The organism is Butyrivibrio sp. AC2005 (assembly GCF_000424145.1).
GTDB lineage: Bacteria > Bacillota > Clostridia > Lachnospirales > Lachnospiraceae > Butyrivibrio.
On sequence record NZ_AUJI01000009.1, the window covers coordinates 188191 to 303533 of the forward strand.

The window sequence follows — 115343 nt, forward strand, 5'->3', positions numbered from 1 at the left end:
GAAGCAGCTCCTGTAGAGGAGAATACCGAAACTCCTGCAGAGGAAGTGGCTCCCGTAGAGGAGAATACTGAAACTCCTGCAGAGGAAGCAGCTCCCGAAGAGGAGAATACTGAAACTCCTGCGGAGGAGGTGGCTCCAGCAGAGGAGAGTGCTGAAACTCCTGCGGAAGAAGTGGCTCCTGCAGAGGAGAACGCTGAAGCTCCAGCAGAGGACGCTGCACCTGCTGAAGAGACACCTGCAGAGGAGACTTCAGCAGAGAAGACTTCAGAAGAGATTTCTGCTGAAACTCCTGAACAGGCAGAAAAGGAAGTTAAGGAAGTAACTGTTACATATACTGCCTCTAAGGGTGGTACAGTTTCAAAAGCTTCCGAGACCATAGATATCAATGCAGAAGACGCTAAATTTGAAGGTGCAACCGCAACTCCATGGAGCGAAAAGTATGAGTTCGTAAACTGGACTGATGCAGATGGTAATGAGGTTTCAACAGAGGATACCTTTGTTCCTTCTGATATTGAGGAGGATGTAACCTTTACAGCTAACTTTGCTATACCGGATGACATGCCTGAGCTTTCAGTTGAGGATATTCATGAAGGCGGAATGGTAGTATCTGTTAAAGCAGAGGCTGGTATCTTCCCGGATGGTACAGAGGTTCGCGTAACTGCTATTTCAGATGATCAGGCTCTTGCAACTGCTCAGGGAGAACTGGGCGAGTCAATAACAACCGCTAAGGGTGTTGACATTACATTCTTCTTTGAAGGTGAAGAAATTCAGCCTGCAGATGAGAAGTTTGTACATGTAACGCTTGCGCTTGAAGAGGCAATGGATGTTGAGGATGTTACTGTCCTTCATGACCATAACGATGATGTTGAGACAATCGACAAGACTGATATCAGCAAGAATGCTGAAGGTGAAATAGAGAGCGTAGAGTTTAATTCTAATGAATTCTCTATTTATATTGTTGCGGGTGAAGAAGTAAAGAATAATCGTCTTCATGTAGTATTTAAGAATGGCGATTTTGAAGCTTCTATGTGGGTTAAGCAATCTGATACAACGACACCTGAGATTTATGAAACAGTTCTTTATGATCCCGGGGTTGGCGAACTTGAAGAAGATGTGATTTTCAAGGGGTGGACAACTGATCCAAATTATAATGATCCGGAAGCTGGTTTTACAATAGATAAGGTTCGCGATGAAGTTAAAGCTAAGCTTGCCACACCAATTAATGATGGCGATGAAGTTACATATTATGCAATGCTGTATAAACAGTTTAGTGTAAAATATCTTGATAATGCTGACAATAATTATGTAGCTCTTGGTCAGCACTCAGCACTATATCGTGCAGATGCTACTGATGATAAAAAGAATACTGAGTATACTGTAAATATGGCATATACCCCATTGGATGATGAGCATGATTTTCAGGGATGGTATGTTTATAAAGGCTCAGAAAACATTGTAAAGAAAGGCGATATACCATATACATATACAGAAAATGATGTATTTAACAATGGTGATTCCATTACTATCCAAGGTGATGTAGTTTTCTCTGTTAATTCACCGGCAGGTCATTGGCTTGTATTTGATGAAAATGGTAAAGGAGCTACCTATTGTGCGCCTCGGTTTTATCTTTCAAATGAGACGACAGTAGAACCACGTCCAAGAGATGAGATGACCAGAAAAGGATATACATTTGACGGATGGTGGACTGGTGAGCCGGCTGAGACAGGAGCTGATCCGACTGGTGAAGAGTTTGTATTTGGTAAAACACTTGCAGCAAGAACCACTGTTTATGCAAAGTGGTTACCTAATGATAAAGCTCCTTACACAATTATGATATGGAAGCAAAATGCTGCCAGAAATGGATATGATTTTGCTGACTCATGTGTGGGCTACGGCACGGTAGGTGCTAATATAAAGAATCTTGCTATAACTGAAGCTAAAGCTGGTACTGATATGTACTATATTAAAACCGAAGTCGAAAAGGATGATGGAACTGTTGACAAGAGGCAATATGGAGGAATAACTTCAGCGGAAGCCAAGGTTATGGGTCCAGATGATCCAAATCGTCCATATATCGGTTTTACGGAAAATAAAACAAAGCTGAAGAGTGATGTTACTATTACACCTGAAGGAGATGCAGTTCTTAACGTGTATTTTGACCGTATGCACTATAATTATAAAATGGTTTTAGTACGTCAAAATGCTGGGAAATATTATGGAGCTGGTAAGGAAGGTAATGGTGCATACAGCGGTGATTGGTCGCTTGGACTTACTGATATTGCCTTTTTAGATGGAGTAGAAAAGAGTGAATCTGGTGGCTATATATATTATACATTTGATGCTTATTATGGAGATAATATATCAAGCAAATGGCTTAAACTTCCAGATGAAAATAATTGTGGCGGTGCTTACTTCATCAGTTGGATTCTTATGAAAAATGCAAAGGCATATACATATGATCCAGCAACGGATGGAAGCGAGAAGAAAGGAAAAAATACTGTAAAGGGTGATATAAATATCCTTGATGAGATGATTATTGGTGATCTCACATCTTCTGATGCGAATTACGTGACAGCCAGATTTGATGGAGTACCCTATGTATGGACCTATAATATCTACTACGCAAATTCTGATGGGGAGTATGGAGCAACACCTGATAAGACCATAATTGCCAGATCCAGAAAGTCATCAGAGGGAGCGGCACATCCGCCGGAATTTGAAGGATATTTATTTGACCATCAGGATGGACATAAAGCAAACGAAACAACAAGAGAATGTTCTATAAACTTCTATTATAAGCCACTTAGTTATCCAATTCGCTTTATGGATGGCCAATATTACGATGGTAATCTTGGGAAAATAGGAACACCTAAGAGTTCTAATATGCTCCATGTCGTAAAAGACATTACCTATGATGCTAATATTGTAGGTTATCTCGATAAAGATAAGGAAAAAACTGGTTTTGATAAGGACAAACCAGAATGTCCCGAAAAAGGATTTGTATTTGATGGTTGGTATCTTGATGAAGGATGTAGCGGAGAAAAGTTTAATTTTAACTCAAAGATGCCACTTGGCGGAGTAACAGTTTACGCAAAATGGATACAAATTCAATATCGTGTATTCTTACATCCAAATGCTAAATTGGATAATGGAGCCAATGATGAAAGTCTGTATTGGGGAAGCTCAGGACAGGAAATGAATTTCCGTGTTGATTATAACGGAACTATAAGTGCGCCTGTAGGAACAAGAGATGAATATGTATTTGTGGGTTGGTATCTCGATGAAGCTTGTTCACATAATAAGGTATTCAATGCTACGGGATATAAGCTTAACGAAAGTACAGTCACAGAGGCATATGATAAGAATACTCACAATACAGATGTAATGAACAAATTCGGCGAAGGGGCAACATGGAATTCTGATCTCGCCGTTACGGAGGGAGACAACCAACATCCGGAGCGTACATGGATTACTCAAGAGTTTAATCTTTATGGTAAATGGAGAAAGATTCTTGATGGTGCAGACGGAATCAATATTGAATATGTTCTGACAGATCCTGCTGTTGGAACAGGTACAGGAAAAGCCATTGATAGTGGAACTTATGTTGATAATGCTAAGGCAAATGCAGTACCTGCAGTCACAGCACCTGGTGGATATGAGTTTAGTACATGGGTACTCCAGAAATGGGACGGTGGCAAGTATGTGGATACTAATGAAGAAGTTGAACCAGGAAAACTTTTCACTGTTCTTGCAAGTAATGCAAAAGTAGAAAATATAGACGAATCTGGTGTACATAAAAAATATACTGTAAGACTTCGTGCAAAATATGTAAAACCCGATAAAAAAACACCTACATATATTCCTTGGTTTGAGAACGATGGAACTGAAGCTTACCATATAGACAAAGTAAAAGGTGGTAAGAATGAACTTGACATTAACGAAGCAGTTGGTATTCAGGGAATACCTTCTGAAGCAGAGGACAAGGAAGATTACGAATTTGTTGGCTGGGCAAGAATCAGTATGGGTGAATCCGAAGCAGAAGCTCAGGCATTTATGAGTGACCCTTCCAAGTTTACCCAGAATGTTGATCCAAATAACCCAGGATTCCTGTACTATAAAAATGGAAAGTTCTATGAGGATGCAGGTTTTTCAAAAGTGGCTACGCAGGTAGCTGCTGACGAGGCTATGCCTTATCAGGCACTGTTTGCAGTATGGCGTGAGAAAGATTTGCTTAAAGTATATATTACAGGTAACAATGACACTGTATATTACAATGGAAATGAGCAGAGCGTTACAGGATACAAAATTGATAAAATCACTTACAAGGATCAAGAGATTACAGATATTGAATCAATTGAACCATATATTAAACTTGTAACTTCTGGAAGCGATACAGCAAAGGGAACAAATGTTAAGCGTAATGCTGAGACAAATGAAATTGAAGTTTACGAGATGGGGCTTCATGGAACACCTTCTAAGGGAGACACTTTCAAATGTAGCTTTGAGTGTACGCATCAAAAGTACCCTGATGTGAAATTCTATGTAACGGATGGCTACCTTAAGATCAATCCTCTTGAGTTAAAGGTTGAGGTAATTGGTAACAGAGGTGAGGAGCTCTACGACGGAACAGAAAAGAGGGTAACAGGATATACACTTAATGCTATATCTGCTGTAAGCGTTGGCGCCGGAATACCGGATGCAAAGGATTTCTTTGATGAGAAAAAGGTTGAATTTACAGGCGAAGATGTAGCAAAGGGAATACAGCCTGGTACATATCCTATGAACCTTGCAGTAAGTCAGTTCAGCTATGATGATCCTAACATCGATGTAACCTTTGAAGTTATTGATGGACAGCTTATAATCAGAGATGTGCCTGAAGCAGGAAAGCTCCATGTTATTGCACGTACTCCTGATAGGGAAGAAATGTATAGTGGTAAGACATGGGTAGGTTCAGATTTTGATTACTCAGTTGAAGGGAAAGTTGCTAATGAAGGTATCATAACAAGTGCACTGAAATCACTTGGAAGCTTTATTGGAATCAATGCTCATGCAGAAGATGGTACTAAGGAAATTACAATTAACAACGAAAAGTACTATGTATCAGGTCTTAGAGTTGATGTTAATGCAAGATCTGTAGGCAAATATCCTCTTGACATTGTCAATGAAGGCTTTAAGGTAGTTGACGTAAATGGACAGGATGTAACAGATAAGTTTGATGATCCTGAATTCATTATTGGTACGCTTACTATTACACCTAAGCCAATCGAGCTTACGTCAGGATCAGCTGAGAAGGTATATGACGCAACACCTCTTGTATATCATGTGGCAAATGCTAATACAGAATGGGGTATTGGTGATGCAGTAACATATAACTTCACAGGAAGCCAGACTGAGGTTGGAACAAGTAAGAATACATTTGCGGCAGTACCTGCAAATGATTTGACAGACTTTAAGAACTATATAATTACATATGTATATGGTGATCTTACAGTTACAAAGAGTTCAGACTCCAATCCTCCGGATGATGATAAGAAGAAAAAGAAGAAAACTACTGAATCAGACAAGAAGAGAGATGACGAGGGCGATTCTACAAACGACAACAGCAGCAACGACAATGGCGGCAACAATGATAATGTCCTCGGAGCAAGAAGAAATCCGCCTGCAACAGGCGATAACGCAGCAGTTCTTGGAGCAAAGAGAACCAGGGGTGAGGAACCCGGAGTACTTGGCGCAAGACGCGGCGGTACAGAGGATAGCACAAACACATCCAGAATTATCGTTCTTCTGATTGCAGCTGGAGCAGTTGTAACACTTCTTATTACCGGAAGAAAACGTAAAAAGGATGAAGAGTAATTAAATCATCAGATGCAAAATGATAGAGGTCCTACCGGAAACGGTGGGACCTCTTTTTGCGGAAAGCGAGGAAAATCCGTTCTTACATGTAGCGATATTACGCTTTTTTGTATATAATAATATTGTTATCAATTTATAGTTTGGAGTAGCGGATGATAGATAATATTGAAGTATTCACGCATAGCAGTATAAGGGTAAAATGTGGAGCAGGTACTATATATGTGGATCCGTTTCGCATGAAGGAAGATAAGCATGATGCAGATTATGTACTTATAACACATGCTCATTACGATCATTTCTCACTTGAGGATATCCGTAAGGTTATTAAGGAATCGACAATACTTGTTGTCCCTTACAGAATGGTGGACGATGCCAGAGAGCTGGAGCGTGAAGTTAAGGATATAATTGCTGTTAAACCGGGAATATATAAGGAATTTGAGGGTTTCGAGATTGAGACAATTCCCGCGTATAACAATATAAAGCCTTTTCATCCGAGACGTGCAGAATGGGTAGGATATATTATCAGAGCTGATGGAAAGCGAATATATATCGCCGGTGATACCGGAGTAACCAAGGAATCCAAGAAGGTAAAGTGCGACATAGCTTTGGTGCCTGTTGGTGGAACCTACACTATGGACGTAAAAAAGGCGGCTGATCTTATAAATACTATAAGACCGGTTTATGCGATTCCTACTCACTATGGAACTATTGTTGGTAAGCAGTCAGATGGAAAGACATTTGCCGGCCTTGTAAAGAGTCCGGTTAAAGTAGTAGAAAAGATACAGTATTTTGAATAATCATGTGCGATATGAATGGCAATTCAAGTATCATGAACAGTAATTCAAGTATCATGAACAGTAATTCAAGTATAATTGCAATAGATTTAAAGTCTTTTTATGCGTCAGTGGAATGCCAGGATATAACCAGGAATCCGCTGACAACTAACCTTGTTGTTGCTGACAGGAGCAGGACTTCGAAGACAATATGCCTGGCTGTTTCTCCGTCCCTGAAAAAATATGGGATTCCGGGGAGAGCCAGGCTTTTTGAGGTCGAACAGAAGGTTAAGGAGATAAATGAGGAGCGACTCCGCAGAGCTCCGGGGAGAGCTTTTACAGGAGAATCTGATGACGATGAGGAGCTTCAGAATAATCCCTCACTTAAGCTGGGATTTATAGCAGCTGTTCCGAGAATGGCCAGGTACATGGAGATAAGTACCAACATTTACAAGATTTATCTAAAATATATCGCGCCCGAGGATATTCATGTTTATTCCATAGATGAGGTTTTTATAGATGCTACCGGTTATCTTGGAATACATGGAATGAGCCCCAGAGAGCTTGCTATGACGATGATTCAGGAAGTAAAGCTTGCTACGGGAATCACGGCTACTGCAGGGATTGGGACAAATCTGTATCTTGCCAAGGTGGCAATGGATATAGTGGCAAAGCATGTAGAAGCTGATGAAAATGGTGTGCGTATAGCAGAGCTTGATGAGATGAGCTATCGGGAGAAGCTTTGGGAGCACACGCCCCTTACTGATTTTTGGCGAGTCGGAAGGGGTTATGTAAAAAAGCTTTCATCCATGGGACTTTATACGATGGGTGACATTGCCAGATGCAGTCTTGGAGGTCCGCAGGATTTTCATAATGAAGAGCTGCTATATAAGACATTCGGAATAAATGCTGAGCTGCTGATAGATCACGCCTGGGGATATGAGCCGTGCACCATGAAGATGATAAAGGCTTATAAGCCTGAGAACAACAGCTTAAGTCAGGGACAGGTATTGCACTGCCCATATACCTATGACAAGGCTCGAATCATTGTAAGAGAGATGGCGGATGCACTTGCTCTTCAGCTTATGGAGGCGGGGAAGGTCACAGATCAGATTGTTCTGACTGTTGGCTACGACATGGAGAGCCTTACAAATCCTCAAATAGCTAAAAAGTACAAAGGTAAAATAAAGAAGGATTATTATGGAAGACAAGTTCCGGAGCATGCGCATGGCAGCGCGGGACTTGAGGGATTTACAGCTCTTTCGGTTCATATAATTGATGCTGCGCTTAAGATTTTTGATGAAAAGGTTAATCCTGTTCTTCTGGTTAGACGAGTAACTATTGCGGCAATGCATGTAATTGATGAGGCAGCAGCAAAAGAGCAGGTAGAAGAATCCTATGAACAGCTTTCTCTTTTTGACAACTATGAAGAGAAGAGTGCTAAAGAGCTTAAGAAAAAGGAAACAGATGATAAAGAACTGGCACTTCAAAAGGCTGCTCTGGAAATACAAAAACGTTTTGGAAAAAATGCAATTGTCAAAGGAACTTCTCTGCAGGAAGGTGCAACCGGACTAGAGCGAGGAAAGCAAATAGGCGGACATAAGGCGTAGATTTGTTGCATTTGGGGTAAGCTTCCTAAAAATTGCCATAGCAAAAGGGCTGACAATAAGTCCTTTTGCGCAGAATTAGTAAAGTGTACATTTAGTATGGGAAAATACGATGATATTATCAATTTAACGAGGCCGATTTCAAAGAATCACACGCCAATGCCCTTGGAAAACAGGGCAGCACAGTTCATGCCCTTCGCAGCACTGACAGGCTATGATGATGAAGTATCTGAAGCAGGAAGATTCGTTGTTGAAAAAGCAGAGCTTACAGAAGAGAAAAAAGAAGAAATAAACAAAAAACTTCTTGAAATAATGGATTCTCTGAATAATGATGCAGAGGTTCGAACTATATTAACCTATTTTGTTCCTGATCTTTTAAAAACAGGTGGTGAATATGTCACACGCTCTGTCCTGATTGCAAAAATTGATACTGACAGACGCTGTCTTATTTTGAATGACAAATCGATTATCCATATTGATGACATCGCAGCAATAGAAACTTAATGAGATTGCTATAACTTTTTAAAGTTAATGTTATTTCGCATGCATTACGTCAGTCTCTTGTTTTGCGTCGTTTTGATGTATTTTTTCGGAGAAATCCGAAATCTATAGATTCCTGCTTTTTCTCAAAAAAAGAATTCACATAATAAGTCATAATCATAGAAATATACTAGATCTGAAAATCCCTTTTCAAATTGATACATTGTCTATAACAAAATCTACCGTGATTTTACCTAGATTTGTTGCATGCAGGGCAGAGCCATACAACTGCCCCGAATCCAGCATGATTTGTTGTTTTCAGGGTAAACTTAATAAAATAATTACCCTGATTTTACCTGGATTTGTTGCATGCAGGGTAGAGCTATACAACAACTACCCTGAATCCAGCATGATTTGTTGTTTTCAGGGTAAACTCAATAAAATAATTACCCTGATTTTACCAGGATTTATTATATTCAGGGTAGACCTGTACAACAACTACCCTGAATACAGAATAGTTTGTCATATTCAGGGTAAGCACAATACAATGAGTACCCTGATTTTACCTGGATTTATTGTATTCAGGGTAGCCCCATACAATAACTACCCTGAATACAGCATGATTTGTTGTATTCTGGGGAATCCCTTAAAAAATGCCATAGCAAAAGGCTGAAAAGCAGACTTTCTTCGCAGAATCAATAAAGTATATAGCATGCATAAAGCAACCCAAAATCTTCCATTTGTACAAAAACACCGATTATCAAAAGTGATAACCGGTGTTTATTCTTGATCTTTTTTAATATGAAATTACCTGGTAATCCTTGTTCCAGATGAGTTCAAGACCATCGAAGAGATAGGTTAACTTACCATCGGGATAAAGGCTGATGAACTTACTAGTGATATCAGACGGGTTGTCCTTGGAATTGTAGAAAACACCACCAATATCGTTGTACCCCTGCTTGTCGTAAATGAAACCGTCAATAGTTATCCTTGAAGGAAACGTTGCTAAATCTGGCATTTTGAAACTCCTTTATTACGTGGTAGGGTTGTCGTATCTATTGAGCATATTTTAGCACTAAGATGTGCAAATGTAATTGATTAAATTTAAGAAAAGGAAAGTTTGTGAAAAATGTATAAAAGGCTAGCCAAATTTGGAAGTGATTATGACTATTAATCTGTGAAATCATATATTTCAGAAAAATAATTGATGTAAAATGATATCTATTCGGAGCTAAATCTTGGCTCTTGGCATTTGTATATTTTTTAGAGAAGGAGATACATAAAGATGGGAATTTGGAGAGCATCTAAAGAGGCAGAGATGTCTGCGAGAGAAAAGGCACATATGGAAAAAGTGCGCAAATTTGCGGCTGAAGGCATGGTGCTTCTTGAGAATAACGGAACACTTCCGCTTGGGGATGGAGTTAAGAAGATAGCTTTGTTTGGTAATGGCGCACGTCATATGATCAAAGGTGGAAAAGGTTCAGGAGATGTTAACAGCAGAAGTGTTGTAGGCATTGAAGAGGGAATTAAGGAAGCCGGAATAGAGGTTGTTTCAGGTTCATGGCTTGATGGTTACGACAAGATATGCGTAGATTCCAGAGCTAAATATGATGAGCATATCCAGGAAATGGTAAAGTCAACAGGTAACCCCATGGTTGCATTCATGGAATACTTTAACAACCCTTATCATGATCCGGATATTCAGGAGATCACTGATGCAGACATGCAGGATGCTGATGCTGCTGTTTATGTAATTGCAAGAGATTCAGGTGAGGGCCGTGACCGTAAGCCTGTGGCAGGTGACTATGAACTCACTGATAATGAGAAAAAGAACATCGAGAAGCTTGCAGGACGTTATGACAAATTTGTTGTAGCTCTTAATGTAGGTGGTGTTATTGATACAAAGGCACTTAGAAGTATAAAGGGTGTTGGAGCTGTTTTACTTATGAGCCAGGCAGGAAATGTTATCGGTACTGTTTTTGCTGATGTGCTTCTTGGAAAATCAATACCCACAGGACATCTTGCAATGACCTGGGCTGAGAATTACTCAGATTATCCGGCATATGATACTTTCAGTTCACAGAACGGCAACGTAGATGATGAATATTACAATGAGGGTATTTTCGTAGGCTATCGCTACTTTGATACATTTGGCAAAAAGCCTGCATATTCCTTTGGATATGGCCTTTCCTACACAGATTTTGATGTAAAAACTACAGACGTTACACTTGATGGTGAGACTGTTACTGCAAAGGTATCTGTTAAAAATACAGGTGATAAGTTTAGCGGTAAAGAGCTTGTGCAGCTCTATGTTTCAGCACCTGACGGAAAGCTTGAAAAGCCAGTTAAGGAGCTTAAGGCCTTTGCAAAGACAAAGGAACTTGCACCGGGTGAAGAGGAAACACTTACTCTTATGGCTAAGGTTTCAACTTTCGCATCCTATGATGAAAAGTCTGCTTCATATATCTTAGAGCCCGGTAAGTACTTCGTAAGAATCGGTAAGAATGCAGGCTGCACATCTGTTGTTGCTGCTATTGAGGTTGGAAAAGAGATTACTACCTGCAAGCTTTCAAACAGATTTAAGATTGACACTGAGCTTGATCTTCTTTCAAAGAAAAATGCTACTCCTCTTACCTATGATGGCGAAGAAGAGGAGAAGGCATCAGCAAAGGTTCTGACACTTTCAGAGGATGCAATCACAACAGTTGTTGCTGAATATAAGAGTGCTCCTGTTGAACTTAAAAATGACAGCGCAGAGAAAGTAACTCTTGCAGATGTTAAGGCAGGAAAGGCTACTCTTGACGATCTTCTCGGTCAGCTCACAAGGGAAGAAATGGCAGATCTCTGCGTAGGTACGGCAAGAGGCGGTTTTGGAGGAGATTCTGTTATCGGAACAGCTTCTGCAGTAGTTCCGGGTGCTGCCGGTGATACCAGCTCCAAGATGGCTGCTGACAGAGGTGTTCACAACCTTGTTCTCGCAGACGGACCTGCAGGACTTCGTCTTACACCTTACTTTGCAGTAGATGAGGACAATAAGATAATTCCTGAGATGAGTGCGATGGCATTTGATTTCCCCGGAAAAGAGAATCAGCCCAAGACAGATATTAAGGGCGAAGTAACCAAGTACTATCAGTATTGCACAGCTATTCCGATCGCAACAATGCTTGCTCAGACCTGGAATATGGATGTTATAGAAGAAGCAGGTGACCTTGTAGGTACAGAGATGGAAGAACTAGGGGTTAATCTCTGGCTTGCTCCCGGTATGAATATCCAGAAGAATCCTCTTTGCGGAAGAAACTTCGAGTACTATTCAGAGGATCCTCTTGTTGCAGGAATGTGCGCTGCAGCTGATACTAAGGGTGTTCAGAAGCACAAGGGCTGCGGTACAACTATTAAGCACTTTGCATGCAACAATCAGGAAGACAACAGAATGCACACTAATGCACATGTAAGTGAGAGAGCTCTCAGAGAGATTTATCTTAAGGGCTTTGAGATTGCTGTAAGAGAGTCTCAGCCGCTCTCCATCATGACAAGCTACAACCTTATAAACGGTTTACATGCTGCTAACAACTACGATCTTCTCACAGCTGTATGTCGTAATGAATGGGGATTCAAGGGTGTAGTTATGACTGACTGGGGTACAACAGGCGGTATCGAGATGGAGCAGAGAGAGTTTAAGTATGGTACCTCCAATGCAGCTGACTGCGTAAGATCAGGTAATGACCTTACAATGCCGGGTTCTGATGCAGATATTCAGAACATCCTCGATGCAGGCGTTACAAGAGCTGAGCTTCAGGCATGCGCAAGAAGAATCCTGGAGTGTGTTCTTGAGTGCAGATATTGATAGATATTTTGCCTAAATGCGATAGTAGTAGATACTTTGCTTAAATGCAGGCATTAAATCAATAAATTGGGAATATGGGTTATAGCATGATATAAAGAAGGCAGCGCAGGATTTTGAAGGGGGTTCTGCGCTGTTTTCATGCTTGTATGGGAAAATTCATTAATATAGTCAACTTGTAAAAGATGTAATACCGAATTACAATAATAAATAATCATCTAAGTGAACATAACTGTTGACCGGATAAGATAAGGGGGATCTTATGAGGGTATTGGTAGTTATTGACATGCAGGATAAGTATTTGAGCTTATATGATGAGGAGCTTCTTACGAACATCAACAGGAAGATAAAGCTTGCCCATGAAGAGGAAGATGTTCCCATCGTCTATGTGAAGAACATTGGACTTGCCGGAAGCAAAACCGGCTATGAGTTGTCTGATGATTTGTTAATGGTGTCTGATCTTGTCTATGAAAAGAAGAGTCCCAGTGCTTTTTCGTCAAAAGCGTTTACTCATAAATTGGAATGTTTAAAGGCAACCGAGCTTGAACTTGTCGGAGTTGACGGCAGTTCATGTGTGGCCAAGACAGCAATGGATGCTGCCAAACTCGGCTATAAAACTGAAATAGTAAAGTCCTGTGTCGGGGCACGTAATGATAAGGTATATGAAAAAACCTTAAAAAAGCTCGAAGGTGCAGGGGTAAATATATTATAGGATAACGAATTTCTGAGAAAAATCAGCCTTCTTAAAAAATTGCAAAATGAAAATGCAGATACCGGATTTGATCGATATCTGCATTTTTAATAGCTCTATCTTCTTTTATATGTTAGCGGAAAACCGTGTTTTAATTTACAATTATTTGGAATATTCCTTGAAATAACCAAGTGCAAAAACAAGCGGTGAATTCCAGTAAATAGTTATCTCATTGGTGGAGTAGGAACGCATATCATCGGCATATCTCTTCATGGCAGGCTTATCTGACATGTTATCAGGGTTTGCTGCTTCATCGCAGGGTCTGAAATTGGGACCACCGGATACGAATCCTGGAATGGGTTCATCTATACCGTCTGCTTCAGTAGGACGTAGATGAGGATGCTTAAAGGCTCTCTCTCCAATGCCTGTGACATAGCTTAAATCCATGGCGTTTCTTCCAAAGATATAATCAAGCTGATATTGCGCGGTATCAAGATAGGATTTATCCTGTGTGAGCTTGTGAGCCACGCATAAAATCATGGCATTCATAAGTACAACCATGTTGCTGCCCCAGGTAAATTCCGCAGGTCTTAGTGTGAAGTTAAATGCATTACTCTCTGCAATACCCTTTAGTCTGTCAGCTTCGTCCAGCCACTTAAGAGTCATTCTGCGATAGAGATCCTCTCCGAATAATTCAGCACCGCCGTTTATCACAGCAAGAGTTCCGAATCCTCCCACATCAGCCCATCCGAGAGCATACAGGTTAATGCGAAGCTCCAATACACTGAGGATTATTCTTTTAGCATCTTCATTTTTATCAAGGCGATAAATTTCTGTTGCAGCCCAGAGTCTCTCATCTGTATCACACATATCCTCGTAGGTTCCTGTGGTTACTTCCGAAGGGTTTTCAAAGAGGAATGAGGGATTTTTTACAAGCCAGTTCCATGCCTTTCTTGCTGCATCCGCAAGAGTGTCCGCATAGGCTTCATCATATTTTCTGTAAATACGACTGGCAAGTGCCATAATTGCTGCAAAATCACCGGTAGCAAGACTTGATACGGGAGTGATAACCATATCAAGGTCATCCTCATCAGGCATGATAAACCCACAGAAATTCTGTGATGTACACTTGTGATGTACTCCGCCGTCCTCATCCTGCATATCAAGTATCCAGTCAAGTTCATATTTACATTCAGCAAGAATATCGGGCAGATTGCCACCGCTCTCGGGAATGTTGAGATCTAGCTGCAGAGCATCAGGGAACATCTCGTAGCCATATAGGATATGCCCAAGGGCAACAGCTCCGGCTGTCACATAGCGACCGTAGTCGCCGGCATCGTGCCATCCTCCCAACATTTTACGTCTTATGCTCTTGTCATGAAGCATGTATCCGCCGCCGCAGTGACAAGCCTTTCTTGCATATACTCCGGCATATTTTTCTTCAAGTGCCATGCCGCATCTCTGAAAATAAAACATCTTAATGGATGCAAACAATGCTTCGTCATAGTGATTATTGTCTATAACAAATTCTGCGCTCTTATTACCTTTTCCGTCAGTAAAATAATAAGAGCCGGTGGCTTTGATTTCTGAAAAATCGATAATGGCAGCATCTTCTCCGCTGTTATCATCATGCTTAAGCGTGCATTCACCACTTTTAACAATGCTTCCGGCATTTGCATGAAGGGTATAACTTGTATCTCCTGTTAAAGTCGCGTGTTTTGTAGCTTCCGGTGCAAAACCGGCCTGATTAAGATATATCATACAACCTCCTGTTTTCGTGGTGATACCACATGATTTATATATGATTTTTGTATAAGTTATATATTTTTATTAGTGAATAAAGAATCTACAATTAAACATTATAACGTATATATTCCTGTTTTTCCTCAGAAAAAGGAAATCTGTATTTAATTATTTATCTTCTTTATCCATTTACCACTTTTTAAACGAAGGACACATACTATACATTTAATGAACTGATCGATCCTTAACATGATGTAAACCCAGAAGCCCGGCCATTTGAGAACAAGAGTCTTATTTTTTTCTTAAATTACTATAATACTATAGATTTCAGCATTTCTTAGAAAAAACTGTAATTTATATCCCGTTTAGAAAGTCCTTTAGTACAACCTCTGTTCCTTTCTTAAATACAAACAGGATGGTAGTTTCAAGACTTTTGCTTGAAATAGGGCAAAGAGCGATGTCATTGGAAAATTTGCTTACCAGTGATTTTGGAAAAATAGCAACACCTTTTCCGTTTTGTACCCAAAGAAGAGAAGTTCTTGCATCATCACAGATGCTAAGAATATTGGGTTCAAGTCCTTCACTGCCAAAGGTTTCTGTAATGAGATTCTGATAACGGCGGTATATGGAAAGCGGAAAACCGGATAAAGACTTAAGGTTAATGGGCTTTCCGGGGATGATTTTGGACTTTTTCTCAATAAGAGTCTGTGGAATTGCTGCTACCATAGGCTCCTTTTTTATAGGTACCATATCGAGATCCCCCGATGCAAAAGGGGTCCTGAGAAAAGCGGCATCTATTACATTTTTGTCCAGAAGATGCTGGAGTTCGAAGGTGGAACCATCATATATCTGAAAATGCATATCAGGATATGTATCCGAAAAATCTGCAAGGATATCAGAAACTACAGGAATTGTAGAGGGAGTAAGGCCAATGGAAAATGTCCGGTGCATCCCGGCCTTGGCTACTTCTGTGACTGTGCTGCTTGTAAGCTCAAGGATCCGGCACACTCTCTGGTAGAAAATTGCACCTGCGTCCGTTAAGGTGACATGCCTGTTTCCTCTTATGAAAAGAGAAACTCCAAGCTCATCCTCAAGCTTTTTCATGGACATGGAGAGCGGAGGCTGGCTCATGTGCAGCAGCTTTGCAGCCTGATTTATATTGCCGCTGTCAACGACAGTTTTAAAATATTCCATTTGCTTTAAATCCATACCGTAACCTCTGGTATATATGAAATATATATTAAGTCTATAAAAATAGTATTTTACATATATGTTGCTTAAGTATAAGCTAAATCTGTATTTTCGGCAACTGACGGAAAAATATATTAGTAAGGATTTATAAGTGAAAATGAGACAGGTAGATTTTAAGAATGGCGGAACTCTGAAAAATATACTGGCGACGGCAATGCCCATGCTGGTGGCTCAGATTCTGAACCTTTTATACAACATAGTTGACAGAATATATATCGCACGTATTCCGGTTATCGGAACGGTGGCGCTGGGGGCAGTGGGACTTTGTTTTCCACTGGTTATCCTGATAACTGCTTTTACAAATATGTATGGAAGCGGAGGTGCACCGCTTTTTTCCATAGCCAGAGGCCGCGGCGATGAAAAGGAAGCAAGGGCCATACAGAATACTTCCTTTTTCCTGCTTATATCTACGGGTGTGGTTCTGATTATTATAGGTGAAATATTTGGGCAGCCAATACTGTCTCTGTTTGGGACTTCAAAAGAGTCCATGGTTTATGCACTCCCGTACCTGCGTATTTATCTGCTTGGGACACTCTTTTCAATGATTGCCACGGGAATGAATCCCTTTATTACTGCACAGGGATTTTCTCTTGTGGGAATGACCACGATTATTGTTGGGGCGGTTGCCAATATTGTTCTTGATCCCATTTTTATTTTCCTTTTTGGAATGGGGATTCAGGGTGCTGCTCTTGCAACGATTATTTCTCAGGCATTGTCGGCAGTATATGTTCTTAAATTTTTATTTGGGAAAAAGTGCGAATACAAATTACATCTGATGAATGCAGACGAGATACGGCACTGTGGGAAAAGAGCAAGAGGAATCATCGGTCTTGGGACAGCTGCTTTCATGATGCAGTTCACAAACGCTGCAGTGCAGATATCCTGCAATAACGTGCTTGCTGATGTAGGAGGCGATATCTACGTATCTATTATGACAATAGTCAATTCTGCAAGGCAGATGATGGAGACACCTATTCTGGCTATTTCAGAAGGCACATCTCCTATAATAAGCTTTAATTACGGAGCAAGGAAATACGATAAGATAAAGAAGGCAATAATTATCATGCTGGCGCTGGATCTTGCGTATTCATTATCGGTATGGCTCATTATCAGAATTTTCCCTGCTGCAATAATCGGAATATTCAGTAATGATACGACAATACTTGCTGATGCGATTCCTGCCTTTAACCTGTATTTTTCGACCTTTATATTTATGACCTTCCAGCACACCGGACAGGTCACCTTTAAGTCTCTGGGGAGAAAAGGACATGCGATTTTCTTCTCGTTATTCAGAAAGGTAGTTATAGTGGTTCCTCTTACCTACATGCTTCCATATCTGTTCAACATGGGAACTGACGGCGTGTTTGCAGCTGAACCCATAAGTAATGTAGTTGGAGGTATGGCCTGCTTCATAACGATGCTGTTTACTGTCAGGAAAATTATGAGAGAACATTCTAAATAACAGATGGAAAAGATGCAGTTATATGGTGCATAAAAACGTAGTTTATAATATAATTTTATAAAACTACACTTCGGGGAGGAAAAAGCAATGGGAATTACTGAGAAACTCGATGAATTATTAGATATGGCAAGAGAAAATGCGGAACTAAAAGAGCGTTTACTTGATACTCAAAAATCAGTGAATCCGGTTGCTGATTTCTGCGCTATAGCAAGCGAAAACGGTATATATATGTCCGTTATGGATATAGTTAACCAAGGCGAAGAATTCTATGCTGAGATTAAGCGCAGCACTAACGGGGGCGGTGAAAACTCACCCGATCTGGATTTTCAAAACGACGAATATTCCATATTTATGATGAGACTACGAGACCTATAAGCACATTCTATCGAAGGCAATAAGTTTTGTTTATTGTAAAACCTATTGACGCAGTATGTAAATAGTTATATAGTTTTTTCAACAACAAACGAACAGAAAAAACATATATAGAAAAAAGCGTAAGTAGGAGGAGAATATAATGAGCAATTACAGATTTGAGACATTACAGTTACACGTAGGACAGGAACAGCCGGATCCGGCAACAGATGCAAGAGCAGTTCCGATTTACCAGACAACTTCTTATGTATTCAGAAACAGCCAGCACGCAGCCGACAGATTCGGACTTGCTGATGCAGGTAACATATATGGAAGACTTACAAATTCCACTCAGGATGTTTTGGAAAAGAGAATAGCAGCTCTTGAAGGAGGAAGTGCAGCACTTGCAGTTGCATCAGGAGCAGCAGCTATCACTTATACAATTCAGGCACTGGCAGCAAACGGTGGGCACATAGTAGCACAGAAGACAATCTATGGTGGAAGCTACAATCTTCTGGCACATACACTTCCTCAGTATGGAGTTAAAACCACTTTTGTTGATGCACATAACCTTGCAGAGGTTGAAGGTGCTATCGAGGATAACACAAGAGCAATCTACCTTGAGACATTGGGTAACCCCAACAGTGACATCCCGGATATTGACGCGATTGCAGAGATAGCTCATAAACATGGTCTTCCGCTTGTTATTGATAATACCTTCGGAACACCTTATCTCATCAGACCTATCGAACATGGTGCAGACATCGTTGTTCATTCCGCAACCAAGTTTATCGGAGGACATGGAACAACTCTTGGCGGAATCATCGTTGAGTCAGGTAAGTTCAACTGGAAGGCAAGCGGAAAGTATCCGAACATTGCTGATCCCAATCCTAGCTATCATGGAGTATCCTTCTATGATGCGGTAGGTCCTGCAGCCTTTGTTACCTATATCAGGGCAATTCTTCTTAGAGATACCGGAGCTACAATATCTCCATTCAATGCTTTCCTCCTACTGCAGGGTGTGGAGACATTGTCTCTCCGTCTTGACAGACATGCGGAGAATACGAAGAAGGTTGTGGAGTTCCTTAAGAACCACCCTAAAGTCCAGAAGGTTAATCACCCTTCAATCGCTGATCATCCGGATCATGCACTTTATGAGAAGTACTTCCCCAACGGCGGCGCTTCAATCTTCACATTTGAGATAAAGGGCGGAAAAGACGCTGCGTGGAAGTTCATTGATAACCTTGAAATCTTTTCACTGCTTGCAAATGTTGCAGACGTAAAGAGCCTGGTTATTCACCCTGCTACAACAACCCACTCACAGTTAAGTGATGAGGAGCTTAAGGATCAGGGTATCACACAGAGTACCATCAGACTTTCAATCGGTACCGAGCATGTGGATGATATTATCGCTGATCTGGAAAAAGGTTTTGCGGCTATCTAAACAAAAAAACATTTGAAAGAAGCAGTCTTAATTCTCATATAGTTTTAAGGCTGCTTTTTCGTTGCGATTTTTTGTGTGCGTTTGCCCGTAGATGCGCGTTTTATAATTGCGAAGATATAGCCATTGTAATAAAATATTCATATGAAACTAAGTGACGTAATGAAAGATTCGAAAATTAAAATTCATGCATCCATCAACGGACATGGAATTCTGCTTATCACTAAGGCAGAGATAGGTGTTCGGGATGGTCTTCTTGTGGACTCTCTGACTTACTTTGATGAGGATTTGGTTTTCACTGAGCCTTCAAAGGTTGTGGCAGTCAATAAGCGTGACGGCAGGTCTTATGAATATGAGGCGAGCAGGATAGCTCCTGTCGAGACCAAGTATGGTAAGTTCCATCTCATAAGATGTACGGATGAAGGAAAGATAGTAAATCGCAGACAGGCTGAGAGATATGATATCGACAGACTTGGAGTTATCAGAATCGGTGACAGTAAGGATATCAGAAATGCTCTTGTCTATGATATTTCCATGAAGGGTATCGCATTCATTCTCGATACCGAAGCTTCTGTGAAAGTTGGGGATCACATTATAGCGTCATTTAGGTACGATCCTACCTATTTCCATTTTTATGCATGTGAAGCGACAGTAGTACGTGTATTTATGATGAACGGTCAGCCTGCAGTTGGTTGCACTCTTGATGCAATGGGAGCAGATCTGGTGACTCTTATAAGCAACAAGAAGAAGGAGAAGCTTGGCCTTAAGGTTGATGATATTCTGGCTATTGCAGAATCTCCGGATGAAAAGATTGCATCAGGTGATAAGATACCCGTTAATTACGTTCCGCAGCTTGCAGTTTCCAAGGATTATGAGAGTAAAAAGCATGAGGGTAAGTGGGAGCTTCCTGCATCTGAAAAGCCTGCGAAGAAAGAAGCCGCCAGGGCTTCAGCGCCGAAGAGTGGGACATCCGGGTCAAAATATGAGAAGATTGAAGAGGATCCCGAGCTTCAGCTTATGACACCTGATGAAGCTGCAGATCTTATTCCTGAGAGATCCGAAGCAGAAATTATGCGTGCAAGGGCAGAGCGCGTTGCCAATATAGATGATCTGTCGGAAATTGAGGACAGAACACCTCTCGTTGATGCAGATGATCTTGCAGAACTGGAATCAATAGAGGACAGAACACCGGTTAAGGCTAAGAAGCTAAGACCTCAGAAACCTGAGAATCCTTTGGAGGATCTTAAGAAGGAAAAAGGCGGCGCCAGCAAGACGTCGAAGCAGATGGTGGCAGACCTTGCATCACTGGAAGGAGCATCCTTCAGACCATCTGAAAAAACAAAGAAGAAGCTCGACTTCATCTCAAAGATAGTTGGGGATAAAAATGAGCTTAAGAATATGATTGATTCATCAAATGAGCCTGATTACAGAAGTGCAGCAGGTGTATCCGCTACAAGGACAGGGCATCAGGTCAGATTTGTTGATGCTTATAACAGTAGTATGAGCAGCAGGCCTGAGCCTAAGGAAGAAAAGCTAGCGTATCCGGGAAAGCCTTCACTCGATGAGAGAAGGATGACAAATGATGTTTCTTCTAAGGGAAGACGAACATCTGCAGGCGGTTTTCCGGATGATTTCGACGGATATTTTAATCAGAACGGCAATGCGGTAGATGAGGGCCTTTTTGCACCAAAGCATGACGATGGCTTTCTTACACCGGAGCAGATTGCGGATATAATTGAGCTGGAGAGGATTAGTAAGAACGAGTAATATATAACATTAAGTTGGGGGAGTTTGACTTATGGGGACAAGTCATAGAATCCATTTCGGATTTCTTTTTCATGTAAATCTTTATCATGCGAATCTCGGAGATACCAACGATGATAAGGGCTTCGGAAGAGACCTTACCCGTATACGGGAGATCCTTGATATTTTGTCAAAAGCGAATAACGACGGACAGCCTGTTAAGGCGGCATGGGATTTTGAGAATGATTACACACTTGGAAGAATCCTGCCGTCACTTGGTCCTGATGTTATTGAAGGAGTGAAGGCAAGACTTCGCGAAAGAGGAGATGAGCTTTTGCTCTCCGGCAGGCATGCTAACCTTTTCGCGGGAATGACCGGAAAAGAGCTTGCTTTGGCTCTTCATTATAAATCAAATGAGCTAGGGGAAACGTCCGGTACTCTTCGTACAGAAGGTGATATTTTTTCGCCATCCATGATAGGAAGGCTGCGTAAGTACGGTGTTAAAACCGTGCTTTTGGGAAACAGTAATGTTGGGCCAAATGCATTGTCTACAGTCTGCAGAGAGCTTAGAAAATCTTCTTATGAGACCTACAATCCCGCTACATATAGACATGGTAATAATTCAATAACGGTAGTTCCTTACTACACACCTGCTGATTGGATTGAAGCCGGTTCCATGACAAAGTTCCTCACAGGCCTTCATGAAAAGCAGGTTTCAGGTGAGATTGATGGAGACCTTTTCGTTCTTGCAGGTGCTGATATCAAAAGTCCCTGGTGGGAGCCTATGGAAATCAGAAGCCTTTTCAGAAAGGCAGCAGGCACAGAGGGACTGGCCGGATTTTTACGGGCGCTTCGTAAGCTTGACTTTGTTGCCTATAACACGCCAAGCGGATATTTGAGAGATCATGCTCCGGTAGCGGAAATTACCTTTGCAGGCGATGTGGCTGAGGGCAGAAGCAGTGATCTTTCAAGCTATAGTGAGCTTCCCTATGACAGACTTATCTGGACCAGAATTGAGAGAGCAAGACTGGGCAGCAGGATTTACAGTGCGGAGAGGATTTCGGACTCTCTGGCTGAGAGAGTAAAAATATTGTCTGCATCAGAGTTTGGACCTTTTTCACCTGCTCCGGCAAAGGAAAGATTCAGTGAGATAGACAGGCTCTCACGCAATATTCAGAAGATAGAAAGAAAAGCCATAAATGCTAAAGAGATGTCCATGAGAACCAGTGGACGTCAGAGACTTAACAACAGTGCCATTGGAAAGCATCTCTATTCAAGAAGAAAGGATGATGAGGAGAGAAATTCTTTCATTATCATGAATCCTTCGGGAAGAAAAACAGTATCCTTCCAGCTTGAAATCAACAATGGTCAGTGTCCAAAAATCAGTACACTTGTACTCGAGTGCGATGAGTGCCCGATAGATGCTTACACAGCAGTTGAGATGGGGAAAGAAAACGGGTACGTTAATTCTGTTTTTGTGGTAATGAAGTTTGCAGAGGCTCAGAGCACCTACAAGATTTATTATCACTTTGACAGATCTGATATTCCGAAGGAGCCCCATAAGCCGCTCATTGAACTGCGACCTGAGGATCATCCTGTTTTCCATGCGGAGGGTGCTATGAAAAGACTCCTTGAGGCGCAGGGAAAGCTTAAGGCAAAGCCGGAGCCGGTTAAGGAGCCAAAGAACCCTGCTGTTGCAGAGCGCATAGCAGCGATGAACAGTGCCAAGAGTGCCGGGAAGGCAGCAGCGCTTATTGCAGGAGTAGAGAGGGACAGTTATGTAATTACAAGCCCCGGACACAGACTTAAGATAGTAGTGGGCGGAACCGGAGCATCAAAGGGAAAAATCCGCGAAGTGTTCTATGGTGATGAGAGAATTGGTGATGATACGTTCCTTTCATCCTTTATAAAACACGGCGATGAAATTTCGGAATTCCACTGCGATGAGGTTGGTCCTGCTGAGCTTGCCGGTAAGGGAGATGGTGTAAAAATATCAGGCTCCATTTACGCAGCTGACGGATCCAAACCGGGAAAGTATACTATGCAGATTATAAAGACCTCTGCTCTCAAGGGGGTGGACGGGGTGCTTATACACATGGATGTTACTTATCCTGATATGCACAATGCGCCGGCAGCTTCATCATTAAAGGAGATTGCTCCCTTCCAGATTACACCGCTATACCGCGCAGGTGTATCTGTTGTCAGAAAGAGTTTTACAGGCGATGTGAGTGATTTTCCTGTTTCTGTTTTCGGAAAAGCGGTTAAGGGCAATGAGAACCTGGAATCCTTTAATCATCAGCTTACAGCGGGAATCGTAGGAACAAAGGGGGCTTTATCCGGAATCCTTCTGGGAATGCCAAGGACTGTTCTTGGAGGGCTTGCTGTATGTCCGGGTAGACTTATGACAGACGGAGAGGGACAGCATCTTAGCCTTAATCCATATGGTACCTACGGCCGCAAAAAGAGGGAGTACCCTTCAAAGAGTGCAGGGATCATGCAGAAGTATGCAGATGCAGCTATTAATGAAAAGCCTGTAAATCCTGCTACCGGTTACAATGGTGTTCGCGAGAGATTCTGCATGTGTATGACAGCTTTTGGAGGTGCAAGCCCCAGCGAACATATTCTGGCTGAATTGTCTGCTTTTTGTGACGGAGCAGTTATTTGCGGAGATGAGACAGGTGTGATTCATCCCTTTGAAGGCGACAATGTCAGACTTCCGGCTGAATTTAAGGAAATCGAGGTTAAAGCTGTTAAGAGAGCTGAGCCTGCTGAGCTTAAGGCAATTAAGGCAGAGCTTTCAAAATTCCTTAATCATCGTCGCAAATAGATGGTATTCATAAATAAAAATCAGTTGACGCGCAAGTGTGTTATTTGATATTGTAGACGAAAGGCAAAGGCGCCGTTTCATTTTAGAAGAAGTGCCTTTGCCTTTTTTCTTTTTTCAAAAGAAAACCTATTTAATTAGATTTTGGTGTCGCTTTTTTGTAGACACAGAAAAGAGGAGAAATGGGCAAGCTAACCAAAAAGGATATTTTTAGAATTGTAAAGGAAGAGGATGTCGCTTTTATCAGACTTCAGTTTTGCGATATTTTCGGAACACCAAAGAATATAGCAATAACTGCAGGCCAGCTTGAGAGTGCACTTAATAATGATTGCATGTTTGACGGCTCTGCAATAGAAGGATTCACCGGCCTTACCGGCGATAAGTTTGAAGAGCTGGAGAGCGATATGTATCTGTATCCTGATTTGGACAGCTTTCAGATATATCCCTGGAGACCGCAGAGCGGTAAGGTGGCAAGAATGTTCTGTGATGTTTACACATCTGACAGAAAGCCTTTTTCAGGGGATTCCAGAAATATTCTTAAAAAGGTTCTTGAGGAAGCAAAGAGCATGGGGCTTATTTTCAAGGCAGATCCCCAGCTTGAGTTTTTCCTGTTTGACCTTGATGATGAGGGACAGCCTACAACACAGACTCATGAAAATGCAGGATATTTTGACCTTGCTCCTGCAGATCAGGGTGAGAATGTTCGCCGAGATATCATCATGAACCTTGAGGAGTTGGATTTTAATATTACTTCATCTCATCACGAGATTTCTCCTGCGCAGCACGAGATAGAGTTTACAGAAGATGATGCAGCAAGAATGGCTGATATGATAATGACCTTCAAGATGGCAGTTAAGACAATCGCAAAGCGTCACGGACTCTATGCGACCTTTATGCCCAAGCCTAAGGAAGGTGTGAATGGCTCCGGTATGCATATAAATATCCTGTGTGAGGATGAGGAAGGCAGGGATGTTTTTGCAGGAAAAGACGGAAAGCTCTCTGAGATTGCCAATCATTTTATTGCGGGTGTCCTTGAGCATATATGCGGAATGACCCTTGTGACAAATCCGCTTGTTAATTCTTATAAGAGACTTGTACCCGGCTACGATGCACCTGTAAATGTCTCATGGTCATCTTCTTCCACAAACAGAAGTGCTCTTATCAGAATACCCACAATGGCAGGAAGAAATGCAAGAATAGAACTTAGAAATCCGGATGCAGCCTGCAATCCATATCTTGCACTGGCACTGATTCTTGCAGCTGGAATGGATGGTATTAAGAGAGAACTCACACCTCCTGCAGAGCTTAAGATCAATTTGAAAAACAAGACTGATGAGGAACTTAGAAAAACAAGATTTTCCACTCTTCCTGAAACTTTGGGAGAAGCAATCGAAAGCTATAAGAAGGATAAGTTTGTAAAGAGTGTACTTGGGGAAGCTGTTTTCAACAGATATCTTGATGCCAAGCGCAGCGAATGGAAGAATTTCCGAACCTGCGTAACCCAGTGGGAAATTAGGGAGTATCTGAACAAGCAGTAAAACTGAGCATTCAGGTAATACTGGAACAAGCAGTAAAACTGAGCATTCAGGTAATACTGGAACAAGCAGTAAAACTGAGCATTCAGGTAATACTGGAACAAGCAGTAAAACTGAGCATTCAGGTAATACTGGAACAAGCAGTAAAACTGAGCATTTAGGGAATACTGGAACAAGCAGTAAAACTGAGCATTCAGGGAATACTGGAACAAGCAGTAAAACTGAGCGTTCAGGGAATACTGGAACAAGCAGTTATAAACTCAGTAAGTAGGAATTGTCTAATAAGAAAGTTAGAGTCAATCATAATATAAAGCCTTCCCCCTGGGGGGGAAGGTGTCAGCGAAGCTGACGGATGAGGGGCTCGGGGAAGTGCCAGCTTGCAAAACATTATCGTTGCGTTCGCGAAGCAGACGGATGCGCAGAATTTCAAAAGCATATTGATGCGTGGCGGCTTTGAAATAGCCAGCATTTGCTCAACCGGTGCCCAGGTTCTCACTGCAATGGAGAACCTGGGTAGCGGCGTGGTCATTTGCGGCTCAAGACTGGGTGACATGCTGTGCACTGAGCTTGCGGGTGATATGCCAGAGTATTTCACCATGCTATTGGTTGCAAGCCCGGTAAAGGCTGATGAGCTTCCTCTCCACGATCATGAAAATATTGTGTATCTTCCTACTCCTCTTAAAAAGGATGATCTGTTTTCAACCCTTTCCATGATGGTTGAGGGTGTTCAGCTCAGACGTAAAAAGATTAAGGAAAAGCGCAGATTCAGAAGCATTGAGGATCAGAAAATAATAGACAGTGCCAAGGCTATTCTCATGGAACGTCACAATATGACTGAGCCCGAGGCACACAAATATCTTCAGAAATGCTCCATGGATTCCGGCACATCTCTTCTTGAAACCGCGGAGATGGTTTTATCTATTAAATAATCACGTGCCCCGTTTTCTGTGATATAATTAAATATATCTTCAGAAACGGAGGCTTGTTATGAACAACAGAGTTTTTCACGTAGATCACCAGATAGCAAGTAAAAATGTAGAGGATTCTGTCACTGAGTGGACAAGAGTCGTAAAATATGATGAGATCAACGGTTATGAGCGTCTCTTCGGTGGGGAGCTGATGAGCTGGATTGACCAGGTTGCCGGTACAGTTGCGTTAAGACATGCGGGAACCCCGGTTACTACTGCTGCAATTGATAACATGCAGTTCAAACAGGCTATTAAGCTCAATGATATTGTAGTGATTAAAGGACATATAACGCATGTCGGAACCACTTCCATGGAGGTTCGCGTTGATACTTATGTTGAAGATCTTAGAACAGGTATGAGACATGTTGTTAACAGAGCATATCTTACAGAAGTCTGTGTAGATGAGGAGGGTAAGCCCACAACCGTACCATATGGACTGAATGTCCGCACCGAGTCCGAGAGAGCAGAGTGGCAGGGCGCTGAAAAGAGAATAGAGCTTCGTGCCCAAAGGAGAAGAGAGGGATTTTAAGAAAATCTTAAGTTCACTTTTGGTACTAAAGAAGGTAAAATGGTTTCCTACATAAAATTATTTTATGTAGGAAATTTTTATCTAAACATAGAGGGAAAGTAGTAATAATAATGGAAGATTTTGAAGTGAAATATCATCAGTTAAAAAGACTTACAGACCAACTGATGCATGCTCTGGCAAGAGTTGCGGATGAAAACGGCAGATATACTAAGGAACATTCGGAGAGAGTTGCTCTTTATTCCATGGAAATCGCAAGGCGTCTTGGCAAGAGCCGTAAGGAGCAGTATGAGATATATGAAATGGGGCTGCTTCATGATATAGGCAAGATTGGGATTCCGGATTCAATAACAGCTAAACCGGAATGCCTCAAGGAAAAAGAATATAACCTTATGAAAAAGCATCCTATGATTGGTGCCAGAATTCTTCAGGATATCACAGAGATTCCGGGGCTTGCCGTAGGAGCAAGATGGCACCATGAGAGGTATGACGGAAGCGGATATCCCGATGGACTTGTTGGCAATGCCATACCTGAGGAGGCACGAATAATAGGGGTCGCAGATGCTTATGATGCAATGAGCTCCGAGAGGAATTATTCAGGTGTTATGAAGCAGAAAATGGTAAGAGATGAGATTGAACGAGGCAAGGGTACGCAGTTTGATCCGGAGATAGCGGATGTTCTTATTCAGATGATTGATGATGATAAGAATTACGTTATGAATTCAGAGATACCTACATATATAATAGAAGAGTATTTCACAAGACTGAAATAATAATGAAATTTTAATAGAAGTAATGAGTATTTAAGCTTTAGGTCTCATTGAAAAGCGTGGCACATCGTGGTAAACTTTTAACGATGTGCCATATTTATTTGAATAGAGCGTCAAGTGGGATTTTTAGGCTTGCCGCGAAATCTGGTTTATGTGGTACAGTTATTTTGAATTATTTAAATAATCAGGAGGAACACAAATGAGTAAGAGTTTCGACGATATTCTTGCAAAGTTAAAAACAGCCAGCACAAAGAAGCTTGCGGTTGCATGCGCACAGGACGAGCCTGTTCTTGAGGCGGTTAAGCTTGCTAAGGAGCGCGGCATTGCAGACGCTATCCTTGTAGGAGATAAGGAAGAGATTGAGAAGATTGCTGCAGGTATGGGCATGGATCTTTCACAGTTTGAGATCATTGATGTGAAGGATACAGTAGAGGCTGCAACAAAGGCAGTATCACTTGTTCACGATGGCAAGGCTGATATTTATATGAAGGGTCAGCTTGATTCCAAGACATTCCTTAAGTCCGTTCTTAATAAGGAGGTTGGACTTCGCACAGGTCGTCCTCTTTCTCATGTATGTGTGTTTGAGATTCCCGGCATTGATCGTCTTCTTTTCCTTACAGACGTTGCATTCATGCCTTATCCGACTCTTGAAGATAAAAAGGTTATCATTGAGTATACAGTAAACGTTGCGAGAGCATGTGGCGTTGAGTGCCCGAAGGTTGCTCCCCTTGCAGCTGTAGAAGTAGTAAATGACAAGATGCCCGTAACTGTTGAGGCAGCTGAGCTTACACGTCTCAATGAGGCAGGTGAGATCAAGAACTGTATCGTTGACGGACCTCTTTCAATGGATCTTGCTATTGATCCTTCTGCTGCTGAACACAAGGCAGGCGCTAAGGATCGTAAGATCGTAGGTGATGCAGATATCCTTCTTTTCCCTGATATTCATGCAGGTAACCTTACTTACAAGACAATCGTTCGTCTTGCAACAGTTAAAAACGGTAACATCTTAACAGGAACAAAGGCTCCCGTTATTCTTACATCGCGTTCAGATTCTGTTGAGGTTAAGCTCAACTCTATCGCACTTGCAGCAGTAGTTGCAGAAGAGAAAAATTTATAATATAAGGGGAAAAGGAGAAGACCATGATTAAAAGTTTAATTATCAATCCCGGTTCCACATCAACAAAGCTTGGTATCTTCGAGGACGAGACACTTAAGATGGATGAGACACTTCGTCATCCCACAGAAGAAATCTCCAAGTATGAGCACATCACAGATCAGCTTGGCTGGAGAAAGGAACTCATTCTCAACTTCCTTAAAGAGTCAGATGTAGATGTTAAGTCCTTCAATGTTATTGTAGGCCGTGGCGGACTTGTTAAGCCTATACCGGGCGGTACATATGAAGTTAACGATGCTCTTCTTAAGGATCTTAAGGCCGGTGTTCAGGGTGAGCACGCAAGTAACCTCGGCGGACTTCTTGCAAAGGAAATCGCTGATGAGATAGGTGTTCCTTCCTATATCGTAGATCCCGTTGTTGTTGACGAGCTCTGTGATGAGGCAAGAGTTTCAGGTCTTCCTGAGCTTCCCAGAGTATCAATTTTCCATGCACTTAATCAGAAGGCTGTTGCCAGAAGATATGCAAAGGAAATCGGCAAAAAGTACGAGGATATCAATCTTGTAGTAGTTCACCTTGGCGGTGGTGTTTCCGTAGGTGCCCACAAGAACGGACAGATCATCGATGTATTTAATGCACTTGATGGTGATGGTGCTATGTCACCTGAGCGTGCAGGTGGACTTCCTACAGGCGGTCTTATCAAGCTTTGCTTCTCAGGTAAGTACTCTGAGGCAGAGGTTAGAAAGATGGCAGTTGGTAAGGGCGGCTTCAATGCATGGCTTGGAACTAATGACATGAGAAATGTTATCAAGATGAGAGATGAGGGTAACGACACAGCTAAGCTCGTTATCGACGCATTCATCTTCCAGCTTGCTAAGAACATCGGATCAATGGCAGCAGTACTTGACGGTAAGGTTGACCAGATCATTATCACAGGTGGTATTGCTTACAATGCTCCTCTTATGGACAGACTTACCGAGAAGGTTAAGTTCATCGCACCTGTAACAGTATATCCCGGAGAGGATGAGCTCCTTGCTCTTGCTCAGGGTGCACTTCGTGTTATGAACGGCGAAGAGAAAGCAAAGATTTACGAATAAAACTCCTTGAATTATGAATAAAATGACCCTTCCGGGCGACGATATCATGTCTTGCTCATAATGAGTAGGACAGAATATCGTACCCGGAGGGGTATTTTGTATTATCATAATAATATAAATATAGAATATAGCTCTTGGCAATCCGGACTATGGACTATACGAAATGGGGAATGTATGAAGGTATTTTTGGTTGAGGACGAATTTGTCGTTAGGGAAGGCATAAAGAATAATGTTGATTGGGAGGCACACGGCTATGAGTTTTGCGGGGAAGCCGGTGACGGTGAAGTCGCTTTTCCCATGATACAGAAGCTTCAGCCGGACATTGTTATTACGGATATAAAGATGCCGTTTATGGATGGTCTGACTCTTAGCAGGATGGTAAAGGAAAAGTTTCCGTGGATAGAGATCATTCTTCTTACAGGCTATGAGGATTTCCAGTTTGCACAGGAGGCCATAAGGATAGGTGTATCCTGCTATCTTTCAAAGCCCATAAGCGGTGATAATCTTTTAAAAGAAATCGATGCCCTTGCTGAAAAGACAAAAGAAAAAAGACGCGAGCGAGAGATAAAGAAGCGTTATGAAGAAGAAATGAAGGAACGCACTGAATACGAAAAGCATGAGCTTTTCAGTGACCTGATAGCCGGAACGAAGGGACTGTCTGAGCTTATCGAGAGTGCCAGAAAACTGTCCATTGATCTTGCTGCGATCAGATATAACGTGATTCTGATAAAGGTCTGGTCAACAAGACATGATGCCTATGAGTATTCACAGAGCGTTGTTGAAATAGAGAAGGGTGTGAGGGAGATTGCTGAAAAAACAGATGCAATTTTCTTTGACCTGGGAGTAGAGGGTGCTGCGCTTTTATTTAAAGGAGATGACGATGGCACCATAGAGAAAAATATTGAAGAAAGCATTTCAGAGATGAAGACGCTTTTTGATAACTATCATCACATCAGATATTTTGGTGGTGTGGGTCAGAGCGTCGGTAGAATTACAGATATTCCTGTTGCTTTCGGATGGGCGAGCAGAGCCTTTGCTCATATGTATTTAACAGAGGATAACGGATTTCTGGTGGGATCTGAGGAGAGACTTCATCCCGGAAAAGATGATGTTGTTTTGTCTGAAATTGATCCCAAGCACATAGACAGACGGCTTATCAAGGAATTCCTGAGACGCGGCGATGTATCGGAAACTGAATTTTTCGTAGAGGAGTTTATAAACGGAATGGGCAAAGGGGCCATCAGGTCAACGCTTCTTCGCCAGTATATAGCCATGGATATCTATTTTTGTGTGGCAGACTTCCTTGAAAACGAGCTGCATAAGGATGAAAAACCGGAGATTCCCACGGCAGAGGTTCTTGCAGATGAAGGCAGAACCATTCAGTATCTTGTGAGAATAGTCGGACAGGGAGCGGCTCTTAGAGAGGATGATTCCAAGGGGCATTACCGCGATGCTGTTAATGAGGTTATTTCCTATATAGAGGAGCACTATACCGAGGAGGATCTTTCTCTAAATACTTTGGCGGCGCATGTCAATTTTTCACCCAATCATCTCAGCGCTGTTTTCAGGCAGCAGACAGGGCAGCCTTTCATTAAGTATCTGACTGATTACAGAATGAATGCAGCTAAGGATCTGCTGAGCAGCACTTCCAAGAAGAGCAACGAGATTGGATTTTTGGTTGGATATAAGGATCCGCATTATTTTTCATATCTGTTTAAAAAGACTCAGGGAGTTACTCCTACGCAGTACAGAAGCGGCGGGCGCACGGAGGAAGGCTGATGGAAAATGAGCAGGTAAAAAGTAAAAGGTTCCGCAAAGGCCAGTCCAAGCTTGCAACACAGATACGTATATCTTACCTGATTCTGCTTTTGCCCAGTGTTGTTTTCATGGTATATGCTTTTTACAATCTTTGGAAGGTAAACGAGAGATACAATGAAATGCTGGCATCTGTTGTTAAGGCCAGTGAGTTCAGTCTGGATTTCAAGGAGGATTTTGATTACGAAACCTATCTCTTAATAGTGGGTAATGTGACGCTTGAAAAATCCAAGATCCCGGGATATCTTGCCGATGCCAGGAAGGTTGTGGACAGCCTTGAGGATTACACGGATGATGCAGGTAACAGGAAACGTCTTGAGAGTGCTGCCAAGTACCTTGATAATCTTGAGGTTTATATTCAGAGAATCGAAAACAACATGGAATATGATGACCGGTATGAGGATAACATAACCATCTGGGAAAATGATGTTCAGATAGTTACGTCCCTTATGCAGGAGACTATCAATGAATATGTTTATTATGAAAATAAGCAGCTTCAGACTGCGCAGCTTGAGACCAGAGCGTTTTATTTTGATATCGTAAAAATTTCAACCGGAATCTTTGCATTTATAGTTATCTTTGTCACGGTGCTCTCATTCTGGGGGCCACTGTGGATTACAAGGCCAATAGAAGAACTTGTAAAAAGTGAGCAGAAGCAGCTGCGAAAGGCTGAGTTTGAGCTGCTGCAGGCACAGATAAATCCGCACTTTTTATATAATACTCTGGATGCCATTGTGTGGTCTGCTGAAGCAGGAAATCAAAAGCAGGTTGTGAGTATGGTTGGAAGCCTTTCCGATTTTTTCAGAACCTCATTAAATAAAGGAAAAGAGATAGTTACTATCCGCGAGGAGCTACAGCATGTAAGAAGCTACCTGGAGATTCAGCAGATAAGATATCAGGATATCCTTACTTATGAGATTGATGTTCCTGAGGAAATATATAATTATACGATTCCTAAGATAACTGTGCAGCCTGTGGTGGAAAATGCGTTATATCACGGTATTAAGAATAAGAGAGGCGGAGGAAAGATAATCGTTACAGGAGGAGACCTGGGAGAGTATATTCAGATAACAGTTAAGGATGACGGCAGTGGAATGACGCCGGAGAGGCTGAATGAAATAAGAGAAAATCTTAAAAAGGAAAAGCCTGAGGATAATACTATCTACGGTTTATATAATATCAACGAGAGAATTAAACTATCGTTTGGCGATAATTATGGTGTTGGCATAGACTCCACAGAAGGTGGTGGAACCATTGTAAATATCCGACTTCCGAAAATCTTAACCGAAATCGTAAAAAAATGAACTTATTATAAAAATGTGTAAAAAAATCAACATTAATCCATTTTTTATTTAATGGTTTTTTACGCCGAAAAACTTAGAATAGTAGTTGTTAAGGGAATGGTCCCTTAATGACTACTTTTTTTAATTAGGAGGAAAAAAAGTTATGAAGAAGAAAGTATTGTCAATTCTGATGGCATCCACAATGGCACTTAGCCTTGTTGCTTGTGGCGGCGGCGCTAAGCAGGAAACTCCTGCAGAACCTGCAGCAACAGAAGAGAAGGCAGAAGAGCCTGCAGCGGAGGAGAAAACCGAAGAGACAACTACTGAGGAAACAGCTACAGAAGATACATCTGCAGCATCAGGCGACCTCATCAAAGTTGGTATCATTAACAACGATCCTAACGAGTCCGGTTATCGTACAGCTAACGATGCAGATTTAAAGGCAATGTTTACAGAAGCAAATGGCTATGATGCAAAATTTGCATACAGCTTAAAGAATGATGAGCAGATCACAGCAGCTCAGGGCTTTATCCAGGATGAAGTTGATTATCTTCTCCTTTCAGCAGCTGATACAGCAGGCTGGGATTCAGTTCTTCAGGATGCTCAGGCAGCAGGCGTAAAGGTTATCCTTTTCGACCGTACAATCGATGCAGATCCCAGTCTCTATGAGGCTTCAATCGTATCCGATATGGCTAAGGAAGGTGAGATGGCAGTTGAGTGGCTCGCAGGTCAGGGACTTGATGAGTACAACATCATCCACATCCAGGGTGTTATGGGTTCAGCAGCTCAGCAGGGCCGAAGCGGCGCACTTAGTGATAAGGTAGCAGCTGAGAGCACATGGAACCTTGTTACACAGCAGACAGCTGAGTGGAATGCAGAGAAAGCTCAGCAGATCGTTCAGTCAGTTATCGATGCAGGCACACCTTTCAATGTAATCTATGCAGAGAACGACGATATGGCTAAGGGTGCAGTTGCAGCTCTTGATGCAGCTGGTATCTCTCACGGTGTAGGCAAAGACGTAATCGTTATGGGTTATGACTGCAACAAGTGGGCACTTGAAGAGCTCCTTGCTCAGAACTGGAACTATGATGGACAGTGCAATCCTTTCCAGGCTAGCTACATTGATGAGATCATCAAGACTCTTGAGAGCGGCGGAACACTTTCAGAGAAGACCATCATCATGGATGAGAAGGGCTTCGATGCTGAGACAATTACTCAGGACGACGTTGATAAATATGGTATCTAATTATTAGAAAATGATTTTTAAGCGCGGTGCGGAATATCCGCATCGCGCTAACTTTTTGAAGGAAAGAGAGAGGTAAAGCCGGTGGAAGAAAACAGAGTGCTCGAGATGCGAGGCATATATAAATCCTTTCCGGGAGTAAAGGCGCTTCAAAATGTGGATTTTTCTCTGAATAAGGGTGAGATCCATGCACTTATGGGGGAAAACGGAGCCGGAAAGTCAACTCTTATAAAGGTTCTCACGGGAGTATATACAAAGGACAAGGGTACAATCACTCTTGACGGACAGGGAGAGGTTGCAATACATTCTCCGCAGGATGCACAGAAGTATGGTATCAGTACTGTTTATCAGGAAATCACACTGTGCCCGAACCTGACTGTGGCAGAGAACATGTTTATAGGACGTGGTGAAGGGAAGATAACAAACTGGAAAAAGATGAACGAGGATGCAGACAAAATTCTGCAGTCTCTTGAGATTCCTGCAAGGGCAAATCAGCAGCTTTCAAACTGTTCAATAGCTGTTCAGCAGATGGTCGCAATTGCCAGAGCTGTGGATATGGATTGTAAGGTTCTTATTCTTGATGAGCCTACATCATCACTTGATGAGCAGGAGGTTGAAAAGCTTTTTGGTTTCATGAGAGACCTTAAGGCAAGAGGAGTTGGTATTATTTTCGTTACACACTTCCTTGATCAGGTATATGAAGTTTGCGACAAGATAACTGTTCTCAGAGACGGTAAGCTGGTGGGAGAATATGAGATAAAAGATCTTCCCAGAGTACAGCTTGTTGCTAAGATGCTTGGTAAGGAGATGGATGACCTTTCTGATATCAAAGGGGAAGGCGGTGCATACGAAGGAGCTGATGCTGATGAGAGAGTATTTGAGGCATCGGGACTTCAGAGTAATGCCGGAATAAAACCTTTTGATTTTCATATTAAAAAGGGTGAGGTCAATGGATTCACCGGACTTCTCGGTTCGGGAAGAAGTGAGTGTGTCAGAGCTATTTACGGAGCTGACCGCATAATTGGCGGCACAGTAAAAATGCATGGTAAAGAAGTAAAGATAAGTAATCCGCTTGATGCCATGAAAAACGGAATAGCATATCTTCCTGAGAACAGAAGAGGAGACGGAATTATAGGAGACCTGTCTGTTAAGGAAAACATAATTCTTGCACTTCAGGTGCTTACAGGATTTTTCAAGCCCTTCAGTAAGGCGCAGGTCAATGCCTTTGCTGATGAGTATATAAAGAAGCTGAATATCAAAACCGCTTCAGCTGAAACACCAATAAAACAGCTTTCAGGTGGTAATCAGCAGAAGGTTATTCTTGCAAGATGGCTTTTGATGCATCCTGAATATCTGATTCTGGATGAACCTACAAGAGGTATTGATGTAGGAACAAAGGTTGATATTCAGAAGCTGGTTCTTGAACTTGCAAAGGATGGAATGAGTGTTACTTTCATCTCTTCAGAAACAGATGAGATGCTCAGAACCTGTTCAAGACTGGTAGTAATGAGAGACAGAAAGGTTGTAGGCGAACTCTCCGGAGAAGACCTTACACAGAATAAGATAATGAGTACGATCGCGGGGGATAAGTAAGATATGAGTAAAACAGCAAATAAAGATGAGAGCTTTTTTAAGAAGCTCGTAGGAAATCAGTTGTTTATTCCGATCCTGGCTATTCTTCTCCTGGCGGTAATAAACCTGATAAATGATCCTGGATTTTTCAAAATCACACTTGGAACAAATAATGCAGGTAATCCCGTGTTATCGGGATATCTTATAACGATTCTGGATTACGGCTCAGAGCTTGGTATTCTTGCTATCGGAATGACACTTGTAACAGCAGCTTCAGGCGGACAGGATATTTCAGTCGGAGCAACAATCGCTATCGCAGGTTCAGCAATGCTAAGAGTTTTGTGCGGTGGAACCTCAAGACCTACTGAGCTTGCAGCACCTATAATTGTTGCATTCCTTGTGGCATGTGTAGTCGGTATGATCTGTGGTGCGTTTAACGGAATGCTGGTTGCAGTATTTAAGATTCAGCCAATGATTGCAACACTGATTTTGTTTACGGCAGGACGTTCGATTGCTGCCTGGATTAACAACAATGAGTTGCCGATAGTACCGGATCCGAAGTTTGCATATTTCGGAAGCTTTATTCCGGGAATTCCGATTCCGACAACGGTGTTTATTGTTGCAGCATGCATAGTTGTGATAGCACTTGTCCTTAAGTTTACAAATCTTGGACTGTATACACAGGCAGTTGGTATCAATGAAGGTGCATCAAGACTTAACGGTATCAATCCTACTTTTATAAAGTTCCTTAGCTTTGTAATACTTGGACTTTGTGTTGCGGTTGCGGCTCTTATCAAGGTTAGCCGTCTTTCCACAATCAACTATTCGGTAATAGCCAAGGATATTGAGATGGATGCCATCCTTGCAGTAGCGCTTGGAGGAAATGCTCTTTCCGGCGGTAAGTTCAATATGTGGGCTTCAATCCTTGGTGCATATGTAATTCAGTTCCTTACAACAACACTTTACAAATTCAATGTTCAGTCGGATGCGCTTGCAGCATACAAGGCAATAGTTGTTATTGTTCTTGTTGTTTTCTCTGCACCGACAGTAAGAGATTATATGAAGCAGCTTGCCAAAAAGGTTGCACCTGCTAAAAAGGAGGTGGCCTGAATGAGTAATTCAAATGAAAAGAAAAGCATTTTTGGAAGGATGAACGACACATCGCTTCTCCTGACAATTACAGTAGTGATCTTTTTCCTTATGTATATCGGAGCTATTGTTTTTCAGGGTGGTGCTTTTACTAAACCTCAGATGTTTTTCAATATCTTAAATGCCAATGCGGCACTGATCATAACAGCCTGTGGAATGAGCGTGGTTATGATATCGGGCGGAATAGATATTTCAGTCGGCGGTGTGGTTGCACTTGTATCCATGTGCTGCGCTGTTTATCTTGACTATCATGATGGAAGCATAATCGGGTCAATTCTGATTGCACTTGGTATAGGTGTTTTATACGGTTTGGTTCAGGGCTTCCTTGTTGCATATCTTGATATACAGCCCTTCATCGTATCACTTGCAGGCATGTTCTTTGCAAGAGGTATGACAACAATCGTTAATACGGCTCCTTTCAACGTTGCTGATGAGGAGTTCACAGCACTTAAGCTTACGAGAATTATAATCCCGGGTATGGGAACTACCAATAAAAAAGGAATTTACGTTCCTGCATATGTTGAAATAGGAGTTATTGTTGCTCTTATCGTTGTTGCTGTTTTGTTCATTGTCCTTCGCTGGACAAAGCTTGGTCGCAGCTTCTATGCAGTTGGCGGTAATAAACAAAGCGCACTTATGCTTGGTATAAACGTAAAGAGAACAAAGTTCCTTTCTCACATGCTTTGCAGTGTTCTTGCAGGTATTGGCGGTTATGTATATTTCCTGCATGTAGGTTCCGGTTCAGCCAGCCATGCAATGGGTATGGAAATGAATGCTATCGCATCCTCTATCATCGGTGGAACAATGCTGACAGGTGGTGTTGGTAACATTATCGGAACACTTTTCGGAGTACTGTCACTTAGTACAATTCAGAATATAGTTTCATCAGCCGGTCTTGATCAGGCGTGGTGGACAGGAATTACAATTGCTGCTATGCTTTGTATATTCCTTCTGATCCAGAGCGTGGTAATGGCTCAGAAAAAGAAAGCTTTGAAGGCATGACAGATATGAGAAAAATTGCTGTAACAACAGCTGCACTGCTCCTGTTTTCGGCTATACTGGCCGGCTGCGGGAGCAGTCTGATTAAAGAAGAAAAAAATAGCGAAGCCGCGCAGAGCGACATTATTACGGTTGGTTTTTCACAACTGGGTGCAGAATCCGATTGGAGGAATACCAACACTGCATCCATGCAGGAAGCGCTCACGCCTGAGAACGGCTTCAATTTAGTATATAAAAACGGACAGCAGAAGCAGGCCAATCAAATTACTGCGGTCAGAATGTTTATTCAGCAGGAAGTGGATTATATAGTGCTTGCCCCTGCGACTGAGACCGGGTGGGAGTCAGTTCTCACTGAGGCCAGAGATGCCGATATTCCGGTAATTCTCGTGGACAGAAGAGTTGATGTTGCTGATAAAAGTCTGTACTCCTGTTGGGTTGGTTCTGATTTTGAGCTTGAGAGCAAGAAAATGACAGCCTGGCTTAAGGCTTTTACAGAGAGAAGAAACATATCGCCTGAGAATCTGCACATCGTCAATATTCAGGGAACGCCCGGCTCCACTGCCCAGATTGGAAGAACCAGGGGACTGGCCAATGCAGCCAGGGAGAATGGATGGGATCTCATGGCGGAAGTCAGTGGGGATTTTACTGAGAACAAGGGTAGAGAAGTTATGGCTGCACTTCTTAAGGGGTACGACAATATAAATGTTGTCTACTGCGAGAATGATAATATGGCAATAGGAGCCATAGATGCCCTTGAGAGCGCGGGAAAGCACATAGGGCAGAATATAATGAACGGAGATGTAATGGTGGTCTCTTTTGACGGAGTAAATGAGAAGTCAAGGGAGTATTGCAGGGAAGGAAAAATTTCCTGCATTGCAGAGTGCAATCCGCTTCACGGCCCCAGGGTGCAGGCGCTCATAGAAGCACTTGAAAATGGAGAGACGCCGGAAAAGTTCAACTATGTTGACGAGGGGCTTTTCAGCTCTGTAAGTTCCGTAAAAAAGGTTGTGGTCGACGGTACGGAATATACTATTCAGGAACCGTAGATAAAACATAGCTGTGCGTGATGTCATCAGGCTTGATAATATCCACGTTATTTGCTAGAATGTCACTTGTGATTTTGTCTTTATAAAATGGGAGGCGAATCTGCTTCCTGTTTTTTTATGGCATAAGAAATGTTTAATGGAGCGATAAAGAATGAGTATTATTGATAAGATCATCGGTACACACAGTGAGAGAGAGCTTAAGCGAATCCAGGGAACTGTTGATAAGATTGAGAGTCTTCAGCCTGAGATGAAAAAGCTCACTGATGAACAGCTTAAGGCAAAGACCGATGAGTTCAAGAAGAGACTTGAGAACGGAGATACACTTGATGATATTTTGCCTGAGGCTTATGCCACTGTCCGTGAGGCAGCAAGCAGAGTACTTGGGATGGAGCACTTCCGTGTTCAGCTTATCGGTGGTGTGATCCTCCATCAGGGCCGTATCGCAGAGATGCGTACCGGTGAAGGTAAGACACTGGTTGCGACTCTTCCTTCATACCTTGACGCACTTGCAGGCAAGGGTGTTCACGTGGTAACAGTCAATGATTACCTTGCTAAGCGTGACGCTGAGTGGATGGGTAAGGTTCATGAGTTCCTGGGTCTTACTGTTGGTGTTGTTCTCAACAGCATGACAAGTGAAGAGAGACAGGCAGCTTATAACTGTGACATCACTTATGTTACCAATAACGAACTCGGTTTTGATTATCTTCGTGATAACATGGCTATCTACAAGGAACAGTGCGTTCTTCGTGGACTCAACTATGCGATTATCGATGAGATAGACTCAATCCTTATCGACGAAGCCCGTACTCCTCTTATTATTTCCGGTCAGAGTGATAAGTCAACAAAGCTTTACGAGGCATGTGATATTCTTGCCAAGCAGATGACAAGAGGTGCTGACCAGGAGGAATTCTCCAAGATGGATGCCATCATGGGTATCGAACAGGAGGAGACCGGAGATTTCATAGTTAATGAAAAGGATAAGCTTGTTAACCTTACAGCACAGGGTGTGTCTAAGGTTGAGAACTTCTTCAGAATAGATAACCTTGCTGATCCTGAGAACCTTGAGATTCAGCACAACATTATCCTTGCTCTCAGAGCAAATAACCTTATGGCAAGAGATCACGACTATATCGTTAAGGATGATGAGGTTCTTATCGTCGACGAATTTACAGGTCGTGTAATGCCGGGTCGTCGCTATTCAGACGGTCTTCACCAGGCTATCGAGGCTAAGGAACATGTAAAGGTTAAGAGAGAGTCCAAGACACTTGCTACAATCACTTTCCAGAACTTTTTCAATAAGTTCGAGAAAAAGTGTGGTATGACAGGTACAGCTCTTACAGAGGAGCGAGAGTTCCGCGACATTTACGGAATGGACGTTATTGAGATTCCTACCAACAAACCTGTAATTCGTAAGGATCTTCAGGATGCGGTTTATAAGACTAAGAAGGAAAAGCTCAATGCTGTTGCTGATGCAGTTCAGGCAGCACATGAAAAAGGTCAGCCTGTACTTGTAGGTACAATTACAATTGAGTCCTCAGAAGAAGTAAGTAAGCTTCTTAAGAAAAGAGGAATTCCTCATAACGTACTTAATGCCAAGTTCCATGAGATGGAAGCGCAGATTGTCGCTGAGGCAGGAAAGCATGGCGCGGTTACAATCGCAACCAACATGGCGGGTCGTGGTACCGATATTAAGCTTGATGACGAGGCTGTAGCAGCCGGCGGTCTTAAGATTGTCGGAACAGAGCGTCACGAGAGTAGACGTATAGATAATCAGCTACGTGGACGTTCAGGACGTCAGGGAGATCCCGGTGAATCTAAGTTCTATCTTTCACTTGAGGATAACCTCCTTAGACTTTTTGGATCAGAGAGACTGATTACAATGTTTAATTCCCTTGGAATTCCGGAAGGACAGGAGATTGAACATAAGGCTCTTTCAAAGGCTATTGAGTCAGCTCAGAAGAAGATTGAGGATAACAACTATGGTATCCGTAAGAACCTTCTTGAGTATGACCAGGTTAATAATGAGCAGAGAGAAATCATCTATGATGAGCGTAGACGCGTTCTGAACGGTGATAGCATGCGCGATACTGTTTACAAGATGATTACGGATATCGTTGAAGAGTCTGTACAGACTGTAGTAGGTGAGGTTACTGATTCAGATGAGTGGGATCTTGGCGAACTTAACGAGCTTCTGCTTCCCATTATTCCTCTTAAGAAGATAAATCGTGGACGTATCACCAAGCTCACTAAGAACGGACTTATGCAGCAGCTTAAGGAAGAAGCTGTTAAGCTTTATGAGGAGAAGGAAGCTGAGTTCCCGGAACCTGAAACAATCCGTGAGATTGAGCGTGTAATTCTTCTCAAGGTTATTGACAGAAAGTGGATGGATCACATCGATGACATGGATCAGCTCCGTCAGGGTATAGGTCTTCAGGCATTTGCCCAGAGAGATCCTAAGATCGAGTATAAGCTTGCCGGCTTTGAGATGTTTGATGAGATGACCCGCAACATCAAGGAAGATACCGTAAGACTTCTGTTCCATGTTCATATCGAAGAAAAGGTTGAGCGTGAACAGGTTGCAAAGGTTACCGGAACAAATAAGGATGACAGTGCTGCCAAGGAGCCTGTAAAGCGTATGGAAGCAAAGGTTTATCCCAATGATCCCTGCCCTTGCGGAAGCGGTAAAAAATATAAGAACTGCCATGGCAGAGCACAGGGTTGACAGAATGTGTATAATAAAACTGCTTGCTTGGTAGTAACATAAAGCCTTCCCCTATTAGGGGAAGGTGGCTGCAAAGCAGTCGGATGAGGTTGTTCTTGGATAATACAAATATTATTCCAAGCTTTTTTTATGGAAGGAACAGATATGGTAATACTTGATCAGATGAAGGTTGAGCTTTCTAATCTCAGAGGTACTCTTGATGAGGTGACTGCCTCTCTTGACCTTGATTCTAAGAAGAAAATGATTGAAGAGTTGTCCCGTGAGATGGAAGAGCCTACTTTCTGGGATGACGCTGACAAAGCCAATAAGAAGACAAGAAATCTTAAGAACATGCAGGACCTTGTTGAAGAGATAGAAGGTCTTCACAAACAGTACGACGATATGATGGATCTCATCGACCTTCAGAATGAAGAGGGCGTTGATGATGACGATATGGCAGCAGAGATCAGGTCAGAGCTTGATCAGTTTGAAGAAACTCTTGAGAAAATCCGTATCAGTAATCTTTTGAACGGACCTTATGACAAATATGATGTAATCCTCAGACTTAATGCGGGCGCAGGTGGAACAGAGGCTTGCGACTGGGCGTCAATGCTCTACAGAATGTATACCAGATGGGCAGAGAGAAAGGGCTTCTCAACAGAAGTTCTTGACTATCTCGACGGTGATGAAGCCGGAATTAAGTCCGTTACATTCCAGATTTCAGGAACAAATGCTTACGGACTTCTTAAGTCAGAGCACGGGGTTCACAGACTTGTTCGTATCAGTCCGTTCAATGCACAGGCTAAGAGACAGACTTCGTTTGTTTCCTGCGATATCATGCCTGATATTGAGGAAGATATAGATATCGACATTAATCCTGATGATCTCAGAATTGATACATATCGCTCAAGTGGTGCGGGTGGACAGCATATTAATAAGACATCATCTGCTGTACGTATCACACATATTCCTACAGGTGTTGTAGTTGCTTGTCAGAATGAGCGTTCTCAGTTCCAGAACAAGGACAAGGCTATGCAGATGCTGAAGGCAAAGCTCTTCATTATGAAACAGGAAGAGCAGGCAGCGAAGCTTGCAGGCATTAGAGGTGAGGTAATGGATAACGCATGGGGAAGTCAGATTCGCTCCTATGTTCTTCAGCCTTACACAATGGTTAATGATACTCGAACAGGTTTCAAGGCTTCTAATGCTGACGGAGTTCTTGATGGAGATCTTGATCCGTTTATCAATGCTTATCTTAAGTGGCTTGCTACCGGTGGAAAGCCTGTTGGCGATTCTGAAGAGGAATAATAAATTAATTATTTCTGTAAGAATAAATAAATTATAAAAACATGTTGACACATATAAAAAAATGTGATAACTTATCAAAGGTCGTTATGACCAGCCGAAGACAGTAGGTGTCATTTGATGACGTAAGCTTAGCGCCTACCGAGGAAAAGTTTTGATAAGACTTTTATGCCTCTCGTCTTCGAGAGGCTTTTTCTTTGGCGGTAAATTCTATAAGGAGGTAAAAAGATGGCAAAGGTTGAATTAAAACAGCCCATAGTAAAAGAGATTTCTGATAAGATTCAGAACGCTCAGGCACTTGTACTTGTAGATCACCGTGGTTTAACTGTTGCTGAGGACACAGAACTTCGTAGAAAGCTTCGTGCAGAGAACGTCAGCTACAAAGTTTACAAGAATACGATGATGAACTTCGCATTCAAGGGTACAGATTTTGAGCAGCTTGCTGATCTTCTTAACGGACCTAGCGCACTCGCTATTTCTGAGACAGATCCTGCAGCTCCTGCACGTGTACTCTACGACTTCGCAAAGAAGGCGAAGGCACTTGAGATCAAAGGTGGTGTGATCGAGGGCAAGCTGTATGATGCAGAGGCACTCAAGGAGATCGCAAACATCCTTCCCAAGGATCAGTTGCTTTCCAAGTTGCTTGGTTCTATGCAGTCACCTATCACAAACTTCGCTCGTGTCATTAAACAGATCGCTGAGAAGAAGGCAGAGGGTGGCGAGGCAGCTCCCGCAGAGGAAGCTCCTGCAGCAGAGACAGCTGAAGCTCCTGCTGAAGAGGCAGCAGCTACAACAGCTGAGTAATTACAAATTTTTATTGAAAACAAACTTATTTTTAATGGAGGTAAATAATAATGGCAAAGTTATCTACAGCAGAGATTATCGATGCAATCAAAGAGTTATCAGTTCTTGAGCTTAACGATCTTGTTAAGGCTTGTGAGGAAGAGTTCGGCGTATCAGCAGCAGCAGGTGTTGTTGTAGCAGCAGCAGGCGGCGCAGCAGCAGGTGCTGAGGAAGAGAAGACTGAGTTCAACGTAGAGCTTACAGAAGTTGGTCCTAACAAGGTTAAGGTTATCAAGGTTGTTCGTGAGATTACAGGTCTTGGACTTAAGGAAGCAAAGGATCTCGTAGACAATGCTCCTAAGATGATCAAGGAAGGCGCTTCTAAGGAAGAGGCTGATGACATCAAGACTAAGGTTGAGGCTGAGGGCGCTAAGGTTACTCTTAAGTAATCTTGTCTACTTCAAAGTCAAGCACGTAAATAATAAGAAAGTCATGCGCAAGTTTACTTGCAAGCATGGCTTTCTTTTTGTTTGCGTATTTTACGCGAACCATTCTGAATCTGCTTGACTTTGAATCAGGAAAAGAATCATTTTACAAAAATCAATACTTGACTTTTGTAAAAAATGTGCTTGACGACAAAAAATGTTTATAGTAGAATGGATGATGCACTATTGTGGAGTGGTAGGCGCTTTGCGCACTTTTTTAGAGTTCGCCAGCCTGTCTACTAAATAAAAAATAAGAACGGGGTGAATGTCAATGGAAAAAAACAGATTGCATCCTAGTGGTACTGGTAAAAATGTACGTATGAGTTTCCAGCGCCAGAAGGAAGTCCTGGAGATGCCGAACCTGATTGAAGTTCAGAAGAACTCCTATCAGTGGTTTCTTGACGAGGGTCTTAAAGAGGTCTTTAACGATATCTCTCCTATTGAGGATTACAGCGGTAAGCTGAGTCTTGAGTTTGTTGATTTCAAACTTTGCGAAGATGAGATTGACAAGAACAAGAACACAATCGAGAAATGTAAAGAGAGAGATGCTACCTTCGCGGCACCGCTTAAGGTTATGGTTCGCCTTAATAATAAAGAGAGCGGAGAGATAGCTGAGCATGAAATTTTCATGGGTGATCTTCCTCTTATGACTGCAACCGGAACATTTGTAATCAACGGAGCAGAGCGTGTTATTGTCAGCCAGTTGGTTCGTTCCCCCGGTATTTATTATGATATAACTCGTGATAAGATCGGTAAGAAGCTGATTGCATGTACCGTTATTCCTAATCGTGGTGCATGGCTCGAGTATGAGACTGATTCCTATGATGTATTTTATGTAAGAGTAGACAGAACCAGAAAGGTTCCGGTTACTGTTCTTATTCGTGCACTCGGAATTGGCTCTAATGAAGAGATTGTTGACCTGTTTGGTGATGAGCCTAAGATCCAGGCAAGCTTTACTAAGGATCCTTCAACTGATTACCAGAGTGGTCTTCTTGAATTGTATAAAAAGATTCGTCCCGGTGAACCTCTCAGTGTAGAAAGTGCAGAGAGTCTTATTAATGCTATGTTCTTTGATGCAAGAAGATATGATCTTGCTAAGGTTGGACGCTATAAGTTCAATAAGAAGCTTCATTTTAAGAACAGAATTAATAAGCAGATTCTTGCAGAGGATGTAATTGACGAGAATACAGGTGAAATGATCGCAGCTGCTGGTACAAAGGTAGACCGTGCACTTGCTACTGAGATTCAGAATGCAGGTATTCCTTATGTTCTTGTTCAGGGTGAGGAGCGTAATATTAAGGTCCTTTCCAATATGATGGTTGATATTACAAGCTTCATAGATTGCAATCCTGAAGAGCTGGGAATTACTGAGGATGTTTATTATCCTGCACTCAGAGATATTCTTACTGAGAACGCTGACAAGGATCCTGAGAGCCTTGCTGATGTTATCAGAAAGAATGTTAATGAACTTATTCCTAAACATATTACTAAGGAAGATATTCTTGCTTCCATTAACTATAATATGCATCTTGAGTATGGCGTCGGACATGATGATGATATCGATCACCTTGGTAATCGTCGTATCCGTTGCGTGGGCGAGCTCTTACAGAACCAGTACAGAATTGGTCTTTCCAGACTTGAGAGAGTTGTTCGTGAGAGAATGACTACACATGACGCTGATGAGATTTCTGCACAGAGTCTTATCAACATTAAGCCTGTACAGGCTGCAGTTAAGGAGTTCTTCGGATCTTCACAGCTGTCACAGTTCATGGATCAGAATAACCCTCTTGGTGAGCTTACTCATAAGCGTCGTCTTTCCGCACTTGGTCCCGGTGGTCTTTCCCGAGACAGAGCCGGATTCGAGGTTCGAGACGTACACTATACTCACTATGGACGTATGTGTCCTATCGAAACACCTGAAGGTCCTAACATCGGTCTGATTAACTCACTCGCAAGCTATGCGAGAGTTAATCAGTATGGTTTCGTAGAGGCTCCTTATCGTAAGGTTGACCGTACAGATCCTAAAAATCCTCGCGTTACAGATGAGGTTGAGTATCTGACAGCGGATGAAGAAGATAATTACCATGTAGCTCAGGCTAACACACCTCTTGATGAGAACGGCTATTTCAAGAAGAATAATGCTTCCGGTCGTTACAGAGAGGAGACTTCCGAGTATCCGAAGACAATGTTCGAGTACATGGACGTATCACCGAGAATGGTATTCTCAGTTGCTACAGCACTTATTCCTTTCCTTGAGAATGACGATGCTAACCGTGCTCTTATGGGATCAAACATGCAGCGTCAGGCAGTGCCGCTTCTTACAACAGAAGCTCCTGCAGTAGGAACAGGTATGGAACGTAAGGCAGCTGTTGACTCAGGTGTTTGTGTTGTTGCCAAGAAGGATGGTGTTATTGATTTTGTAGATAGCAAACTTATCCAGATGACATATGATGATGGTGAGAAGGAAGAGTATCACCTCATTAAGTTCCAGAGAAGTAACCAGAGTAACTGTTATAACCAGAGACCTATCGTATTTAAGGGCGATCACGTAAAAGCCGGCGATGTTATTGCTGACGGTCCTTCAACTTACATGGGTGAGCTTGGTCTTGGTAAGAACCCTCTTATCGGATTCATGACATGGGAAGGTTATAACTACGAGGATGCGGTTCTTCTCAGTGAGAGACTTGTACGTGACGATGTATTCACTTCCATTCATATTGAGGAATATGAGGCAGAGGCACGTGAGACAAAGCTCGGACCTGAAGAGATTACAAGAGACGTTCCCGGTGTCGGTGACGAAGCACTTAAGGATCTTGACGACCGCGGAATTATTCGTATAGGTGCTGAGGTTCGTGCGGGTGATATCCTTGTTGGTAAGGTTACTCCTAAGGGAGAAACAGAGCTTACTGCTGAAGAGAGACTTCTTCGTGCTATTTTTGGAGAAAAGGCTCGTGAAGTTCGTGATACATCACTTAAGGTTCCTCATGGTGAGTATGGTATCGTAGTTGATGCCAAGGTATTCACAAGAGAGAATGGCGATGAGCTTAGCCCCGGTGTTAACCAGGCAGTTCGTATTTACATTGCACAGAAGAGAAAGATTTCAGTCGGCGATAAGATGGCTGGTCGTCATGGTAACAAGGGTGTCGTATCCCGTGTACTTCCTATAGAGGATATGCCTTACCTGCCTAACGGTCGTCCGCTCGATATCGTGCTTAATCCTTTGGGCGTGCCTTCTCGTATGAATATCGGACAGGTCCTTGAGATTCACCTTTCACTTGCTGCTAAGGCTCTTGGATTTAACATTGCTACACCTATTTTTGATGGTGCCAACGAGAAAGATATTCAGGCTACTCTTACCATGGCTAATGATTATGTAAACAGCACTTGGGAAGAGTTTGAAGAGAAATATAAAGATAGTGTAGATCCTGAAATCATGAAGTATCTGTATGATAACAGAGATCACAGAGAGCTTTGGAAGGGTGTTCCGATCCATACTGATGGTAAGGTTCAGCTTAGAGATGGTCGTACGGGTATTCCGTTCGATTCACCGACAACTATCGGACACATGCATTACCTTAAGCTCCATCACCTTGTTGATGATAAGATCCATGCTCGTTCAACCGGTCCTTACTCATTGGTTACACAGCAGCCTCTTGGTGGTAAGGCACAGTTCGGTGGACAGCGTTTCGGAGAGATGGAAGTTTGGGCTCTTGAGGCTTATGGTGCAGCTTACACACTGCAGGAGATTCTGACTGTTAAGTCTGATGATGTTGTAGGACGTGTTAAGACATATGAAGCAATTATCAAGGGCGATAATATCCCTGAACCCGGAGTACCGGAATCCTTCAAGGTTCTTCTGAAGGAGCTCCAGTCACTTGGATTGGATGTACGTGTGCTTCGTGAGGATAACACCGAAGTAGAGATCATGGAGTCGGTTGATTACAGTGATTCTGACTACCGCTATGAAATTGAAGGTGAGGTAAATCGCGACTATGATCGTGAGAATCTCGCAGAGAACGGCTATCAGACACAGGCTTTCGATGAAGATGGCGAACTTGTGACTGAGGATGACGATGCAGCTATAGAAGAAGAGTTTGATGCTGCAGATGGTCTTGATGACAACTTTTAATCAAATTTGAATTACTTAGTAATTCAAATTACGATTAAAAATTATTGTGCGCATCGGCGTGAAAGGTAAAGGTTGCTAAAGCAACCACGCCTCGCGCGAGAATTTCGCAAGCGAAATTCTAATCTATATGCGGTAATTAGTAACTGCAACCACGTAAACAAGAGAAAAGAGGTTACGAATGTCTGATTCTACAATGAATAAAGCAATAAACGAAGCTTCCAGCGGAAGAACTTCATCAGCACCGACATATCAGCCGATGACATTTGATGCTATAAAGATTGGTCTCGCTTCTCCTGAGAAGATCAGAGAGTGGTCACATGGCGAGGTTTTAAAGCCTGAGACAATCAACTATCGTACACTTAAGCCTGAAAGAGACGGTCTGTTCTGTGAGAAGATTTTTGGACCCACAAAGGACTGGGAATGTCACTGTGGTAAGTACAAAAAGATTCGTTACAGAGGCGTAATCTGTGACCGTTGTGGCGTTGAAGTAACTAAGAGCAGTGTTCGTCGTGAGCGTATGGGTCACATCGAGCTTGCTGCTCCTGTATCACATATCTGGTATTTCAAGGGTATTCCCAGCCGTATGGGACTTATCCTTGATCTTTCACCCAGAGTACTTGAGAAGGTTCTGTACTTTGCTTCATATATCGTACTTGATGCCGGAGAGACAAACCTGGAATATAAACAGGTTCTTTCTGAGAAGGAATATCAGGATGCCCGTGAAGAGTGGGGCGGAAAATTCCGTGCAGGTATCGGTGCAGAAGCAATTAAAGAGCTTCTTATGAGTATCGATCTTGAAGCTGAATATCAGGAACTCAAGGAAGGTCTTGATACTTCCAGCGGACAGAAGAAGCAGCGTATCATAAAGAGACTTGAAGTTGTTGAGTCTTTCCGTGAATCAGGTAATGATCCTTCATGGATGGTACTTGACTGCATTCCGGTTATTCCTCCGGATCTTCGTCCTATGGTACAGCTCGACGGTGGACGTTTTGCAACATCAGATCTTAATGATCTTTACCGTCGTATTATTAACAGAAATAATCGTCTTAAGAGACTTCTTGATCTTGGCGCTCCGGACATCATTGTTCGTAACGAGAAGCGTATGCTTCAGGAAGCTGTAGACGCACTTATTGATAACGGCAGACGTGGAAGACCTGTTACAGGTCCCGGAAACCGTGCACTTAAATCCCTTTCAGACATGCTTAAAGGTAAGGGCGGTCGTTTCCGTCAGAACCTTCTTGGTAAGCGTGTTGACTATTCAGGACGTTCAGTTATTGTCGTAGGTCCTGAGCTTAAGATTTATCAGTGCGGACTTCCTAAGGAAATGGCTATTGAACTTTTCAAGCCCTTTGTTATGAAGGAACTTGTTTCCAGAGGAATCTCACAGAATATAAAGAATGCCAAGAAGCTTGTCGAGAGACTTGATGAGCAGGTATGGGATGTACTTGAGGATGTAATTAAAGAGCACCCTGTAATGCTTAACCGTGCTCCCACACTTCACAGACTTGGTATCCAGGCATTTGAGCCTATCCTTGTTGAAGGTAAAGCTATTAAGCTTCATCCGCTTGTTTGTACACCTTTCAATGCGGACTTCGATGGTGACCAGATGGCTGTACACCTTCCTTTGTCCGTAGAGGCACAGGCAGAGAGCAGATTCCTTATGCTTGCTCCTAACAACCTGCTTAAGCCTTCAGATGGTGGTCCTGTTAACGTTCCTACTCAGGATATGGTCCTTGGTATTTACTATCTTACACAGGAGCGTGAAGGTGCAAAGGGTGAAGGTAAGTTCTTTAAGAGCATAGATGAAGCAATCCTTGCTTACGAGAATGATTACATTACACTTCAGTCAAAAATTACAATCCGTATAAGTCGTAAGAATGAGAACGGAGAGGAAGAATCCGGACTTGTTGAGTCTACACTTGGAAGATTCCTTTTCAATGAGTTCATTCCTCAGGATCTTGGATTTGTTGATCGTTCAGTTCCGGAGAACAAGTACAAGCTTGAAATCGACTTTATGGTTGGTAAGAAACAGCTGAAGAAAATCGTTACCAATATGATCAATACACATGGTACTTTTGCTACAGCAGAGGTACTTGATAAGATCAAGTCAACAGGTTATCACTATTCAACAAGAGCGGCTATGACCGTATCTATTGCAGATATGACAGTGCCTCCGCAGAAGCAGGAAATGCTTGATGAAGCACAGGCTGTTGTTGATGAGATTGCTACAAACTACCGTCGTGGTCTTATGACAGACGAAGAGCGTTATCGTCTTGTTGTTGAGACATGGATGGATACAGATAAGAAGCTTACCGATGTCCTTCTTAAAGGACTTGATAAGTACAACAATATTCACATGATGGCGGATTCCGGAGCCCGTGGTAGTGATCAGCAGATCAAGCAGCTGGCTGGTATGCGTGGACTTATGGCTGATACAACAGGTCGTACAATCGAACTTCCTATCAAGTCAAACTTCCGTGAAGGTCTGGACGTTCTGGAATACTTCATGTCAGCGCATGGTGCTCGTAAGGGTCTGTCCGATACAGCGCTTCGTACAGCCGATTCAGGATATTTGACACGTCGAATGGTTGACGTATCACAGGAGCTTATTATCCGTGAGCTTGACTGTAGTGAAGGAAAGGCAGTAATTCCCGGAATTACTGTTAAGGAATTCAAAGACGGTAAGGCTATGATCGAGCCTTTAGAGGATCGTATCACAGGAAGATATACATGTGAGGATATCAAGGACAAAGATGGAAACATAATTGTTAAGAAGAATCACATTATTACACCCAGCCGTGCTAAGAGAATCTTAAGTGATGGTATTAACAGTAAGGGTGAGCCTGTAACAGCAGTTAAGATTCGTACAATCCTTACATGCCGTTCACACATTGGTATCTGTGCTAAGTGCTATGGTGCTAACATGGCAACCGGTGAACCTGTTCAGGTCGGTGAAACAGTTGGTATCATTGCAGCTCAGTCTATCGGTGAGCCCGGAACACAGCTTACTATGAGAACATTCCATACCGGTGGTGTTGCCGGTGGAGATATCACACAGGGTCTTCCCCGTGTTGAGGAGCTTTTCGAGGCAAGAAAACCTAAGGGACTTGCAATTATTTCAGAGCTTGATGGTACAGCTACCATTAAGGATACAAAGAAGAAACGTGAAGTTATCATCACAAACGATGAGACAGGTGAGTCAAAGGCATATCTCATCCCTTACGGATCACGTATCAAGGTTATTGATAACCAGCAGGTTGAGGCCGGTGATGAGCTTACAGAAGGTTCCGTAAATCCTCATGATCTTCTTAAGATCAAGGGAATCCGTGCAGTTCAGGATTATCTGCTCCGCGAGGTTCAGAGAGTTTATCGTCTGCAGGGTGTTGATATCTGCGATAAGCATATCGAGGTTATTGTTCGTCAGATGCTTAAGAAGGTACGCATAGAGGAGAGTGGAGATACAAACTTCCTTCCCGGAACACTGGTTGACGTACTTGATTTCGAGGACGACAATGAGAGACTTATAAGTGAAGGCAAAAAGCCCGCAGAAGGAAAGCAGGTTATTCTTGGTATTACCAAGGCCGCTCTTGCTACAAACTCCTTCCTGTCAGCTGCATCCTTCCAGGAGACAACAAAGGTTCTTACCGATGCTGCTATTAAGGGTAAGGTTGATCCTCTTATCGGACTTAAGGAAAACGTTATTATCGGTAAACTGATTCCTGCAGGAACAGGTATGAAGCGTTATCGTAACACAGCTCTTAATACAGATGCTAACTTTAAGGATCTCGATAAGCTGATTCTTAAGAAGAATCTGGATGACGATGATGATTTTATCACTGATCTTGATTCCGAGGCAGATGAGGTAGTCGTAACTGACGACGAGGAATAATACTTTTCTTAATTATGAAAAGTTCATAAAATAGTACAATTTTAAAACGATTGTGCTTGACAAGCTAATTTTTAATATTTATACTTGTAAACTGTGCGACAAGCGAGAGGGGTAGTTTGCCCCTTTCGCTTGAAGTATGTAATTGTTTTGTTGATTTTCAGATGGTTTCTATGTCAGAGAGCTGTCTGTTTATCATATATTGTTTTACTACTAAAATAGGAGGTAAAAGGAATGCCAACATTTAACCAGTTAGTTCGTAAAGGCCGTCAGACTTCTGAGAAGAAGTCAACAGCTCCTGCGCTTCAGAAAGGATTCAATTCCCTTCACAAGAAGGCAATTGATACTGCTTCACCGCAGAAGAGAGGCGTATGCACAGCTGTTAAGACTGCTACACCTAAGAAGCCTAACTCAGCTCTTAGAAAGATCGCCAGAGTACGTCTTTCTAACGGTATCGAGGTGACAAGCTATATCCCCGGCGAAGGCCACAACCTTCAGGAGCACAGCGTTGTTCTCATCCGTGGTGGAAGAGTTAAGGACCTGCCTGGTACAAGATATCACATTATTCGTGGAACTCTTGACACAGCAGGTGTTGCAGACCGTAAGCAGGCTCGCTCCAAGTACGGTGCAAAGAGACCTAAGGCTGCAAAGTAATTTAAGTAACTATCATTACAAGATCTAATTTTTTTAATGGTGTTGGTATTTCTCTTTTATATAGAAGTAAGAAAAACCGCACGTACACTAAAATTAGTGAGTACCTATGATCTATAGTAAACAGATGAAGACTGACACTCATCTGTGATTCTAAAGGAGGGAAGAACCGTGCCGCGTAAAGGACATATTGTAAAACGTGACGTATTAGCGGATCCTTTATACGATAACAAGGTTGTAACAAAGCTTATCAACACAGTTATGCTTGATGGTAAGAAGGGTGTTGCACAGAAAATCGTATATGGTGCATTCGCACAGGTAGAGGAGAAGGCTGGTAAGCCTGCTCTTGAAGTATTCGAGGGTGCTATGAACAACATCATGCCCGCTCTCGAGGTAAAGGCTAGACGTATCGGTGGTGCTACATATCAGGTACCGATCGAGGTTCGTCCGGATAGACGTCAGGCTCTTGCACTTCGCTGGCTTGTAACATTTTCTCGTAACAGAGGCGAGAAGACCATGGTCGACAGACTTGCATCTGAGATTCTTGATGCATTTAACAACACTGGTGCATCTGTAAAGAGAAAAGAAGATATGCACAAGATGGCAGAAGCAAACAAGGCATTTTCACACTACAGATTCTAATTTTAAGAGTTTGGTGTTAGAAACGTCGATTTTTATTAGGAGGATAAACCTTTGGCTGAAAGACAATACCCATTGGAGAGAACCAGAAACATTGGTATTATGGCGCATATTGATGCCGGTAAGACTACACTTACAGAGCGTATTCTTTACTATACCGGTGTTAACTACAAGATTGGTGAGACCTACGAAGGTACTGCTACCATGGACTGGATGGAACAGGAGCAGGAGAGAGGTATCACAATCACATCTGCAGCTACAACATGCCATTGGACACTTCAGGAAAACGGAAAGGTTAAGCCCGGTGCTCAGGAGCATCGTATCAACATTATCGATACTCCCGGCCACGTTGACTTTACCGTTGAGGTTGAGCGTTCACTTCGTGTACTTGATGGCGCTGTAGGCGTATTCAGTGCAAAAGAAGGCGTTGAGCCTCAGTCTGAGAACGTATGGCGTCAGGCTGACGGATTTAATGTTCCTCGTATGGCATTCATCAACAAGATGGATATCATTGGAGCAAACTATTTCGGAGCTGTTGAGCAGATCAGAAATAGACTTAAGAAAAACGCTATTATGATCGAAATCCCGATCGGAGCTGAGGATCAGTTCCAGGGTGTTATCGACCTTTTTGAGATGCAGGCTTACATCTATAATGATGATAAGGGTGAAGATGTAACAATCGGCGAGATCCCTGCTGATCTTAAGGATGATGCAGAGCTTTATCGTAGTGAGCTCGTGGAGAAGATCTGCGACCTCGATGAAGATCTTATGATGAAGTACCTTGAGGGTGAGGAGCCTACAAAGGAGGAGCTTAAGGCTGCTCTTCGTAAGGCTACTTGTGAGTGCAAAGCTTTCCCTGTATGCTGTGGTTCTGCACACAGAAACCGTGGTATCCAGAAGCTTATCGACGCTGTTATCGAGTTCATGCCTTCACCTATTGACATCCCTGCATGTAAGGGTACAGACATGGATGGCAATGAGGTTGAGGTTGAGTCAACAGATGATGGCCCGTTCGCAGCTCTTGCATTCAAGATTGTCAGCGATCCTTTCGTAGGAAAGCTTGCATTCTTCCGTGTATATCGTGGTACTGCAAATTCAGGTTCTTACGTACTTAACAGTACTAAGGACACAAAGGAGCGTCTTGGACGTATCCTTCAGATGCATGCTAATAAGCGTTCAGACCTTGATAAGGTATATTCAGGTGATATCGCTGCAGCTGTTGGTCTTAAGAACACAACTACAGGTGATACACTCTGTGATGAGAAGAACCCCGTAATCCTTGAGTCTATGGAGTTCCCGGATCCCGTTATCGAGCTTGCTATCGAGCCTAAGACTAAGGCTGGTCAGCAGAAGCTTGATGAAGCACTTCAGAAGCTTGCTGAAGAGGATCCTACATTCAGAGCACATACAAACTCTGAGACAGGTCAGACTATCATCGCTGGTATGGGTGAGCTTCACCTTGATATCATCGTTGACAGACTTCTTCGTGAGTATAAGGTAGAGGCTAACGTTGGTGCACCTCAGGTTGCATACAGAGAGGCTCTTGTAAATGCTTGCGATATCGAGAGTAAGTATGCTAAGCAGTCCGGTGGACGTGGTCAGTATGGTCACTGTAAGGTTCGTTTCGAGCCCATGGATGCCAACGGAGAAAACCTTTACCAGTTTGATAGCGAAGTTGTCGGTGGTTCTATTCCTAAGGAATATATCCAGCCTATCAGCGAAGGTATCGAAGAGGCTATGAAGGCAGGTTCTCTTGGTGGATTCCCTGTTGTAGGTGTACATGCTACAGTTTATGACGGATCTTATCATGAAGTCGATTCTTCAGAAATGGCATTCCACATTGCCGGATCAATGGCATTTAAGGATGCTATGGCTAAGGGCGGAATGGTTCTCCTTGAGCCCATCATGAAGGTTGAGGTTACTATGCCTGAAGAGTACATGGGAGATGTTATCGGTGACGTTAACTCTCGTCGTGGACAGGTTGAAGGTATGGATGACCTTGGCGGCGGTAAGATTGTTAGAGCACATGTTCCGCTTGCTGAGATGTTCGGATATGCTACAGACCTTCGTTCCAGAACACAGGGTCGTGGTAACTACTCCATGTTCTTCGAGAAGTATGCTCCTGTTCCGAAGAACATCCAGGAGAAGGTTCTATCTAACAAGAACGCTTAATAAGGTAATATAAGTGGGGCTTAAAGTTATTTTTCGAATGAAAACATACCTCAAAGCCCCTATTTATACTATTTAAGGCTTGATTTCAAGCCAAAATTCTAATATAATCGATATGTCGGTTATTATGAGAAAAGAATGTTAATGTAACATTTTTTATTTAAGGAGGATATTTTAAAATGGCTAAAGCTAAGTTTGACAGAAGCAAACCGCACGTAAACATTGGTACAATCGGACACGTTGACCATGGTAAGACAACTCTTACAGCAGCTATCACAACTGTTCTTGCTGACAGAGGATTCAGCCCTGCTGTTGCTTTCGATCAGATCGATAAAGCACCCGAGGAAAAAGAGCGTGGTATCACAATCAACTCTGCTCACATCGAGTATGAGACAGCTAACAGACACTACGCACACGTTGACTGCCCTGGCCACGCTGACTATGTAAAGAACATGATCACTGGTGCAGCTCAGATGGATGGTTCTATCCTTGTTGTTGCTGCTACTGATGGTGTTATGGCTCAGACAAGAGAGCACGTTCTTCTTGCTCGTCAGGTAGGTGTTCCTTACATCATCGTATTCATGAACAAGTGCGATATGGTTGATGATCCTGAACTTCTTGACCTCGTTGAGATGGAGATCAGAGACCTTCTTACAGAGTATGAGTTCCCTGGAGATGATATCCCGATCATTCGTGGTTCAGCTCTTAAGGCTCTTGAGGATCCTAAGTCTGAGTGGGGCGACAAGGTTATGGAGCTTATGGACACAGTTGATTCTTACATCCCTGAACCTACTCGTGAGACAGATAAGCCTTTCCTTATGCCTGTTGAGGACGTATTCACAATCACAGGTCGTGGAACAGTTGCTACTGGCCGTGTAGAGAGAGGTCACCTTAACCTTAACGACGAAATCGAAATCGTTGGTATCAAGGAAGAGACATCTAAGTCAGTATGTACTGGTATCGAGATGTTCCGTAAGACAATGGATTACTGCGAAGCTGGTGACAACGTTGGTCTTCTTCTTCGTGGTGTTGACCGTGATGGTATCCAAAGAGGTCAGTGTATCACAAAGCCCGGTTCTGTAACTTGCCATAAGAAGTTCACAGCTGAGGTTTACGTTCTTACAAAGGATGAAGGTGGACGTCATACTCCTTTCTTCAACAACTACAGACCTCAGTTCTACTTCAGAACAACTGACGTTACAGGTGTTTGCAACCTTCCTGAAGGTACAGAGATGTGCATGCCTGGTGACCACGTAACAATGAGCATCGAGCTTATCCACCCCATCGCTATGGAGCAGGGTCTTAAGTTCGCTATCCGTGAGGGTGGTAGAACAGTTGGATCAGGCCGTGTTGCTACAATCATCGAGTAATCCGGACTGAATAGTTCAAACTATAAGTAAAATCAAGGCTTCCGAGAGTTTTCTCGGAAGCCTTTTTACATGTAAATATGGTAAACTAATGATAAAAAAATAGTATCTGGTACCTTTTTGGTACCTTTTTTTGGGGTTCCAGTACCAACAATAAAGAAGCTACCGGCAAATTGAAGAACAATATGGAGTTACCAAAAAGCAGGCGAGACTCGCAATCGACTATCTGTGCAAAATTGGTGTAATTCGTAAGCATTTAAGAAATGAAACAACTAAAGATGGCATTAAGCTATATAACTGTATGTATCTGGAATTAGTACCAGAGAAATTGAAGGAAATTACTTTTCCGAAAAAACTTATAGGGGTGTGCCCTCCAGGGCATCACCCTGTGCCCTAGAGGGCACTACCCTGGTTCCCTGCAGGGCAGAGGGTGGTGACCTACAGGGTACCACTAATACAAAGATTACTACAGAGAATACTAACTTAGATTACATCAATCTTATCAATCAGAAAAATGATACAAGTGACGAAAATCCTACATATCAGGTTTATAGGATGGATGAAATAAAAGCATATCGTGAAATTATAAAAGTGAATCTTGACTATGACGTGATGAGATCAAGGCTTATATTTGACAGCGAAAAAATAAAAAAAGAGGCAGAGGATAAGGAGGGAAAATGAAAAAAATCAAGGAAGAAGACAGAAGAAATACTGACAAATACTTACATGTTCGTCTAAGCGAAAATGAACTGAAAAGATTACGCAATCTTGCTAATGATTTTGAGATGTCTGTTTCCGAATTTGTTCGTTGGTCCATTTTTCAGAGACAAGTAACTATGCGAATTTTGATAGATGATGAGACCAATGCTCTTACAAAAATCAAATATCAGTTAGGAAGGATTGGAAATAACATTAACCAGATTGCTAAGCTTATTAATACTGGATATGTTAACCCTGAAATGTTTAGAAATGAATTAAATGACATGTGTAATATAATTCATAATGAAGTATGTCTGCTAAATGATGTCCAGTCAGCGACTCATAATAGTTGGAGAAAAGCTATCTCAAAATACTCTAAGTATTATCAAATTGATAGAACCGATTGTGGAATAAAAGAATGATTCTGAATAATAGGCGGTTGCTTTCTATATGGATTATAAAAAGGCGGTGTGATTAAGACTCACATCGCCATAATATTTGAAGTATTAAAATCTTGCAGCTGTAGTGATGATTTCATCAACAGCATTCCTGCATCATTGAGTTGGTAAAATGATGTGAACATAAAAATAAAGCAATTAGAAGCAGAGCCTAAATTGACTCGTGATACCAAAGGAGCCAATGGCTCTCAACTTAACCCTGTATCGGTTTTGGGGTGAATATGGTAAAATATAAGTGAGGTAAATAGTAAATGGGTGGAGTAAAAAGAGATTATCAAGATAGTGTATTTACAAAGATGTTCGGTGGAGAAGATAAAAAATATCTTCTTCAGTTATATAAGGCATTGCATCCGGATGATGAAAGGACAGATGAAGATGATCTGGAGCTAGTCACTATAGAAAATGTTTTAACGAACGATATATATAATGACCTTGGTTTTATTGCAAATGGAAAGCTTGTAGTCCTTGTAGAAGCTCAGTCTACATGGAGTCCTAATATTATCGCAAGGATGTTTATATACCTTGCAAGAACCTATCAGGATTACATATATTCCAATGAGAAGATTAAAGCTAGGTTATATAGCGAATCAAAGATAGATTTACCTGTTCCGGAGATGTATGTAATTTATACCGGTAACAGATCAGGCAAAGCAGATATTATATCGTTTAAGGATGAATTCTTTAAAGATAGTTCAATAGATATAGATCTTAAAGCAAAGGTAATTTTTGCCGATGATGGAAGAAAAGATATAATTGGACAATATATAGCATTCTGTATTGTGGTTAAACAGCAGCTTTCACTTCATAAAGACAAGAAGATAGCTGTTCAGGAAGCAATCAGAATTTGTATAGAAAATGGTGATTTGGTTGAGTATCTGACATCTCATAGAAAGGAGGTCGAAGACGTTATGTTTGCACTATTGACACAAGAAGAAGCAACAAAGAGCTATGGAGAACTTAAAAAAATAGAAGGCCTTGAAGCTATGGTAAAAACGCTAAAAAGGATTTATCCTGATTTTGATTCAGTTTATCGGGAAGTAAAGATGAACGAAATTTATTCTGACCTCAGCGAGGAAGATGTTCGTCAGTATTATTAATAATTCATGACTACAGGTATCTGAGGATTCAATGACACACAGAACGATATAACAAAAATAATACAACATAATAAGGATAACAAAATTTTTGCTGGTACCCGTTTGGTTGTCTTATTTATTTGCAAATTTGCCCCAAATTGGTTATAGTATCCTTTATAAAGACAACGGCGTCTGCTATTTTGAGCAGGCGTCTTTTCTATTTTTGGGAGGAAAAAAGTTGAGTCCGATAATTGGATTAATTCCGCTATATGATGACGAAAAAGAAAGCTATTGGATGCTTCCCGGCTATATGAAGGTCATTGAGAAATGTGGAGGTGTGCCAATTATGCTTCCACTTACTGATGATGAAGGGGAGCTTGAAATGGTATACTCTTTATGTAATGGTATTCTCTTTACAGGTGGGCATGATGTGTCTCCGAATGTATACAAGGATACACCAAAAGCAACATGTGGCATCGCCTGCCCCTTAAGGGATAAGATGGAAGCTTATCTTTTGGATAAGTGCCTTAAGAATAATAAGCCATTACTGGGTATCTGCCGTGGGATACAGTTCATAAATGCCCATCTTGGCGGAACTTTATATCAGGATCTTCCCACCGAATATGACTGTAAGGTAGAACATCATATGTCGCCGCCCTATGATAGGAAGGCGCATTTTGTTGAGGTACTGGAAGAGACACAGTTAGCTTCAATTATAGGGAAGGGAATTCATCCCGTTAACAGTTATCACCATCAGGCAATAAAGGATATTTCTCCACATGTTGTCAAAATGGCAGTTTCGGAAGATGGACTGGTAGAGGCAATAGCTGTGAAAAATCACAGATTTGCAATAGGAGTGCAGTGGCACCCGGAGTTTTCCTTTGAAAATAATGAGGAGAACTTAAAATTAGTAAAAGCATTTGTAGATGAATGTAAAAACGGAAGGAGCAAAAGGTTATGAAAAAGAAAATGTTGGCATTGGTAATGAGTTGTGTAATGGTTGTAGCTGCAGGCTGCGGCAGTTCAGCAGGAAAAACAGATGAGAGTAAAGCTGACGCTGAACAGGCAACATCAACAGAAACAGCAGCAGAAACAGAGACAGAAGCAGAGCCTGCTTCAGACGCATCCGGAAAAGTATGGAAGATTGCAACCGACACATCTTTCAAACCCTTTGAGTACACAGATGACAGTGGTAATTTTGTAGGTATCGACATGGATATTCTTGATGCAGTAGCAAAGGATCAGGGATTTGCCTATGAAGTTCAGGTTCTTGGATGGGATGCTTCAATTGCTGCCTGCCAGGCCGGGCAGGCTGACGGAATGATTGCCGGCGCATCAATTACTGATGAGAGAAAGGAATCCGGATGGATTTTCTCTGATGGATATTATGATGCAAATCAGAGTATGGCAGTAGAGACTTCATCAGATATCACAGGTTTTGATGGACTTAACGGAAAATCAGTAGCTGTTAAAACAGGTACCATGAGTGCTTCTTATGCAGAAAGCCTTTCAGAGGAATATGGATTCACTGTAACATACTTCGAGGATTCACCGACTATGTATCAGGCTGTTGTCGGTGGACAGGTTGCTGCAACATTTGATGATACACCGATAATGGCAGCTAACATCAAGGATACAGGTATTGCTATGAAGATTGTAGATGGTACAGGAAATGAGCCTGCAGCATATGGTTTTGCCATTTTCAATGCGGATAACCAGGAGCTTGTTGATATGTTTAACAAGGGACTTGCAAACATCAAAGCTAACGGAACTTATGATGAAATAATCAAGAAATACCTTGGTGAGTAATTTTTTGAATCTGAATTACTAAATATCAATTCTTTTCCGGGCAGGGCAACCTGCCCGGTTAGTCAAATGAGGAATTTTTAAATATGATAAAAATTATTACAGTTTATGGCAGTATGCTGCTGGTGGCTCTTGGAAGAACACTTCTCTTAGCACTATTGGGACTGTTTTTTGCATGTATTATCGGTATGATCTTCGGTATTCTGGGAGTTTTAAAAAACCGTATATGCAATATTGTGTCCCAGATATTTGTAGATGTTATAAGAGGTGTACCGATGATTGTTCTGGCATTCTTTGTGTACTTCGGTGTACCGTACTTCTTTAATACAATAATAGGTGGCTTCTCTATGAGCCTGACTGCTTTACAAGCGGGTACAATCTGTCTGGCTTTAAACTGCGGAGCCTATATGGCTGAGATTGTCAGGGCAGGTATTCAATCAGTTGATGTTGGCCAGATGGAGGCTGCAAGGTCACTCGGACTTACCTATGGAATGGCTATGAGGAAGGTTGTTCTTCCGCAGGCTATAAAGACAATGATTCCTACTTTTATAAATCAGTTTATTATTACCCTGAAGGATACGTCCATTCTGTCAGTCATAGGGTTTCCGGAGCTTGTTAATACGGCCAAAAATGTTCAGGCGAATACTTTCATGTCCTTTCAGACATGGGCTATTGTTGGAATTATGTATCTGATTGTTATAACTATCCTTTCACGTAGTGCAAAGAGGGTTGAGAGGAGGCTTAGTGTTGGAAGATAAAAAAGAAATCAAGATAAAGGTTTCAAACCTCAAAAAAAGATTTGGTGATCTGGAAGTTTTAAAGGATATTTCCACAGAGGTTACCAAGGGTGAAGTAGTGTGTGTTATCGGACCATCCGGATCAGGTAAATCAACTTTCCTACGTTGCCTTAATAAGCTGGAAGATGTAACAGCAGGTACCATAATTATTGATGGAAATGACATTACCAAAAAGCAGGTGAATATAAATCATGTGCGTGAAAATATCGGAATGGTATTTCAACACTTCAACCTGTTTAACAATCTGAATATACTGGACAACCTTACTCTTGCACCTGTACAACTGAAAAAGTGCTCTAGATCAGAAGCTGTTTCCAGGGCAAAGGACATGCTTAAAAAGGTCGGTCTTGAGGATAAGACAGAAAGTTTTCCGAGTCAGCTTTCAGGAGGACAGAAGCAGCGAGTAGCCATAGCAAGGGCATTATGTATGCAGCCCGATATTATGCTGTTCGATGAGCCAACCTCTGCGCTCGATCCGGAGATGGTAGGAGAGGTTCTACAGGTTATGAAGGATCTTGCTGCTGATGGTATGACTATGGTAATTGTTACTCATGAGATGGGCTTTGCCAGAGAAGTGGCGGACAGAGTCATTTTCATGGATGGCGGTTATATTGTGGAAGAGGGAACTCCTCAGGAAGTTCTTCTGAATCCTAAAGAAGAAAGAACAATAGACTTCTTGAATAAAGTCTTATAAGAATGGGGAAAACTATGAAAAATATAATCACTATAAGTCGACAGTTTGGAGCCGGTGGGAGCACTATCGGACAGGCTGTAGCAGATAGGCTTGGATATTACTACTGTGATAAGGATATAATCCTTAAAGCGGCTATGGAAAGTGGAAATCTGACCCCTCAGGAGGTCAGAAATTATGATGAACGAGTTCCGAGGGAGTTTGGCTTTGGTCAGAGTCTTTTTGATTTCTATAATAAGCCATTGGATGAAAGACTCTTTGATGCTCAGAAAGAGGCTATAAAAAAGGTGGCAGAGAGCGGAAATTGCGTAATTGTCGGAAGAAATGCAAATATCATCCTGCAGGAGTTTGACAGAACACTCCATGTATTTGTTTCTGCTACGGAGCACTATAGGATTGATCATATGAAGGCCAAGATGCCCGGGTGTAGTGAGAAGGAAATAATGGACCACCTTCGTTCAGTGGATAAGGCCAGAAAAAAATACTGTAAGTATTATACCCATACAGAATTCGGGAACGCAGAATATTATGACCTGTGCCTAAAAAGCTCGTCTTTGGGAATAGAGAACTGTATTGATATTATTTGCAATGCAGCAAAGTAAAATGGCAGTCCTTTAAACTGTCCCGCGTGCAGCTTTGTCATCGTACTTGCCTTTTATGGCAAGGCCGATGGTGACATCAAGAGCTAATCTGGACAGGAGAGTTACTATCATTTCAGGTCTGTTCATAAAAAGATGGCCAAATACTATGTCCATAATTAGCAGAATGGCAAATAGAATAAAGGATTTCTTTTTGCCAAGATTTTTCCAAAACGCAAGGAACAGAAGGATACAAATTGTGACCATCATAACAAGAAGGGGAATCAGATAACTGGAAAGGGCAAATAATGTCTGTTGTCCCCACTTAACTATGATTAAAACATAAGCCCCCGTGGTTTCTATGGCAGTCATTACAAAAAAAGCTTTATAGAAGAGGGCTGACTTTTTATTGTATCTCATTAGCAGATAGATTACACCAAAACATAGTGCAAGCATGCTAAGGACATTAAAAGCAACGATGTGCTGAGCGGTTGTTATTTCATCAGGCTCAGACATAAGTGAGATTTTGGAATGAACCGCAGTCGCATTTTTTATACACATAACGATAAGTACCACCATCAGGATAAGATGGAATAGCATCAGAGGGGTAAATTTTTTATCGCTCATTAATGATTTACCTCCGCAGGGACCTTCTACATCAGAACTGAAACTTTACGTATTCTGTTTTAATCTTATCATAAATGCAAAGTGCTAAACTTTTCTGATGGTAAGGTTTTATAAAAACTTTAGATAATCTTTTAAAACACGACATTTTTTCGTATCGGCGGATATTTTATAATTGATTTATATCAATTTATTGTAGAATGAGAGCCATTATGAAAAAGTGTCTTTTTTATTTCTGAGGCGGAGGGAATAAGATGAGCTTAGAAGATTATAAAGTTTTGTTTCTGATGGAGAAATCAAGCATTGTAATAAAGGGACTTGAAAAAAGAATAAATGCTGAAGAATACGAGACAGCTTCCATAGTGGAGAATTTCGATAAGATAGAGGAATATGCTAAAGAAGCCGGTGTTTTTGTTGTATATAATCCGCTGAGTATTCTTGATGTAAAATACGGACAAAAGAAAATTGTTCTGATAAAGGATCAGGCCAAGGATAATAATTGCAATATCATATTTGTCGGTGAAATCGGAGACAAGGAAAATATTACAAAGGAGTATCCGGAATTTGTGGCGAGCAGGTGGATGGTACGCCCTGTGGATCCCGATGAATTTGTCACTATAGTTGAAGAGGAGCTGCGAGACCACGAGAAAAGGCTGGAAAGAAAGAGCTACTCCGAAATGGATTCAAAGGTAAATGAGACACTTGATGTAAGAGACGTTCATTTGAGTGTTAAAAACGGTGGTGGTGATAAGAAGAGGATTCTCATTGTTGATGATGATCCATCCTATGCAGGCATGGTTAAAAACTGGATTAAGGACAGATATAAAACCGACGTTGTGACTGCAGGAATGCAGGCTATTTCTTTCCTACTGAAAAAACCTGTTGACCTTATTCTTTTGGATTATGAAATGCCGGTGGTTGATGGCCCGCAGGTTCTTCAGATGTTGAGGCAGGAACCTGTTACCAAGGACATTCCGGTTGTATTTCTTACGGGAGTAAGCTCAAGAGAAGGCGTGAGCCGTGTTATGGAGCTAAAACCTGCCGGATATATTTTGAAGTCAACCACAAGAGAAAATCTGATGAATTTCCTTCAGGAAAAACTGCATGGGTGATTAACGGGGGAAAGGCATGAATCGGAAGAATAATAATACTTATATTATCTCATTGGTGTCGATTTCCTGTATTGCCATGCTTTTTGAAGGTATAGTTCTGGAATGGGAATTCTGGGTTCCACCGATTATACTTATAGGCACAGTGGCACTTTGGGTTATGCATATAACTGAAAAGCCTGAAGAGAACATTAGAGAGGTATGCTGCCTGATATATGCAATGATGGCATGCTTTTTTCATGGCGTACACGAAACAAGCTATGTCGATATAGCCATTGTTATTTGTTTTGTGATGGTTGCCTATTCTTTGTTGGACCATATGTATATGATGAATCTGCTTCTTGCAGAATATTTTCTTTTATTTATCATTCAGCTTACTCTGGCGATTACAGCAAACACAGTCGAATTTGATTTTTTAACTGTTTCAAGGACAATGCTTCATTTTGTTGCAGTTCTTTATGTTTATACAGGATGCTGCAAGTCCATATATGGGCGTAGGGAAGTCAAGGAACAGCTTGAGGAAAAGGAAGCATATATCAGTTCCTATGATAGTGATATGGAGGATTTTTTATCCAATATCTCCCATGAACTTCGCACACCGGTAAATGTTGTAAGCGGAATGTCTGACCTTCTTCTAAAAAAGGGAGGAGGCGAAGAGGTGCAGGCAATAAAGGAAGCCGGGATGCGTCTGTCTAGTCAGATAGAGGATTTACAGGATTATACTGAAACCAGAAGAAGCTCAATAATTCTTGAGGAAGAGAATTATATGAGCACATCACTGATAAACGATGTGGTGACCAGTTTTCGTATGGAGGCACTGGATACTGACTTGGAGCTCATTGTAGACATGTCCCCCGATGTTCCTACTATGATGTGCGGTGATGTAAAAAAGCTTCATAAGATATTCCATCACCTCCTTGGGAACGCTCTCAAATTTACCAGGCAGGGCGGAATATATGTGAAAATGTATGCCGACAAGATGGACTATGGAGTAAATCTTTGCATCGAAGTAACTGATACTGGCATTGGCATGAGGAGAAAGGATATTATAGCTGCATCTCAGGGGATGTATCAGGCTAATTCAAAAAGGAACAGGAGCTCCGGGGGTGTAGGCCTGGGACTTGCCATAATATACGGATTTGTTCACAGGATGGAAGGTTTTGTTAAGATTGAGAGCGACTTTGGAAAAGGGACTACTGTGAGAGTGACTATTCCGCAGAAGGTTGTTGATAACAGACCCTGCCTCTTAATTAATGAGTCCTTTACGGGAGATATTCTGTTTCACGTAAGACCCGATAAATACCGTGTTGCTAAAATAAGAGATTTCTATCGTGACATGGCTGCCAATCTTGCGTCCGGCATTCATGTTCCGCTTTATCCTGCAGAAACAATAAATGAAATAGAAAGACTGCGTCAGAAACTGAATGTCACTTTTATCTTTATGGGTGAAGAGGAGTACGAAGAAAATGCAGAATATTTTGATGAACTCAGCAAGGGGGATATCGTAATTGCAGTTTCTGCAGATCATGGATTTAAGACAAATGAAGGCAGCCGCGTAATGGTGATGCCTAAACCGCTATATGCATATCCTGTCGTTAAAATTCTAAATGAAGGCTTAAGTGCAGAAAATATCGAGCTTGGAGACATCTATGTCAAACCAAATTTCAGTGGAATAAAAGCCCTTGTCGTTGATGATGAGCCTATGAATCTGGTGGTTGCTACCGGATTGTTTGAGGACTACGGAATGACTATCGATACCGCCAAAAGCGGTAAGGATGCCATAGAGAAGTACAAGAAGGGTGACTATGACATAATCTTTATGGATCACATGATGCCGGAGATGGATGGAGTTGAAGCCATGCATCGAATTCGCCTGTCAGCTGAGGAGATGGGCAGGAAGGTAATAATTGTCGCGCTTACTGCCAACGTGGTTTCTGGTGCGAGGGAAATGTTTGTAAATGAGGGATTTGACGGATTCATAGGAAAACCGATTAATCTGGTTGATTTTGAGCGTGTTATGAGCCGTGTCCTTTCCCGGGGTAAAAATTCCGAGGGAGGTGTCAAGCTATGAATATAATCAGATTGATGAAAAAGCTAATCGTCTACATAAATGATCCTGACAGGAATTTTTCCGAAAGACTGTTCATTCTTATGACGATAATATCCGAAATTGCCGTAGCGGTCGCATTTATCGGAGATATTGTCACAGGCGAAAATGATTATGAAATCATATTGCTTGGTGCCACACTTGTTCTTGTCCCGGTCATAACATTTTCCTGCTTATATAAAAACAGGATACAGATTGCCATAAGACTCATAATAATCGGGTTGGTATTTGTCATATTGCCCGGAATCTTTTTCCTGGGCGGAGGTGTTGAAGGCGGAGGCGTTTTTTGGATTATTTTTGCATTCATATATGTTGGCCTTGTAATATCCGGAACCTGGCGAAGAGTAATGCTGACGCTCTTGTTTATGCTGGCGCTGGCATGTTACATGGTGGAATACTATCACCCTGAGCTTGTTGCAACCCACAGTAGGGAAATGTACTATATGGATTCATTCCTTTCTCTGATTTTGGTAGGCGTGGTTTGCTTTGTCATGGTATGGTTCCAAAACGGAATGTTTAAGCAGGAAAATGAGAGGGCAAGGAAAGAAGCTGAGCGTGTTGAGGAACTGAACCGTTCACAGAACCGCTTCTTCTCAAGCATGAGCCATGAAATCAGAACGCCGATAAATTCAATCCTTGGTCTTAATGAGCTTATCCTGAGGGAAGAGAATATTTCCGATGAAGTAATAAAGGATGCAACAGGAATCCAGGGTGCAGGAAAAATGCTGCTTGCACTGATAAATGATATTCTGGATTTTTCCAAAATGGAAGCAGGAAGCATGGACATCGTCCCGGTGGATTATAAGCTTGGAGATATGATGTCCGAGATAGTAAACATGATATGGCTGCGTGCTCAGGAAAAGGGACTGCGTTTGGATGTAAGTGTAGATCCCGGTGTACCGTCAGTTTTATACGGTGATGAAGTACGTATAAAACAGATATTGATCAATCTGCTCAATAATTCAGTTAAGTACACTAAGGAAGGTTCAGTAGGTCTTCATATTGAATGTGAAGACGTTGATGAGAATGATGTCATGCTTCGAATTTCTGTATCAGACACAGGTATAGGAATAAAGAAGGATGCATTGCCATATCTTTTTGATGCGTTCAAGCGTTTTGATGAGACAAAAAACAGACATATTGAGGGAACAGGTCTTGGCCTTAGTATTGTAAAACAGCTTGTGGAACTTATGGGTGGTTCCATATCGGTTAACAGTGTCTATGGTGAAGGTTCCACTTTTAATGTAATGGTTAAGCAGGGTGTTTCCGATCGGAATGCCATTGGAGAACTCAGCATACATAATTACGGAAAGGTTAAAAAGCATGCCTATGAGAGCCGTTTTACAGCGCCTGAAGCAGCTGTGCTCATAGTTGATGATAATGTGATGAACCTTGAAGTAGAAAGGAAGCTGTTACTTGCCACAAAAATGCGTGTAGACACGGCTGCAAGCGGAAAACAGGCCTTGGAAGCTACATTGAGGCTTCATTACGATGTCATTCTTATGGATCACTTGATGCCTGAGATGGATGGTATTGAATGTCTGAAGGCTATAAGAGAACAGATAGGCGGATTGAATCAGATAACACCTGTTGTGGTTCTTACAGCTAATGCGGGAAGTGATAACAAGGAACTGTATAATCATTCAGGCTTTGATGGTTACCTGATAAAGCCTGTGTCCGGTGAAGCTCTTGAAGACATGCTTCTGAATCATATTCCAAGCGACAAGCTAAATGTTAAAAGGCACGCAGAGCGCATGGAAGGCAGTACTAATGCTACGGCAGAATACAACAGAAAGGCACCTGTTGTTATCACAACCAGCAGTATGTGCGATCTGCCCGATGTGGTAATGAGAGATCCCCGTCTTCCTATTCTGCCCTTTGTTGTTCAAACAGAGGATGGTGTATTTAAGGACGGACTGCAGATCGGAGCAGATGAACTTGTCAGATATATAAAAAATGGCAAAAAGGCTTTGTCAGCACCACCTGATATTTCTTTATATACAGAGTTTTTTGCAAATGCATTAAAGACAGCACATCATGTTATCTATATAGCTCTTACAACCAGCATGAGTGATGATTATGAAAGAGCGATGGAGGCATCAAAAGCTTTTGATAATGTATCAGTAATTAATTCCGAGTGTGTATCAAGTAGTACAGGCCTTCTGGTACTTATAGCCTGCAAGCTTGCTCAGCGTGATATGCCTGTTGACGAGATTATTAATGAGCTGGAAATGGTAAAGAAGAAGGTAAAGTGTAGCTTTATTGTGGACAGTACTGATTTTATGATGAGAAATGGACGTGTCAGTCCCCTTATGCACAGGCTAGCGGAGTCATTAAGTCTTCGTCCGTGTCTTAGTATCAAGGATGATGTGTCAGGCGTCGGTGAGATATGCACCGGAAACAGATGGAATGCTTATAAGACTTATATACGAAAAGCCTTCCCTGTTGATCAGATCCCTGATTCGGATGTGGTTTTTATTACCTATGTTGATTTAGATGAAGAAATGCTTCAAAGAATAAAGAAGGAAGTCAGCAAGATTGCCTACTTTGAAAATGTGGTATTTCAGCAGGCGTCAGCAGCCATTTCCTCAAACTGCGGTCCGGGTTCTTTTGGAATACTTTATTTCCTTAAGGGAAATAAAAATTATAATGTTTCATCACTTCTTCCGATTGATATGGAAGCAGTCAGCAGTACAGAGGAAGAAGCAATTCAAGTTGAGGATACTGTAGACAATTCATCTTATGGGGATGAAATTAGCATGCCTGAAACTGAAGAAACAGATACAGAATTACTTTGGTATGAAAACATTGAAGGAATTGATGGGAATATTGCTATTAAGAACAGCGGATCTGAGGATGCATTCCGGACCGTTTTGAAGATATTCTATGATTCTATCGATGAAAAAGAAGAAGAGCTGCAGACCGCCTTTGAAACGGAGGATTGGGAAAACTTCACCATAAAAATCCACGCTTTAAAGAGTTCAGCCAAGCTGATAGGAGCCATGGAACTATCTTCAAAGGCAGAAGTTCTGGAGATGGCCGGCAAACAAAGAGATGTTTCTTTTGTCAGCAAAAACTATGACGAGTTCATGAAGAATTACCACGTTTATAAGGATGTTTTGGGCAAGCTATACGCTGAAGAAAAGGACGAAAAAGAAGTCGAAGAAAAGCCGCTGGCGGATCAATTTTTAATGGAGAGTGTTTATGAAGCTATAGCAGAAGCAGCGGATAACATGGATAGCGATAGCATAGAGGAAGCGCTCTCGGAGCTTGATGACTACGAGATACCTGACGACGATAAGGAAAAGATCAGTGAGATAAAAAGACTTGCTTCAAAGTATGACTATGAAAGTATTGTCAAAATGCTGGCTACGCTGTAAATGAAAGGACATCGGAAACAGTATGGAAACTATCAGTCGTGTTAATGATGCTGTCAATTCTTTTGCATGGGGAACGTTTGGCCTTTCGCTTTTACTTGGCACGGGACTTATATGCACGATAATTACAGGTGCTTTTCAGATTACTCATTTAAAGCATTGGTGGACTAAGACCTTTATGGCTACGGCGGGTGAAGCCCGTGTTATTAATGATGCAGGTGCCTTGTCGCAGTTCAGGGCCTTCTGCATGGCCCTATCATCCACTATCGGAACGGGAAATATTGCAGGCGTATCTACGGCTATCTGTGTGGGAGGACCCGGAGCTGTATTCTGGATGTGGATGGCTGCTTTTTTCGGGATGATGACCAAATATTCTGAGAATGTTCTTGGTATTTATTACAGAAGAAGGAATTCTGAAGGTGCATGGTCAGGTGGGCCTATGTACTACCTGGAGGATGGTCTTGGCAGTCTTCCCAAGTGTAAAAGGATAGGTAAGATACTGGCGGTGGCATTTAGTATTTTTACCATACTTGCCTCTTTCGGAATCGGAAATCTTAGTCAGATAAATAAGATTACATTAAATATAAATGCCACCTTTCTGTCAGGCATTGACAGGGGGGAGTTCCTTGGGGTATCGCGGATTGACTGGTTTATTGGATTTACGTTAATGTTCATGGGGGCTTTGATTATTGCCGGTGGTTTCAGGCGTCTGGCATATGTTTCGGAAACCCTTATACCTCTTATGACAATCACATATATTGCCGGATGTCTTGTTGTGATGCTTTTTCATATAGACAGAATTCCGGAAGTTTTTTCATCGATATTCCATTTCGCATTCGGCCCCGATGCAATAAAAGGCGGTGCTGCAGGAACTGCAGTACAAATTGCCATGAATACCATAAAGAGTGGATGTAAGAGAGGAGTGTTCTCTAACGAGGCAGGACTTGGATCTTCGGTTATGGCTCATGTCAATTCCTGTGCGCGGGAGCCTGTGAAGCAGGGAATGTGGGGAATCGCAGAAGTATTCCTTGATACGATCGTTATATGCACAATGACAGCTTTGGTTGTACTTAGCTCCGGAGCAATTGACCTTACGACAGGACTTACTGTGGAAGGTACAGATGATGCTACTTTGGTAGCAAGAGCCTTTGGTCAGGTTTTGGGATATCCCGGTGAGATTTTTGTTGTAATAATAATAGCTCTTTTTGCATTTACTACAGTCATGGGGTGGTCTTATTACGGCGCGAAGGTTGTTGAATATCTTATAGGTGTGACCTGGGCGAAGGTATACCGCGTTGTCTTCATTATTCTGATAGAGTTCGGAGCAGTTATGGAATCTTCACTTGTATGGGATATTTCCGATACCTTCAATGGTCTTATGATGATACCGAATCTAATAGGTGTGCTGGCCCTGACACCCCTTATAATACAGATTACGCAGAACTATTCTGACAGAAGAGTGCGTGGAAAGGATATTAAACCCCTGCTCTCCTATAACCGCGATATACAGGCAGATGCAGAGCGTGCTGTAAATAAAGGGGCATATTGAGTATAATGTATTAAAAAAGTACCGGAGGAAAACACTTAATATGCGAGCAGTAGTTACAAGAGTATTATCTGCATCAGTCACAATAGAAGATAACAAGGTTTCAGAAATAGGAAAAGGCTTCCTGGTATTACTTGGAGTTCATACGAGTGACACGGAAGCAGAAGCTAAAAAGATTGCGGATAAAATCTGCGGGCTCAGAGTTTTTGAAGATGAAAACGGAAAGATGAATATAAATCCTAAAGATGCGGGTGCAAAGCTTCTTATTGTGAGCCAATTCACCCTTTATGCGGACTGCAAATCAAGGCGTCCCGGATTTACAGAAGCCGCACGTCCTGAAATCTCAGAGCCTTTATACGAGCTTGTGGTTTCAGAATGCAGACAGCGCGGCTTTGAAGTTCAGACAGGAGAGTTCGGAGCCGACATGAAAGTTGAATCCATCAATGACGGCCCTGTAACCATCCTACTTGATACAGCGGAGCTGTAAAGCGTCATTATTTAAAATCCCTTGCAGCCTTTATGAAACCTGCAAAAAGCGGATGCGGATTGTTGGGACGGGATTTGAATTCCGGATGTGCCTGAGTAGCAATGAAAAATGCATTTTCCGGATATTCTATCATCTCAACAATTCTGTTATCGGGAGATAATCCGCAAAGGCGAAGACCGTTCTCCTTAAGAGCATCTCTAAAGTCATTGTTCACTTCATAGCGGTGACGATGACGCTCTGTAATATTCTCCGTACCATAAAGTGAATAAGCAAGTGTATCCTTCTCAAGTGTGCAGGGGTAAGAACCAAGTCGCAGAGTTCCGCCAAGATCCTCACCTGTGGTATGATCGGGTAAAAGTGCGATCAGAGGATGTGTTGTTGCAGGATTGAATTCTATTGAATGTGCATCATCATATCCAAGAACATTTCTTGCAAATTCAATTATCGCAAGCTGCATTCCGAGGCATATTCCAAGGAAAGGAATCTTGTTTTCACGGGCGTATCGGATGGAGGTGATCATTCCTTCTATACCGCGGTCACCAAAGCCACCGGGAACAATTATTCCCTGAACATCTGAAAATGCATCACTTACATTTTCCGGAGTGATGGTTTCCGAATCAACCCACTTAATTTTTACCTCTCTCTTTGCTGCAATTCCACCGTGCTTTAAGGCTTCCACAACACTTAAATATGCATCGTGAAGCTGAGTGTATTTTCCTACAAGAGCGACAGTTACGGTTTCATTGAGTGAGTATAAGGTGTCCACCATGTTCTGCCAGTCAGTGAGGTCGGGAGCCTTACATTCAAGGTTCAGACATTCAAGTGTAACCTCTGCAAGATGTTCCTTTTCCATTGCAAGAGGTGCTTCATATAAGTACTTAAGATCAAGGTTGTTTAAAACATTCTTACTTGGAACGTTACAGAAGAGGGAGATTTTTTCCTTGGTATCCTTATCAAGCTCAACCTCTGTTCTGCAGACAATTATGTCGGGGGAAAGACCCATTCCCTGCAGCGTCTTTACTGCTGATTGAGTGGGCTTTGTCTTTATTTCCTGAGAGCATCTGAGGTATGGAATCAGGGATACCAAAATGATCATGGCATTTTCATGTCCCACCTCGTGCTGGAACTGTCTGATGGATTCAAGGAAGGGCTGTGACTCAATATCACCGACGGTGCCGCCTACTTCGATGATTGCAATGTGTGTATCTTCGTTTTCATAATTTCTGTAGAAACGTCCCTTTATCTCATCTGTTATGTGGGGTATAACCTGGACAGTATGTCCGCCGTAATCTCCGCGTCTTTCTTTGTGGAGAACTGACCAATAGATTTTTCCTGTTGTAACATTCGAGTTTTTGTCGAGGCTTTCGTCGATGAAACGTTCATAATGTCCAAGGTCAAGATCCGTTTCGGTTCCGTCTTCAGTTACGAAAACTTCACCATGCTGAATAGGATTCATGGTTCCCGGATCCATGTTTATATACGGGTCAAATTTCTGCATGGTCACCTTGTAACCACGGGCCTTCAAAAGCCTTCCAAGTGACGCAGCGGTTATTCCTTTTCCAAGACCTGAAACGACACCACCCATTACAAAAACATACTTTACCGACATATAGCCTCCTTATAAATTAGAAATAAAACTGTTAAAAATAAAAAAAGCGCCAAAACAGCGAGAGATTCCCTACTGTTTTGGCGCCATTGCCATTACAAAATAATACAAATATATGGTAATTACTTTTAGAACTAATGTCAAATTCTTTTATAAAAAATTTGTAGGAATTACCTGCGGAGTATCGTAACATCTTGACATAGCGATGTCTGCGGTTGTAAATTATATCAGGTAAAAGGCAAAGGCGTCTTGGACATATGTGTTCAAGGCGCCTATTTTTGTGTAAATCCTACTATTTGATTATGAAAAGGAGACAATGAAGCATGGCTAGAGTTAATAATAATTATTTGAAGCTTCCAGGAAGTTATCTGTTTTCTACTATAGGAAAAAAGGTGAAGGAGTTTTCCGAAAAGAATCCCGACAAGGAGATTATCAGACTCGGAATCGGTGATGTTACGCAGCCCCTTGCGCCTGCTGTTATAGATGCTCTTCACAAGGCTGTTGACGAGATGGGAAATGCTGACACCTTCATGGGTTATGCTCCTGATCTTGGATACGATTTTCTCAGAAATGTTATTTCGGAAAAGGATTTCAAGGCACGCGGATGTGATATTTCTCCCGATGAGATTTTTGTATCAGATGGTGCTAAGAGCGACTGTGGCAATATCCAGGAAATCTTCGGACTTGATAACAAGATAGCAGTGACAGATCCTGTGTATCCTGTCTATGTTGATTCAAACGTAATGGCAGGAAGAACCGGTGAATATGATTCAGAGCTGGAGAGATTCCGTGATGTAATCTACATGAAGTGTACTAAGGAGAATGGATTTGCGCCTGATATTCCGGATGAAGTTCCGGATTTGATTTATCTGTGTTTCCCTAATAATCCCACCGGAGCAGTTATGAATAAAGAACAGCTGCAGACATGGGTAGACTATGCTAACGAACATGATTCCGTAATTCTGTATGATGCAGCTTATGAATCATATATTTCAGAGGCTGATATTCCACACAGCATTTATGAATGTGAGGGTGCTAAGGAATGTGCTATTGAGTTCAGATCCTTCTCAAAGACAGCAGGCTTCACAGGATTAAGACTTGGGTATACTGTAATACCTAAGGAGCTTACAACTGGCGGAGAAAAGCTGTGGCCTCTATGGGCAAGACGCCATGGAACCAAGTATAATGGTGCCCCATATATTGTACAGCGAGCAGGTGAGGCAGTATATTCTGAGGCAGGAAGAAAACAGGTTGAAGAGCAGATTGCATACTACATGCAGAACGCAAAGATTATCAGCGAAGGTCTGAAGGATGCGGGCTTTGAAGCATATGGCGGAGTAAATGCACCTTATATCTGGATGAGAACACCTGACAACATGACAAGCTGGGAGTTCTTTGATTATCTTCTTGAAAAAGGAAATGTTGTAGGAACACCCGGATCAGGCTTTGGCCCCTCCGGTGAGCATTATTTCAGACTTACGGCTTTCGGAAGCAGAGAGAATACAATAAGAGCGATCGACCGCATAAAAAGTTTGTAATTTGTGGTAAAATGAGAGGACGTTGGTTAAGGACGAATCTCATTTTGGTAAAGTCGATAGCGGTTATGAATAATGATAAGATTTTGCTTGGCAGAATAAGAGATCTGGCAAGAAGAGCATATGAAAATAATTATGTTACACACACGGAGTTTTTATCAGGCTCTGAGCTTTATGATGTGAGTTCCATGTGCGTGGCGAATGGCATGATCACAGGCGACAGTCAGATTGATGGAGTGAATTATGTCGTATATGGAGGCACATCAGAGGCGGAAAGGTCTGTGATGTGCTTTCTTCCGTCTTATCTGGATAAGGAGACATTCCTTCTTCAGGAGGAGTCTGAGGCTGAAGTTATAAGCTGCATTTTGATAGAGCCTGTGAATAAAAAGTTTGCGGATGAGCTTACTCACAGGGACTTTTTGGGAGCTCTCATGAATATGGGGATCGAGAGAAACAGAATAGGCGATATAAGAACGGATCAGACCAGAGGATATGTGTTTGTTATGAAGGAAGTTGCACCTCTTATATGTGATGAGCTCTGCAGAATAAAGCACACCACAGTAAAATGCAGGGAAGTTCCCGTGGGAGAGTGTGATATTATTCCTGAATATCAGGAGCTGGAGGGCACGGTTTCATCCGAGAGGCTTGATGCAATACTTGCACTTGTCTATAAGCTTAGCCGTAGCAAAGCACAGGAGCTGGTGGAGTCAGAATCTGTTTTTGTCGATGGAAAAACTGCATACTCAGCGGGATATGATCTCAAGGAGGGAGCGAGAGTTTCTGTTCGGGGCTACGGAAAATTTGTATATGATGGTGTTCAGAAATCTACCAGAAAGGGGAGACTTTCTGTAAAAATAAAGAAATATTAGTGCTGAAAACAAATCATCTTTTGGGGGTATTTTTTCATTATTTTACAAAAATATCAGAAATTATTATCATACGATTAAATGGCATGGTATAATTATTGACGTTAAACAATATGTTTTCATAAGAGAACAGTATTTTGTCAGAAAGGGAGAAGGCATTGTTGTATAAAAGCTTTGGGGGAAGCTTCATCAATGTTATGTGAGGGACATGAAGAAAACAAAACTTTACATCAAAACATTAGGCGGATTTGGGATTTTATGTAACGGGAAAGAAATCACTCTTGGCAGAAACCGTGCATCCAAGTACATTCAGCTGGTTGCCAGAGTTTTCACAGCAGGCGCTGACGGGGTGATGAAGGAGGATCTTCAGGATGATATTTATTCCGAAGATCTGAATGTGAAGAGTAATCTCAATAACAGTATGAACAACCTGATATACCAGTTCAGGAAGGTTGCTGAGAAGGCCGGAATTCCCGGAGGCAATTTGATTGCTTTTGCGGATGGTATGTATAAGGCTGATCCTGATATTGATGCAAATACAGATACTGTTGAATTTTTGAAATATATAAATAATGCAAAGAAGGCTTCGAAAGAAGCCGATAAGGCAAACTATTATCGCAAGGCTTTTGATATATATAAGGGAGACTTTCTTCCGGAGCTTAATGAACTCTACTGGATATCCAAGAAGAGTGAGGATTTAAGGACCGTATATGAAGAATGCGTTGACTACCTTGCGGACTATTACATGAATAATGGCGATTATGAAAATATGGCTCATGTTTTTCATAATGCAGCCGAGATAGATCCCGATTGCGAGTGGCAGGTAGGAGAGATAAATGCATACAGACTCATGAAGGATTACCGCAAGGCGTATTCTCTCTATGAAGATATGATCAGATACTATGCTGAGGAGCTCGGAATCACACCTACTGAAAATATGCAGCGCTGCTATCAGGACCTTCAGGATGCTGCTTTTTCGGGAAAAAGCGGTGAGGAAGATGAGGCAGCAGGCGAGAATTCCCTTAAGAGCGGACTCATTGCAGATGAAGAGGAAGAGGGCGGACCTTATGAATGTCTTTTCCCGGAGATGAGTGCTTCATATCATATATTAAGCAGAAATATGGAGAGACATGGACTTACTGTTTTCCTCTTACTCCTTACAATCGCGGACTATGAAGGCAAGGAGATAAGGCAGGAGGAAAAAGCTGAGAGAAGAATGGAGGCCCTCAGGGATGCTATAAATGATACTCTTCGTCATGGTGATGCTTTTTGCAGATTTTCAAGAACGCAGTACCTTGTACTTCTTACAGGAACAGGTGTGGAGGAGTGCATGCTTGTTCACAGAAGACTTCAGGATAAACTGAAGGACCTTGCGGGCCCCAGAGCCACCTTGAATTACAGAATCATTTCCTATGCAGATATGACTGCAGAGGGCGAGCACGAATAAAGAAATTATTTTTCAAATTATTTATATTTTTGTGGGCTTTTTGCATTAACATAATAAAAGCTTTACAGATAATTAATAATTCACAGAATGATAGTGATATAATTAAAATTGAGGGGGCATAATTAGCAATTTGGAGGAATGCCCATGGCTATTGGAAATCTTGATTTGACGTCGCTCGACAGGACGCTGATGACCAATGAGCAGAAGTCACTGTTGAACGTAAGCAACGTGTCTCAGAAGGAAATCGAGCAGCTGCTCATAATGAGAGGGCAGGTGCAGGAATTCCAGATCATGATGATGAAGTATGATTGTGCATTATCTGAGGTGAGAACCAAGCTGGAGGTATTAAATAAGGAACTCTCACTTAAAAACAATCGTAATCCATTTGAAAGTATTAAAAGCAGGATTAAGACACCTGTAAGCATATATGATAAGTTGAACCGCAAAGGGATACCTTTTTCCATAGAAAATATAGAGAGCAATATTTCAGATATTGCCGGTTGCAGGGCTGTCTGTTCATTTGTGGATGATATCTATATGGTTGCCGATTGTCTTAAGAAGCAGGATGATGTTGAAGTTCTGGTTGAAAAGGATTATATTGCAACACCCAAGGATAGTGGGTACCGAAGTCTGCATCTTATTATCGAAACACCAATCTTTCTGACTGATGTCAAAGAGATGATGAAGGTAGAGGTACAGTTCAGGACTATTGCTATGGATTTCTGGGCGAGTCTTGAGCACAAAATGAAATATAAGAAAAATATTGAAAATGCAGAGCTTATCTCGGAGGATCTTAAGTTCAGTGCAGACCTTATAAACCAGCTTGACAGAAGAATGCAGCAGATTCGTGAGAGGATTGATGCCGGAGACGGTAAGCCTTACGGAATGACTCCTACAGAGGAGGAAGAGAGAGCTGACTCAGAGACAATGGAGATTATTCGTCGTGAGATTCAGGCCGAGCAGAAGGCTATGGAATCAAGGAGGAAGAAGTAGTTCTTTCTATATTAAAACCTTAATGAAATAATAAAAGCCATTACGGAGTCGATAACCGTAATGGCTTTTTTAATGCCTGTATCTGTTATGTTGAAACGACAGTTCACTCAGCAGGCAGTCCATCGTCCGCTTGCACCGCAGGGAAGGACAAGACCATTTGATGAAACGGGAAGCCCTACCTCGTCAGCTTCGACGGTTCCCTTGTGAAGAGGATCGATCGCTGTATGTATCATATAGGAAAGAACAGCCGGCTGCAGACCTGTTGTATATGAATTAATAAGGAAAAAGAGAGGCTTATCTGAAAGGAGCTGAGCGCTTCTTAATATAAGATCATATACACAGTCCTCAATTTTCCAAATTTCTCCCTTGGGACCTCTGCCGTAGGAAGGGGGATCCATAATTATTCCATCATAGTGGTTACCACGTCTGATCTCACGATCAACGAACTTGCCGCAGTCGTCCACAAGCCATCTTATGGGCGCATCCGCAAGACCTGATGAAGCAGCGTTCTCCTTTGCCCACTGAACCATTCCCTTTGCAGCATCAACGTGTGTGACAGCAGCTCCTGCCTTGGCAGCTGATACTGTAGCTCCGCCTGTGTATGCGAAGAGGTTGAGAACCTTTATAGGCCTGTCAGCATTTTTTATAAGATCCGAGAACCAGTCCCAGTTGGCAGCCTGCTCAGGAAAAAGGCCTGTGTGTTTGAAGCTGAAGGGCTTTAAATGAAAAGTAAGTTCCTTATAATTAATAGTCCATTCTTCGGGGAGGGAACGAAAATCCCATTCGCCGCCGCCTTTATTGCTTCTCTGGTAGCGGGCGTTGAACTTCTTCCATCCCATATGCTTCCTCTTTGTATTCCATATTACCTGGGGATCAGGACGCACCAGCATATAGTCGCCCCAGCGCTCGAGCTTCTCACCATCGGAGGTGTCAATAACTTCATAGTCCTTCCAATTATCTGCAATCCACATAAAAACTCCTTATTAAAAACTAGATCATTGCAATTCTACAAACATATTATATAATATACGGAGTTTCTTCCATATAATAATAGAAGAAACATTTACCAATTTTATCTAAAAATGCATAAAATGGTAGAGTATGCAAGAAAAAGATTAAAAAACATCAAGCTTAAATAGCTAAAATTGCCTATTTTTAATAAAAAGAGATTAATTTTGAAAATAACACTTGCATAGAATAAAAAAATGATATATAGTAACACATGCTGTGACATGATAGCTGTGAAGCGTGAGGTTGCTGTCTTATCCAGTGAGACAGGTTTTCCGTGGAGCGAATGTCAAGAGACCTTATGGTCAGACAATCTGACGACAAGTCACTGTACAAACAATATGTCTGTAAGCTTAGCGAGCAGAAACGACGTGTGAAAGAGATTGGTTAAATTTGAGTCCATGACACACACGGGAGAGTGTACAGTCACCGCTTGTCGTACTTATCTAATTAAAGTGCGAAAAGGAGGCGACTTTTTTTATGGCAAATCAGGTAATGAGAATTACACTTAAGGCGTATGATCATCAGCTCGTAGATGCTTCTGCAAAGAAGATCATCGAGACAGTTAAGAAGAACGGATCTCAGGTTTCCGGACCTGTACCGCTTCCTACAAAAAAGGAAGTAGTAACAATCCTTCGTGCTGTACATAAGTACAAGGATTCCAGAGAGCAGTTCGAGCAGAGAACTCACAAGAGACTGATTGATATCATCACACCTACACCTAAGACAGTTGAGGCTCTTCAGAGATTAGAGATGCCCGCAGGTGTAAACATCAACATCAAGATGAAATAATTCATCGGTAACTAATGTAAACCTCTACTAGTATGATGCGAGACGCATGATGCCGTGATACTGGAGAGTTGTTTGAAAAGAACAATTGAAGCGACATTGCGAACGATTTAAGCATCCGCTGTAGATGTAATAAGGAGGTAAATACAATGAAGAAGGCTATCTTAGCTACGAAGGTCGGTATGACACAGATCTTCAACGAAGACGGTTCACTTGTACCTGTAACAGTTCTTCAGGCTGGTCCCTGTGTAGTAACACAGATCAAGACAGTTGAGAACGATGGTTACAGCGCAGTTCAGGTTGGCTATGTTGATAAGAAAGAAAAGATCATCAACAGAGACAAGAACGGCAAGAAGACAATCGTACATGCACATGGTGTAAACAAGGCTCAGCAGGGTCACTTCAAGAAGGCAGGCGTATCCTGCAAGAGATTCGTTCGCGAGTTCAGATTTGAGAACGCATCTGAGTATGAGCTTGGAAGTGAGATTAAGGCAGACATCTTCGCCGCTGGTGACAAGATCGATGCAACTGCAACATCAAAAGGTAAGGGATTCCAGGGCGCTATCAAGAAGAATGGTCAGCACAGAGGACCTATGGCCCATGGTTCAAAGTTCCACCGTCATCAGGGTTCTAACGGATCCAGTTCAGATCCGAGCCGTGTATTCAAGGGAAAAGGAATGCCTGGTCACATGGGTTGCGTAAAGGTAACAGTTCAGAATCTTGAAGTTGTTCGTGTAGATGCTGATAAGAATCTGATCCTTGTTAAGGGCGCAGTACCCGGACCTAAGAAGGGACTTGTAACAATCAAGGAAACCACAAAGGTTGAGGCATAACTTTTCACGAAAGGAGGAACATACAGATGGCTAACGTATCTGTTTATAATATGGAAGGCAAAGAAGTTGGCAGCATAGAGCTTAATGATGCCATTTTCGGAGTTGAAGTTAATGAACATCTCGTACATCTTGCAATTGTTCAGCAGCTTGCTAACAATCGTCAGGGTACACAGAAGGCAAAGACACGTTCCGAAGTTAGCGGAGGTGGTCGTAAGCCTTGGAGACAGAAGGGAACCGGTCATGCAAGACAGGGTTCAACAAGATCTCCTCAGTGGACAGGCGGCGGTGTAGTATTCGCTCCCGTTCCGAGAGATTACTCTTTCAAAATGAACCAGAAGGAGAAGAGAGCAGCTCTTAAGTCTGCACTTACAGATAAGGTTCAGAACAACAAGCTTATCGTTCTTGACGAGCTTAAGATGGATGAGTTTAAGACAAAGAAGTTTGCAGAGGTTATGAACAACCTCAAGGCTACTCGCAAGGCACTTGTTGTTGTTGCTGAGAACGATGAGAAGGTTGTTAAGTCTGCAAAGAACCTCGCTGAGGTTAAGACAGCGCTTACAAACACAATCAATGTATACGATATCGTAAACGCTCATACACTCGTTCTTACAAAGGACGCAGTTTCAAAGATTGAGGAGGTGTATGCATAATGGCAGCATTACAGTATTATGACGTAATCCTTGAGCCTGTGCTCACAGAGAAGAGCATGAACGCTATGGGTGAGAAAAAGTACACTTTCTTCGTTCATCCTGAAGCTAACAAGACTCAGATAAAGGAAGCAGTTGAGAAGATGTTCGAAGGCGCTAAGGTTTCTAAAGTAAACACACTTAACGCAAACGGCAAGCTTAAGAGACGCGGAATGACCTACGGCAGAACAGCTAAGATCAAGAAGGCAATCGTACAGCTTACAGCTGATAGCAAGGACATCGAGATTTTCCAGGGACTTTGATAATAACTAATTAACTATACGCACAGGATCAATACAAAGTCCGGATCCGGGTTTATAACCGTGCGTGATATCAAAAAAGGAGATTATCATGGGAATTAAGAAATACGGCCCATATACACCGTCCAGAAGAAACATGACAGGTTCTGATTTCTCAGAAATCACAAAGAAGACTCCTGAGAAGAGCCTCCTTGTTTCAAAGAATTCAATCGCTGGACGTAACAACCAGGGTAAAATTACTGTAAGACATCGCGGTGGCGGTGGAAGAAGAAAATACAGAATCATCGACTTCAAGCGTTATAAAGATGAGTGCACAGCAAAGGTTATCGGTATCGAGTACGATCCTAACAGAACTGCAAACATCGCACTGCTTGAGTATGAGGATGGCACAAAGGCTTACATCCTTGCTCCTCAGGGACTTAAGGATGGCATGACAATCATGAATGGTCCTGATGCGGAAGTTCGTATCGGTAACTGCCTCCCTCTTGCAAACATTCCTGTCGGTGAAAGCGTACACAACATCGAGCTTTATCCCGGTAGAGGCGGTCAGCTTGTTCGTTCAGCTGGTAACTCTGCACAGCTCATGGCTAAGGAAGGTAAGTATGCAACACTTCGTCTTCCTTCAGGCGAAATGAGACTTGTTCCGATCGAGTGTCGTGCAACAATCGGTACAGTAGGTAACATTGATCATAACCTTATCAACATCGGTAAAGCTGGTCGTAAGCGTCACATGGGCATCCGTCCTACAGTTCGTGGATCAGTTATGAACCCGAATGATCACCCGCATGGTGGTGGTGAGGGTAGAGCACCTATCGGTCGTCCCGGCCCGTGCACTCCTTGGGGTAAGCCTGCTCTTGGTTACAAGACACGTAAGAAGAAAAAGGCTTCTAACAAGATGATCATCAGAAGAAGAGACGGTAAGGCAATCAAGTAATTGATGCCAGGTTGATAGAAAAGGAGAATGACAATGTCAAGATCACTTAAAAAGGGACCTTTCGCAGATGCAAGTCTTCTTAAGAAGATTGATGCAATGAATGCAGAGAATCAGAAGCAAATCGTTAAGACATGGTCCCGTCGTTCCACGATTTTCCCTTCCTTCGTTGGACACACAATCGCTGTTCATGACGGAAGAAAGCATATTCCGGTATATGTAACGGAAGATATGGTTGGTCACAAGCTTGGTGAGTTTGTTCCTACAAGAACCTACAGAGGTCATGCAGGAGCTACCGAGAAGAAGGGCGGAGTTCGCTAAGTCCTGTGACTTGGTTCAACATTGAAAGGAGGTTAAATCTATGGCAACAGCACATAGATCTCAAGTAAAGAGAGAGAGAAATGCTCAGAAGGATACAAGACCTTCAGCAAAATTATCTTACGCAAGAATCCCTGTTCAGAAGGCATGCTTCGTAATGGATGCTATCAGGGGTAAGGACGTTGAGACAGCACTTGCTATCCTGGAGTACAATCCGAGATACGCTTCCAGCGTTATTTATAAGTTACTTAATTCTGCAATCGCAAATGCTGAGAACAACAACGGCATGAACAGAGCTAATCTGTACATTGCAGAGTGCAATGCAAGCAATGGCCCGATTATGAAGAGAATTCAGCCTAGAGCTCAGGGTAGAGCTTACAGAATTCAGAAGAGATTAAGCCATTTGACTGTAATTCTGGATGAGAGATAAGAAAGGAGAAAGTAAGTTCAATGGGACAGAAAGTTAATCCTCATGGCCTCAGAGTCGGCATCATTGCAGATTGGGATTCCAAATGGTATGCAGAGAATGACGAGTTTGCAGACAATCTTGTTGAAGATTACAAGATCAGAAAGTTTCTGAAGAAGAAGCTTTACGCTGCTGGTATCTCAAAGATCGAGATCGAGAGAGCATCTGACCGCGTTAAGGTAATCGTTTATACAGCAAAGCCCGGATTCGTAATCGGTAAGGGTGGCGCAGAAATCGAAGTTACAAAGAAAGAGCTTTCAAAGCTTACAGATAAGAAAGTTCTTGTAGATATCAAAGAAATCAAGAAGCCCGATAAGGACGCTCAGCTTGTTGCAGAGAACATTGCACAGCAGCTTGAGAATCGTGTATCTTTCCGTCGTGCTATGAAGTCATGCATGAGCAGAACAATGAAGACAGATGCACAGGGTATCAAGGCTTGCTGCAGTGGCCGTCTTGGTGGTGCTGATATCGCTCGTAGCGAGTTCTACAGCGAGGGAACAATCCCGCTTCAGACACTTAGAGCAGATATTGATTATGGATTTGCTGAGGCAGATACAACCTATGGTAAGGTTGGTGTTAAGGTATGGATCTATAAGGGTGAAGTACTTCCTACTAAAGCATCCGGGAATTCAGATAAGGAAGGGAGCGATAAATAATGTTAATGCCGAAGAGAGTAAAGCATCGTAAGCAGTTCCGCGGTTCTATGGCTGGTAAGGCTACACGTGGTAACAATATTGCATACGGTGAGTATGGAATAGTAGCGCTTGAGCCCTGCTGGATTCGTTCAAATCAGATCGAGGCAGCCCGTGTCGCTATGACTCGTTTCATCAAGCGTGGTGGTCAGGTTTGGATCAAGATTTTCCCTGACAAGCCTGTTACAGCAAAGCCTGCTGAAACTCGTATGGGTTCCGGTAAGGGTTCTGTAGATTACTGGGTAGCAGTTGTTAAGCCTGGACGTGTAATGTTTGAAATCGGCGGAGTCGATGAAGAAGTTGCAAGAGAAGCACTTCGTCTTGCAACACACAAACTTCCTTGCAAGTGCAAGATCGTTTCAAAGGCTGATTTGGAAGGCGGTGCATCCAATGAAAACTAATAAATATGTAGAAGAGCTGAAAGCTAAGTCTGCTGAGGAACTCAGCCAGGAGCTTGTATCAGCTAAAAAGGAACTTTTTAATCTGAGATTCCAGAACGCAACTAACCAGCTGGACAACACAGCAAGAATTAAAGAGGTTAGAAAGAACATTGCTAGAATTCAGACTGTGATCACTCAGAAAGCAGCACAGTAATTGGAATCCTGAAAGGAGTATATCGTGGAAAGAAATTTAAGAAAAACGCGTGTTGGTAAAGTAACAAGCGATAAGATGGATAAGACCATCGTTGTTTCCATCGAAGATCATGTAAAGCATCCTCTTTACAAGAAGATCGTAAAAAGAACCTATAAGCTGAAGGCTCATGATGAGAACAATGAGTGCCGTATAGGTGATACAGTCAAGGTTATGGAAACAAGACCGATCTCTAAAGATAAGAGATGGAGACTGGTTCAGATTATTGAGCGTGCTAAGTAATTAGCTGATAGTTGATTATAAAGGAGAAATAACATGATTCAGCAGGAAAGCAGACTTAGAGTTGCTGATAACACTGGTGCAAAAGAGCTTTTGACAATTCGTGTTATGGGCGGTTCTACAAGAAGATATGCGAGAATCGGCGATGTAGTTGTTGCTTCGGTTAAAGAAGCAACACCAGGCGGCGTTGTAAAGAAGGGTGATGTTGTTAAGGCAGTTGTAGTACGTACTGTTAAAGAGACTCGCCGTAAGGATGGTTCTTACATCCGTTTCGATGAGAACGCAGCTGTTATCATCAACGATGAAGGTAACCCGAAGGGAACTCGTATTTTTGGACCCGTTGCAAGAGAGCTTCGTGACAAGAAGTACATGAAGATTCTTTCTCTCGCTCCGGAAGTATTATAAGGAGGCACCGAATGTCTACAAGTAAGATTAAAAAGGGCGATACTGTAAAGGTTATCGCTGGTAAGAGCAAAGATAAAGAAGGCAAGGTACTCTCCGTTGACACAAAGAATGGTAAGGTAGTAGTTGAAGGCGCTAACATGATCACAAAGCACACAAAGCCTTCAGCATCCAACCCCAACGGTGGTATCATTCAGCAGGAAGCTCCCATGGACATCTCCAACGTTATGTATGTTCACAAGGGAAAGGCAACACGTGTTGGTTTCAAGGTTGAGGACGGTAAGAAAGTCCGCATCGCTAAGTCAACCGGTGATGTCATTGACTGATAAGGAAAGGAGGTAAGGAGCTTTGAGTAGATATAAGGATTTATACAAAGACGAGATCGTGAGCGCTATGACAAAGAAGTTCGGTTATAAGAATGTTATGGAAGTTCCGAAGCTCGATAAGATCGTAATCAATATGGCTGTAGGAGAAGCTAAGGAGAACGCTAAGGTTCTTGAGAACGCTGCAAACGATATGCAGATCATCTCCGGTCAGAAGCCTGTTTATACAAAGGCTAAGAAGTCCATCGCTAACTTCAAGATAAGAGAGGGTATGCCGATCGGATGTAAAGTAACTCTTCGTGGTGAGAAGATGTACGAGTTCATGGATCGCCTCGTTAACCTTGCACTTCCTCGTGTCCGCGACTTCCGTGGTGTTAACCCGAACGCATTTGATGGCAGAGGAAACTATGCTCTTGGTATCAAAGAGCAGCTCATCTTCCCTGAGATCGAGTATGATAAGGTAGATAAGACAAGAGGTATGGATATCATCTTCACAACAACTGCCAAGACTGATGAAGAGGCTCGTGAACTTTTAACACTCTTCAACATGCCTTTCGCTAAGTAATTAAGGAGGAATCGAACACATGGCTAAATTATCCATGAAGGTAAAGCAGCAGATGAAACCTAAGTTTTCTACACGTGCATACAACCGTTGCAGAATCTGCGGTCGTCCCCATGCTTATCTTAGAAAGTACGGAATTTGCAGAATTTGTTTCCGTGAGTTAGCTTACAAGGGTGAGATCCCCGGTGTACGTAAGGCTAGTTGGTAATAAAAAACATTGCGGCTTCGTGTCTCTGTGCATACAGGCACAGTAAGGCGGAGCAATAATAGAAAATTAAGGAGGCTTTTTCAAAATGGCAATGAATGATCCTATTGCAGATATGCTTACAAGAATTCGTAATGCGAACACTGCAAAGCATGATACAGTTGACGTTCCTTCTTCAAAGATGAAGCTTGCTATCGCAAACATTCTTCTTGACGAAGGTTATATTAAGAAACTTGATGTTGTTGAAGAGAATGGTTTCAAGAACCTTCACATCACACTTAAGTACGGTGCTGACAGAAATGATAAGGTTATCACCGGTCTGAAGAGAATTTCCAAGCCTGGTCTTCGTGTATACGCAGGCAGAGATGAGCTCCCGAGAGTACTTGGTGGTCTCGGAATCGCTATCATTTCTACAAACCAGGGTGTTGTAACTGATAAAAAAGCAAGAGAGCTCCAGGTTGGTGGTGAAGTTCTTGCATTTGTATGGTAAATTGGAGGTACGGGCATGTCACGAATTGGAAAAATGCCAATCGCAATTCCTGCTGGTGTAACAGTAGAGGTTGCAGAAAATAATAAGGTGACTGTTAAGGGTCCTAAGGGCACTCTTGAAAGAGTTTTCCCTGCTGAGATGCAGTTTGAGCAGAAAGATGGTCAGATCGAAGTTAAGAGACCTGACGATCAGAAGAAGACCAGAGCGCTTCACGGACTTTCAAGAAGTCTTCTGAATAACATGGTTGTTGGTGTTACAGATGGCTATGAGAAGAAGCTTGAAGTTAATGGTGTAGGTTACAGAGCAGCTAAGAGCGGTAATAAACTCACCTTAACCCTTGGCTATTCACATCCTATTGAACTCGATGATCCTGAAGGAATCGAGACAGTTGTAGATGGTAATGCTATTATCGTCAAGGGAATAGATAAAGAAAAGGTTGGCCAGCACGCAGCTATCATCAGAGAGAAGAGAGCTCCTGAGCCGTATAAGGGCAAGGGAATCAAGTACGCTGATGAAGTTATCCGCCGCAAGGTTGGTAAGACCGGTAAGAAGTAAGAGATAAGGAGAGTAAAAAATGGTTAGTAAAGAATCCAGACAGAAAAGTCGCGAAAAGAAGCATCTGAGAATTCGCAATCGTTTCAGCGGCACTGCTGAAAGACCGCGTCTTGCAGTTTTCAGAAGTAATAATCATATGTATGCTCAGGTTATCGATGATGTTGCCGGTAAGACACTCGTTTCTGCTTCCACACTTGAGAAGGACATTAAGTCAGCTCTTAAGGTTACAGATAATGTTGAAGCCGCTGCATACGTTGGTGATGTTGTTGCTAAGAGAGCAATGGAGAAAGGTATCAAGACTGTTGTTTTCGACAGAGGCGGTTACATCTACCATGGTAAGGTAGCAGCACTGGCTGAGGCAGCCAGAAAAGCAGGCTTAGAATTCTAAGGAAGGGAGAAAGATAATGAAGCGTACAATCGTTGATGCAAGTCAGCTTGAATTAACAGATAAAGTCGTTACCATCAAGCGAGTTACAAAGGTTGTTAAGGGTGGACGTAACATGAAGTTCACTGCACTCGTTGTTGTAGGTGACGGAAACGGTCATGTAGGTGTAGGTCTTGGAAAGTCTACTGAAATTCCGGATGCTATCCGTAAGGGTAAGGAGGATGCAACCAAGAACCTAATCACAGTTCCGCTTGATGAGAACAACAGTATTACACATGATTTCGTTGGTAAGTTCGGTTCCGCAGAGGTTCTGCTTAAGAGATCTCCTGAAGGTACCGGTATCATCGCTGGTGGTCCTGCTCGTTCCGTATGTGAGCTTGCCGGAATCAAGAACATTCGTACAAAGTCACTTGGTTCTAACAACAAGCAGAACGTAGTATATGCAACCATCAATGGTCTTGCAAATCTTAAGACACCGGAAGAAGTTGCTAAGAAGCGTGGTAAGTCTGTAGACGAAGTTATCGCTTAATAATAGGCAGCTAGTAAAGGAGAAAATCAATGGCAGCTAATAAAGAAAGTGGAAAGATGCTTAAAATCACATTGGTTAAGTCCACTATTGGTGCTGTTCCGAAGCAGGTTGCTACGGTAAAATCAATGGGATTTAAGAAGCTTAACAGCAGTGTTGAACTGCCGGATAACTCTGCAACCAGAGGTCAGATCCAGCAGATCAGACATCTTGTTAAGGTCGAAGAACTGAACTAATAAAGGAGGAAAGTCATGGAATTATCTAATTTGAGACCTGCTGAGGGTTCTGTTCAGAGTGACAATTTCAGAAGAGGCCGCGGTCATGGCTCAGGAAACGGCAAGACTGCAGGTAAGGGACACAAAGGACAGAAGGCTCGTTCAGGTGCTCCGAGACCCGGATTTGAGGGTGGACAGATGCCCCTGTTCCGTCGTCTTCCTAAGAGAGGATTTAAGAACATTAACTCTAAGAATATCGTAGCAATAAATGTAAGTTCACTTGAGCGTTTTGACAACGACAGCGTTGTTGATATTCAGGCGCTTAAGGATAACGGCATCATCAAGCACGAGTATGATGGTGTAAAGATACTTGGAAACGGTGAATTTACCAAAAAGCTTACGGTTAAGGTAAATGCATATAGTGCATCTGCTAAGGAGAAAATCGAAGCTCTTGGGGGAACGGCAGAGGTGATTTGATGTTCACAACCATTAAGAATGCATTCAAAATCAAAGATATACGATTAAAGTTACTGTTCACATTTGCTATGCTTTTAGTGATCAGACTTGGATCAGCAATACCCGTGCCTGGAATGAACGTAACTGTCTTCCAGCAGTGGTTTGCTGAGTTATCCGAAAACAATGCCTTTGGTTTTATGGATCGATTTACAGGTGGTTCATTTGAGAATATGTCAATCCTGGCACTCAATATTACACCTTATATCACGTCTTCCATTATCATTCAGCTTCTCACGATTGCTATTCCTAAGTTTGAGGAATGGCAGCGTGATGGCGAGGATGGAAGAAAGAAGCTTGCAGCTCTTACACGTTATATTACTGTAGCACTTGCTCTTATCGAGTCAGTTGCTATGGCAATAGGTTTCTACAGAAGCAACTTCCTCATTGAGAAGTCACCTCTGTATGTAGTTGAGATTGTTGCAGCTCTTACCGCCGGCAGTGCATTTCTTATGTGGATCGGTGAGCGCATCACAGATAATGGTGTGGGAAATGGTATTTCTATCGTCCTCACAATCAACATTATCTCCAGAATGCCTTCCGATTTAAGCAGCTTGTTCACACAGTTTGTAACAGGCAAAAATATTGCCAGAGGGGTGGTATCGGTAATCATTATTGTTGCAGTTATTGTAGCAATGGTAGTTCTCGTTGTTCTTTTGAACGGTGCAGAGCGTAGAATTCCGGTACAGTATGCGAAAAAGATTCAGGGGAGAAAGACCTATGGTGGAAACCATTCAGAGATTCCGCTTAAGGTTAATACCGCAGGTGTAATGCCTATTATCTTTGCGATGTCCCTCTTCCAGTTCCCGATTATTATCAGCCAGCTCGTTGGCTATAAGGGAACAGGGGCGTGGAGTGAGATCCTTAAATACTTGAATCAAAGCTATTGGTGTGATCCTTCCAATCTGAAGTATTCAATTGGACTTGTTGTATATGTTTTACTGCTTATCTTCTTTGCGTATTTCTATACATCGATCACATTTAATCCGCTTGAAATTGCGGATAATATGAAAAAGCAGGGTGGTTTCATTCCCGGTATTCGTCCCGGAAAGCCCACCAGCGATTATTTAACAAACATTCTGAATTACATCATTTTCATAGGAGCGGTTGGTCTTACCATTATCGGTGTTCTTCCTATCTTCTTTAATGGTGTATTCGGAGCTAACGTATCCTTCGGTGGTACGAGCCTTATCATTGTTGTAAGTGTTATTCTTGAAACGGTGAAGCAGATTGAATCACAGATGTTGGTACGTAATTACAAAGGTTTTTTAGATGATTAAATCATGAGAGGTTTCGAAGCATGTCGAAAGATATGCTTCCTAACCTCTTTATGTGCATTTTGTAACTGTTTGTAAATTTAAAGGAGAGCATAACTATGAAGATTATTATGTTAGGTGCACCCGGTGCAGGTAAAGGAACTCAGGCTAAGATGATAGCTGATAAGTACAAGGTTCCGCACATTTCTACAGGCGATATTTTCAGAGCTAATATCAAAAATGGTACTGAGCTTGGAAAAAAGGCTAAGGAATTTATGGATAAGGGACAGCTTGTTCCCGATGAACTCACAGTTGAGATCCTTCTTGACAGAGTAGCTCAGGATGACTGCAAGAACGGTTATGTTCTTGATGGTTTCCCGCGTACAATTCCTCAGGCAGATGTTCTTGACAAAGAGCTTACAAAGCTTGGCGATAAGGTAGATTGTGCTATAAATGTTGATGTTCCGGATGAAAACATTATCCGCAGAATGTCAGGAAGAAGAGCATGCCTTAAGTGTGGTGCAACATATCATATTGAGCACATCCCTCCGAAGCAGGAAGGTATTTGTGATACATGTGGCAGTGAACTTGTTCAGAGAGATGATGATAAGCCGGAGACAGTAAAGAACCGTCTTACAGTTTATCATGAGCAGACACAGCCCCTCATCGACTACTATACAAAGAAAGATATTCTTAAGACAGTTGATGGAACAAAGGACATGCAGGAAGTTTTCAATGAGATAACAGGTATTCTCGGTTAATAATTGAGGTACAGAGTAATGCCGGTTACCATTAAAACAGACGAAGAATTGAACCTCATGAGAAAGGCAGGAGAACTGCTTGCACAGGTTCATGAAGAGCTGCATGATGCACTCAGACCCGGTATCTCCACTTTAGAGCTTGATGCTATTGGAGAAGAAGCGATTCGCAGTCGTGGTGGTATTCCTAATTGTAAGGATTACGAAGGATATCCTGCTTCAGTATGTATTTCTGTGAATGACGAGGTTGTTCACGGAATACCTAAAGCAGAGACTATATTAAAAGAAGGCGATGTGGTTTCTTTTGATACTGGACTCATATATAAGGGTTATCATTCGGACGCTGCAAGAACCTGGGGAGTCGGTAAAATATCCCCGGAAGCCGAAAAGCTGATTGAAGTTACGAGGCAAAGCTTCTTTGAAGGTATTAAATATGCTAAAGCAGGAAATCGATTATATGACATTTCTAAAGCGATAGATAAATATGTAACTCCCTTTGGATATGGCATAGTTCGGGAACTGACCGGGCATGGAATTGGTACAGAGCTTCACGAAGAACCATATGTACCGAATTTCAGGCAACTGTTTAGAAGAGGAATATTACTTAAGCCCGGAATGACATTGTGTGTAGAACCAATGATAACAATGGGTAAAAGAAAAATTGCTTTTCTTGATGATGACTGGACAGTGGTGACACTTGATGGCTCCATTGCCGCTCATTATGAGAATACAATTGCCATAACACCGGATGGAGATCCAGAGATACTGACAATCATAAAATGAACCATGTAAATGCAATTGAGAAATGAGGTTAAATAAATGTCTAAAGCAGATGTAATTGAAATTGAAGGAAAAGTAGTAGAAAAGCTTCCAAATACAATGTTCAGAGTAGAGCTTGAGAACGGACACATCGTTCTTGCACATATAAGTGGAAAGCTCAGACAGAATTTTATTCGTATTCTCCCCGGAGATAAGGTTACTCTTGAACTTTCACCCTATGATCTTACAAAGGGAAGAATTATTTGGAGAGATAAATAATCAATAAAAAATACTACTTGTAATTCATATATATATATGTTATTATTGAATGCGGTCGTTTTTAAAGGGCTAAAAGTATGCCCTTTTGTACGCATTTATGCCAGAAAGGAGTTACAAATGAAAGTTAGGTCTTCTGTTAAGCCTATGTGCGAGAAGTGCAAGGTTATTAAGAGAAAAGGCGTTATTCGTGTAATTTGCGAAAACCCTAAGCACAAACAGAGACAGGGCTGATTCGAGTCATTTTGACATTACTTTTTGATACCAAGCGTATTGGAAAGATCGGACCAAGCTACTGTCCGATTGGGCTGGCAATGTAGCCCCAATCAAACAAGTAACCTCAGGTTATATCCTGAAAACAGATTAATTATTTTTTATTTATGGAGGAATTTTAAAAATGGCTCGTATTGCAGGTGTAGACTTACCCAGAGATAAGCGAGTTGAGATTGGTCTCACATACATCTATGGTATTGGTAGAACAAGCTCAAACAAAATACTTGCTGCTGCAAATGTAAATCCCGACACACGTGTTCGTGATCTTACAGATGATGAAGTAAAGAAGATTGCCGAGATTATCGGTAATGACTATGACGTAGAAGGTGATCTTAGAAGAGAAATCGCTATGAACATCAAGCGTCTTTCAGAAATCGGATGCTACAGAGGAATCCGTCACAGAAGAGGACTTCCTGTTCGTGGTCAGAGAACAAAGACCAACGCAAGAACAAGAAAAGGTCCCAAGAGAACAATTGCTAATAAGAAGAAGTAATTCTCTTATTACATACAGTAACTTTAGATAATTCATAGGAAGAAAGTAGGTTAGTTTAAAATGGCAAATCAGAAATCAAGTGCTTCTAAAACTAAGAAGCGTGTCAAGAAAAACGTTGAACACGGACAGGCACATATTCAGTCATCTTTCAATAACACAATCGTTACATTGACAGATGCTGCAGGTAATGCTCTTAGCTGGGCAAGTGCCGGTGGTCTCGGTTTTAAGGGTTCAAGGAAATCTACTCCATATGCTGCACAGATGGCTGCAGAGACAGCAACAAAGGCTGCACTTATTCACGGCCTTAAGACAGTTGATGTCTTTGTAAAGGGACCGGGTTCAGGAAGAGAAGCTGCTATCAGAGCTCTTGCTGCAAGTGGTCTTACTGTTACCAGTATTACGGATGTAACTCCCGTACCTCATAACGGATGCCGCCCGCCCAAGCGCCGCAGAGTATAATCCTATTTTGGTATTCATTCAGAGCCTGCGTTTTTACGTCTGGCTCTGATGGAGCATATAGACACTATTAACTTTAAACTCGTTGGATGAAGGCACATGAAGTGCCGTGCTGTAAACAACAGTCAGGATTTTCCTGAACAAGAAAGGAGCCAATAATGGCAGTAAACAGAGTTCCAGTACTTAAGAGATGCAGATCACTTGATTTGGATCCCACATTCCTTGGATATGACAAGAAGTCCAAGAGAACAAACAGCAGAGCAAACAAGAAGATGAGCGAGTATGGACTTCAGCTCCGTGAGAAGCAGAAGGCAAAGTTCATCTATGGCGTTCTTGAGAAGCCTTTCCGTAACTACTACGACAAGGCTGATCGTCAGAAGGGTCAGACCGGTGAAAACCTTATGGTTCTTCTTGAGCGCAGACTTGATAATGTTATTTTCCGTATGGGCTTTGCAAGAACAAGAAGAGAAGCAAGACAGGTTGTTCTTCATAAGTTCATCACTGTAAACGGTAAGGTTGTAAACATTCCTTCATACCTCATCAAAGCTGGTGATGTTATTGAAGTTAAGGAAGCTGCAAGAAGCATCCAGAGATTCAAGGACATCGCTGAGATCACAGCAGGCAGAATCGTTCCTGAGTGGCTTGATGTTAACAAGGAAAAACTTAGCGGAACAGTTAAAGAATTCCCTTCAAGAGATGTAATCGACGTTCCTGTAGACGAAATGTTGATCGTCGAGTTGTATTCTAAGTAATAAATTAGAAACACGATAAAACTATAAGGAGGGTATGTCAGTGTTTGATTTTGAAAGACCAAATATTGAAGTTGCTGAAATTTCAGAAGACAGGAAGTATGGCAGATTCGTTGTAGAGCCTCTCGAGAGAGGTTATGGTATTACCCTTGGTAATTCACTCAGAAGAATTATGCTTTCCTCTTTGCCTGGAGCAGCAGTAAGTCAGGTCAAAATCGAAGGTGTACTGCATGAGTTCAGTTCTATTCCCGGAGTAAAGGAAGATGTTACTGAAATCATAATGAATATCAAGAATCTTTCTATTCGCAATAATTCTGAGACAAACGAGCCTAAGACAGCATACATCGAATTTACAGGCGAAGGTGTTGTTACAGCTGCTGATATTCAGGTTGATCAGGATATTGAGATCACAAATCCCGATCAGGTTATTGCAACACTGTCCGGAAAAGATGCTAAGCTTTACATGGAGCTTACCATCACAAAGGGTAGAGGATATGTAAGCTCTGATAAGAATAAGCTTGCAGATCTTCCTATCGGTGTAATAGCAGTAGATTCTATCTATACACCTGTAGAACGTGTAAATGTCAGTGTTGAAAATACACGTGTAGGTCAGGTAACTGACTATGATAAGCTGACACTTGATGTTCACACTAAAGGAACACTTGCTCCCGATGAGGCTGTCAGCCTTGCAGCAAAGGTTCTTAGTGAGCATCTTAGCCTCTTCATCGACTTGTCTGAGAATGCCAAGACTGCAGAAGTTATGGTAGAGAAAGACAATGATGAGAAGGAAAAAGTTCTTGAGATGAGCATAGACGAGCTTGAACTCAGTGTTCGTTCATTCAACTGCCTCAAGAGAGCCGGAATCAATACTGTTGAGGAGCTTACAAACAAGACTCCCGATGATATGATGAAGGTTCGTAACCTTGGACGTAAGTCCCTTGAGGAAGTGCTTGCAAAGCTTGATGAGCTTGGTCTTGCACTCAGAACTGGCGACGATCAGAACTAATTTATCTTATTTTGAGGTGAATTAATTAGTTTTCGCAGAAGGTAAAACCAATGTGTACTGATGCGGATTCTCATAGGTAAACAAACAACATACCGGAAGTAAATCCAAAGAGTATTCTGATATGCACCACAGCAGAAGGAATTCTGCGATTGAGAAAGGAAGTAAAATTATTATGGCAATGTACAGAAAATTAGGCAAGGCAACAAAGCCTAGAAGAGCTCTTCTTAGAAACCAGGCAACAATGCTCCTTTACAACGGAAAGATCGTTACAACCGAGGCTAGAGCTAAGGAAGTAAAGAAGATCGTTGAGCCTATCATCGCTCTTGCAGCTAAGGAAATGGACAACTACGAGACTGTTACAGTTGAGGCTAAGGTTGCTCGTAAAGACAAGGATGGCAAGCGCGTTAAGGAAGTTAAGGATGGCAAGAAGGTAACAGTTTATGATACTGTTCAGAAGGAGATCAAAAAGGATAAGCCTTCACGTATGCACGCTAGAAGACAGATCCTCAAGACTCTTTATCCTGTAACTGAGGTTCCGAAGGCAGCTGCTGGAAGAAAGAAGAACACAAAGCAGATCGACCTTGTTGATAAGCTTTTCACAGAGTATGGTCCTAAGTATGCCAGCCGTAACGGTGGTTACACAAGAATCGTTAAGATTGGTCAGCGTAAGGGCGATGCAGCTATGATGGTTGTTCTTGAGCTCGTTTAATTCGAACATTACATAAAATAAAGAGAGCGGTCAATTGACCGCTCTTTTGCTATATAGAAATGACTTATTGTGTGCTTTTTGAATTTATATATAAAAGGCACTTTTTTAGTTGCTATTCCCGCTGCTTACTGAATTATCGGCATCATTATTATCGGAATTCATTAACTCTGCATCGTTAGATGCTTCTTGGCTATTATCGCTTCCTCCGTAAGCGATTTCAGGATGTTTCTCAGCATATTCTGCAAGGGTTTCACTTCCGCTAAGAGTTCTTGCTAATACTGCACATACAACTATGGCAGCTATCAGTATAAGAGCCGGCTTTATATATTGTTCAAACATGTGTATATCATAGCATATATGCGCTTGTTTTTCATAACTTCATATACTAAAATAGAAAAGATGTACAGCAAAGATGCATTACTTCATGTGTGCAGAAGCGGAAATATACCATTTTTCCTGAGGTTCACAGGATATGCTCCTCGTAAGTAAGGAGCCGGACAAAGTATAGTGAGGTATCATGAGTTCAGAGAAAATGCTCCAGGTGGAGAATCTGACATTTGAATATATAAGACGTGACGAAGAAGGAAACGTCGAGGGAATAAAGACTGCTGTGGATGGTGTTGACCTCGAGGTAAACAAAGGCGAGTTTATTTCCATCCTTGGCCATAATGGCTCTGGAAAATCAACTCTTGCCAAGCATTTTAATGCCCTGCTTTTTCCGACAGAGGGAACAGTATGGGTAGATGGTCTTAATACAATGGATAGTCAGAATATATGGGATGTAAGGCAAGGCGCAGGCATGGTTTTTCAGAATCCCGATAATCAGATTATAGGCCAGGTTGTAGAGGAAGACGTAGGATTCGGTCCTGAAAATATGGGAATTCCTACCGAAGAGATATGGGAGAGAGTTGAGGAAAGTCTCAAGGCAGTAGGCATGTATGAGTATAGAAAAAATTCTCCCAACCATCTGTCGGGCGGTCAGAAACAAAGGGTTTCCATTGCCGGAGTTATTGCAATGCATCCCAAATGCATAATATTTGATGAACCCACTGCTATGCTCGATCCAAACGGAAGAAAAGAAGTTATACGTGCGGCTCGTGCACTTAATGAAGTGGAAGGGATAACAATTATCCTTATAACGCATTATATGGAAGAGGTTATTTACTCGGACAAAGTCTTTGTTATGGACAAAGGCAAAATAACAATGCAGGGAACACCGAGAGAGATTTTTTCTCAGGTGGATAAATTAAAGGAACTGCGACTTGGAGTGCCACAGGTGACACTTTTGGCACATGAATTACAAAAAAGGGGACTGAATATCCCTAATGGAATTCTTGACAGAAAAGAACTGATAAATGCCATTAAGGCATATAGATACTGATATTTAAAGTACAGGCTGCCTGTTTATGAAAACAGGACACCGGTTATAGAAGTTGGTGAAAACATGGCAATTATACTTGATCATGTAAATTACATATATAATCCCGAAACAGCTATGGCGAAGACCGCCTTAAAGGATATTTCGCTGCAGATACCGGATGGACAGTTTATAGGACTTATCGGGCATACCGGCTCCGGAAAATCCACGTTGATACAGCATTTAAACGGGCTTATGAAACCTACGTCAGGATCTGTTTACTTCAACGGTAAGGACATAAATGATCCTGAGTTTAACAGAAAAGATTTGAGAGCAAAGGTGGGTCTGGTATTCCAATATCCTGAGCATCAACTGTTTGAGATAAATTGTTTTCAGGATGTTTGTTTTGGACCTAAGAATCTTGGACTATCCCAAAAGGAAGTGGAACTTAGGGCTTATGATGCTCTAAAAAAAGTAGGCTTTCCCGATGAATCTTTTTATCAATCTCCATTTGATCTGTCAGGTGGACAGAAGAGAAGAGTGGCGATAGCAGGTGTTCTTGCTATGAAGCCGGAGGTACTTATTCTCGATGAACCTACAGCCGGACTTGATCCTAAGGGCAGGGATGAGATACTTGATCTCATAGCTGATCTTCATGAAAATATGGGAATAACGGTCATACTGGTTTCCCACAGCATGGAGGATGTTGCTAATTATGTGGATAGAATCATCGTTATGAACAAGGGCGAAGCCATGTTTGACGGGGCGCCCAAAGAGGTATTTTCACATTATAGAGAGCTTGAGGAAATAGGACTGGCTGCACCTCAGGTTACATATGTAATGCAGGAGCTCAGGGAAGCAGGTGTTTCCGTGGCTACTGATGCAACTACAATAGATGAAGCAGCTGATGAAATTATGAGAGTACTGGGAGCATGAGCTGAATGCTTAGAGATATAACACTGGGACAATATTACCAGACAGATTCGCACCTTCACAGACTTGATCCGAGGGTGAAAATTGTTGCGACTTTAGTATATATTGTTTCCCTGTTTGTGGTAGATAACTTCATAGGATATTTGATAGCGGCTGCGTTTTTGCTGGCAGCGATAATACTTTCCAAGGTGCCTCCGAAATTCATTTTTAAGGGCATGAGGGCTATTTATTTCCTTTTACTGATAACAATGGTGTTCAATCTGTTTTTGACGCCGGGTGAGCCATTATTTTCATTCTGGAAGATAAATGTGACAAAGGAAGGTGTAAAAATTGCAGTTATGATGGGCGTGAGACTTGTTTTCCTGATAACAGGTTCTTCAATTATGACATTGACAACAACGCCCAATCAGCTGACTGACGGACTTGAGAGCCTTATGAATCCTCTCAAGAAGTTGCATGTTCCGGTGCATGAGATATCAATGATGATGTCAATCGCACTTCGCTTTATACCGATTCTGATGGAAGAAACGGATAAGATAATGAAGGCACAGATGGCAAGAGGTGCCGATTTTGAGACTGGATCGCTGATTCAGAGAGCTAAGAGTCTTATTCCGCTCCTGGTTCCGCTTTTTATTTCAGCATTCAGACGCGCTAATGACCTTGCTATGGCGATGGAAGCAAGATGCTATCGTGGTGGCGAGGGCAGAACCAAGATGAAACCGCTGATCTATCACGTGTCTGATTATGCAGCCTACCTGGTTGCTGCAGCATATTTGGGAGTGATGATAGCAGTTGGGATAATCTTTTAGATGAATAGATTTTTTAGTTAAGTGGATTTTTTAGAAATTTCATTTACAAAGGGTAGTGTTATATAAGCATAGATTTATATAAAGGATGGATTTATTGAAAAATATAATGCTGACGGTTGCCTATGATGGAGCAAATTATCATGGATTTGCTTTTCAGGAAAATACGGTAACAATTGAAGGAACGCTTAAAAAGGCAATAGATGCTCTGACAGGCGAAGACGTAGAAGTTATCGGAGCAAGCAGGACAGATGCGGGCGTACATGCATATGGGAATATAGTTGTGTTTAAGACTATGTCTACAATCCCTGCTGAGAGCTTTGCGCCTGCTTTAAACAGCAAGCTTCCGGATGACATAAGGATTATGGAATCAGCTGAAGTTCCGATTGATTTTCATCCAAGAAAATGTCTGTCCGAGAAGACATATGAGTACAGAATATTAAATACCAGAATACCGATACCCACCAGACGGTTGTATACATGCCATTGCAGCTATCAGCTTGATGAAAAGAAAATGAATGAAGCCGCAGGGTATTTTGTGGGTGAGCATGATTTTTCAAGCTTTTGCGCAGCAGGGTCTCAGGCTATCAGCCATGTGAGGAACATTATTTCCTGTGAGGTATTCAGGCACGGAGATGAGGTTGTGATAAGGATAGTCGGCAACGGTTTTCTATATAATATGGTCAGGATTATTGCAGGCACGCTCATGGACATCGGACGGGGCAAAGGGAATCCCGAGGACATTGAAAAAATGCTTGAAGCAAAGGACAGAGCTACTGCCGGACCGACAGCACCGCCGCAGGGACTTTTTCTTATAAAATACAGTTTCCCTGAAGATTTATAAAATTTTTGTAACCTCAGTAATTTTGTGTTTTTTGGGCGGATTACAGGTTGACAAAATGAGAGAAATGAGCATATAATATATGACTGTGTGACGATAATCGCCAAATTATCCCGGTAAGTAATGCGGCGTATATCTATACAGTATATTAGCGTATGGATCAGGTGAAGGGTTCATCGCACCAGAGTTTAACTGTTAACTGGTTATGGAGGTAATTAGAATGAACACATATATGCCTAATGCTTCTTCTGTAGAGAAGAAATGGTATGTTGTAGACGCAACAGATATGACACTCGGTCGTCTTGCTTCTAACGTAGCTAACGTACTTAGAGGAAAGAACAAGCCGATTTATACACCTAACATTGATACAGGTGATTATGTAATCGTTATCAACGCTGATAAGATTAAGGTTACAGGTAAGAAGATGGACCAGAAGATGTACTGGCACCACACAGATTACGTTGGACACCACAAGGAGTTCACACTTCGTCAGATGATGGAGTCACACCCTGAGCGTGTAATCGAGCATGCTGTTAAGGGAATGCTTCCCAAGGGTTCTCTTGGAAGACAGATGTACACAAAGCTTCACGTATACGCAGGACCTGAGCACGAGCATGCAGCTCAGAAGCCCGAAGTACTTACATTCTAATCTGAAAGGAGAATTTGAAAATGGCTAAAGCAGCAAGTTTCTATGGCACAGGTAGAAGAAAGAAGTCTATCGCCAGAGTTTATCTTACACCCGGTAAGGGTAATATCACTATCAACAAGAGAAACATCGATGAGTATCTTGGTCTTGAGACACTTAAGGTTATCGTTCGTCAGCCCCTTGTACTGACAGATACACTTGATAAGTTCGATGTTAACGTAACTGTTCGCGGTGGCGGCACAACAGGTCAGGCTGGTGCAATCCGTCACGGTATCTCAAGAGCTCTTCTTCAGGCTGACTCAGATGAGTACAGACCTGCACTCAAGAAGGCTGGATACCTTACACGTGATCCTAGAATGAAGGAGAGAAAGAAGTACGGTCTCAAAAAGGCTCGTCGTGCTCCTCAGTTCTCAAAGAGATAATCATCTGCTACTGCAGAATGTTGTTTCTTTGGAAATATTCAAAGATCTATTACCGGAAGCCCATGTGGCTTCCGGTTTTCTATTTAAGTCGTTCCTATTCGGGAATTAAAAATTTCACTTTACGATTCTATAAGATACTAGAAGATGCTTCAAAGATCCTATTTTGGCATGTCTATTGGTTTGTATTTCTGAGTATTCTTGACTACAAATCTTGTTTTATACTGTTTGAGTCAATGATCGCAGTGTGTCTGATTGACTGCAATTCCAAGATTATTCTATATGAGTCAACCAGCTGCGATTGAGGATTTGACTGCAAATCCCGTATTACTCTATATGGGTCAACTATTGCGTGGGGATGCGTTGACCTTAAATCAGGTAATTTCAAAACGAGTCAATGGTCCTAGGGAATTTTAATGACCGCATTTCCAAAATTCTGTACTTGAGTCAATTGTCGAGCTGTAATCAGATGACTACAAATCCGGTCTTGTTCAAAATGAGTCAATTCAAGGCTAAGTAGTTAGTTGGCTTCGTTTCTAATAATGTTCTATTTGAGCCATGTGCTGATGAAAAAAATTGACCTATTCTTAATAAAATCTTATTTGAATCAATTCATATTCTCCTAAAGAAAACAATTTAAATAAAAGAAAACAGCTTCAATACAAGAAAATACTTATTATTATCACTAATCGAAAGAAAATATAAAAGAAAAGAGGACAAATAATTGTATGGATTAAGAGAAATGCTTTTACAGGAGCATAAGCACCTGCAGAGCATAATAGCTAAGGCTGGCGAAAACATGGCTTCTACGCCTGAAGGACGACTTCGCATTTCGGTAGACCATGGAGTTGCCAGATATTATCAGTGCATAGATGACAGATACGGAGAGTATATCCCAAGGGATAATGTACAGCTTCCTCGCCAACTGGCACAGAAAGCATATAATGATACAGTACTTAAGACTGCTGAGGTAAGAGCCAAGCATATTGCCAGGTGCCTCAAGGATTATAATGATGATGAGCTTGAACAACTATTTACGTCGCTACACCCGGAGAGACAGAAACTTATCACTCCGGTTGAGCCAACATTTAGCCAATTACAAGAACAATGGTACTCAGAGCCATATGTCGGGAAAGCTTTCAAGGAAGGAACACCTGTAATTCTTACAGAGAAAGGAGAACGTGTCCGATCAAAGTCGGAGAAAATCCTTGCCGATTTCTTTTACCGGAACAATATTCCATATAAGTATGAAAAACCATTAAACCTATCAGGTTATGGGATAGTCTATCCCGACTTCACATTCCTTTCGAGGAAACTACGAAGAGAGATTTACTGGGAGCACGAAGGGATGGTGGACAAGCCTGAATATGCCATAAAGGCGGTTAAAAAGCTCAATAGCTATCAAATGAACGGGATACTTCCAGGAGAGCGCTTGATCCTTACGTTTGAGACGGAACAGGATGTTTTGAATTCGAAGATTGTTAGTGATTTGGTGGATAAATATCTCCGGTGAATGGATATCTTAGATAAGCGATATACATTTGAATTGCATGTCGGTAGTTTATATTGCATACTACAATGTATGTGATAATATGAGGGGAATGGTGGAGTGATAGAGGAGTAATTAAGAGAAAAAAGTATGGATACACTATTTTTAGAAGGTTTAAAAGAAAACGATATAAACAAACTTTTAGCTGCACCAAAAAGCGATCTTCATAATCACTCGACAAAAGGTTGTAGGCGTGAATGGCTATCTGAACAGCTACATGTTGACATTCCAAAGCCACCACAGCGACTTGATGGCCTGGAAGGTATGCACGCATGGTTTAGGTCCTCTATAAAGCCCTTTTGTGATGGGTATGAGAATATGCTGCTTAGATGGGAGGGTGCTTTTGCTGAGGCTGGGCGAAATAATATAACTCGTCTTGTAATGAATTTTGGTACAGCTGAAGTGGATCAGGTAGGAACGGTAAAGGGGTTCCAAGAGCTTATAGAAGGGTTCCATAAAACGTATTGTCCTGATAGTATCTTTGAAGCTGAGCTGACCTATCCCTCTTTTGGAAACGTGGAACAAGAGGCAGATGAATTCGATAAATATGCCAGTTCAGGATACTTCAAGGCAATTGATATTTGCGCCGGAGAAAATGTTCAGCCATTCGAAGCTTTTTTGCCACTTTACAAGAAGGCTGAGAAATATCATTTAACCAAAAAGATGCATGTTGGAGAAACAGGTTCAGCAGAAGATGTCAGAAGGGCAGTAGAGATTCTTGGCCTCTCTGAGGTTCATCATGGAATTGGTGCATCAACATCCAAAGAAACTATGAGATTTCTTGCGGATAATCATATACAGGTTAATGTCTGTCCCAGTAGCAATGTAATGCTGGGATTTGCAAAGGATTATAAAACACATCCAATCAAAATATTGGTGGAGAATGGTGTTAGGGTTACCATAAATACTGATGATCTGCTGATCTTTGACTCGTCAATTGAAAATGAATATCTTAAACTGTATAGGGCGGGTACACTGAGAGCAGAGCAGCTTGAGGAGATAAGACAAACAGGATTAGGAATTCTGTGATAAGAAAGCAATATGGAATAATGCCGGATTAACCGATGAGAGAAGATAGATTATGGACAAATCATGGTCAGAAAACAATAAAGAAATACAGAAATTGCTGACGAAGGAAGCAACCTTTAAAGATGCTATTCAGAAGCTTTTGGCTATTACCCTTATGATTGCAGAATCCAATCCAGATGAAAAAGATATTATGACAGCTATGGTAATGAATTTATTGAGAATATAACGACTCTGAAGAATTTGACTTAAAGTTGCCACCAACTGCATACAGTAGCCCTGAGCTTTCTACCGTACGCAGCAGGTAAACAGCAACTCGCCTTACAAATGCCCAAAACAAGGCACTTAAGACAGTGAAAAAGTTCTCAAAGAGATAATCGTTTTACAACGTATTACGTCTTTGGACAATCATATACGACTTATTGCACCTCAGGACAACAGTCCTGGGGTGTTTTTGTTATGTCCTCATGTTGTTAAGTAGTTGGCTAGTAAAGCGCAACAATGATATTGTTAAATAAAAAAACTAAGGACGAGGCTATGCGAGATATAGACAAAATAATTGAAGATGACGAAAATCAGGTGGTTGCATGGAAAGAGTCATGGCAGGATAAGTATCTAGAGTGGATCTGTGGCTATGCCAATGCCCAGGGTGGGACTCTCTACATAGGAGTTGATGAGATAATGGCAACGTTATTGGATTAGATTCAAAGGTACAAAAGAAGCTATTAGAGGATATTCCAAATAAAATTACTGCAGCATTTGGAATAACTTGTGATGTGAATCTCAAGTCAAAAGATAAAAAGAAGTATATTCAGGTTGAGGTAAAAAAATCGCGATTACCTTTAAATCTCCATGGAAGATATTATTACCGTACTGGAAGTGTAAAAAAGGAGATTACTAGATTTGAGACATGTCCCTTCTAAGCTTAGAAATCCAATACTGGCCGATGTTTTTGGACGCTTACGTTTGATGGAGAGAAGAGGCAGTGGATTCAAGAAGATACTTGATGCCTATGAATCTGAAGAAAGATATACAGATAGTTTAAAGCCAGAGTTTTATACTGATGGTTATAATTTCTTTCTTACTCTATGGAACTTGAATTATGCTTATGATAAAGCGCAAAATAAAGCGCAAATTAAAGCGCAAAGAGGTACTTTATCTGATAGAGATTATATATTGCTCCTGATTAAGGAGAATCCAACCATAACACAAGAAGAATTGGCAAATATTATGGGGAAGTCACGAAGATCAGTACAGATGCTGATGAAGCAGCTGATAGAGGATGATGCTATTGAAAGACTTGGATCTAAGAAACGGGGAACATGGATTTTAAAATGATAAATACTATGAAATGAGGAGTGGCATAAAGAGTAAGTTCGATTAATGGTTTATCTCCGGTCCACTCAAGAAATTTGCCTATATGAAACGTGTATAGTTTACAAGTGCCTTCGGATCGGTTCCTGATCCTGATTTCTTCATGAATCTGTTTTTTTAATGATTCGTCCATAATAAAACCTCCGTAAATGAAGTAGTAAAAATGTGGTTACTACTGATTACGGAGGGTAACGAATTCTGTGAATATACTTGTAAGGCATGTTTGTAGGTGATATTCTTTTCATAGCAGTAGTAGTGGCTTTTGGTAGTATTTGGTTTTTGGGTGGTAACTTAAACGATACATCATCAGGGCGTCGCTATCTACTGCTTTTTGAGTAAAAGAAACGCTGCGCCACAGCCTTGGCAGGCCGTCGCGCAGCGACTTAGTTCTTTTTCAGTTTATGCGATGTTAACAAATGGATAGTTTATAGAGGAGAATTGCCATGAAAAAATTCTTTGAATTAGGAAATCGCTACGCAAAAGAAAGCAATTGGACTGATTTTGCACTTGTTAAGTTTTGCCTTTTTTCCATGGGACTGCTTGTCGGAATGAAAGTACCAGAAAAACATAAGAAGATAGTTGTGAGTGGTGCAATATGCATATTTCTGTTGACATATATTCCGCTTATGGCAAAGGTCTTAAGTATTGGAGTGGAGATGATAAATGAGAATTGCAGGGATTGAGCTTTAAATGAACTGCAACATAACCGATTATTGGAGGATTACGTAGGTGAATGTAATAGAGATAATAAATAAAAGGCACAGCTACAGAGGAAAGTATCTTTCTAAACAGGTACCTAAAGATGATTTGGTAAAAATACTGGAAGCAGGGATGGCCGCTCCATCTGGATGTAATAAGCAGACTACCAGTTTTATAGCAGTTGATGACTCAAATATATTAAAGAAGATTAATGAAGTTATTAATCCTCCGGTATGTGAAACAGCACCTGCGTTAATTGTAGTGTTGACGCAACGGATAAATGCATATCGCGATAGATGCTTTGCTATACAGGATTACTCTGCTGCAATCGAGAACATGCTATTGACTATCGTGGCGCTTGGATATCAGAGTTGCTGGTATGAAGGTCATATTACAGATGAAGATAGAATATGTGACAAAATAGCTGCTATTCTCTCGGTACCGGAGAATTATGATGTTGTATGTATATTGCCGGTAGGAGAGGCTGAAAGCGAACCTTCGATACCCAAGAAAAAAGGGTTTGAAGAAAGAGCTTGGTTTAACACATTCAAAGGTTGAAAGGCTGTTTAACAGGAAGAAAAAAATCGGCAGTTACGGCAGTGTTCATAAGACAGTAACGCAAAATGAGCACTGTCGCGGTGGATTGGCAAAAAAAGAAGAAGTCTGAAAGGAACATACATTCCAGACTTCTTTTCTTATTAAATAAATTCAAAAAGGTACTATATATTTCTTTTCGTGCATATGATAACGTCATAATAGGAACACCTATAACGAATAAATAAAGCTTAAAAGGAGTATGCTTATGAAAAAGAATATCCGTACCGTTTTATTTGGAGAGCTTGTACTTTTCATCGTTGTATTTCTTATCAGTACCCTCGGAACCAGCTTTGGTTTTTCTGCTGTCGCATGGTTTCTTGATGTGCCTTCGCTGATTCTTGTTTTACTTATTCTGATTCCCGGGCTCATTATCATGGGTGAGTGGAAAGATTTTTTGAATTCATTCTCAGTAGGGATAAAAGATTACAGGCTTCTTGAACTAAAAAATATTATAGAAGCCGTAGGCGCTGCCCAGAAGCTTACTGTATTTGGAGCTCTTTTTGCCATCATAACTTCAGCAATAATTCTTATGGGACATTTATCTGAGCCGGAAACGTTTGGACCAAGCCTTGCTGTCTGCTTCCTTTCAGGTTTTTATGCAGTAATAATCGAGTTTTTTCTTCTGCCGCTTAAGTTAAATGCCGAGCGTAAGATGAATGAAGAGATGGACATGGAAGATGAATGATCCCGGAATTACAAAGGAGCAGTATCTTAATATAGCTCGTAAATTCGGATTTACGAAAAGAGAGCTTGAACTCGGATACCTTAAAGTGTCGGGGTTTTCAAATCATAGAATTGCTTATATGCTCGGAATTTCTGAGCAGACGGTAAAAAATCATTTCACTCACATTTATGAAAAGGCGTGGGTTCCCGGAAGAAAGGAATTCCAAGAGCTGTTTACACAGGATGGATAGTGATTATGAAGAGATCAGTTAAAAGAGCTATCATAATAATTTTAATTGTAAACGTCATCCTGATAGTTGCTGCTATTTGCGGGAGAATACTGAGCAGATTCGTTTATGAAGATCATCTTGATGAGCCTTTGATCACAGTTGATGATACCGAGATTACCTTAAGAGAATTTGGATATTACATATATGAAGTAGAAGAGTTTGTGCAGAACCAGGCTCTTTTGTATGATCCTGAGAATCCAAAGCACTGGTGGAATACCCACTTTTCAGCCGGCATGGATTCTCAGTTTGTCTGTGATTACGCCAAGAAGGTGGCAGTTAACACTTGTATATCAGATGAGATTTATTATAAAAGAGCTCTTTCTGAAGGAGTTGTATTAAGTAGCGCGGAAGAAAAACAAGCAATGGTCGAAGCAAAGATGATCTTAAGCAGCATGACCGGGAATCAGCTTGCAAGAACAGGGTTGGATGAAAGCATCCTCACTAATATGCGGATAAAACATGCTCTTGCAGTAAAATATGCCAAATTTCTTGTAAATACCTGTGATTTAACAGGATATTCCGAAGACCCAGAAAAGCTTCTAAACTGGGACGGCGTGTATTATCAAGAAAAGATTCTACCGGAACATACAGTAAAGACTAATGATAAGGTTCTGGATAGAATAACGTTGGGAAAAATAACAGTGAATTATGAGTAATTCTATTTGAATGTGTTAGAATTATTTCATGAAAACAAGAGAAGAAGCATTAAAATACGGATTATCTTTTCCGGATACTTATCAGGAAGTGCCCTTCCACGATTCTAACTGGCAGCTGGTGCGATATAAGTATAATAAAAAAGCATTCCTGTGGACTTATGAACGAGAGGGCTTTATAAATCTCAATGTGAAGGTTGATCCCGAGACGGCTTTTTTCTGGAGAAAGGCTTACAGCTCAGTTATTCCCGGATACCATCAGAATAAGGAGCATTGGAATACAATCATCCTCGATGGAAGTATCCCGGATAAAGACATAAAGCTCATGATTGCCGAGAGCTACGACCTGATAGCAGACTCTCCGACTAAGAGGATTTATGATGCTGTAGCCAGAATCCCAAAGGGATGTGTTGCAACTTATGCGCAGGTTGCAGAAGAAGCCGGGGATAGAAAGATGGCAAGAGCTGTAGGAAATGCTCTTCACAAAAACCCTGACCCCAGCACAATTCCCTGTCATCGTGTAGTAAACTCAAAAGGCGAACTTGCCGGCAACTATGCATTTGGCGGAGCCTGGAAGCAGGGAGAAATCCTGCTCTCTGAAGGCGTCGAAGTCAAAGATGGAGTTGTTGATTTACATAAATATCAATGGCGCAATAAATAATAAAGCCCCTGACCTTTGCGGGGCTCTTTTATAAGAGAAAGAGCTCGACAACTTCAAATTGAACAAAATCACTGCACACAGCCTAGGCAGGTCATCGCGCAGCGATTTTGTTCAATTTCGGTTTTTAAAGACGAAAGGTATGTCTCGTATGATAGATATCTTCCTTTCTGCCGAGAAGAAATACTCGAAGCACTTGATGAATACCCGGAATTGAAAAAGATTCTTTCTGATATGCTCGGAACCATTGAACAGAACAGGATTGTGGTGATCGAATCAGGCTATATGGGAACGATCCCCTACAGCACGCTTCTTTTATGATAACATTGAATCCGAGAACGCCATATTCTGGAATTTGTGTGATGAAGGAAACATAGTCGGTGAACTGTATTCTTTTTTGAAACTGGAGGATAAGGACTTCGCTGATGGCATAGATACAGCCTATTTATGCGCCTTCCGTGTCACGGATATTGTTCGGGGCATTTATCACGGCGGTAATGCTGCTGATACTTGAATTGATACGAAAATGTGTGAGTATCGCAAAAGCAAAGGGCTTAAAGCTGTATGAGAAAATAAAAGAAAGGAAGAGTGCGAATGAAGCTGATAAAAAGGGAAACTGAACAGACTGCACCAAACCGCAAGATCAAAGCGGTCGTTGACATGATGTTTGATGACATTCCCTATTCCGAGGAGGTCACACAGGCGCAGGAGAAGATAAAATCTGCTCTGAATGCGGAATTTGACAATATAAAGGCTGACCGCCACGAGGACGAGGCTTTGGAGGAGCTGCTCGGCAGATACGGCAGGCTCTCGCAGATGGCAGAGCTTGCAGGCTACCCTGCGGACAGTGCGGAAAAATGGCGGGGCGATACGGAAGCTGTTGACCTTCGTCCGCTGAAAAAGGAAATATGGAAACAGCGTCTGAGGATATATTTCACTTCGGCATTTGCGGTGTTTGCGCTGCTGCAGGTGTTCTGGATCATCTACAATATCACAGCAAAGCCTGTTGCTGTTATCGGAAATGTGTTTGTTATAGCGGTTGATTTAGTTTTAGCATCATTTCCGTTACGCAAATACCTGAAAACCGAGAAATCCGCCGAGGGGAGCAAATACGACACCGATTCATACAAATATCTTCGTACCCGAAGCGACAAGTACGCAAAACGCCTGCTCAACGGCATAGCTCTGCTGTTTGCGGTGGTGTTCGTGTTTGTGGCATCTGAACTGAGCTTTTACTTTTTCGGCAACTCAAAATCGGCTGAATTTGCGGAAAACTTCTTCAATAACAGCATCGTTATCGAGATACCCGTCTATCTGCTGATAAAAAATATCCTCTCCCTCAGAATGATACGGCGGAGGATAAATATTCCCGATAATTACAAGTACAAAAAGCACATCATCGGCATAACGATATTTTCGGCAGTCTATTGGCTTGGCGTAACAGCTTTTACAGTCATAAAAAGCAAGGACATCGCATACCCCGGAAATGTCTTTATGATCGCAGGGATAATTTTCGGGCTGCTCGTTATAGTCTATGATCTCACATTAAGACGCAAGGTCACATTCAGAAATATCGTCATCAACAAGCCGAGAATAGCGGTTTATACGGCTGTCATAGTTGCGACATCGGGCTTTATGATCTTACAGGAGGACACATGGTACACGCAAAGCTACATCAATTCCGTTCCCGTTGTCGAGCATAACACTCACAAGATAGAGTACAATGACGAAACGGGGGGTTACACCATAACCAAAACCACAGACGATTTCAAGATACTCCACCTGACCGACATTCACATCGGCGGCAGTCTTTACTCCTACCGCAAGGACATAAAGGCGCTGAAGGCTTGCTATGCGGAGATAGAGCATACCCACCCCGACCTTGTTGTGGTCACGGGTGACCTGAGTTTTCCGCTGGGGATAATGTCCATGTCGCTGAATAACACCGCACCTGTAGGGCAGTTTGCGGCATTTATGCGGAACACGGGCATCCCGTGGGCTTTCACCTACGGCAACCACGACACGGAATCTCTGGCATCTGCAAACAAGCAGGAGCTGAATGAGGTCTACAAATCGCTGTCATTCAAGACTTCGGGCAATCTGCTTTACCCATATACCCAGCCCGATATCATGGGCAGAAACAATCAGCTTATCGAGATAAGAAATGCTGACGGCTCGCTAAACACGGGGCTTTTCATGATCGACTCAAACGCCTACACGGGCGAGGGCATCAACGTTTACGACTATATCCACGACAATCAGGTGGACTGGTACGCCGATGAAGTCAGGAGAATGAATGCCGAGGCAGGTCACACGGTAAATTCAATGGTGTTCTTTCATATCCCATTGCAGGAGTACAAGACCGCAACAGAGCTATATCTGGACGGCAGCGACGAGGTTACATACTTCTACGGTGAGAATCCCGGTGACCACGGCGGTATCACCAATTACCTTGTGTGCTGTTCGGACTATCCGAGCAAGATGTTCGATACCGCCCTTGAGCTTGGCAGCACATCGGGATTCTTCTGCGGCCACGACCACTACAACAATGCGTCTATCGAGTACAAGGGCATCCGCCTGACCTACGGCATGAGCATTGATTATCTCGCAATGCCGGGCATTGAAAAGGAAACAAAACAGCGTGGTGCAGAGCTGATAACCATACACGCTGACAGCACATGGGAGTCAGAACAGATACCGCTTGATTCTATAACATAACAAAAAGCAGATGCTTTCTACTGTGAAAGCACCTGCTTTTTTATAGCCTGCTGTAAAGGTATTGAATATAGTAGTTTGGAAAACTTCTATATGAGCGCAATTCTTATCAGGCGATACGCTATGCAGAAAGACAGGACTATGCCTTCTGTACACGTTTACAGAGGACATAGCCCTTGTCTTATTTCAGTATAAAATGGTTGTTATTTGCTTCACAAGCGGTGTATAATCTGCATAATAATTCATCCGGGCGCATTGCCTGGATATTTTTTTTGATAGCATATATACGCTTGCGTATATATAATTCTAAGTATATAATAGAGGTGGAAGGAGGATGCGACTATGTACATTAAGCAATATCTTGAAGACAACAGTATATCTATATATAAAGTGGCGAATAGCGCTTTGGTTGCTTATCCTACGGTTTTTAACATTGTTAATGGGAAGGTGGATATCCTTAACTGTGCTCTTGGCGTTGTGAAAAAGATAGCTGATGCTCTTAACCTCACAATAGATGAGCTTCTTACGCTGTGCGATAAGAATCATTCCTTCAACCTTTTCAGAAGTGAGCAGTGTCATCTAGTAAATCGTATTGGTGAGATAGATTACGTTATCGACCTTTTGGAAAAGAAAAAGATAGATTATTACTGGAAATTGGATATGAAAGCAGAAGCTTTTTATCTTCTTGCAATGCTTGATTATCTGAGCAAGCGGAACGACCTTCCAAAGTGTACTGAGTACGATGAAATCAGGAGGTATAAGTTGGAAAAGCCGGTTTTTCCCGCTGATACAGAGTTATCAGAAATGCTTTTGGGAAAAGATGCGCAACAAGAAGCTTTGAATCACGCAATTCCCGAGTTCCTTAATTTTAATATAGTAGAATGCGAGATTATAAATGGATAAGGTTTTATTTACGAAAGATAATATAGACAATCTGCTGTTCCAACTTGCAAAAGAGTATAAGAAGATCAATAGAAAAAATACACCGGCAGAGATTGTTATCATAGGTGGAGCAGCAATAGTGTCCAAATATGGCTTCAGGGCTTCTACAACGGATATTGATAGTTTGATTTTTGCCTCTTCTTCAATGAAGGATGCAATAAATACCGTAGGCGACAAAAATGGACTGCCAACAGGTTGGATCAATGAGGAATTCAGAAAAACAAGTTCATACACTGAGAAAATCAGGCAGTATTCCAAGCATTATAAGCTGTTTGCAAATATTCTGGAAGCGAGGATGCTTCCTTCCGAGTACGATGTAGCAATGAAACTTGCGTCATTGAGACCGTACAAGTATGATATGTCAGATGCTGTCGGTATCATAAAGTCAGAGAATATCACAAGAGAGCAGATAGAGAAAGCGGTCGTGGATTTTTATGGAGGATTTGAAAATCTGTCCCATCCTGATGAAGCAAAGAAACTACTTGAGAGTATCTTTGCTGCTCATAACCTAGATGAGCTATATGACAGTACCAGAACATCAGAATCGGATAACCGGGTAATTCTCAAGGATATCGATGATAATTATCCGAAACTTCTTAATGAAGGTAATCTGGCAAGCGTGCTAGAGGCTGCAAAAAGGAAGAAAGACAGTAAATAGTAATAGTCTCATGAAATTTTGAGACTATCATGAGACTGAGTTTTCTTAGGAGCTTCACTATGGGGCTCCTTTTCTTTTTGGATTCATTATAATGACCTCAGAAGGAGGTACATTACCTATGATGAATCAGGAAACTATTAACTTTATCTTGCAGAGAATGGTAGTAGTCTGATTCTTCATTCTGAAGAAGATGATGAATGGGGAAGCACAGATTATTTTGGTACAGAAGGGCAGACATTTACTATTGAGAAGGACTCATCAGGGGAGATAAAGATTGATTGGACAAGTAAATTGGGAATGCTTGTGCCGGGTGATTATGTTTTGTCTTTTCAAATCCGGGACATCAAAAACGTTGGTGGAGACTGGGATTCTTTTGATTATAGGGTTTGGGTTTCTGTTCCCGAAAATGATGGCGATAGCCTTATAGAAAAAGCTGTTGCAGAAGCTGGTGCTGATATTAGTGATACCAGATACTCAGTTGTCTATGACTTTGACAATGATAATGTCATGGAGGCTTTTGTATACATTGGAAATGCTCCGGATGAATTTGCAACATGCGCTGGAAAAGTCTGGTATGTTGACGGCGATAGATGTGCGATGATAAAAGAGTGTGATAATTTCTTTGTGCATGGGGATAAAGTAATAGACATGTATCCTACCGGGGATTCAGTGGTGGTTGAGCTTGAAGAAGCGTACACAACTAGCACGGTTTCGTATCTTTTCATGCTAGAGAACGGCGAGTGGAAAGAATCGGCCATCTCAGGCATGGGTTATTTCTTTAAACCTGATTATGTCAGTGATTATTGCGTATCAGTGAGTGCATACGATTACTGTGTGGATTATGAAGAAGGAAAGGAAGATGAAGCTTTATATACAGGACACACATGGAAAAACTACTATTTCTTCTATGACGAAAAATCAGGTGATTTCAAAGAATATGTCGGAAAAGAGATATCTGAAGATGAGCTTAAGGCAGCTTGTGGCTTTGATCTTGCAGCCGAGATTAGAGAAGCGGGATATCAGGTAGATGTTGTTTTTAAAAGAGAAAATGGCATAATTAACGTCAATTATTCAAAAACAGAAAGAGGCGACGTCGGCTCTGTTTATAAGGAATACCATAACGTGACATATAATGAACTGAATCAGCGATATGCCGATGCTTGGGGGACGAATGGCAATTCCTGGCAGGACTCTGATTTTGGAGGGACATACTTAAAAGCTATTACAGAAAAATAATCAAAAATGTTAGCTGGAGTGAAAAAGTGAAGAAAAAGGCAGTAATCATATTATCAGTTTTTGTGGCAATCTTAGGTGTTTTAACTATAGCTTATGTTGTACTCAAACATAATGAGACGCCAAATCGTGTTCTCTATAATGTATATTCTGACATAGCCATTTGGGGCGTTGTTATTTGGCAGATTGTTGTTATTGTTTTTGGCATTCTGCTGTGGATAAAGGTATTTAAAGACGTGCCAAGGCCTGCTTTATACATTGGAAGAGGAATGACCTTGATCATATGTCTGTGCGCACTTATATTTCTTGCGGATAAGTGGCTGAACTTATACCTTGATGATGGTGATTATGTAGTTATGGAAAAAGATGATTACATTCTTATAAAGCACATTGGCTATAACGATGAAGGAAGTTATTCTATCTGGTCTA

The 115343-nt window shown here is 41.8% G+C and carries 112 protein-coding genes and 1 other annotated feature (1 of these 113 running past the window's edge); of the genes, 105 read left to right on the plus strand and 7 right to left on the minus strand.

Annotated elements, in window-relative coordinates; translation table 11 throughout:
* The 5 genes from G602_RS0100760 to G602_RS30080 all read left to right on the plus strand — a co-directional run.
* Nucleotides 1-5853: InlB B-repeat-containing protein (locus G602_RS0100760; RefSeq protein WP_196808555.1), on the plus strand; the 5853-nt coding region annotated here is incomplete at its 5' end.
* Nucleotides 5854-6005: 152 nt separating this feature from the next.
* On the plus strand, nucleotides 6006-6650 hold the full coding sequence (locus tag G602_RS0100765; protein ID WP_026657178.1) for an MBL fold metallo-hydrolase: 645 nt from the start codon (nucleotides 6006-6008) through the stop codon (nucleotides 6648-6650).
* Between the two features lie 53 nt (nucleotides 6651-6703).
* Complete coding sequence (locus G602_RS0100770; RefSeq protein ID WP_026657179.1) at nucleotides 6704-8236, plus strand: Y-family DNA polymerase; 1533 nt, start codon at nucleotides 6704-6706, stop codon at nucleotides 8234-8236.
* Nucleotides 8237-8332: 96 nt separating this feature from the next.
* Nucleotides 8333-8737, plus strand: a complete 405-nt coding sequence (locus tag G602_RS0100775) for a hypothetical protein (protein ID WP_026657180.1) — start codon at nucleotides 8333-8335, stop codon at nucleotides 8735-8737.
* Between the two features lie 220 nt (nucleotides 8738-8957).
* Nucleotides 8958-9386: a hypothetical protein gene (locus G602_RS30080; RefSeq protein ID WP_155829650.1), complete on the plus strand. Its 429-nt coding sequence runs from the start codon at nucleotides 8958-8960 to the stop codon at nucleotides 9384-9386.
* A gap of 123 nt (nucleotides 9387-9509) precedes the next feature.
* Here G602_RS30080 and G602_RS0100780 read toward each other — a convergent pair whose 3' ends face one another.
* Nucleotides 9510-9731: a hypothetical protein gene (locus G602_RS0100780; protein WP_026657181.1), complete on the minus strand. Its 222-nt coding sequence runs from the start codon at nucleotides 9729-9731 to the stop codon at nucleotides 9510-9512.
* A 267-nt stretch (nucleotides 9732-9998) separates the two neighbouring features.
* Between G602_RS0100780 and G602_RS0100785 the strand changes: the two genes are divergently transcribed.
* On the plus strand, nucleotides 9999-12557 hold the full coding sequence (locus G602_RS0100785; protein WP_044930710.1) for a glycoside hydrolase family 3 protein: 2559 nt from the start codon (nucleotides 9999-10001) through the stop codon (nucleotides 12555-12557).
* Between the two features lie 259 nt (nucleotides 12558-12816).
* Nucleotides 12817-13266 carry a cysteine hydrolase family protein gene (locus tag G602_RS0100790; RefSeq protein WP_026657183.1) on the plus strand — a complete coding sequence of 150 codons (450 nt, stop codon included), beginning with the start codon at nucleotides 12817-12819 and terminating at the stop codon, nucleotides 13264-13266.
* Between the two features lie 141 nt (nucleotides 13267-13407).
* Here the strand turns inward: G602_RS0100790 and G602_RS0100795 are convergent, their stop codons facing one another.
* Nucleotides 13408-15006, minus strand: a complete 1599-nt coding sequence (locus G602_RS0100795) for a glycoside hydrolase family 9 protein (protein WP_044930711.1) — start codon at nucleotides 15004-15006, stop codon at nucleotides 13408-13410.
* Nucleotides 15007-15342: 336 nt separating this feature from the next.
* On the minus strand, nucleotides 15343-16197 hold the full coding sequence (locus G602_RS0100800) for a LysR family transcriptional regulator (protein ID WP_026657186.1): 855 nt from the start codon (nucleotides 16195-16197) through the stop codon (nucleotides 15343-15345).
* Nucleotides 16198-16336: 139 nt separating this feature from the next.
* Between G602_RS0100800 and G602_RS0100805 the strand changes: the two genes are divergently transcribed.
* The 36 genes from G602_RS0100805 to G602_RS0100985 all read left to right on the plus strand — a co-directional run bounded on the left by G602_RS0100805 (nucleotide 16337) and on the right by G602_RS0100985 (nucleotide 63418).
* A complete protein-coding gene (locus G602_RS0100805; protein ID WP_026657187.1) occupies nucleotides 16337-17701 on the plus strand; it encodes an MATE family efflux transporter in 1365 nt (454 codons plus the stop codon).
* 87 nt (nucleotides 17702-17788) lie between these two features.
* Entirely contained in the window at nucleotides 17789-18076 is a 288-nt protein-coding gene (locus G602_RS0100810) for a hypothetical protein (protein WP_026657188.1), read from the plus strand.
* Between the two features lie 139 nt (nucleotides 18077-18215).
* Nucleotides 18216-19496: an O-acetylhomoserine aminocarboxypropyltransferase/cysteine synthase family protein gene (locus tag G602_RS0100815; RefSeq protein ID WP_026657189.1), complete on the plus strand. Its 1281-nt coding sequence runs from the start codon at nucleotides 18216-18218 to the stop codon at nucleotides 19494-19496.
* A 159-nt stretch (nucleotides 19497-19655) separates the two neighbouring features.
* Nucleotides 19656-21260: a PilZ domain-containing protein gene (locus G602_RS0100820; protein ID WP_026657190.1), complete on the plus strand. Its 1605-nt coding sequence runs from the start codon at nucleotides 19656-19658 to the stop codon at nucleotides 21258-21260.
* Between the two features lie 31 nt (nucleotides 21261-21291).
* Entirely contained in the window at nucleotides 21292-24063 is a 2772-nt protein-coding gene (locus tag G602_RS0100825) for a hypothetical protein (RefSeq protein ID WP_026657192.1), read from the plus strand.
* A 179-nt stretch (nucleotides 24064-24242) separates the two neighbouring features.
* Nucleotides 24243-25598 carry a type I glutamate--ammonia ligase gene (gene glnA / locus G602_RS0100830; RefSeq protein ID WP_026657193.1) on the plus strand — a complete coding sequence of 452 codons (1356 nt, stop codon included), beginning with the start codon at nucleotides 24243-24245 and terminating at the stop codon, nucleotides 25596-25598.
* 374 nt (nucleotides 25599-25972) lie between these two features.
* Nucleotides 25973-26524 (plus strand): ANTAR domain-containing response regulator, encoded by a 552-nt coding sequence (locus tag G602_RS0100835; protein WP_026657194.1) that lies wholly within the window; start codon nucleotides 25973-25975, stop codon nucleotides 26522-26524.
* 58 nt (nucleotides 26525-26582) lie between these two features.
* Nucleotides 26583-27092: an acyl-CoA thioesterase gene (locus G602_RS0100840; protein WP_044930713.1), complete on the plus strand. Its 510-nt coding sequence runs from the start codon at nucleotides 26583-26585 to the stop codon at nucleotides 27090-27092.
* Between the two features lie 110 nt (nucleotides 27093-27202).
* On the plus strand, nucleotides 27203-27862 hold the full coding sequence (locus G602_RS24700; protein ID WP_049944988.1) for an HD-GYP domain-containing protein: 660 nt from the start codon (nucleotides 27203-27205) through the stop codon (nucleotides 27860-27862).
* 196 nt (nucleotides 27863-28058) lie between these two features.
* On the plus strand, nucleotides 28059-28976 hold the full coding sequence (gene ptb, locus G602_RS0100850) for a phosphate butyryltransferase (RefSeq protein ID WP_026657196.1): 918 nt from the start codon (nucleotides 28059-28061) through the stop codon (nucleotides 28974-28976).
* 23 nt (nucleotides 28977-28999) lie between these two features.
* Nucleotides 29000-30067, plus strand: coding sequence for a butyrate kinase (gene buk / locus G602_RS0100855; protein WP_026657197.1), 1068 nt, complete (start codon nucleotides 29000-29002; stop codon nucleotides 30065-30067).
* Nucleotides 30068-30241: 174 nt separating this feature from the next.
* Nucleotides 30242-31846: a response regulator gene (locus G602_RS0100860; RefSeq protein WP_044930715.1), complete on the plus strand. Its 1605-nt coding sequence runs from the start codon at nucleotides 30242-30244 to the stop codon at nucleotides 31844-31846.
* Nucleotides 31846-33186 (plus strand): sensor histidine kinase, encoded by a 1341-nt coding sequence (locus G602_RS0100865; RefSeq protein WP_044930716.1) that lies wholly within the window; start codon nucleotides 31846-31848, stop codon nucleotides 33184-33186. Before G602_RS0100860 ends, G602_RS0100865 begins: the two co-directional genes overlap by 1 nt.
* Before the next feature lie 142 nt (nucleotides 33187-33328).
* Nucleotides 33329-34411, plus strand: a complete 1083-nt coding sequence (locus G602_RS0100870; RefSeq protein WP_026657201.1) for an ABC transporter substrate-binding protein — start codon at nucleotides 33329-33331, stop codon at nucleotides 34409-34411.
* Between the two features lie 81 nt (nucleotides 34412-34492).
* Nucleotides 34493-36001 carry a sugar ABC transporter ATP-binding protein gene (locus tag G602_RS24705; protein WP_330368962.1) on the plus strand — a complete coding sequence of 503 codons (1509 nt, stop codon included), beginning with the start codon at nucleotides 34493-34495 and terminating at the stop codon, nucleotides 35999-36001.
* A 3-nt stretch (nucleotides 36002-36004) separates the two neighbouring features.
* Nucleotides 36005-37090: an ABC transporter permease gene (locus G602_RS0100880; protein ID WP_026657202.1), complete on the plus strand. Its 1086-nt coding sequence runs from the start codon at nucleotides 36005-36007 to the stop codon at nucleotides 37088-37090.
* On the plus strand, nucleotides 37091-38131 hold the full coding sequence (locus tag G602_RS0100885; RefSeq protein ID WP_026657203.1) for an ABC transporter permease subunit: 1041 nt from the start codon (nucleotides 37091-37093) through the stop codon (nucleotides 38129-38131).
* A 5-nt stretch (nucleotides 38132-38136) separates the two neighbouring features.
* Nucleotides 38137-39174, plus strand: coding sequence for an ABC transporter substrate-binding protein (locus tag G602_RS0100890; protein ID WP_026657204.1), 1038 nt, complete (start codon nucleotides 38137-38139; stop codon nucleotides 39172-39174).
* A gap of 151 nt (nucleotides 39175-39325) precedes the next feature.
* On the plus strand, nucleotides 39326-41896 hold the full coding sequence (gene secA / locus G602_RS0100895; RefSeq protein ID WP_026657206.1) for a preprotein translocase subunit SecA: 2571 nt from the start codon (nucleotides 39326-39328) through the stop codon (nucleotides 41894-41896).
* Nucleotides 41897-42040: 144 nt separating this feature from the next.
* A complete protein-coding gene (gene prfB, locus G602_RS0100900) occupies nucleotides 42041-43183 on the plus strand; it encodes a peptide chain release factor 2 (protein WP_026657207.1) in 1143 nt (380 codons plus the stop codon).
* 76 nt (nucleotides 43184-43259) lie between these two features.
* Nucleotides 43260-43385: a sequence feature (ribosomal protein L10 leader region), on the plus strand.
* A gap of 23 nt (nucleotides 43386-43408) precedes the next feature.
* Nucleotides 43409-43984: a 50S ribosomal protein L10 gene (gene rplJ, locus G602_RS0100905; RefSeq protein ID WP_026657208.1), complete on the plus strand. Its 576-nt coding sequence runs from the start codon at nucleotides 43409-43411 to the stop codon at nucleotides 43982-43984.
* Between the two features lie 50 nt (nucleotides 43985-44034).
* Complete coding sequence (gene rplL / locus G602_RS0100910; RefSeq protein WP_026657209.1) at nucleotides 44035-44412, plus strand: 50S ribosomal protein L7/L12; 378 nt, start codon at nucleotides 44035-44037, stop codon at nucleotides 44410-44412.
* A gap of 307 nt (nucleotides 44413-44719) precedes the next feature.
* Nucleotides 44720-48577 carry a DNA-directed RNA polymerase subunit beta gene (rpoB, locus tag G602_RS0100920; protein WP_026657210.1) on the plus strand — a complete coding sequence of 1286 codons (3858 nt, stop codon included), beginning with the start codon at nucleotides 44720-44722 and terminating at the stop codon, nucleotides 48575-48577.
* Between the two features lie 193 nt (nucleotides 48578-48770).
* Nucleotides 48771-52466, plus strand: a complete 3696-nt coding sequence (rpoC, locus tag G602_RS0100925) for a DNA-directed RNA polymerase subunit beta' (RefSeq protein ID WP_044930803.1) — start codon at nucleotides 48771-48773, stop codon at nucleotides 52464-52466.
* A gap of 231 nt (nucleotides 52467-52697) precedes the next feature.
* On the plus strand, nucleotides 52698-53117 hold the full coding sequence (gene rpsL / locus G602_RS0100930) for a 30S ribosomal protein S12 (protein ID WP_026493590.1): 420 nt from the start codon (nucleotides 52698-52700) through the stop codon (nucleotides 53115-53117).
* A 168-nt stretch (nucleotides 53118-53285) separates the two neighbouring features.
* Complete coding sequence (rpsG, locus tag G602_RS0100935) at nucleotides 53286-53756, plus strand: 30S ribosomal protein S7 (RefSeq protein ID WP_022760818.1); 471 nt, start codon at nucleotides 53286-53288, stop codon at nucleotides 53754-53756.
* A 51-nt stretch (nucleotides 53757-53807) separates the two neighbouring features.
* Entirely contained in the window at nucleotides 53808-55925 is a 2118-nt protein-coding gene (gene fusA, locus G602_RS0100940) for an elongation factor G (RefSeq protein WP_026657213.1), read from the plus strand.
* A gap of 176 nt (nucleotides 55926-56101) precedes the next feature.
* Nucleotides 56102-57292 (plus strand): elongation factor Tu, encoded by a 1191-nt coding sequence (gene tuf / locus G602_RS0100945; RefSeq protein WP_026657214.1) that lies wholly within the window; start codon nucleotides 56102-56104, stop codon nucleotides 57290-57292.
* Nucleotides 57293-57844: 552 nt separating this feature from the next.
* Nucleotides 57845-57970 (plus strand): hypothetical protein, encoded by a 126-nt coding sequence (locus G602_RS31685; protein ID WP_256374950.1) that lies wholly within the window; start codon nucleotides 57845-57847, stop codon nucleotides 57968-57970.
* Entirely contained in the window at nucleotides 57967-58410 is a 444-nt protein-coding gene (locus G602_RS0100955) for a MobC family plasmid mobilization relaxosome protein (protein ID WP_026657216.1), read from the plus strand. The genes G602_RS31685 and G602_RS0100955 overlap by 4 nt, the downstream gene beginning before the upstream one ends.
* Nucleotides 58411-58697: 287 nt before the next feature.
* The gene (locus G602_RS0100960) at nucleotides 58698-59543 is read left to right on the plus strand and encodes a hypothetical protein (protein WP_026657217.1); all 846 of its coding nucleotides are present in this window, start codon (nucleotides 58698-58700) and stop codon (nucleotides 59541-59543) included.
* 217 nt (nucleotides 59544-59760) lie between these two features.
* The gene (locus G602_RS0100965) at nucleotides 59761-60483 is read left to right on the plus strand and encodes a gamma-glutamyl-gamma-aminobutyrate hydrolase family protein (protein WP_026657219.1); all 723 of its coding nucleotides are present in this window, start codon (nucleotides 59761-59763) and stop codon (nucleotides 60481-60483) included.
* Nucleotides 60480-61331: a transporter substrate-binding domain-containing protein gene (locus G602_RS0100970; RefSeq protein ID WP_026657220.1), complete on the plus strand. Its 852-nt coding sequence runs from the start codon at nucleotides 60480-60482 to the stop codon at nucleotides 61329-61331. The genes G602_RS0100965 and G602_RS0100970 overlap by 4 nt, the downstream gene beginning before the upstream one ends.
* A gap of 83 nt (nucleotides 61332-61414) precedes the next feature.
* A complete protein-coding gene (locus tag G602_RS0100975; protein ID WP_026657221.1) occupies nucleotides 61415-62086 on the plus strand; it encodes an amino acid ABC transporter permease in 672 nt (223 codons plus the stop codon).
* Nucleotides 62076-62819 carry an amino acid ABC transporter ATP-binding protein gene (locus G602_RS0100980; RefSeq protein WP_044930718.1) on the plus strand — a complete coding sequence of 248 codons (744 nt, stop codon included), beginning with the start codon at nucleotides 62076-62078 and terminating at the stop codon, nucleotides 62817-62819. Before G602_RS0100975 ends, G602_RS0100980 begins: the two co-directional genes overlap by 11 nt.
* A gap of 14 nt (nucleotides 62820-62833) precedes the next feature.
* Nucleotides 62834-63418, plus strand: coding sequence for a cytidylate kinase-like family protein (locus tag G602_RS0100985; protein ID WP_026657223.1), 585 nt, complete (start codon nucleotides 62834-62836; stop codon nucleotides 63416-63418).
* 12 nt (nucleotides 63419-63430) lie between these two features.
* Here G602_RS0100985 and G602_RS0100990 read toward each other — a convergent pair whose 3' ends face one another.
* On the minus strand, nucleotides 63431-64021 hold the full coding sequence (locus G602_RS0100990; protein WP_026657225.1) for a hypothetical protein: 591 nt from the start codon (nucleotides 64019-64021) through the stop codon (nucleotides 63431-63433).
* A 251-nt stretch (nucleotides 64022-64272) separates the two neighbouring features.
* Here G602_RS0100990 and G602_RS28450 point away from each other — a divergent pair, with 251 nt between their 5' ends.
* From G602_RS28450 to dtd, 5 genes are read left to right on the plus strand one after another with little or no spacing between them, the layout of a single operon-like run.
* Nucleotides 64273-65130, plus strand: a complete 858-nt coding sequence (locus G602_RS28450) for a response regulator (protein ID WP_049944989.1) — start codon at nucleotides 64273-64275, stop codon at nucleotides 65128-65130.
* A 16-nt stretch (nucleotides 65131-65146) separates the two neighbouring features.
* A complete protein-coding gene (locus G602_RS0101000) occupies nucleotides 65147-67198 on the plus strand; it encodes a hybrid sensor histidine kinase/response regulator (RefSeq protein WP_026657226.1) in 2052 nt (683 codons plus the stop codon).
* Entirely contained in the window at nucleotides 67195-70614 is a 3420-nt protein-coding gene (locus tag G602_RS24715) for a DegV family protein (protein WP_049944990.1), read from the plus strand. Before G602_RS0101000 ends, G602_RS24715 begins: the two co-directional genes overlap by 4 nt.
* Nucleotides 70615-70636: 22 nt before the next feature.
* On the plus strand, nucleotides 70637-72160 hold the full coding sequence (locus G602_RS24720) for an alanine/glycine:cation symporter family protein (RefSeq protein ID WP_044930719.1): 1524 nt from the start codon (nucleotides 70637-70639) through the stop codon (nucleotides 72158-72160).
* A 40-nt stretch (nucleotides 72161-72200) separates the two neighbouring features.
* On the plus strand, nucleotides 72201-72644 hold the full coding sequence (gene dtd, locus G602_RS0101015) for a D-aminoacyl-tRNA deacylase (protein WP_026657227.1): 444 nt from the start codon (nucleotides 72201-72203) through the stop codon (nucleotides 72642-72644).
* Nucleotides 72645-72651: 7 nt separating this feature from the next.
* Here dtd and G602_RS0101020 read toward each other — a convergent pair whose 3' ends face one another.
* A complete protein-coding gene (locus tag G602_RS0101020) occupies nucleotides 72652-74253 on the minus strand; it encodes a CTP synthase (protein WP_026657228.1) in 1602 nt (533 codons plus the stop codon).
* A gap of 320 nt (nucleotides 74254-74573) precedes the next feature.
* On the opposite strand from G602_RS0101020, the gene G602_RS0101025 reads away from it, so the two are divergent.
* From G602_RS0101025 to G602_RS24725, 4 genes are all read left to right on the plus strand, one after another.
* On the plus strand, nucleotides 74574-75788 hold the full coding sequence (locus tag G602_RS0101025) for an LL-diaminopimelate aminotransferase (RefSeq protein WP_026657229.1): 1215 nt from the start codon (nucleotides 74574-74576) through the stop codon (nucleotides 75786-75788).
* A 44-nt stretch (nucleotides 75789-75832) separates the two neighbouring features.
* Nucleotides 75833-76654 carry a YlmH family RNA-binding protein gene (locus G602_RS0101030; RefSeq protein ID WP_049944991.1) on the plus strand — a complete coding sequence of 274 codons (822 nt, stop codon included), beginning with the start codon at nucleotides 75833-75835 and terminating at the stop codon, nucleotides 76652-76654.
* Between the two features lie 205 nt (nucleotides 76655-76859).
* Nucleotides 76860-78098, plus strand: a complete 1239-nt coding sequence (locus tag G602_RS0101035) for a bacterial transcriptional activator domain-containing protein (RefSeq protein WP_026657232.1) — start codon at nucleotides 76860-76862, stop codon at nucleotides 78096-78098.
* Between the two features lie 144 nt (nucleotides 78099-78242).
* Nucleotides 78243-79091, plus strand: coding sequence for a GTP pyrophosphokinase (locus tag G602_RS24725; protein ID WP_081675791.1), 849 nt, complete (start codon nucleotides 78243-78245; stop codon nucleotides 79089-79091).
* 107 nt (nucleotides 79092-79198) lie between these two features.
* Here the strand turns inward: G602_RS24725 and G602_RS0101045 are convergent, their stop codons facing one another.
* Entirely contained in the window at nucleotides 79199-80062 is an 864-nt protein-coding gene (locus G602_RS0101045) for a class I SAM-dependent methyltransferase (protein ID WP_026657233.1), read from the minus strand.
* A 517-nt stretch (nucleotides 80063-80579) separates the two neighbouring features.
* Between G602_RS0101045 and rpsJ the strand changes: the two genes are divergently transcribed.
* The 31 genes from rpsJ (at nucleotide 80580) to G602_RS0101195 (ending at nucleotide 96855) form a co-directional block, all read left to right on the plus strand.
* On the plus strand, nucleotides 80580-80891 hold the full coding sequence (gene rpsJ, locus G602_RS0101050) for a 30S ribosomal protein S10 (protein WP_022761340.1): 312 nt from the start codon (nucleotides 80580-80582) through the stop codon (nucleotides 80889-80891).
* A gap of 146 nt (nucleotides 80892-81037) precedes the next feature.
* Nucleotides 81038-81721 (plus strand): 50S ribosomal protein L3, encoded by a 684-nt coding sequence (gene rplC, locus G602_RS0101055; RefSeq protein WP_026657234.1) that lies wholly within the window; start codon nucleotides 81038-81040, stop codon nucleotides 81719-81721.
* Nucleotides 81722-81747: 26 nt separating this feature from the next.
* Nucleotides 81748-82371: a 50S ribosomal protein L4 gene (gene rplD, locus G602_RS0101060; RefSeq protein ID WP_026657235.1), complete on the plus strand. Its 624-nt coding sequence runs from the start codon at nucleotides 81748-81750 to the stop codon at nucleotides 82369-82371.
* On the plus strand, nucleotides 82371-82670 hold the full coding sequence (gene rplW / locus G602_RS0101065; RefSeq protein WP_026493605.1) for a 50S ribosomal protein L23: 300 nt from the start codon (nucleotides 82371-82373) through the stop codon (nucleotides 82668-82670). Before rplD ends, rplW begins: the two co-directional genes overlap by 1 nt.
* An 88-nt stretch (nucleotides 82671-82758) precedes the next feature.
* On the plus strand, nucleotides 82759-83601 hold the full coding sequence (gene rplB / locus G602_RS0101070) for a 50S ribosomal protein L2 (RefSeq protein WP_026657236.1): 843 nt from the start codon (nucleotides 82759-82761) through the stop codon (nucleotides 83599-83601).
* A 33-nt stretch (nucleotides 83602-83634) separates the two neighbouring features.
* Nucleotides 83635-83919 carry a 30S ribosomal protein S19 gene (gene rpsS, locus G602_RS0101075; RefSeq protein WP_026657237.1) on the plus strand — a complete coding sequence of 95 codons (285 nt, stop codon included), beginning with the start codon at nucleotides 83635-83637 and terminating at the stop codon, nucleotides 83917-83919.
* Between the two features lie 40 nt (nucleotides 83920-83959).
* Nucleotides 83960-84346, plus strand: coding sequence for a 50S ribosomal protein L22 (gene rplV, locus G602_RS24730; protein ID WP_022761334.1), 387 nt, complete (start codon nucleotides 83960-83962; stop codon nucleotides 84344-84346).
* Nucleotides 84347-84366: 20 nt separating this feature from the next.
* Nucleotides 84367-85038, plus strand: coding sequence for a 30S ribosomal protein S3 (gene rpsC, locus G602_RS0101085; protein ID WP_026657239.1), 672 nt, complete (start codon nucleotides 84367-84369; stop codon nucleotides 85036-85038).
* The gene (gene rplP / locus G602_RS0101090) at nucleotides 85038-85475 is read left to right on the plus strand and encodes a 50S ribosomal protein L16 (protein WP_026657240.1); all 438 of its coding nucleotides are present in this window, start codon (nucleotides 85038-85040) and stop codon (nucleotides 85473-85475) included. The genes rpsC and rplP overlap by 1 nt, the downstream gene beginning before the upstream one ends.
* Nucleotides 85465-85668: a 50S ribosomal protein L29 gene (gene rpmC, locus G602_RS0101095; RefSeq protein WP_022761331.1), complete on the plus strand. Its 204-nt coding sequence runs from the start codon at nucleotides 85465-85467 to the stop codon at nucleotides 85666-85668. Before rplP ends, rpmC begins: the two co-directional genes overlap by 11 nt.
* A gap of 24 nt (nucleotides 85669-85692) precedes the next feature.
* Nucleotides 85693-85947, plus strand: a complete 255-nt coding sequence (gene rpsQ / locus G602_RS0101100; RefSeq protein ID WP_026493609.1) for a 30S ribosomal protein S17 — start codon at nucleotides 85693-85695, stop codon at nucleotides 85945-85947.
* A gap of 33 nt (nucleotides 85948-85980) precedes the next feature.
* Nucleotides 85981-86349, plus strand: a complete 369-nt coding sequence (gene rplN, locus G602_RS0101105; protein ID WP_026493610.1) for a 50S ribosomal protein L14 — start codon at nucleotides 85981-85983, stop codon at nucleotides 86347-86349.
* A gap of 11 nt (nucleotides 86350-86360) precedes the next feature.
* Nucleotides 86361-86672, plus strand: coding sequence for a 50S ribosomal protein L24 (gene rplX / locus G602_RS0101110; RefSeq protein WP_026493611.1), 312 nt, complete (start codon nucleotides 86361-86363; stop codon nucleotides 86670-86672).
* A 22-nt stretch (nucleotides 86673-86694) separates the two neighbouring features.
* Nucleotides 86695-87234: a 50S ribosomal protein L5 gene (rplE, locus tag G602_RS0101115; protein WP_022761327.1), complete on the plus strand. Its 540-nt coding sequence runs from the start codon at nucleotides 86695-86697 to the stop codon at nucleotides 87232-87234.
* A gap of 19 nt (nucleotides 87235-87253) precedes the next feature.
* Nucleotides 87254-87439 carry a type Z 30S ribosomal protein S14 gene (locus G602_RS0101120; RefSeq protein ID WP_022761326.1) on the plus strand — a complete coding sequence of 62 codons (186 nt, stop codon included), beginning with the start codon at nucleotides 87254-87256 and terminating at the stop codon, nucleotides 87437-87439.
* Between the two features lie 85 nt (nucleotides 87440-87524).
* A complete protein-coding gene (gene rpsH, locus G602_RS0101125) occupies nucleotides 87525-87926 on the plus strand; it encodes a 30S ribosomal protein S8 (RefSeq protein ID WP_026493612.1) in 402 nt (133 codons plus the stop codon).
* Between the two features lie 15 nt (nucleotides 87927-87941).
* Nucleotides 87942-88481 (plus strand): 50S ribosomal protein L6, encoded by a 540-nt coding sequence (gene rplF / locus G602_RS0101130; RefSeq protein ID WP_026657241.1) that lies wholly within the window; start codon nucleotides 87942-87944, stop codon nucleotides 88479-88481.
* Nucleotides 88482-88500: 19 nt separating this feature from the next.
* Nucleotides 88501-88869 (plus strand): 50S ribosomal protein L18, encoded by a 369-nt coding sequence (gene rplR / locus G602_RS0101135; RefSeq protein ID WP_026657242.1) that lies wholly within the window; start codon nucleotides 88501-88503, stop codon nucleotides 88867-88869.
* Between the two features lie 16 nt (nucleotides 88870-88885).
* Nucleotides 88886-89395: a 30S ribosomal protein S5 gene (rpsE, locus tag G602_RS0101140; RefSeq protein ID WP_026493614.1), complete on the plus strand. Its 510-nt coding sequence runs from the start codon at nucleotides 88886-88888 to the stop codon at nucleotides 89393-89395.
* A 29-nt stretch (nucleotides 89396-89424) separates the two neighbouring features.
* Nucleotides 89425-89628, plus strand: coding sequence for a 50S ribosomal protein L30 (gene rpmD / locus G602_RS0101145; protein ID WP_022761321.1), 204 nt, complete (start codon nucleotides 89425-89427; stop codon nucleotides 89626-89628).
* Between the two features lie 15 nt (nucleotides 89629-89643).
* Nucleotides 89644-90084: a 50S ribosomal protein L15 gene (rplO, locus tag G602_RS0101150; protein ID WP_026657243.1), complete on the plus strand. Its 441-nt coding sequence runs from the start codon at nucleotides 89644-89646 to the stop codon at nucleotides 90082-90084.
* The gene (gene secY, locus G602_RS0101155) at nucleotides 90084-91400 is read left to right on the plus strand and encodes a preprotein translocase subunit SecY (protein WP_026657245.1); all 1317 of its coding nucleotides are present in this window, start codon (nucleotides 90084-90086) and stop codon (nucleotides 91398-91400) included. Before rplO ends, secY begins: the two co-directional genes overlap by 1 nt.
* Before the next feature lie 95 nt (nucleotides 91401-91495).
* Entirely contained in the window at nucleotides 91496-92137 is a 642-nt protein-coding gene (locus G602_RS0101160) for an adenylate kinase (protein WP_026657246.1), read from the plus strand.
* Nucleotides 92138-92155: 18 nt separating this feature from the next.
* On the plus strand, nucleotides 92156-92917 hold the full coding sequence (gene map, locus G602_RS0101165; RefSeq protein ID WP_026657247.1) for a type I methionyl aminopeptidase: 762 nt from the start codon (nucleotides 92156-92158) through the stop codon (nucleotides 92915-92917).
* A 36-nt stretch (nucleotides 92918-92953) separates the two neighbouring features.
* On the plus strand, nucleotides 92954-93172 hold the full coding sequence (infA, locus tag G602_RS0101170) for a translation initiation factor IF-1 (RefSeq protein ID WP_022761316.1): 219 nt from the start codon (nucleotides 92954-92956) through the stop codon (nucleotides 93170-93172).
* Between the two features lie 117 nt (nucleotides 93173-93289).
* Nucleotides 93290-93403 carry a 50S ribosomal protein L36 gene (rpmJ, locus tag G602_RS29625; RefSeq protein WP_022754357.1) on the plus strand — a complete coding sequence of 38 codons (114 nt, stop codon included), beginning with the start codon at nucleotides 93290-93292 and terminating at the stop codon, nucleotides 93401-93403.
* 163 nt (nucleotides 93404-93566) lie between these two features.
* A complete protein-coding gene (gene rpsM, locus G602_RS0101175) occupies nucleotides 93567-93935 on the plus strand; it encodes a 30S ribosomal protein S13 (RefSeq protein ID WP_022761315.1) in 369 nt (122 codons plus the stop codon).
* A gap of 60 nt (nucleotides 93936-93995) precedes the next feature.
* Nucleotides 93996-94394 (plus strand): 30S ribosomal protein S11, encoded by a 399-nt coding sequence (gene rpsK / locus G602_RS0101180; RefSeq protein ID WP_022761314.1) that lies wholly within the window; start codon nucleotides 93996-93998, stop codon nucleotides 94392-94394.
* Between the two features lie 155 nt (nucleotides 94395-94549).
* Nucleotides 94550-95143, plus strand: coding sequence for a 30S ribosomal protein S4 (rpsD, locus tag G602_RS0101185; RefSeq protein ID WP_026657248.1), 594 nt, complete (start codon nucleotides 94550-94552; stop codon nucleotides 95141-95143).
* Between the two features lie 40 nt (nucleotides 95144-95183).
* Nucleotides 95184-96146: a DNA-directed RNA polymerase subunit alpha gene (locus G602_RS0101190; protein WP_026657249.1), complete on the plus strand. Its 963-nt coding sequence runs from the start codon at nucleotides 95184-95186 to the stop codon at nucleotides 96144-96146.
* 172 nt (nucleotides 96147-96318) lie between these two features.
* Nucleotides 96319-96855 carry a bL17 family ribosomal protein gene (locus G602_RS0101195; RefSeq protein WP_026657250.1) on the plus strand — a complete coding sequence of 179 codons (537 nt, stop codon included), beginning with the start codon at nucleotides 96319-96321 and terminating at the stop codon, nucleotides 96853-96855.
* 105 nt (nucleotides 96856-96960) lie between these two features.
* On the opposite strand, the gene G602_RS0101200 is transcribed toward G602_RS0101195, so the two are convergent.
* Nucleotides 96961-97194 (minus strand): hypothetical protein, encoded by a 234-nt coding sequence (locus tag G602_RS0101200; protein WP_026657251.1) that lies wholly within the window; start codon nucleotides 97192-97194, stop codon nucleotides 96961-96963.
* Nucleotides 97195-97372: 178 nt separating this feature from the next.
* On the opposite strand from G602_RS0101200, the gene G602_RS0101205 reads away from it, so the two are divergent.
* From G602_RS0101205 to G602_RS28455, 22 genes are all read left to right on the plus strand, one after another.
* Nucleotides 97373-98236: an energy-coupling factor transporter ATPase gene (locus G602_RS0101205; protein WP_242835468.1), complete on the plus strand. Its 864-nt coding sequence runs from the start codon at nucleotides 97373-97375 to the stop codon at nucleotides 98234-98236.
* A gap of 63 nt (nucleotides 98237-98299) precedes the next feature.
* Entirely contained in the window at nucleotides 98300-99148 is an 849-nt protein-coding gene (locus G602_RS0101210; protein WP_026657254.1) for an energy-coupling factor transporter ATPase, read from the plus strand.
* Between the two features lie 5 nt (nucleotides 99149-99153).
* Nucleotides 99154-99954 (plus strand): energy-coupling factor transporter transmembrane component T family protein, encoded by an 801-nt coding sequence (locus G602_RS0101215; protein WP_026657255.1) that lies wholly within the window; start codon nucleotides 99154-99156, stop codon nucleotides 99952-99954.
* Between the two features lie 94 nt (nucleotides 99955-100048).
* On the plus strand, nucleotides 100049-100795 hold the full coding sequence (gene truA / locus G602_RS0101220; protein ID WP_026657256.1) for a tRNA pseudouridine(38-40) synthase TruA: 747 nt from the start codon (nucleotides 100049-100051) through the stop codon (nucleotides 100793-100795).
* A gap of 217 nt (nucleotides 100796-101012) precedes the next feature.
* Nucleotides 101013-101441, plus strand: coding sequence for a 50S ribosomal protein L13 (gene rplM, locus G602_RS0101225; protein WP_026657257.1), 429 nt, complete (start codon nucleotides 101013-101015; stop codon nucleotides 101439-101441).
* A 20-nt stretch (nucleotides 101442-101461) separates the two neighbouring features.
* Entirely contained in the window at nucleotides 101462-101860 is a 399-nt protein-coding gene (rpsI, locus tag G602_RS0101230; RefSeq protein ID WP_026657258.1) for a 30S ribosomal protein S9, read from the plus strand.
* A gap of 721 nt (nucleotides 101861-102581) precedes the next feature.
* The gene (locus tag G602_RS0101235) at nucleotides 102582-103370 is read left to right on the plus strand and encodes a hypothetical protein (protein WP_026657260.1); all 789 of its coding nucleotides are present in this window, start codon (nucleotides 102582-102584) and stop codon (nucleotides 103368-103370) included.
* A 126-nt stretch (nucleotides 103371-103496) separates the two neighbouring features.
* Nucleotides 103497-104435, plus strand: a complete 939-nt coding sequence (locus G602_RS0101240; protein ID WP_026657261.1) for a hypothetical protein — start codon at nucleotides 103497-103499, stop codon at nucleotides 104433-104435.
* Between the two features lie 52 nt (nucleotides 104436-104487).
* Nucleotides 104488-104661, plus strand: coding sequence for a hypothetical protein (locus G602_RS31270; RefSeq protein WP_242835469.1), 174 nt, complete (start codon nucleotides 104488-104490; stop codon nucleotides 104659-104661).
* A 308-nt stretch (nucleotides 104662-104969) separates the two neighbouring features.
* Nucleotides 104970-105134 carry an AlbA family DNA-binding domain-containing protein gene (locus tag G602_RS0101250; RefSeq protein ID WP_155829651.1) on the plus strand — a complete coding sequence of 55 codons (165 nt, stop codon included), beginning with the start codon at nucleotides 104970-104972 and terminating at the stop codon, nucleotides 105132-105134.
* A 201-nt stretch (nucleotides 105135-105335) separates the two neighbouring features.
* The gene (locus G602_RS24735; protein ID WP_049944992.1) at nucleotides 105336-105770 is read left to right on the plus strand and encodes an ATP-binding protein; all 435 of its coding nucleotides are present in this window, start codon (nucleotides 105336-105338) and stop codon (nucleotides 105768-105770) included.
* 479 nt (nucleotides 105771-106249) lie between these two features.
* Entirely contained in the window at nucleotides 106250-106489 is a 240-nt protein-coding gene (locus G602_RS0101265; RefSeq protein WP_026657264.1) for a hypothetical protein, read from the plus strand.
* Nucleotides 106490-106535: 46 nt separating this feature from the next.
* A complete protein-coding gene (locus G602_RS0101270) occupies nucleotides 106536-107063 on the plus strand; it encodes a nitroreductase family protein (protein ID WP_026657266.1) in 528 nt (175 codons plus the stop codon).
* A gap of 244 nt (nucleotides 107064-107307) precedes the next feature.
* Nucleotides 107308-107787, plus strand: a complete 480-nt coding sequence (locus G602_RS0101275) for a hypothetical protein (protein ID WP_026652444.1) — start codon at nucleotides 107308-107310, stop codon at nucleotides 107785-107787.
* A complete protein-coding gene (locus tag G602_RS24740; protein WP_079484333.1) occupies nucleotides 107759-108016 on the plus strand; it encodes a helix-turn-helix transcriptional regulator in 258 nt (85 codons plus the stop codon). The genes G602_RS0101275 and G602_RS24740 overlap by 29 nt, the downstream gene beginning before the upstream one ends.
* Before the next feature lie 5 nt (nucleotides 108017-108021).
* Complete coding sequence (locus tag G602_RS0101285; RefSeq protein WP_026657267.1) at nucleotides 108022-108711, plus strand: hypothetical protein; 690 nt, start codon at nucleotides 108022-108024, stop codon at nucleotides 108709-108711.
* 28 nt (nucleotides 108712-108739) lie between these two features.
* Complete coding sequence (locus G602_RS0101290) at nucleotides 108740-109369, plus strand: methylated-DNA--[protein]-cysteine S-methyltransferase (RefSeq protein ID WP_026657268.1); 630 nt, start codon at nucleotides 108740-108742, stop codon at nucleotides 109367-109369.
* 591 nt (nucleotides 109370-109960) lie between these two features.
* Nucleotides 109961-112084 (plus strand): metallophosphoesterase, encoded by a 2124-nt coding sequence (locus tag G602_RS0101300; protein ID WP_026657269.1) that lies wholly within the window; start codon nucleotides 109961-109963, stop codon nucleotides 112082-112084.
* Between the two features lie 339 nt (nucleotides 112085-112423).
* Nucleotides 112424-112984, plus strand: a complete 561-nt coding sequence (locus G602_RS0101305) for a helix-turn-helix domain-containing protein (RefSeq protein ID WP_026657270.1) — start codon at nucleotides 112424-112426, stop codon at nucleotides 112982-112984.
* Nucleotides 112977-113681 carry a DUF6036 family nucleotidyltransferase gene (locus G602_RS0101310; protein ID WP_026657271.1) on the plus strand — a complete coding sequence of 235 codons (705 nt, stop codon included), beginning with the start codon at nucleotides 112977-112979 and terminating at the stop codon, nucleotides 113679-113681. Before G602_RS0101305 ends, G602_RS0101310 begins: the two co-directional genes overlap by 8 nt.
* A gap of 321 nt (nucleotides 113682-114002) precedes the next feature.
* The gene (locus G602_RS0101315; protein ID WP_155829653.1) at nucleotides 114003-114917 is read left to right on the plus strand and encodes a hypothetical protein; all 915 of its coding nucleotides are present in this window, start codon (nucleotides 114003-114005) and stop codon (nucleotides 114915-114917) included.
* Between the two features lie 26 nt (nucleotides 114918-114943).
* On the plus strand, nucleotides 114944-115343 hold the start of the coding sequence (locus G602_RS28455) for a hypothetical protein (RefSeq protein WP_026657274.1). The gene runs 1115 nt beyond the window's last position; 400 of the gene's 1515 nt are visible here — the first part of the coding sequence; it begins with the start codon at nucleotides 114944-114946; its stop codon lies off the right edge, out of view.

Bases quoted from the DNA above. Each gene is read 5' to 3' on its own strand.
- G602_RS0100765 (WP_026657178.1), top strand. From the start codon at position 6,006: ATGATAGATAATATTGAAGTATTCACGCATAGCAGTATAAGGGTAAAA.
- G602_RS0100770 (WP_026657179.1), top strand. From the start codon at position 6,704: ATGAACAGTAATTCAAGTATAATTGCAATAGATTTAAAGTCTTTTTAT.
- G602_RS0100775 (WP_026657180.1), top strand. From the start codon at position 8,333: ATGGGAAAATACGATGATATTATCAATTTAACGAGGCCGATTTCAAAG.
- G602_RS0100780 (WP_026657181.1), bottom strand. From the start codon at position 9,731: ATGCCAGATTTAGCAACGTTTCCTTCAAGGATAACTATTGACGGTTTC.
- G602_RS0100785 (WP_044930710.1), top strand. From the start codon at position 9,999: ATGGGAATTTGGAGAGCATCTAAAGAGGCAGAGATGTCTGCGAGAGAA.
- G602_RS0100790 (WP_026657183.1), top strand. From the start codon at position 12,817: ATGAGGGTATTGGTAGTTATTGACATGCAGGATAAGTATTTGAGCTTA.
- G602_RS0100795 (WP_044930711.1), bottom strand. From the start codon at position 15,006: ATGATATATCTTAATCAGGCCGGTTTTGCACCGGAAGCTACAAAACAC.
- G602_RS0100800 (WP_026657186.1), bottom strand. From the start codon at position 16,197: ATGGATTTAAAGCAAATGGAATATTTTAAAACTGTCGTTGACAGCGGC.
- G602_RS0100805 (WP_026657187.1), top strand. From the start codon at position 16,337: ATGAGACAGGTAGATTTTAAGAATGGCGGAACTCTGAAAAATATACTG.
- G602_RS0100810 (WP_026657188.1), top strand. From the start codon at position 17,789: ATGGGAATTACTGAGAAACTCGATGAATTATTAGATATGGCAAGAGAA.
- G602_RS0100815 (WP_026657189.1), top strand. From the start codon at position 18,216: ATGAGCAATTACAGATTTGAGACATTACAGTTACACGTAGGACAGGAA.
- G602_RS0100820 (WP_026657190.1), top strand. From the start codon at position 19,656: ATGAAAGATTCGAAAATTAAAATTCATGCATCCATCAACGGACATGGA.
- G602_RS0100825 (WP_026657192.1), top strand. From the start codon at position 21,292: ATGGGGACAAGTCATAGAATCCATTTCGGATTTCTTTTTCATGTAAAT.
- glnA (WP_026657193.1), top strand. From the start codon at position 24,243: ATGGGCAAGCTAACCAAAAAGGATATTTTTAGAATTGTAAAGGAAGAG.
- G602_RS0100840 (WP_044930713.1), top strand. From the start codon at position 26,583: ATGAACAACAGAGTTTTTCACGTAGATCACCAGATAGCAAGTAAAAAT.
- G602_RS24700 (WP_049944988.1), top strand. From the start codon at position 27,203: ATGGAAGATTTTGAAGTGAAATATCATCAGTTAAAAAGACTTACAGAC.
- ptb (WP_026657196.1), top strand. From the start codon at position 28,059: ATGAGTAAGAGTTTCGACGATATTCTTGCAAAGTTAAAAACAGCCAGC.
- buk (WP_026657197.1), top strand. From the start codon at position 29,000: ATGATTAAAAGTTTAATTATCAATCCCGGTTCCACATCAACAAAGCTT.
- G602_RS0100860 (WP_044930715.1), top strand. From the start codon at position 30,242: ATGAAGGTATTTTTGGTTGAGGACGAATTTGTCGTTAGGGAAGGCATA.
- G602_RS0100865 (WP_044930716.1), top strand. From the start codon at position 31,846: ATGGAAAATGAGCAGGTAAAAAGTAAAAGGTTCCGCAAAGGCCAGTCC.
- G602_RS0100870 (WP_026657201.1), top strand. From the start codon at position 33,329: ATGAAGAAGAAAGTATTGTCAATTCTGATGGCATCCACAATGGCACTT.
- G602_RS0100880 (WP_026657202.1), top strand. From the start codon at position 36,005: ATGAGTAAAACAGCAAATAAAGATGAGAGCTTTTTTAAGAAGCTCGTA.
- G602_RS0100885 (WP_026657203.1), top strand. From the start codon at position 37,091: ATGAGTAATTCAAATGAAAAGAAAAGCATTTTTGGAAGGATGAACGAC.
- G602_RS0100890 (WP_026657204.1), top strand. From the start codon at position 38,137: ATGAGAAAAATTGCTGTAACAACAGCTGCACTGCTCCTGTTTTCGGCT.
- secA (WP_026657206.1), top strand. From the start codon at position 39,326: ATGAGTATTATTGATAAGATCATCGGTACACACAGTGAGAGAGAGCTT.
- prfB (WP_026657207.1), top strand. From the start codon at position 42,041: ATGGTAATACTTGATCAGATGAAGGTTGAGCTTTCTAATCTCAGAGGT.
- rplJ (WP_026657208.1), top strand. From the start codon at position 43,409: ATGGCAAAGGTTGAATTAAAACAGCCCATAGTAAAAGAGATTTCTGAT.
- rplL (WP_026657209.1), top strand. From the start codon at position 44,035: ATGGCAAAGTTATCTACAGCAGAGATTATCGATGCAATCAAAGAGTTA.
- rpoB (WP_026657210.1), top strand. From the start codon at position 44,720: ATGGAAAAAAACAGATTGCATCCTAGTGGTACTGGTAAAAATGTACGT.
- rpoC (WP_044930803.1), top strand. From the start codon at position 48,771: ATGAATAAAGCAATAAACGAAGCTTCCAGCGGAAGAACTTCATCAGCA.
- rpsL (WP_026493590.1), top strand. From the start codon at position 52,698: ATGCCAACATTTAACCAGTTAGTTCGTAAAGGCCGTCAGACTTCTGAG.
- tuf (WP_026657214.1), top strand. From the start codon at position 56,102: ATGGCTAAAGCTAAGTTTGACAGAAGCAAACCGCACGTAAACATTGGT.
- G602_RS31685 (WP_256374950.1), top strand. From the start codon at position 57,845: ATGGATGAAATAAAAGCATATCGTGAAATTATAAAAGTGAATCTTGAC.
- G602_RS0100955 (WP_026657216.1), top strand. From the start codon at position 57,967: ATGAAAAAAATCAAGGAAGAAGACAGAAGAAATACTGACAAATACTTA.
- G602_RS0100960 (WP_026657217.1), top strand. From the start codon at position 58,698: ATGGGTGGAGTAAAAAGAGATTATCAAGATAGTGTATTTACAAAGATG.
- G602_RS0100970 (WP_026657220.1), top strand. From the start codon at position 60,480: ATGAAAAAGAAAATGTTGGCATTGGTAATGAGTTGTGTAATGGTTGTA.
- G602_RS0100975 (WP_026657221.1), top strand. From the start codon at position 61,415: ATGATAAAAATTATTACAGTTTATGGCAGTATGCTGCTGGTGGCTCTT.
- G602_RS0100985 (WP_026657223.1), top strand. From the start codon at position 62,834: ATGAAAAATATAATCACTATAAGTCGACAGTTTGGAGCCGGTGGGAGC.
- G602_RS0100990 (WP_026657225.1), bottom strand. From the start codon at position 64,021: ATGAGCGATAAAAAATTTACCCCTCTGATGCTATTCCATCTTATCCTG.
- G602_RS28450 (WP_049944989.1), top strand. From the start codon at position 64,273: ATGAGCTTAGAAGATTATAAAGTTTTGTTTCTGATGGAGAAATCAAGC.
- G602_RS0101000 (WP_026657226.1), top strand. From the start codon at position 65,147: ATGAATCGGAAGAATAATAATACTTATATTATCTCATTGGTGTCGATT.
- G602_RS24715 (WP_049944990.1), top strand. From the start codon at position 67,195: ATGAATATAATCAGATTGATGAAAAAGCTAATCGTCTACATAAATGAT.
- G602_RS24720 (WP_044930719.1), top strand. From the start codon at position 70,637: ATGGAAACTATCAGTCGTGTTAATGATGCTGTCAATTCTTTTGCATGG.
- dtd (WP_026657227.1), top strand. From the start codon at position 72,201: ATGCGAGCAGTAGTTACAAGAGTATTATCTGCATCAGTCACAATAGAA.
- G602_RS0101020 (WP_026657228.1), bottom strand. From the start codon at position 74,253: ATGTCGGTAAAGTATGTTTTTGTAATGGGTGGTGTCGTTTCAGGTCTT.
- G602_RS0101025 (WP_026657229.1), top strand. From the start codon at position 74,574: ATGGCTAGAGTTAATAATAATTATTTGAAGCTTCCAGGAAGTTATCTG.
- G602_RS0101035 (WP_026657232.1), top strand. From the start codon at position 76,860: ATGAAGAAAACAAAACTTTACATCAAAACATTAGGCGGATTTGGGATT.
- G602_RS24725 (WP_081675791.1), top strand. From the start codon at position 78,243: ATGGCTATTGGAAATCTTGATTTGACGTCGCTCGACAGGACGCTGATG.
- G602_RS0101045 (WP_026657233.1), bottom strand. From the start codon at position 80,062: ATGTGGATTGCAGATAATTGGAAGGACTATGAAGTTATTGACACCTCC.
- rpsJ (WP_022761340.1), top strand. From the start codon at position 80,580: ATGGCAAATCAGGTAATGAGAATTACACTTAAGGCGTATGATCATCAG.
- rplC (WP_026657234.1), top strand. From the start codon at position 81,038: ATGAAGAAGGCTATCTTAGCTACGAAGGTCGGTATGACACAGATCTTC.
- rplD (WP_026657235.1), top strand. From the start codon at position 81,748: ATGGCTAACGTATCTGTTTATAATATGGAAGGCAAAGAAGTTGGCAGC.
- rplW (WP_026493605.1), top strand. From the start codon at position 82,371: ATGGCAGCATTACAGTATTATGACGTAATCCTTGAGCCTGTGCTCACA.
- rplB (WP_026657236.1), top strand. From the start codon at position 82,759: ATGGGAATTAAGAAATACGGCCCATATACACCGTCCAGAAGAAACATG.
- rpsS (WP_026657237.1), top strand. From the start codon at position 83,635: ATGTCAAGATCACTTAAAAAGGGACCTTTCGCAGATGCAAGTCTTCTT.
- rplV (WP_022761334.1), top strand. From the start codon at position 83,960: ATGGCAACAGCACATAGATCTCAAGTAAAGAGAGAGAGAAATGCTCAG.
- rpsC (WP_026657239.1), top strand. From the start codon at position 84,367: ATGGGACAGAAAGTTAATCCTCATGGCCTCAGAGTCGGCATCATTGCA.
- rplP (WP_026657240.1), top strand. From the start codon at position 85,038: ATGTTAATGCCGAAGAGAGTAAAGCATCGTAAGCAGTTCCGCGGTTCT.
- rpmC (WP_022761331.1), top strand. From the start codon at position 85,465: ATGAAAACTAATAAATATGTAGAAGAGCTGAAAGCTAAGTCTGCTGAG.
- rplN (WP_026493610.1), top strand. From the start codon at position 85,981: ATGATTCAGCAGGAAAGCAGACTTAGAGTTGCTGATAACACTGGTGCA.
- rplX (WP_026493611.1), top strand. From the start codon at position 86,361: ATGTCTACAAGTAAGATTAAAAAGGGCGATACTGTAAAGGTTATCGCT.
- G602_RS0101120 (WP_022761326.1), top strand. From the start codon at position 87,254: ATGGCTAAATTATCCATGAAGGTAAAGCAGCAGATGAAACCTAAGTTT.
- rpsH (WP_026493612.1), top strand. From the start codon at position 87,525: ATGGCAATGAATGATCCTATTGCAGATATGCTTACAAGAATTCGTAAT.
- rplF (WP_026657241.1), top strand. From the start codon at position 87,942: ATGTCACGAATTGGAAAAATGCCAATCGCAATTCCTGCTGGTGTAACA.
- rplR (WP_026657242.1), top strand. From the start codon at position 88,501: ATGGTTAGTAAAGAATCCAGACAGAAAAGTCGCGAAAAGAAGCATCTG.
- rpsE (WP_026493614.1), top strand. From the start codon at position 88,886: ATGAAGCGTACAATCGTTGATGCAAGTCAGCTTGAATTAACAGATAAA.
- rpmD (WP_022761321.1), top strand. From the start codon at position 89,425: ATGGCAGCTAATAAAGAAAGTGGAAAGATGCTTAAAATCACATTGGTT.
- rplO (WP_026657243.1), top strand. From the start codon at position 89,644: ATGGAATTATCTAATTTGAGACCTGCTGAGGGTTCTGTTCAGAGTGAC.
- secY (WP_026657245.1), top strand. From the start codon at position 90,084: ATGTTCACAACCATTAAGAATGCATTCAAAATCAAAGATATACGATTA.
- G602_RS0101160 (WP_026657246.1), top strand. From the start codon at position 91,496: ATGAAGATTATTATGTTAGGTGCACCCGGTGCAGGTAAAGGAACTCAG.
- map (WP_026657247.1), top strand. From the start codon at position 92,156: ATGCCGGTTACCATTAAAACAGACGAAGAATTGAACCTCATGAGAAAG.
- infA (WP_022761316.1), top strand. From the start codon at position 92,954: ATGTCTAAAGCAGATGTAATTGAAATTGAAGGAAAAGTAGTAGAAAAG.
- rpmJ (WP_022754357.1), top strand. From the start codon at position 93,290: ATGAAAGTTAGGTCTTCTGTTAAGCCTATGTGCGAGAAGTGCAAGGTT.
- rpsM (WP_022761315.1), top strand. From the start codon at position 93,567: ATGGCTCGTATTGCAGGTGTAGACTTACCCAGAGATAAGCGAGTTGAG.
- rpsK (WP_022761314.1), top strand. From the start codon at position 93,996: ATGGCAAATCAGAAATCAAGTGCTTCTAAAACTAAGAAGCGTGTCAAG.
- rpsD (WP_026657248.1), top strand. From the start codon at position 94,550: ATGGCAGTAAACAGAGTTCCAGTACTTAAGAGATGCAGATCACTTGAT.
- G602_RS0101195 (WP_026657250.1), top strand. From the start codon at position 96,319: ATGGCAATGTACAGAAAATTAGGCAAGGCAACAAAGCCTAGAAGAGCT.
- G602_RS0101200 (WP_026657251.1), bottom strand. From the start codon at position 97,194: ATGTTTGAACAATATATAAAGCCGGCTCTTATACTGATAGCTGCCATA.
- G602_RS0101205 (WP_242835468.1), top strand. From the start codon at position 97,373: ATGAGTTCAGAGAAAATGCTCCAGGTGGAGAATCTGACATTTGAATAT.
- G602_RS0101210 (WP_026657254.1), top strand. From the start codon at position 98,300: ATGGCAATTATACTTGATCATGTAAATTACATATATAATCCCGAAACA.
- G602_RS0101215 (WP_026657255.1), top strand. From the start codon at position 99,154: ATGCTTAGAGATATAACACTGGGACAATATTACCAGACAGATTCGCAC.
- rplM (WP_026657257.1), top strand. From the start codon at position 101,013: ATGAACACATATATGCCTAATGCTTCTTCTGTAGAGAAGAAATGGTAT.
- rpsI (WP_026657258.1), top strand. From the start codon at position 101,462: ATGGCTAAAGCAGCAAGTTTCTATGGCACAGGTAGAAGAAAGAAGTCT.
- G602_RS0101240 (WP_026657261.1), top strand. From the start codon at position 103,497: ATGGATACACTATTTTTAGAAGGTTTAAAAGAAAACGATATAAACAAA.
- G602_RS31270 (WP_242835469.1), top strand. From the start codon at position 104,488: ATGGACAAATCATGGTCAGAAAACAATAAAGAAATACAGAAATTGCTG.
- G602_RS0101250 (WP_155829651.1), top strand. From the start codon at position 104,970: ATGCGAGATATAGACAAAATAATTGAAGATGACGAAAATCAGGTGGTT.
- G602_RS0101265 (WP_026657264.1), top strand. From the start codon at position 106,250: ATGAAAAAATTCTTTGAATTAGGAAATCGCTACGCAAAAGAAAGCAAT.
- G602_RS0101275 (WP_026652444.1), top strand. From the start codon at position 107,308: ATGAAAAAGAATATCCGTACCGTTTTATTTGGAGAGCTTGTACTTTTC.
- G602_RS24740 (WP_079484333.1), top strand. From the start codon at position 107,759: ATGAAGAGATGGACATGGAAGATGAATGATCCCGGAATTACAAAGGAG.
- G602_RS0101285 (WP_026657267.1), top strand. From the start codon at position 108,022: ATGAAGAGATCAGTTAAAAGAGCTATCATAATAATTTTAATTGTAAAC.
- G602_RS0101290 (WP_026657268.1), top strand. From the start codon at position 108,740: ATGAAAACAAGAGAAGAAGCATTAAAATACGGATTATCTTTTCCGGAT.
- G602_RS0101300 (WP_026657269.1), top strand. From the start codon at position 109,961: ATGAAGCTGATAAAAAGGGAAACTGAACAGACTGCACCAAACCGCAAG.
- G602_RS0101305 (WP_026657270.1), top strand. From the start codon at position 112,424: ATGTACATTAAGCAATATCTTGAAGACAACAGTATATCTATATATAAA.
- G602_RS0101310 (WP_026657271.1), top strand. From the start codon at position 112,977: ATGGATAAGGTTTTATTTACGAAAGATAATATAGACAATCTGCTGTTC.